This is a genomic window from Bifidobacterium sp. LH_416 (assembly GCF_056357055.1).
Genome location: NZ_JBKEVJ010000006.1, coordinates 1 through 115,343, shown reverse-complemented (window position 1 = coordinate 115,343; position 115,343 = coordinate 1). Strand labels below are relative to the sequence as shown.

Annotated in this window: 98 protein-coding genes and 2 tRNA genes (1 of these 100 running past the window's edge); 43 read left to right on the top strand and 57 right to left on the bottom strand. The window is 55.5% G+C overall.

Going from position 1 to position 115,343, the window contains the following annotated elements; all coding sequences use genetic code 11:
• Nucleotides 1-55 carry the 5' portion of a sensor histidine kinase gene (locus AC1AY0_RS10930; protein WP_476523764.1) on the bottom strand. Its footprint begins 953 nt before the window's first position, so 55 of the gene's 1,008 nt are visible here — the first part of the coding sequence; it begins with the start codon at nucleotides 53-55; its stop codon lies off the left edge, out of view.
• Nucleotides 56-165: 110 nt separating this feature from the next.
• Nucleotides 166-882 carry a response regulator transcription factor gene (locus AC1AY0_RS10925; protein ID WP_476523766.1) on the bottom strand — a complete coding sequence of 239 codons (717 nt, stop codon included), beginning with the start codon at nucleotides 880-882 and terminating at the stop codon, nucleotides 166-168.
• Nucleotides 883-1,003: 121 nt separating this feature from the next.
• Between AC1AY0_RS10925 and AC1AY0_RS10920 the strand changes: the two genes are divergently transcribed.
• Together AC1AY0_RS10920 and AC1AY0_RS10915 are read left to right on the top strand one after the other, a co-directional pair.
• Nucleotides 1,004-1,819 (top strand): ABC transporter ATP-binding protein, encoded by an 816-nt coding sequence (locus AC1AY0_RS10920; protein WP_476523767.1) that lies wholly within the window; start codon nucleotides 1,004-1,006, stop codon nucleotides 1,817-1,819.
• 94 nt (nucleotides 1,820-1,913) lie between these two features.
• Nucleotides 1,914-2,705: an ABC transporter permease gene (locus AC1AY0_RS10915; RefSeq protein ID WP_476523768.1), complete on the top strand. Its 792-nt coding sequence runs from the start codon at nucleotides 1,914-1,916 to the stop codon at nucleotides 2,703-2,705.
• Between the two features lie 80 nt (nucleotides 2,706-2,785).
• On the opposite strand, the gene AC1AY0_RS10910 is transcribed toward AC1AY0_RS10915, so the two are convergent.
• The 3 genes from AC1AY0_RS10910 to AC1AY0_RS10900 form a co-directional block, all read right to left on the bottom strand.
• The gene (locus tag AC1AY0_RS10910; protein WP_476523769.1) at nucleotides 2,786-3,184 is read right to left on the bottom strand and encodes a cupin domain-containing protein; all 399 of its coding nucleotides are present in this window, start codon (nucleotides 3,182-3,184) and stop codon (nucleotides 2,786-2,788) included.
• A 149-nt stretch (nucleotides 3,185-3,333) separates the two neighbouring features.
• Nucleotides 3,334-3,858: a PadR family transcriptional regulator gene (locus AC1AY0_RS10905; RefSeq protein ID WP_476523770.1), complete on the bottom strand. Its 525-nt coding sequence runs from the start codon at nucleotides 3,856-3,858 to the stop codon at nucleotides 3,334-3,336.
• A 30-nt stretch (nucleotides 3,859-3,888) separates the two neighbouring features.
• Nucleotides 3,889-4,107 (bottom strand): hypothetical protein, encoded by a 219-nt coding sequence (locus tag AC1AY0_RS10900; protein WP_476523840.1) that lies wholly within the window; start codon nucleotides 4,105-4,107, stop codon nucleotides 3,889-3,891.
• On the opposite strand from AC1AY0_RS10900, the gene AC1AY0_RS10895 reads away from it, so the two are divergent.
• Complete coding sequence (locus AC1AY0_RS10895; protein WP_476526407.1) at nucleotides 4,001-4,726, top strand: NADPH-dependent F420 reductase; 726 nt, start codon at nucleotides 4,001-4,003, stop codon at nucleotides 4,724-4,726. The genes AC1AY0_RS10900 and AC1AY0_RS10895 overlap by 107 nt on opposite strands.
• 1 nt (nucleotide 4,727) lies before the next feature.
• Here AC1AY0_RS10895 and yicI read toward each other — a convergent pair whose 3' ends face one another.
• From yicI to AC1AY0_RS10840, 11 genes are all read right to left on the bottom strand, one after another.
• Complete coding sequence (gene yicI, locus AC1AY0_RS10890) at nucleotides 4,728-7,139, bottom strand: alpha-xylosidase (protein WP_476523772.1); 2,412 nt, start codon at nucleotides 7,137-7,139, stop codon at nucleotides 4,728-4,730.
• A 176-nt stretch (nucleotides 7,140-7,315) separates the two neighbouring features.
• The gene (gene ileS, locus AC1AY0_RS10885) at nucleotides 7,316-10,621 is read right to left on the bottom strand and encodes a mupirocin-resistant isoleucine--tRNA ligase (RefSeq protein ID WP_476523773.1); all 3,306 of its coding nucleotides are present in this window, start codon (nucleotides 10,619-10,621) and stop codon (nucleotides 7,316-7,318) included.
• Between the two features lie 471 nt (nucleotides 10,622-11,092).
• Nucleotides 11,093-12,103, bottom strand: coding sequence for an AEC family transporter (locus AC1AY0_RS10880; protein ID WP_476523774.1), 1,011 nt, complete (start codon nucleotides 12,101-12,103; stop codon nucleotides 11,093-11,095).
• Between the two features lie 30 nt (nucleotides 12,104-12,133).
• The gene (locus AC1AY0_RS10875; RefSeq protein WP_476523834.1) at nucleotides 12,134-13,474 is read right to left on the bottom strand and encodes an MATE family efflux transporter; all 1,341 of its coding nucleotides are present in this window, start codon (nucleotides 13,472-13,474) and stop codon (nucleotides 12,134-12,136) included.
• Between the two features lie 201 nt (nucleotides 13,475-13,675).
• Entirely contained in the window at nucleotides 13,676-16,246 is a 2,571-nt protein-coding gene (locus AC1AY0_RS10870; RefSeq protein WP_476523836.1) for an excinuclease ABC subunit UvrA, read from the bottom strand.
• Nucleotides 16,247-16,398: 152 nt separating this feature from the next.
• Nucleotides 16,399-17,430 carry a ribokinase gene (locus tag AC1AY0_RS10865; protein WP_476523776.1) on the bottom strand — a complete coding sequence of 344 codons (1,032 nt, stop codon included), beginning with the start codon at nucleotides 17,428-17,430 and terminating at the stop codon, nucleotides 16,399-16,401.
• A 166-nt stretch (nucleotides 17,431-17,596) separates the two neighbouring features.
• Nucleotides 17,597-19,012, bottom strand: coding sequence for an MFS transporter (locus tag AC1AY0_RS10860; protein WP_476523777.1), 1,416 nt, complete (start codon nucleotides 19,010-19,012; stop codon nucleotides 17,597-17,599).
• A gap of 142 nt (nucleotides 19,013-19,154) precedes the next feature.
• The gene (locus tag AC1AY0_RS10855) at nucleotides 19,155-20,102 is read right to left on the bottom strand and encodes a nucleoside hydrolase (RefSeq protein ID WP_476523778.1); all 948 of its coding nucleotides are present in this window, start codon (nucleotides 20,100-20,102) and stop codon (nucleotides 19,155-19,157) included.
• Nucleotides 20,103-20,263: 161 nt separating this feature from the next.
• On the bottom strand, nucleotides 20,264-21,280 hold the full coding sequence (locus AC1AY0_RS10850; protein WP_476523780.1) for a LacI family DNA-binding transcriptional regulator: 1,017 nt from the start codon (nucleotides 21,278-21,280) through the stop codon (nucleotides 20,264-20,266).
• A gap of 104 nt (nucleotides 21,281-21,384) precedes the next feature.
• Complete coding sequence (locus AC1AY0_RS10845) at nucleotides 21,385-23,052, bottom strand: serine/threonine protein kinase (RefSeq protein ID WP_476523781.1); 1,668 nt, start codon at nucleotides 23,050-23,052, stop codon at nucleotides 21,385-21,387.
• A gap of 89 nt (nucleotides 23,053-23,141) precedes the next feature.
• Complete coding sequence (locus tag AC1AY0_RS10840; protein ID WP_476523782.1) at nucleotides 23,142-23,597, bottom strand: helix-turn-helix domain-containing protein; 456 nt, start codon at nucleotides 23,595-23,597, stop codon at nucleotides 23,142-23,144.
• 172 nt (nucleotides 23,598-23,769) lie between these two features.
• Here AC1AY0_RS10840 and AC1AY0_RS10835 point away from each other — a divergent pair, with 172 nt between their 5' ends.
• Nucleotides 23,770-24,951, top strand: coding sequence for a DUF6591 domain-containing protein (locus AC1AY0_RS10835; protein ID WP_476523784.1), 1,182 nt, complete (start codon nucleotides 23,770-23,772; stop codon nucleotides 24,949-24,951).
• A 109-nt stretch (nucleotides 24,952-25,060) separates the two neighbouring features.
• On the opposite strand, the gene AC1AY0_RS10830 is transcribed toward AC1AY0_RS10835, so the two are convergent.
• The 6 genes from AC1AY0_RS10830 to AC1AY0_RS10805 form a co-directional block, all read right to left on the bottom strand.
• Nucleotides 25,061-26,104: a zinc-dependent alcohol dehydrogenase family protein gene (locus tag AC1AY0_RS10830; RefSeq protein WP_476526405.1), complete on the bottom strand. Its 1,044-nt coding sequence runs from the start codon at nucleotides 26,102-26,104 to the stop codon at nucleotides 25,061-25,063.
• A 227-nt stretch (nucleotides 26,105-26,331) separates the two neighbouring features.
• Nucleotides 26,332-27,531 (bottom strand): elongation factor Tu, encoded by a 1,200-nt coding sequence (tuf, locus tag AC1AY0_RS10825; RefSeq protein ID WP_214375874.1) that lies wholly within the window; start codon nucleotides 27,529-27,531, stop codon nucleotides 26,332-26,334.
• Nucleotides 27,532-27,705: 174 nt separating this feature from the next.
• Nucleotides 27,706-29,829 (bottom strand): elongation factor G, encoded by a 2,124-nt coding sequence (gene fusA / locus AC1AY0_RS10820; protein ID WP_476523787.1) that lies wholly within the window; start codon nucleotides 29,827-29,829, stop codon nucleotides 27,706-27,708.
• 27 nt (nucleotides 29,830-29,856) lie between these two features.
• Nucleotides 29,857-30,327: a 30S ribosomal protein S7 gene (gene rpsG / locus AC1AY0_RS10815; protein ID WP_003828652.1), complete on the bottom strand. Its 471-nt coding sequence runs from the start codon at nucleotides 30,325-30,327 to the stop codon at nucleotides 29,857-29,859.
• 5 nt (nucleotides 30,328-30,332) lie between these two features.
• Nucleotides 30,333-30,704: a 30S ribosomal protein S12 gene (gene rpsL, locus AC1AY0_RS10810; protein WP_003813881.1), complete on the bottom strand. Its 372-nt coding sequence runs from the start codon at nucleotides 30,702-30,704 to the stop codon at nucleotides 30,333-30,335.
• Nucleotides 30,705-31,415: 711 nt separating this feature from the next.
• Nucleotides 31,416-32,477, bottom strand: coding sequence for a bile acid:sodium symporter family protein (locus AC1AY0_RS10805; RefSeq protein WP_476523788.1), 1,062 nt, complete (start codon nucleotides 32,475-32,477; stop codon nucleotides 31,416-31,418).
• A 219-nt stretch (nucleotides 32,478-32,696) separates the two neighbouring features.
• Between AC1AY0_RS10805 and AC1AY0_RS10800 the strand changes: the two genes are divergently transcribed.
• Together AC1AY0_RS10800 and AC1AY0_RS10795 are read left to right on the top strand one after the other, a co-directional pair.
• Nucleotides 32,697-32,772, top strand: a tRNA-His gene (locus AC1AY0_RS10800).
• 93 nt (nucleotides 32,773-32,865) lie between these two features.
• Nucleotides 32,866-33,891, top strand: a complete 1,026-nt coding sequence (locus tag AC1AY0_RS10795; protein ID WP_476526403.1) for a threonine aldolase family protein — start codon at nucleotides 32,866-32,868, stop codon at nucleotides 33,889-33,891.
• A gap of 74 nt (nucleotides 33,892-33,965) precedes the next feature.
• On the opposite strand, the gene AC1AY0_RS10790 is transcribed toward AC1AY0_RS10795, so the two are convergent.
• The 3 genes from AC1AY0_RS10790 to AC1AY0_RS10780 form a co-directional block, all read right to left on the bottom strand.
• The gene (locus AC1AY0_RS10790) at nucleotides 33,966-34,367 is read right to left on the bottom strand and encodes an Ig-like domain-containing protein (RefSeq protein WP_476523791.1); all 402 of its coding nucleotides are present in this window, start codon (nucleotides 34,365-34,367) and stop codon (nucleotides 33,966-33,968) included.
• Between the two features lie 153 nt (nucleotides 34,368-34,520).
• Complete coding sequence (locus tag AC1AY0_RS10785; protein ID WP_476523792.1) at nucleotides 34,521-35,681, bottom strand: glycosyltransferase; 1,161 nt, start codon at nucleotides 35,679-35,681, stop codon at nucleotides 34,521-34,523.
• Nucleotides 35,682-35,834: 153 nt separating this feature from the next.
• Nucleotides 35,835-37,043, bottom strand: coding sequence for a pyridoxal phosphate-dependent aminotransferase (locus AC1AY0_RS10780; protein ID WP_476523838.1), 1,209 nt, complete (start codon nucleotides 37,041-37,043; stop codon nucleotides 35,835-35,837).
• A 260-nt stretch (nucleotides 37,044-37,303) separates the two neighbouring features.
• Here AC1AY0_RS10780 and purT point away from each other — a divergent pair, with 260 nt between their 5' ends.
• The 3 genes from purT (at nucleotide 37,304) to AC1AY0_RS10765 (ending at nucleotide 43,247) form a co-directional block, all read left to right on the top strand.
• On the top strand, nucleotides 37,304-38,593 hold the full coding sequence (gene purT, locus AC1AY0_RS10775; RefSeq protein WP_476523794.1) for a formate-dependent phosphoribosylglycinamide formyltransferase: 1,290 nt from the start codon (nucleotides 37,304-37,306) through the stop codon (nucleotides 38,591-38,593).
• Between the two features lie 78 nt (nucleotides 38,594-38,671).
• Nucleotides 38,672-39,421, top strand: coding sequence for a phosphoribosylaminoimidazolesuccinocarboxamide synthase (gene purC, locus AC1AY0_RS10770; protein ID WP_033889604.1), 750 nt, complete (start codon nucleotides 38,672-38,674; stop codon nucleotides 39,419-39,421).
• 73 nt (nucleotides 39,422-39,494) lie between these two features.
• A complete protein-coding gene (locus AC1AY0_RS10765; RefSeq protein ID WP_476523795.1) occupies nucleotides 39,495-43,247 on the top strand; it encodes a phosphoribosylformylglycinamidine synthase in 3,753 nt (1,250 codons plus the stop codon).
• Between the two features lie 187 nt (nucleotides 43,248-43,434).
• Here the strand turns inward: AC1AY0_RS10765 and AC1AY0_RS10760 are convergent, their stop codons facing one another.
• Entirely contained in the window at nucleotides 43,435-43,602 is a 168-nt protein-coding gene (locus tag AC1AY0_RS10760; protein WP_476523796.1) for a DUF1643 domain-containing protein, read from the bottom strand.
• Between the two features lie 313 nt (nucleotides 43,603-43,915).
• Between AC1AY0_RS10760 and AC1AY0_RS10755 the strand changes: the two genes are divergently transcribed.
• Nucleotides 43,916-44,788, top strand: a complete 873-nt coding sequence (locus AC1AY0_RS10755; RefSeq protein WP_476526401.1) for a helix-turn-helix transcriptional regulator — start codon at nucleotides 43,916-43,918, stop codon at nucleotides 44,786-44,788.
• Between the two features lie 33 nt (nucleotides 44,789-44,821).
• Here AC1AY0_RS10755 and dnaE read toward each other — a convergent pair whose 3' ends face one another.
• The gene (gene dnaE, locus AC1AY0_RS10750; protein ID WP_476523799.1) at nucleotides 44,822-48,397 is read right to left on the bottom strand and encodes a DNA polymerase III subunit alpha; all 3,576 of its coding nucleotides are present in this window, start codon (nucleotides 48,395-48,397) and stop codon (nucleotides 44,822-44,824) included.
• 107 nt (nucleotides 48,398-48,504) lie between these two features.
• On the opposite strand from dnaE, the gene AC1AY0_RS10745 reads away from it, so the two are divergent.
• From AC1AY0_RS10745 to mcrC, 3 genes are all read left to right on the top strand, one after another.
• On the top strand, nucleotides 48,505-49,137 hold the full coding sequence (locus AC1AY0_RS10745) for a hypothetical protein (protein WP_476523800.1): 633 nt from the start codon (nucleotides 48,505-48,507) through the stop codon (nucleotides 49,135-49,137).
• A gap of 63 nt (nucleotides 49,138-49,200) precedes the next feature.
• The gene (locus AC1AY0_RS10740) at nucleotides 49,201-50,586 is read left to right on the top strand and encodes an AAA family ATPase (RefSeq protein WP_476526399.1); all 1,386 of its coding nucleotides are present in this window, start codon (nucleotides 49,201-49,203) and stop codon (nucleotides 50,584-50,586) included.
• A complete protein-coding gene (gene mcrC / locus AC1AY0_RS10735; protein WP_476523804.1) occupies nucleotides 50,583-51,620 on the top strand; it encodes a 5-methylcytosine-specific restriction endonuclease system specificity protein McrC in 1,038 nt (345 codons plus the stop codon). The genes AC1AY0_RS10740 and mcrC overlap by 4 nt, the downstream gene beginning before the upstream one ends.
• A 199-nt stretch (nucleotides 51,621-51,819) precedes the next feature.
• Here mcrC and AC1AY0_RS10730 read toward each other — a convergent pair whose 3' ends face one another.
• Nucleotides 51,820-53,211, bottom strand: coding sequence for an RNA-binding domain-containing protein (locus AC1AY0_RS10730; protein ID WP_476523805.1), 1,392 nt, complete (start codon nucleotides 53,209-53,211; stop codon nucleotides 51,820-51,822).
• Between the two features lie 119 nt (nucleotides 53,212-53,330).
• Here AC1AY0_RS10730 and AC1AY0_RS10725 point away from each other — a divergent pair, with 119 nt between their 5' ends.
• Nucleotides 53,331-53,870 (top strand): DNA-deoxyinosine glycosylase, encoded by a 540-nt coding sequence (locus AC1AY0_RS10725; RefSeq protein ID WP_476523806.1) that lies wholly within the window; start codon nucleotides 53,331-53,333, stop codon nucleotides 53,868-53,870.
• 24 nt (nucleotides 53,871-53,894) lie between these two features.
• Here AC1AY0_RS10725 and AC1AY0_RS10720 read toward each other — a convergent pair whose 3' ends face one another.
• The 3 genes from AC1AY0_RS10720 to AC1AY0_RS10710 form a co-directional block, all read right to left on the bottom strand.
• Entirely contained in the window at nucleotides 53,895-54,347 is a 453-nt protein-coding gene (locus AC1AY0_RS10720) for a type II toxin-antitoxin system HipA family toxin (protein ID WP_476526397.1), read from the bottom strand.
• A gap of 108 nt (nucleotides 54,348-54,455) precedes the next feature.
• The gene (locus AC1AY0_RS10715) at nucleotides 54,456-54,749 is read right to left on the bottom strand and encodes a helix-turn-helix domain-containing protein (RefSeq protein WP_476526395.1); all 294 of its coding nucleotides are present in this window, start codon (nucleotides 54,747-54,749) and stop codon (nucleotides 54,456-54,458) included.
• Nucleotides 54,750-54,791: 42 nt separating this feature from the next.
• Nucleotides 54,792-56,159, bottom strand: coding sequence for a Na+/H+ antiporter NhaC family protein (locus tag AC1AY0_RS10710; protein ID WP_476523810.1), 1,368 nt, complete (start codon nucleotides 56,157-56,159; stop codon nucleotides 54,792-54,794).
• Between the two features lie 195 nt (nucleotides 56,160-56,354).
• On the opposite strand from AC1AY0_RS10710, the gene AC1AY0_RS10705 reads away from it, so the two are divergent.
• On the top strand, nucleotides 56,355-57,317 hold the full coding sequence (locus tag AC1AY0_RS10705; protein ID WP_476523812.1) for a LysR family transcriptional regulator: 963 nt from the start codon (nucleotides 56,355-56,357) through the stop codon (nucleotides 57,315-57,317).
• A gap of 491 nt (nucleotides 57,318-57,808) precedes the next feature.
• Nucleotides 57,809-58,786: an aldo/keto reductase family protein gene (locus AC1AY0_RS10700; RefSeq protein WP_476523814.1), complete on the top strand. Its 978-nt coding sequence runs from the start codon at nucleotides 57,809-57,811 to the stop codon at nucleotides 58,784-58,786.
• A 108-nt stretch (nucleotides 58,787-58,894) separates the two neighbouring features.
• Here the strand turns inward: AC1AY0_RS10700 and AC1AY0_RS10695 are convergent, their stop codons facing one another.
• From AC1AY0_RS10695 to AC1AY0_RS10680, 4 genes are all read right to left on the bottom strand, one after another.
• On the bottom strand, nucleotides 58,895-60,169 hold the full coding sequence (locus AC1AY0_RS10695) for an SPFH domain-containing protein (RefSeq protein WP_476523815.1): 1,275 nt from the start codon (nucleotides 60,167-60,169) through the stop codon (nucleotides 58,895-58,897).
• A 30-nt stretch (nucleotides 60,170-60,199) separates the two neighbouring features.
• Nucleotides 60,200-60,823 carry a hypothetical protein gene (locus tag AC1AY0_RS10690; RefSeq protein WP_476524723.1) on the bottom strand — a complete coding sequence of 208 codons (624 nt, stop codon included), beginning with the start codon at nucleotides 60,821-60,823 and terminating at the stop codon, nucleotides 60,200-60,202.
• 21 nt (nucleotides 60,824-60,844) lie between these two features.
• A complete protein-coding gene (locus tag AC1AY0_RS10685) occupies nucleotides 60,845-61,741 on the bottom strand; it encodes a hypothetical protein (protein WP_476526393.1) in 897 nt (298 codons plus the stop codon).
• A 94-nt stretch (nucleotides 61,742-61,835) separates the two neighbouring features.
• Nucleotides 61,836-62,021: a hypothetical protein gene (locus AC1AY0_RS10680; protein ID WP_476524726.1), complete on the bottom strand. Its 186-nt coding sequence runs from the start codon at nucleotides 62,019-62,021 to the stop codon at nucleotides 61,836-61,838.
• Nucleotides 62,022-62,310: 289 nt separating this feature from the next.
• Here AC1AY0_RS10680 and AC1AY0_RS10675 point away from each other — a divergent pair, with 289 nt between their 5' ends.
• The gene (locus tag AC1AY0_RS10675) at nucleotides 62,311-63,006 is read left to right on the top strand and encodes a helix-turn-helix domain-containing protein (protein WP_476524728.1); all 696 of its coding nucleotides are present in this window, start codon (nucleotides 62,311-62,313) and stop codon (nucleotides 63,004-63,006) included.
• Here AC1AY0_RS10675 and AC1AY0_RS10670 read toward each other — a convergent pair whose 3' ends face one another.
• Both AC1AY0_RS10670 and AC1AY0_RS10665 read right to left on the bottom strand, forming a co-directional pair.
• The gene (locus AC1AY0_RS10670) at nucleotides 63,007-63,225 is read right to left on the bottom strand and encodes a hypothetical protein (protein ID WP_476524730.1); all 219 of its coding nucleotides are present in this window, start codon (nucleotides 63,223-63,225) and stop codon (nucleotides 63,007-63,009) included.
• 100 nt (nucleotides 63,226-63,325) lie between these two features.
• A complete protein-coding gene (locus AC1AY0_RS10665) occupies nucleotides 63,326-64,897 on the bottom strand; it encodes a Y-family DNA polymerase (RefSeq protein ID WP_476524731.1) in 1,572 nt (523 codons plus the stop codon).
• 169 nt (nucleotides 64,898-65,066) lie between these two features.
• On the opposite strand from AC1AY0_RS10665, the gene purF reads away from it, so the two are divergent.
• From purF to AC1AY0_RS10645, 4 genes are all read left to right on the top strand, one after another.
• Nucleotides 65,067-66,578, top strand: a complete 1,512-nt coding sequence (gene purF / locus AC1AY0_RS10660; RefSeq protein WP_476526391.1) for an amidophosphoribosyltransferase — start codon at nucleotides 65,067-65,069, stop codon at nucleotides 66,576-66,578.
• 131 nt (nucleotides 66,579-66,709) lie between these two features.
• Nucleotides 66,710-67,747, top strand: a complete 1,038-nt coding sequence (purM, locus tag AC1AY0_RS10655) for a phosphoribosylformylglycinamidine cyclo-ligase (RefSeq protein ID WP_476524733.1) — start codon at nucleotides 66,710-66,712, stop codon at nucleotides 67,745-67,747.
• Between the two features lie 62 nt (nucleotides 67,748-67,809).
• A complete protein-coding gene (gene purD / locus AC1AY0_RS10650) occupies nucleotides 67,810-69,081 on the top strand; it encodes a phosphoribosylamine--glycine ligase (protein ID WP_476524734.1) in 1,272 nt (423 codons plus the stop codon).
• A gap of 364 nt (nucleotides 69,082-69,445) precedes the next feature.
• Nucleotides 69,446-70,147 (top strand): C40 family peptidase, encoded by a 702-nt coding sequence (locus tag AC1AY0_RS10645; protein WP_476524736.1) that lies wholly within the window; start codon nucleotides 69,446-69,448, stop codon nucleotides 70,145-70,147.
• 100 nt (nucleotides 70,148-70,247) lie between these two features.
• Here the strand turns inward: AC1AY0_RS10645 and AC1AY0_RS10640 are convergent, their stop codons facing one another.
• From AC1AY0_RS10640 to AC1AY0_RS10620, 5 genes are all read right to left on the bottom strand, one after another.
• The gene (locus AC1AY0_RS10640; protein ID WP_476524738.1) at nucleotides 70,248-71,777 is read right to left on the bottom strand and encodes an aldehyde dehydrogenase family protein; all 1,530 of its coding nucleotides are present in this window, start codon (nucleotides 71,775-71,777) and stop codon (nucleotides 70,248-70,250) included.
• Nucleotides 71,778-71,837: 60 nt separating this feature from the next.
• Nucleotides 71,838-74,426 (bottom strand): glycoside hydrolase family 2 protein, encoded by a 2,589-nt coding sequence (locus tag AC1AY0_RS10635; protein ID WP_476524740.1) that lies wholly within the window; start codon nucleotides 74,424-74,426, stop codon nucleotides 71,838-71,840.
• Between the two features lie 25 nt (nucleotides 74,427-74,451).
• Entirely contained in the window at nucleotides 74,452-76,536 is a 2,085-nt protein-coding gene (locus tag AC1AY0_RS10630; RefSeq protein ID WP_476524741.1) for an LTA synthase family protein, read from the bottom strand.
• 226 nt (nucleotides 76,537-76,762) lie between these two features.
• Entirely contained in the window at nucleotides 76,763-77,686 is a 924-nt protein-coding gene (locus tag AC1AY0_RS10625) for a metal ABC transporter solute-binding protein, Zn/Mn family (RefSeq protein WP_476524743.1), read from the bottom strand.
• A gap of 139 nt (nucleotides 77,687-77,825) precedes the next feature.
• Complete coding sequence (locus AC1AY0_RS10620; protein WP_476524745.1) at nucleotides 77,826-78,605, bottom strand: hypothetical protein; 780 nt, start codon at nucleotides 78,603-78,605, stop codon at nucleotides 77,826-77,828.
• A gap of 50 nt (nucleotides 78,606-78,655) precedes the next feature.
• On the opposite strand from AC1AY0_RS10620, the gene rpmB reads away from it, so the two are divergent.
• From rpmB to AC1AY0_RS10590, 6 genes are all read left to right on the top strand, one after another.
• Entirely contained in the window at nucleotides 78,656-78,892 is a 237-nt protein-coding gene (rpmB, locus tag AC1AY0_RS10615) for a 50S ribosomal protein L28 (RefSeq protein ID WP_476524746.1), read from the top strand.
• Nucleotides 78,893-78,936: 44 nt separating this feature from the next.
• Complete coding sequence (rpmG, locus tag AC1AY0_RS10610) at nucleotides 78,937-79,107, top strand: 50S ribosomal protein L33 (RefSeq protein WP_476524747.1); 171 nt, start codon at nucleotides 78,937-78,939, stop codon at nucleotides 79,105-79,107.
• 22 nt (nucleotides 79,108-79,129) lie between these two features.
• Nucleotides 79,130-79,435 carry a 30S ribosomal protein S14 gene (rpsN, locus tag AC1AY0_RS10605; protein ID WP_476524748.1) on the top strand — a complete coding sequence of 102 codons (306 nt, stop codon included), beginning with the start codon at nucleotides 79,130-79,132 and terminating at the stop codon, nucleotides 79,433-79,435.
• 49 nt (nucleotides 79,436-79,484) lie between these two features.
• A complete protein-coding gene (gene rpmJ / locus AC1AY0_RS10600) occupies nucleotides 79,485-79,607 on the top strand; it encodes a 50S ribosomal protein L36 (protein WP_476524749.1) in 123 nt (40 codons plus the stop codon).
• Nucleotides 79,607-79,774, top strand: coding sequence for a 50S ribosomal protein L32 (rpmF, locus tag AC1AY0_RS10595; protein WP_476524750.1), 168 nt, complete (start codon nucleotides 79,607-79,609; stop codon nucleotides 79,772-79,774). Before rpmJ ends, rpmF begins: the two co-directional genes overlap by 1 nt.
• 72 nt (nucleotides 79,775-79,846) lie before the next feature.
• Nucleotides 79,847-81,511: a metal ABC transporter substrate-binding protein gene (locus tag AC1AY0_RS10590; protein WP_476524751.1), complete on the top strand. Its 1,665-nt coding sequence runs from the start codon at nucleotides 79,847-79,849 to the stop codon at nucleotides 81,509-81,511.
• 101 nt (nucleotides 81,512-81,612) lie between these two features.
• Here the strand turns inward: AC1AY0_RS10590 and AC1AY0_RS10585 are convergent, their stop codons facing one another.
• From AC1AY0_RS10585 to AC1AY0_RS10570, 4 genes are all read right to left on the bottom strand, one after another.
• Nucleotides 81,613-82,023, bottom strand: a complete 411-nt coding sequence (locus AC1AY0_RS10585; protein WP_476524752.1) for a Fur family transcriptional regulator — start codon at nucleotides 82,021-82,023, stop codon at nucleotides 81,613-81,615.
• A gap of 9 nt (nucleotides 82,024-82,032) precedes the next feature.
• Nucleotides 82,033-83,211: a 5-(carboxyamino)imidazole ribonucleotide synthase gene (gene purK / locus AC1AY0_RS10580; RefSeq protein ID WP_476524753.1), complete on the bottom strand. Its 1,179-nt coding sequence runs from the start codon at nucleotides 83,209-83,211 to the stop codon at nucleotides 82,033-82,035.
• On the bottom strand, nucleotides 83,195-83,695 hold the full coding sequence (purE, locus tag AC1AY0_RS10575; protein ID WP_476524754.1) for a 5-(carboxyamino)imidazole ribonucleotide mutase: 501 nt from the start codon (nucleotides 83,693-83,695) through the stop codon (nucleotides 83,195-83,197). The genes purK and purE overlap by 17 nt, the downstream gene beginning before the upstream one ends.
• 88 nt (nucleotides 83,696-83,783) lie before the next feature.
• Nucleotides 83,784-84,776, bottom strand: a complete 993-nt coding sequence (locus AC1AY0_RS10570; RefSeq protein WP_476524755.1) for a zinc-binding dehydrogenase — start codon at nucleotides 84,774-84,776, stop codon at nucleotides 83,784-83,786.
• Nucleotides 84,777-84,995: 219 nt separating this feature from the next.
• Here AC1AY0_RS10570 and AC1AY0_RS10565 point away from each other — a divergent pair, with 219 nt between their 5' ends.
• On the top strand, nucleotides 84,996-87,071 hold the full coding sequence (locus AC1AY0_RS10565) for a 1-deoxy-D-xylulose-5-phosphate synthase (RefSeq protein ID WP_476524756.1): 2,076 nt from the start codon (nucleotides 84,996-84,998) through the stop codon (nucleotides 87,069-87,071).
• Here AC1AY0_RS10565 and AC1AY0_RS10560 read toward each other — a convergent pair.
• From AC1AY0_RS10560 to AC1AY0_RS10550, 3 genes are read right to left on the bottom strand one after another with little or no spacing between them, the layout of a single operon-like run.
• Nucleotides 87,055-88,584 (bottom strand): ABC transporter permease, encoded by a 1,530-nt coding sequence (locus AC1AY0_RS10560; protein WP_476524757.1) that lies wholly within the window; start codon nucleotides 88,582-88,584, stop codon nucleotides 87,055-87,057. The genes AC1AY0_RS10565 and AC1AY0_RS10560 overlap by 17 nt on opposite strands.
• 12 nt (nucleotides 88,585-88,596) lie before the next feature.
• Entirely contained in the window at nucleotides 88,597-89,805 is a 1,209-nt protein-coding gene (locus AC1AY0_RS10555) for a COG1361 S-layer family protein (RefSeq protein WP_476524785.1), read from the bottom strand.
• Nucleotides 89,806-89,858: 53 nt separating this feature from the next.
• On the bottom strand, nucleotides 89,859-90,635 hold the full coding sequence (locus tag AC1AY0_RS10550; RefSeq protein WP_476524758.1) for an ATP-binding cassette domain-containing protein: 777 nt from the start codon (nucleotides 90,633-90,635) through the stop codon (nucleotides 89,859-89,861).
• Between the two features lie 239 nt (nucleotides 90,636-90,874).
• Between AC1AY0_RS10550 and AC1AY0_RS10545 the strand changes: the two genes are divergently transcribed.
• Nucleotides 90,875-90,948 (top strand) — tRNA-Arg (locus tag AC1AY0_RS10545).
• A 40-nt stretch (nucleotides 90,949-90,988) separates the two neighbouring features.
• Here AC1AY0_RS10545 and AC1AY0_RS10540 read toward each other — a convergent pair.
• Both AC1AY0_RS10540 and AC1AY0_RS10535 read right to left on the bottom strand, forming a co-directional pair.
• On the bottom strand, nucleotides 90,989-92,284 hold the full coding sequence (locus AC1AY0_RS10540) for a tyrosine-type recombinase/integrase (RefSeq protein ID WP_476524759.1): 1,296 nt from the start codon (nucleotides 92,282-92,284) through the stop codon (nucleotides 90,989-90,991).
• A gap of 275 nt (nucleotides 92,285-92,559) precedes the next feature.
• Nucleotides 92,560-93,285, bottom strand: a complete 726-nt coding sequence (locus tag AC1AY0_RS10535; RefSeq protein ID WP_476524760.1) for a hypothetical protein — start codon at nucleotides 93,283-93,285, stop codon at nucleotides 92,560-92,562.
• Nucleotides 93,286-93,402: 117 nt separating this feature from the next.
• Here AC1AY0_RS10535 and AC1AY0_RS10530 point away from each other — a divergent pair, with 117 nt between their 5' ends.
• The 9 genes from AC1AY0_RS10530 to AC1AY0_RS10490 all read left to right on the top strand — a co-directional run bounded on the left by AC1AY0_RS10530 (nucleotide 93,403) and on the right by AC1AY0_RS10490 (nucleotide 98,544).
• Nucleotides 93,403-93,678: a helix-turn-helix domain-containing protein gene (locus AC1AY0_RS10530; RefSeq protein ID WP_476524761.1), complete on the top strand. Its 276-nt coding sequence runs from the start codon at nucleotides 93,403-93,405 to the stop codon at nucleotides 93,676-93,678.
• Nucleotides 93,675-94,112 (top strand): hypothetical protein, encoded by a 438-nt coding sequence (locus AC1AY0_RS10525; protein ID WP_476524762.1) that lies wholly within the window; start codon nucleotides 93,675-93,677, stop codon nucleotides 94,110-94,112. Before AC1AY0_RS10530 ends, AC1AY0_RS10525 begins: the two co-directional genes overlap by 4 nt.
• Nucleotides 94,109-95,332, top strand: a complete 1,224-nt coding sequence (locus AC1AY0_RS10520; protein WP_476524763.1) for an AAA family ATPase — start codon at nucleotides 94,109-94,111, stop codon at nucleotides 95,330-95,332. Before AC1AY0_RS10525 ends, AC1AY0_RS10520 begins: the two co-directional genes overlap by 4 nt.
• 223 nt (nucleotides 95,333-95,555) lie before the next feature.
• Nucleotides 95,556-95,840, top strand: coding sequence for a hypothetical protein (locus AC1AY0_RS10515; protein WP_476524764.1), 285 nt, complete (start codon nucleotides 95,556-95,558; stop codon nucleotides 95,838-95,840).
• A gap of 38 nt (nucleotides 95,841-95,878) precedes the next feature.
• Nucleotides 95,879-96,379 (top strand): hypothetical protein, encoded by a 501-nt coding sequence (locus AC1AY0_RS10510; RefSeq protein WP_476524765.1) that lies wholly within the window; start codon nucleotides 95,879-95,881, stop codon nucleotides 96,377-96,379.
• 186 nt (nucleotides 96,380-96,565) lie between these two features.
• Nucleotides 96,566-96,697, top strand: a complete 132-nt coding sequence (locus tag AC1AY0_RS10505) for a hypothetical protein (protein WP_476524766.1) — start codon at nucleotides 96,566-96,568, stop codon at nucleotides 96,695-96,697.
• Nucleotides 96,698-96,702: 5 nt separating this feature from the next.
• On the top strand, nucleotides 96,703-97,842 hold the full coding sequence (locus AC1AY0_RS10500) for a phage major capsid protein (RefSeq protein ID WP_476524767.1): 1,140 nt from the start codon (nucleotides 96,703-96,705) through the stop codon (nucleotides 97,840-97,842).
• A gap of 141 nt (nucleotides 97,843-97,983) precedes the next feature.
• Nucleotides 97,984-98,205: a hypothetical protein gene (locus AC1AY0_RS10495; RefSeq protein ID WP_476524768.1), complete on the top strand. Its 222-nt coding sequence runs from the start codon at nucleotides 97,984-97,986 to the stop codon at nucleotides 98,203-98,205.
• 75 nt (nucleotides 98,206-98,280) lie between these two features.
• Nucleotides 98,281-98,544, top strand: a complete 264-nt coding sequence (locus AC1AY0_RS10490) for a hypothetical protein (RefSeq protein ID WP_476524769.1) — start codon at nucleotides 98,281-98,283, stop codon at nucleotides 98,542-98,544.
• Between the two features lie 724 nt (nucleotides 98,545-99,268).
• Here the strand turns inward: AC1AY0_RS10490 and AC1AY0_RS10485 are convergent.
• Nucleotides 99,269-100,138 carry a MurR/RpiR family transcriptional regulator gene (locus AC1AY0_RS10485; RefSeq protein WP_476526417.1) on the bottom strand — a complete coding sequence of 290 codons (870 nt, stop codon included), beginning with the start codon at nucleotides 100,136-100,138 and terminating at the stop codon, nucleotides 99,269-99,271.
• Between the two features lie 162 nt (nucleotides 100,139-100,300).
• Between AC1AY0_RS10485 and AC1AY0_RS10480 the strand changes: the two genes are divergently transcribed.
• Nucleotides 100,301-102,511, top strand: a complete 2,211-nt coding sequence (locus tag AC1AY0_RS10480; RefSeq protein WP_476526389.1) for an alpha-L-arabinofuranosidase C-terminal domain-containing protein — start codon at nucleotides 100,301-100,303, stop codon at nucleotides 102,509-102,511.
• A 13-nt stretch (nucleotides 102,512-102,524) separates the two neighbouring features.
• Here the strand turns inward: AC1AY0_RS10480 and AC1AY0_RS10475 are convergent, their stop codons facing one another.
• A complete protein-coding gene (locus AC1AY0_RS10475; protein ID WP_476524771.1) occupies nucleotides 102,525-103,703 on the bottom strand; it encodes an anion transporter in 1,179 nt (392 codons plus the stop codon).
• 576 nt (nucleotides 103,704-104,279) lie between these two features.
• Here AC1AY0_RS10475 and AC1AY0_RS10470 point away from each other — a divergent pair.
• From AC1AY0_RS10470 to phnX, 4 genes are all read left to right on the top strand, one after another.
• A complete protein-coding gene (locus AC1AY0_RS10470; protein ID WP_476524772.1) occupies nucleotides 104,280-105,086 on the top strand; it encodes an ABC transporter ATP-binding protein in 807 nt (268 codons plus the stop codon).
• Nucleotides 105,087-105,089: 3 nt separating this feature from the next.
• On the top strand, nucleotides 105,090-107,969 hold the full coding sequence (locus AC1AY0_RS10465; RefSeq protein ID WP_476524773.1) for an extracellular solute-binding protein: 2,880 nt from the start codon (nucleotides 105,090-105,092) through the stop codon (nucleotides 107,967-107,969).
• Nucleotides 107,970-108,249: 280 nt separating this feature from the next.
• A complete protein-coding gene (locus AC1AY0_RS10460) occupies nucleotides 108,250-109,458 on the top strand; it encodes a 2-aminoethylphosphonate--pyruvate transaminase (RefSeq protein ID WP_476524774.1) in 1,209 nt (402 codons plus the stop codon).
• A gap of 175 nt (nucleotides 109,459-109,633) precedes the next feature.
• Complete coding sequence (gene phnX / locus AC1AY0_RS10455) at nucleotides 109,634-110,413, top strand: phosphonoacetaldehyde hydrolase (protein WP_476524775.1); 780 nt, start codon at nucleotides 109,634-109,636, stop codon at nucleotides 110,411-110,413.
• On the opposite strand, the gene pdxR is transcribed toward phnX, so the two are convergent.
• The 4 genes from pdxR to AC1AY0_RS10435 all read right to left on the bottom strand — a co-directional run.
• Nucleotides 110,401-111,963, bottom strand: coding sequence for a MocR-like pyridoxine biosynthesis transcription factor PdxR (gene pdxR / locus AC1AY0_RS10450; RefSeq protein WP_476524776.1), 1,563 nt, complete (start codon nucleotides 111,961-111,963; stop codon nucleotides 110,401-110,403). The two genes, phnX and pdxR, sit on opposite strands and share 13 nt — an antisense overlap.
• 82 nt (nucleotides 111,964-112,045) lie before the next feature.
• Complete coding sequence (pdxT, locus tag AC1AY0_RS10445) at nucleotides 112,046-112,684, bottom strand: pyridoxal 5'-phosphate synthase glutaminase subunit PdxT (protein ID WP_476524777.1); 639 nt, start codon at nucleotides 112,682-112,684, stop codon at nucleotides 112,046-112,048.
• A gap of 102 nt (nucleotides 112,685-112,786) precedes the next feature.
• Nucleotides 112,787-113,662, bottom strand: coding sequence for a pyridoxal 5'-phosphate synthase lyase subunit PdxS (gene pdxS / locus AC1AY0_RS10440; RefSeq protein WP_476524778.1), 876 nt, complete (start codon nucleotides 113,660-113,662; stop codon nucleotides 112,787-112,789).
• A gap of 1,596 nt (nucleotides 113,663-115,258) precedes the next feature.
• The coding region (locus AC1AY0_RS10435; protein WP_476526416.1) for an IS3 family transposase at nucleotides 115,259-115,343 on the bottom strand (85 nt) is incomplete at its 5' end.

Here is a 115,343-nt window from a genome sequence, read left to right as displayed (position 1 = left end):
CAGCCACGCTGCCGGCGTTATGCATGTGCGTTGATGTGCGCTTACTGTCTGCCATTGTTCATTCTCCTATGCGCTGTACGCAATGCAGCCGTGCTGCATGCAATACGACTGTACGCAATACGCTCGGTGATTGGTATTTCTCGTTCGATTGTGCTCGGTTCGCTTCTACTCCTGCGGCTGTCCGATTCGATAGCCGCGCCCGCGCACCGTGGCGATAATGCCGCGCGTGGTTTTGCCGCGCACATACGACACATACACATCCACGGCACCAATATCACTGCCAGATGAGAACGCATTTTTGAGCAGTTCCTCACGGCTGAATACGTGGTCCGGCGCAGCTGCGAGCGTGGCAAGCAACTTCGCCTCCACATCCGTCAACGCCACAGCACGCCCATCCGGATCCTCAATAATATTGGCGCTGGGTTTCAGCAGCCAGTCGCCAATCATAATGCTGGAAGCCTGCGCATGGAATCCACGCAGCAGGGCACGCAGACGAGCTTCAAGCTCAACCACGTGGAATGGTTTGGTCAGGTAGTCGTTGGCTCCGGCGTCCAGGCCGTCCACGATATCGTCCACTTCGGAAAGCGCAGTTAACATCAACGTGGGAGTGGATACACCGCCCGCTCGAAGCGAACGAATCAAGTCGAGCCCATCACCGTCCGGCAGACGCCGGTCCACGATAAGCGCGTCGTACGTGTTGCCGGCGAGCTTGGCGCGCGCATCGGTAATCGTCTCCACCCAATCCACTCGATAGTCGATTCCCAGCATTTCCGAAGTCATCGATCCCAAGTTTGGATCGTCTTCGATGAACAGTACTGCCGGAAGCAGCAGTCGTTCCGGATCCGTTGCGTACGCTGCCTGATAATCGTTTGCCGTTGCCATAGCCATCCTGACCAAAAAGCCCTTTTATTACGGTTATATCAGACCGCCAAGCGTCTAAGAGTCCGCTAAGAAACGCTCAGAAGATTGGGCGCAATGCCGCCGCCGAAGTAACGTGCGCAATATGAGTAATACGGAAAATGTCTTTGCCGCGAAGCAAGTGACATGTATTGTGCCGGCACAATCAGAGCAGCGCACGATTTTTGAAAATCTTGAGTTCGCGATAGCAGCCGGTGAGATTGTGGATTTGGTTGGGCCGTCTGGCTCAGGCAAAAGTAGTCTGTTAACTGCGTTCGCGCGCCTGAATCCTCACGCGGCTGGTTCGTTTACGCTGAACGGTCATGATTCCAGCGAATTCACGCCGCAGCAATGGCGGCATGAAGTGGCATATCTGCCTCAAAAACCGATTCTGCCGGGCGAAACGGTGGCCGATGCGATTCGGCTGCCGTTCACGCTGGTGATTCGCGCGGGAGTGAGCGAAGCTAAGGCTGAAGCTGATCTTCAGGATGCAAAAACCGCTGATGCGCCGCACCATATCGGCAAAGTTGGGCTCGGCCGCAAATTCGTGGCGCTATTCCGCAACAATGAGGAGCAGGCTCGCAAACTGCTCACCGACCAGCGTATTCGTATGACATTGGATGCGATGGGTTGCGAGGACATTGATCTTGATCGCCCGCCGCATGATCTCTCTGGCGGTCAGGCGGCGCGCGTTTCTCTGGCTCGTACGTTGCTGACTGAGCCGAAAGTGCTTTTGGCTGATGAGGTTGATGCTGGCTTGGATGATGAGAATGCTGAGAAAGTGGCCGATATCATGGCCACCGCAGCATCCCACGGCATGGCGATTATCCGCATCCGCCACCGCCCACCGGATGGCCGAGCCTCACGCATCGTCACCCTAGCAAACGGCACGCTGAGTGAAAAGGACGGTGAGCAAGCATGACCGCATCGTCACAGTCCCTGGCTCCCCTCCCTGAGGGGAGCGGTCGGCAAAGCCGACTGAGGGGAGCAACTTCACACAAGGATGGTGAGCAAGCATGACCGGTAATTCATACGATATTGATATCTGGGGCCTGCTTGTTGCCCTAGCTATGGTGGCCATCGCGGCAGGCATCAGCGAGCTCATGCGCATCAACATCGGCAAAACACTGCTGTGGTCCGCATGCCGCGCATTGCTGCAATTGTGCGCGATGGGCTTCATCATCGGCTATATCATCCGCGCGAACAATGTGTTCCTTGTGTTCGGCGTGATTGCGGTGATGCTGGTGGCCGCTGTGCAGATTACGCTATCGCGCGCCAAAGGTGTGCCAAAAGGTCTCGCCGGCCCAGTGCTGCTGAGCCTGGCTATCACCATGCTGCTGATGATTTCTTTGGTCACTGAGCTCGTGGTCCGCCCGCACCCTTGGTATGCGCCGCAATTGGTGGTGCCGCTTACCGGCATGCTGCTCGGCAATACCGTCTCCGCGCTGGCGGTGGGATTAAGCCGATTCTACGAGAGCATGAACGAGCGTCGCGATGAAATCGATACGCTGCTCGCCTTGGGTTCCACAGCTTGGGAAGCGGCCCGACCATCCATTGTCTCTTCGATTCGACTCGGACTTCTACCCACTACGGCCACGCTCGCATCCTGCGGTATCGTGACGATTCCGGGCATGATGGCAGGCCAGGTGATTGCCGGAGGCGATCCTCTGGAAGCGGCCAAATATCAGTTCGTGGTGTTCGCCGCCATCGCCGCGCTGACCCTCGTAGCCGACAGCCTCATCATGGCCATGGTCTATCGCACCTGCTTCACCACCGATGACCAATACAAGCCGCCGGAAATGCGGTAGCGGATTATTGTGGTTGATTCACAGGCAAAAGCCCCGACTCCTTCACCTAGGAATCGGGGCTTTTACTTACGCCAGTTTGTTCACGCCAGATTCTTATAGGCTTCTTCGTCCACCGGCTCAAGCCATTCGGTGGAGGAACCTTCCTTCTTCGGCATAATGGCCACATGGGCGAATGCCTCCGCCGGAGCGGCGCCATGCCAATGCTTGGTGTCCGGTGGAATGTAAGCCACCTCGCCGGGCTTCAATTCGACCGGCTCCTGGCCTTCAATCTGGTAGTAGCCGCGGCCGCCTACCGCCAGCAGAATCTGGCAGATACCGTGGTGAATATGCCAATGGTTCGTGCAGCCAGGCTCGAATGTTACGTTGGCCACGCTTACCTGGTCGTCACCGGCGAGCGGAGCCAAGTAGCTCTGGCCTTCAAAATACTGAGCGAATGCATCGTTCGGCTCCCCCATCGGGAATGCACTTGGATTGTCCATATCGTTTCCTCCTATGTTCGCCTCTATTGAATCGCTCACATAGGCTCCTGTCCAATAGGCAATATCAATGCATTGCCATGCAAAAATCGCATAGGAATGTCATGCAACGCATTCAATATAAGTCGCGATAAGGAATGCACCTCCTATATCTACTCGCCGAGTTCCTCTTTGAGCCATTGACGCTCGGCGTCGATTTCGGCATCGTGCACCATGATGATGGCGCGGCGGTATTTGTCTTCCACCTTGTCGTTATCGATGGGGCCTTCGCCGTCGCTGTAGAGTCGGCGCACGTCGGATTCCAGCAAATCAAGACGGCGCTGCAACACTGCACGGCGATCGGATTCCTCAGGAATGACCGAAAGGAAGGACATCACCACAGACCATTTGGTGATATTGGTCAGGTTGTATCCACTCGTGTTTTTCAGCTCGTCGATAAGCTTGTCGCGACCGGCATCCTCCAGGTGGAATTCGCGCAAACGGCGGCCATTGACCACATTGAAGGTCTCGCCAATATAACCGGCCTTGACGAATTTATTGGTTACTGAATGCAGCGTGCCATCGGAGACCGCTTGCATATAGCCTTGCAGCTGCTCCATCTTCTTCCGCAAACGGTAGCCACACAGCGGTTCCTCAGAGAGAAATCCCAACGTCATCAGTTCTATCGTGTTCATCATGCCATCCATGATATCTCAAGCCGAGATATCTCAGAACGACACGCCCGAAGCAGAACCAGCAACAGCCACAGCAATCCGCGCAATTCCAACAGTTTTCATCTCGATATAAATCTTCTCGATATATATCAGTTTGAAATATCTCTTGTTGAGGTGCATACTGGCATCAACGCGAACGCAGCGGAACACCAACCGAAGCAATCGCAAGGCAACACAACAGACGAAGAGCAATACAACGAAAGGACTCATCATGAGCAACATCACCATCTTCGGCGCAGGCAACATCGGTTCCGCAGTGGCTGGCATCGCCGTCAAGTCCGGCGCATCCGTGCAGGTTATCGACCGCAACCCGGATAAGGCTGCCGCAGCGGCCGAAGGCGTCACCGGCGCGAAGTTCGGCGAGGCCACCATCTCCGGCGACATTGTGGTACTGGCACTCCCCTTCCCGGCTTACGACGAAGTGCTCACCGCCTACGCCGATCAGCTGGCCGGCAAGACCGTCGTGGATGTGGCCAACCCGATTGACTTCACCACGTTCGACTTGGCTCTGCCGGAAGGCTACAAGTCCGCCGCTGAATATGTGGCAGCCAAGCTGCCGAACTCCACGGTGGTCAAGGGCTTCAACACCACCTTCGCCGCAACCCTTGCCACCGGCGAAAACGATGGTGCTCCGACCGTAGTGCAGCTTGCTTCCGACAACGAGGATGCTAAGAAGTCCGTCGCCGCCTTCATCGAGGCCGGTGGCCTCAAGACCGTAGATGCTGGCCCGCTCAAGCGCGCACAGTACCTTGAAGGCTACGGCGCTCTGCAGATCATCCTGGGCGTCACCCAGCAGACCCCGTGGACCGGTGGCTTCAAGGTCGTGAAGTAACCTACAACACCACGGTACCGGACTCGGCGTTGACAATTTCCCCGTCAACGCCGAGTCGTGCGTTAAACGCGCGCCCATCGGAACTGGAAACTTCCACACCGGCAGCAGTGCGGCGAGCGGTGAAGGTCACGGAAGAGCCGTCCATCTCAGTGACTACAGCTTCAGCGGATTCCACATCAGTCAGGAACACGGAGACCAGTGCATCGGTGCCGTAGACGCGGTCCGGCTTGGTTTCTCCCGGATTAGTGACGATGACGGAACCGTCGCGCACCCACAGCGGAATGGAATCATAACTGTGAACTTCATTGCGCCACACACCACCCCGCGCTTTCTCGCCGGTGAACCAGTTGGCCCATACGCCTTGCGGCAGATAGTAGGAGACTTCGCCGGAGTAGGTGAACACCGGAGCCACCAGGAAATTCGGTCCGAACATATATTGACGGTCGAGCGTGCGGCAGGTCTGGTCATCCGGGAATTCCACGAACATCGAACGCATCATCGGAGTGCCGTTGATATGCGGCTGCAAACCGGTTTCGTACACGTATGGCATAAGTTCAAGCTTGAGCTTGGTGAACTTGCGAGCCACATCGACTGCGGTCTGGCCGGGCACCAATTCCACACCGTTCTTCTGGTCTTCCTCGTCGAACAGCCACGGCACGCGGTAGACAGTGGAACCATGGAGACGAGAGTGGGAGCCGAGCAAACCGAAAGCTACCCAACGCTTGTAGACAGCCGAATCTGGGAAGGCTCCTTCGAAGCCGCCGATATCGTGGCTCCAGAAACCGAAGCCGGAGGAGGTCAGGGACAGGCCGGCGCGCAAGGACTGAGCCATGCCGTTGAAGGTGGATTCGCAGTCGCCACCCCAGTGCACGGGCTGCTGCTGGCCACCGACGGTTGCCGAACGGGCATACAGGCAGGCATTGCCCTTGCCGTAGGTTTCCTCGATGGCTTCAAATACGGTCTGGTTGTAGAGCTGGGTGTACCAGTTATGCATGGACAGCTTCGGAGAACCGTCATACCAGACCACATCGCGTGGAATACGCTCACCGAAATCAGTCTTGATGGCGTCCACTCCCTGGTTCAGCAGCTTCTTGACCTTGTCCTTGAACCATTCGCGAGCTTCAGGATTGGTAAAGTCCACTAGACCCATGCCGGCCTGCCAGAAGTCGGTCTGCCACACTTCTCCATTGGCCTTCTTGACTAGGTACCCCTTATCGCGACCTTCCTTGAACATATCGCCGCGCTGGCCGATGTACGGGTTAATCCATGCGCAGATATGCAGGCCCTTGTCTTCGTGCAGGCGCTTCAGCGTGGATTCGATGTCTCCGAAGAACCGCTTGTCCCATTCGAAGTCGCACCAGTGGAATTCACGCATCCAGTAGCAGTCGTAGTGGAAGGCTGCCAGCGGAATATCACGCTCAGCCATACCGTCGATGAAGGAATTAATGGTGGCTTCATCATATTTAGTGGTGAACGAAGTGGTGAGCCACAGGCCATAGCTCCAAGCCGGCACATTGGCAGGACGGCCAACCAGCTTGGTGTAGCGGTCGAGAATCTGCTTCGGAGTCGGACCATAAATCACACAGAAGTCAAGGCCTTCGCCGGGCACGGAGAACTGCACAGCTTCGGTGTTTTCAGAACCAACTTCGAAGGACACATGGCCACGATTGTTGACCAGAATGCCGTAGCCGTTGGAAGTCATGTAGAACGGTATATCTTTGTAGCCTTGTTCGGAGGCGGTGCCGCCGTCTTCATTCCAGATGTCAACGGTCTGGCCGTTCTTGACGTATGCGCCGAAACGTTCACCAAGGCCGTAAACGTTCTCACCCACGCCAAGATGCAGTTGGATGGCAGTGAACACATCGGATTCATCGCGGGCGGAACCGTCTATCGATACGCCAAATTCGCCAACCGGCTGTGCGGTGACGTTCGCCCCAGTACCGAGCTTGAATCGAGCTAGTGACTTGCCTTCTGACTTGGTCAGCACTGCGCCATGTTCATCAAGAAAAGTTAGATTCCATGGCGAGCCCTTCACCACTTTGGCAGTCAATCCACCGGTAGTCAGGGTGATGTCTGCGCCGTTGACGCCAACTTCGCCGTCACCGTTGCCGTGGGCAGCAACATTCACATAATCACGATTGCCGGGTTCGTCAGCATTGAGCGGAAAACCTGGATACTCAGTAGCACCCTGCCAATGCTCGGCGCGGACTCGAATCACACCTTCGGCCGGAGTAGTGATATCCACATTGAAAGTAGCAAGGTTGACGGTGTCGTTTCGGCCATGAATCGCGGCTGTGGTGGCGAGCACATTCAACTGTTCAGCAGCAGCATCAGCATGTAATTCATATGCTTCCCGCGCATACAGGGCATCGACGCCGTCGCGAATCATCCAGTAACCATTGGTAAACTTCATTGTTGCTGCACTCCTTGTAGGCGAGATAATCATCAGCATTGTATCGCAACTGACCAAACGGTAATCAATGCGATTTCAAAGCAGCAGAAAAGCAGAAGGACTGAACCGAAAGTATCGGTTCAGTCCTTCTGCACTATGTCAGCGCGTATCAGCAATCACCATGCTTACCGCATAGCTCAGGCCTTCTGCACCTCAACGGTCAGCTCAGCACCTTCCTTGACTTCCAGGGAGGTTGCCAAGGTCTCGTGAGCGATGAGGTCCTTGAACTGCTCGACCTTGGCCACATCAGCAGCCGGAACGATGAGCGTCAGGGCGATGCGGTCGGCGATATCCAGTCCGGCGTCCTTACGGGCGTCCTGCACGGCGCGGATGGCGTCGCGAGCGTAGCCTTCGGCTTCCAGATCCGGGGTCAGCGCGGTATCGAGAATCACGAAGCCACCGGTCGGCAGAGCTGCGGACACGGAAGCGGCGGCTTCAGCAGCGTTCTCCTCTTCCACGCGGTTAATCAGCTCGTATTCGCCAGCTTCCAATGCCACCTCGCCGTTCGGGGTTTCCACCACCGGAGCGCCAGAGGCATCTACATGCCAAGCGCCGGTCTTGGAGGCCTTGATGGCGAACTGCACCTGCTTGCCCAAGCGCGGGCCAGCAGCGCGAGCGTTCACCTTGAGCTGGTGTACAATCTTCAGACCCTGGGAGCCAGCGTCTTCCATCGTGCAGAACTCAATATCCTTCACGTTGAGCTCGGACTTCAGCACATCGGCGTATGCCTTGACATCATCCACATCCTCGACCACAACGGTGAGCTTGGAGAGCGGCTGGCGCACGCGAATCTGGGAGGCCTTGCGCAGGGACAGAGTGCCGGAAACGACTTCACGCACCTTCTCCATGGCGTTGACCAGCTTCGGATCGTCGACCAGCACGCGGCCCAGTTCGGTGGTCTCGCCGGTCTTCTCATCCACCACGAACGGCCAGTCGGCCAGATGCACGGATTCACCACCGGTGAGTCCACGCCACACGGATTCGGCTTCCATCGGAGCGAGCGGTGCGAGCACGCGCATGAACACTTCGAGCACGGTGTACAGGGTGTTGAATGCGTTCTCGTCTTCGTTCCAGAAGCGGTCACGAGTGTTGCGGATGTACCAGTTGGTGAGCACGTCGATGAAGTCGGAAGCTGCATCGCAGGCGTCGGAGATGGCGAAATCATCGAGAGCCTTCTCCACACGCTCCACCAGTCGGCGGGTGCGGGCCAGCAGGTAGCGATCCATTTCAGGCAGCGCAGCAACCTCGTCAGCGGTCAGGTGGCGGGCGTCGAAGCCCTTACCACCGTTGGCTGCGTTGGCGTACAGCGTGAAGAAGTAGTAGGAGCTCCACACCGGCAGCATGACCTGGCGAACCGTGTCACGAATGCCCTCGGCGGTAACGATCAGGTTGCCACCGCGCAGAATCGGCGAAGACATGAGGAACCAACGCATGGCGTCGGAACCGTACTTGTTGAATACGCCGTTCACATCCGGGTAGTTGCGCAAATGCTTCGACATCTTCTGGCCGTCGGAGCCGAGCACGATGCCGTGGCAGATCACGTTCTTGAATGCCGGACGGTCAAACAGGGCGGTTGCCATCACATGCAGCAGGTAGAACCAGCCACGGGTCTGGCCAATATATTCGACGATGTAATCGGCCGGGAAGTGCTGTTCGAACTTTTCCTTGTTCTCGAACGGGTAGTGGAACTGAGCGAACGACATGGAACCGGATTCGAACCAGCAGTCGAGCACATCCGGAATGCGGCGCATCGTGGATTTGCCGGTCGGATCATCCGGGTTCGGGCGGGTCAGGTTGTCGATCCACGGACGGTGCATGTTGATGTTGCCGTCCTTGTCGCGCGGGTAGTCACCGAAGTCGTTCTTCAGCTCTTCGAGCGAACCGTACACGTCGACGCGCGGGTACTTCGGATCGTCAGAGACCCACACCGGAATCGGGGAACCCCAGAAGCGGTTACGGGAGATGGACCAATCGCGAGCGTTGGCCAGCCACTTGCCGAACTGACCGTCCTTGACGTTATCCGGAATCCAGTTGATCTGCTGGTTGAGCTCCAGCAGACGCGGCTTGATCTTGGTCACGGAAACGAACCAGGAGCTCACCGGCTTGTAGATCAGCGGGGTGGCGCAACGCCAGCAGTGCGGGTAGGAGTGCACGTAGCTCTTCTCCTGGAAGAGGATGGCGCGCTTGTCCTCGGGGATTTCGGCGAGCGGGCCGTCACCGGCACGCAGGTTGCGCAGAATCGGCAGGTTGGCGTCGAACACGAACATGCCCTCATACTCCGGGCACTGTGAGGTGAAGCGGCAGCCGGCGTCGAGCACGTCGGTGCTCTTGATGCCGTGCGCGTTGAGCGTGTTCATATCGTCTTCGCCGTATGGTGCCTGATGCACGAGGCCGGTACCTTCAACGGTGTCGACGTAATCGGCAGTGAAGATGGTGTAGCCGTTCGGACCAGGCACATTGCCTTCGGTTTCGGCCTGTTCGCCGGCGAAGTACGGGAAGACCGGCCAGTAGCGGCGGCCAGCCAGCTCAGAGCCCTTGAGTTCGCGCACCACTTCGTAGTTCTCGCCGAGTTCCTTGGCGTAGTGCGGCAGCAGATCCTTGCCGAGGTAGAACTTCTTGCCGGCGAACTTGCCTTCAGTGGGCTGGACCTCAACGTAATCGATGTCTGCACCGGCCACGATGGCGGAGTTGGTGGGCACGGTCCACGGCGTAGTGGTCCAGAAGACGGCGTAGGCGTCTTCATCGCGCAGCTTGACGGCCACGGATACGGTGGTGTCCTGACGATCCTGGTAAACGTCGGCATCCATGCGCAGCTCGTGTGCGGACAGCGGCGTGCGATCCTTCGGGCAGTACGGCAGCACACGGTAGCCCTGGTAGGCCAGGCCCTTGTCGTACAGCTGCTTGAAGGCCCACATCACGGATTCCATGTACGGAATGTTCAGGGTCTTGTAGCCGTGCTCGAAGTCCACCCAACGGGCCTGACGATGCACGTAATCCTGCCATTCGTGAGTGTACTTCAGCACGGAGGCACGGCAGGCATCGTTGAACTTATCGATGCCCATCTTCTCAATCTGGTCGACCGAATCGATGCCGAGTTCCTTCTGGGCTTCAAGCTCTGCCGGCAGACCGTGGGTATCCCAACCGAAGACGCGGTTGACCTTGCGGCCCTTCATGGTCTGGTAACGCGGAATGACGTCCTTGGCGTAGCCGGTCAGCAGGTGGCCGTAGTGCGGCAGACCGTTGGCGAAAGGCGGTCCATCGAAGAACACGAATTCGTTCTGGCTATGGTCGCCGGAGGGGTTGCGCTCCACAGACTTCTGGAAGGTATCATCCTTATCCCAGTAGTCGAGAACGGTTTCCTCCATGTTGGGGAAACTTGGGTTCGGCGCTACGTGTGCGGTTTCGCCGCCCTCGTTCGCCTTGGGATATACGTTTTCGCTCACCGTAAATCTCCTAGTAATACTGTGCTGGTCCTTGCAGAAGCGACTGTATGAAGATTCCGGATGATTCTGATTGTTCTGATTCCTGATTGCATTGCGGTTGATAATCAATCGCCTCGCAGCTCAGGAACCTGCATTGTTCCACCCGAAATGACTTGATACGGCCATTCCTGCCTACGAGGACGATGATGAACGCTTATGTTGCGCCCCGCACCGCGGTACCACCTCGCTTATCGCCGCAAATCATCCATAACCCAGACATCTGGCAGACCAGATATCTGAAGGCGATTCGAGCGATCGCTTATGTTCGGCTATTTCGGGCCGATCCCGTCGGTTCTACTAAGCAGCTCCGGCTATCCATACAGTCAAGCCGCAAAACCGCTGTTCTTCCGAAGACTCCCCGCTGATAACGGATCAACGCCTAACAACGCGGCTCATAGTAGCACGCCGCAACGCCAAACGGATAGAACACCATCAGAACACGATTGCGGAAACCACGGCGAGCGAGCAGAGGGAGAACAACGTGCTCACGAGCACGAATCCCACTGCATATTCAGGCATGTTATCCTTGCGCCCGGTAAACATGGCGATGGTGGTCATGGTTGGCAGGCCAGCAATTACGGTGATCATCAGCATCATGTCATGCGTAATCGGCACCGCGAATGGCAGAGCCGCCACAACAGCGGTCAGCAGCGCGTAGAACGCCAGTGGGAATACAATCATCTTTGCGATCAGTCCCACATACAGCTCATAGCGACGCAGTACATGCCACCAGCGAGTCAGCGCGAACAGGCCGCCCAGATAGATCAGTGACATTGGTGTTGCCATATTGCCGATAGTATGCAACGGCTTCAGGATAATGTCCGGCACGCGAACACCGAGGAGAATCAACGCGAGCGCAATCATCACACCAATGAATGCAGGGTTTACGAAGCGACGCAAGAGGGAAACAATCCGAGAGCCAAAAGTTTTCCCTGCTTTGTTTGCAGCTGCCGCAGAGCGATCCGCTCCCCCGCTCGGTTCCGCAACCGGCTCGCAAAGCCATACGCCATACGTCCACAGCAGTGCCTGATCCACGATGGACATTAATGCCACATAAATCGCACCTTCCTGCGGGAACAGCGCCATAATCAACGGAATGCCGATGAATCCAGCGTTGCCGAAAATCAAAGAGGCCTGGAAAATATGACTACGGGAGCCTTTAAGCCGCAGCACATGCGCGAGCGCCCAGAACACGGCAATGAGTAGCCCGTACATCACGGCAGTTAGTAGCATGACTCCCCAATTGGCGGCCAGATGCGAGCGATCGGTACCGTCCACAGCATTGGAGAACACCAGCACTGGAATCAGTACGTTCAGCAGCAGCGAGCACATACCGTCCAGTGCTACTTTGCCGTAAAACCGCAGTCGCACACAGCCGTAGCCCACCATAAGCATGATGAAAAAGCCCACCAGCTGGCCGACCATAACGCCAAATTGGCCCATTTACTCTCTCCTACTCAGCAGCAATCGCCGTCAGCGGTCATGATGATCATGATGGTCATGATTCTGTGCGAGGAACTTGCGCAAGATATATCGCATAAATGGCACTGTGGTAATGAACGTCAGCACATCAGATACGGTTTGTGCTATTTCCACGCCGGTGATGCCCATGAAATGCGGCAAAATCAGCACCACCGGAGCCAGATACAGTCCAGTGCGGCATACGGCAAGCAGCGAGGCGATGCCGGTTTTGCCGAGCGTCTGACTGATCATATTGCCCATCATGTTGGTGCCGTTCAGCGCCACGGTAACGCACTGGAAGTGCAGTGCGGCAACACCCACCGTCACCACGGCCGGGTCGGAGCGGAAGATTTCAACCAGTTGCGGAGCGGCCAACCAGATGGCTACGCCGAGTACCAACAGTATGCATGTGGAAAGCTTCACGCAGAACCAGAAGCCTTCGCGCACGCGATTGAATTTGCCGGCACCGTAGTTGTATCCGCAAACCGGCTGGAAGCCCTGGCCAAGTCCGATGATCACGGAATTGACGCCAAGCATAATGCGCATCACGATGGCCATACCAGCGATTGCCGCATCGCCGAATGGGTTGGCGGCGATGTTCACGCATGTGGTGGCAATCGAGCCTGCACTTTGGCGAATCAACGAGGGCAGACCGCCGCCCACGATTTCACGCAGTAGCAATGCGTCCGGCCTGCAGTTGCGCAAGGACAGCTTCAATACGCCGAATCGAGCACTCATAACAGTCAGAATGATGAAGCTGACGGTTTGGCAGATGCCCGTAGCGAGACCCGCGCCAAAAATACCCAAATGCATGACAAAAATGAACAATGGTGCCAACAGGAAGTTCAGCAAAGCACCTGAAACCAAGCCGATCATGCCGAATGCGGACTGCCCTTGATAACGTAGCAGTCCATTCAATGCGAACGAGCCGCAGACGCATGGCGCGGCCAGCAGAATAGGCGTCAGATATTGCACAGCGTATGGGGCAATCGTCGCCGTAGAACCGAGCGCTACGACCAGCGAGCGCAGCGTACTTAAGCAGATAATCGTAACCAGTAAGCCGGAAAGTACTGCTCCCGCAAATCCAAGCGCCAGTAGTCGTGACGCACGCTCATTATTGCGTTTGCCGAGTTCACGGCTCATGGAATTGCCTGCGCCGTTACCGAAGAAGAATCCCAGCGCCTGCAGAATCGTCATAATGGAAAAGGCGATGCCGATGGCACCCGATTGTGCAGTGCCGAGCTGCCCGATGAAGAAGGTATCGGTCAGATTGTAAGCGGTGGTTACCAGATTGGAGATCACCGCAGGCAAACACAGTCGTAAGATCAGCGGACGGACCGGCTGCTCGGTCATTTGCCGGTATTTTGCGTCCGCACTCGCGCGTTTGATGCCAAGAACCTGATTCACGCCGGATATCCTACTCCCCCACCGCGCCCAAACTCAGTTTGCCGCTGGTCCTTCCTTTCTTGGCTCCCCTTGTCAGGGGAGCTGGCTCGCGAAGCGAGACTGAGAGGTAGTCACATTACGAATGAGGCCAGTGGCGAAACATGGGGTTCACTCACGAATATGGAGATAGCGGCCGGTGATACTCGCAGGGTTGGCGGCAATCTGTTCCGGCGTTCCTGCGGCAACAATACGCCCGCCAGCTTCACCGCCGCCTGGACCTAAGTCGATAACCCAGTCGGCATTGGCGATAACGTCCAAATCATGCTCGATAACAACAACCGTCGCTCCGCTTGCCACAAGTCTGTCGAAAACGCCAAGCAGCACTTGTACGTCCAACGGGTGCAAGCCGATGGTCGGCTCATCGAACACAAATACTGCATCCGATTGAGCCCTCCCCATCTCGCTGGCGAGTTTCAAACGCTGCGCTTCGCCGCCGGAAAGTGCCGGAGTTGGTTCGCCTAGCGTCAGGTAGCCGAGTCCCAGATCATGCAATGTGGTGAGTTTTGCATGCACTTTCTTCATATCGCCGGTTACTGCGAGGGTCTCGTCCACGCTCATGGCCATGAACTGCGGCAACGTAAGCATCGTCGGATGTGCTTCTGACTCGGCTTTGCTCTTGGCTTTGACTGTTGTTTTCGGCTGCTTCACCGGTCGATGAATCTGATTGGCTTGCTCGGCATATCTGGAACCATGGCAGTCCGGGCAAGCAATCGTCACGTCAGGCAGGAACTGCACATCCAGTGAAATTGACCCAGTACCATCGCAGGTGGGGCAACGTAGTCGGCCGGTGTTGTATGAAAAATCGCCTGCTTTGTAGCCGGCTGCTTTGGCTTCCTCACATCGCGCGAAAGCTCGGCGCAGTTCATCATGGATGCCGGCATACGTGGCGACTGTGGAGCGCACATTGGCACCGATGGGTGTGGCATCAATCAGATTCGCGCGATTGATGCCGTCCGCTTGCAATGCGCGCACATGAGCCGGCAATGGTTCGCCAGCAGCCGCAGCCTTCAATGCAGGAATCAGAGTTTCCAATACCATCGTGGTTTTGCCGGAACCGGAGACGCCGGTGACGGCCACCAGTCGACCGCGTGGAATATCAACGGTCAATGGCTTGACCGTATGCAATGGGCCGGTTTCCATATGAATGCGTCCAAGTGCGAACATGCCTGAATCAATGTTCGATTCGGTTTCGATGTGCGCCCGCATACGCTGCTGCCCATCCTCAGCCAGGAATGGAGCGATACGGCTCTTCGGATTGTCGGCTACTTCCTTCACCGTGCCTTGCGCAATCACACGGCCGCCGTCAGCGCCAGCCACTGGGCCCATTTCAATAAGATGATTTGCAGCCTTCAGTACGCGCACGTCATGATCGACCACGACTACGGAATTGCCGTCCGCCACCAGATCGTGCATCACGCCGAGCAGACCGTCCACATTCGAGGGATGCAAGCCAATGGATGGCTCGTCGAGCACATACAGCACGCCTGTGGTTCGATTGCGCACCGCACGAGCCAATTGCACGCGTTGACGTTCGCCAGTGGACAATGTGGATCCGGCTCGATCCAATGCAAGATAGCCGAGCCCGAGTTCCAGCAGTCTGCGTGCCACGTCCAGGAATGATTCGCAGATATTCGTGGCCATCGACTGCATTTCAGCGGGTAATGATTCTGGCACTCCCCTCACCCATGCAACGGCATCATCCAATGTCATCGCAGTGGCTTGAGCAAGATTGATTCCACGAATTTCAGGAGCGCGAGCGGCAGCACTGAGCCGCGTGCCAGAACAATCGGGGCATGGCTTTTCCTGCAGGAATCGAGCCACACGCTTCAAGCCCTGTTCATCCTTGGCTTTGGCGAGCGCATTTTCCACCGTGTAGACGGCGTTGTAATAGGTGAAGTCCAGTTCGGCGAAATCGTCGCCTTTCTTCGGCCGGTACAGAATATGCTTTTTCACTGCCGGGCCGTTGAACACGATATCCCGTTCTTCAGGTGTCAACTCACGAAATGGCACATTAGTGCGCACGCCCATCGCACCGCATACCTGCTTCATCAGGTCCCACATCAGCGAGCCCCATGGCAGTACTGCACCATCATCAATACTTTTTGATTCATCCGGCACCAATGCCGCACGATTCACCTCGCGCACAATGCCGGTACCTGAACAGGTTGGGCATGCGCCACCCGAATTGAATGCCAATGATTCAGCGCCGGAAGCTTGAAATTCTTTACCGCATTGCGCACAAATTGTCGGCAGTTCTGCTGCCACGTTCATTGTAGGCTGCTGCCGTGCGCCGCAATAGGGGCATACGTGATTCGCACAGCGGGAGAAGAGAAGTCGCAGACTATTGAGCAGTTCGGTCATCGTACCGAACGTGGACCTGATGCCGGGGACTGCCGGGCGCTGATGGAGCGCGAGCGCTGCCGGCACATGCAGCACTTCGTCGACTTGCGCGCGACTGGCTTGTGTTAATCGCCGGCGAGTATATGTGGAGAGTGCCTCCAGATACCGGCGAGAACCTTCCGCATACAATACGCCCAATGCCAAAGAGCTTTTACCGGAACCGGAGACGCCTGCCACACCAACGAGCTCGCCTAATGGCACATCGACGTCGATATTTTTGAGATTATGCACGCGAGCGCCGCGTATGGTGATGGCATTTGGCATATGGTCCCTCCACATCCCCGCAGCGAATGGTTCCCAAATACCAAACATGCGAGGATTACGCACTATCAAACGAACATCGTAACCACATCATTGCCGCAATACCAACGATTATGGCAATGTGTGAATGTTCGCTTCTGTGCATAATCCTCGCACGGATTATGTAAGACTCAGTTCGCTGCGGTACCGGCGAAGCGCTCCCTGATTTGCACCGCAGTACCGTATGACGCTTGTGCACCATAGCCGGTGGCGGCATAGGCGGAAACATATGATGCCAGGCTGGCGGCTTCGCGCAGTTCGAAACCGGAAGCGAGTCCGGCGAGCACCGTGCCCATGAACGAATCGCCACAGCCAGTGGTATCCACGGCGTCTACGCGAACCGGCATGATGCGCGTAATCGGCTCGCGTTCATTGGAGGAATCCAGCACCATCGAGCCGTCACCGCCCAAGGTGACGATGGCCTGTTCAAAGCCATATTCACGCATACGCTGGCGAGCAGCTTCCCAATCAAACGTCGACCAATCATCGTCTTCCGGCTCACCAATGCCCAGCAATTGCGCCATTTCATGCTCATTGACCAGCAGGATATCGGCGGCTTCGATGAGTTCGGCAGGCAGGGATGGCGTGAACGGCGAGTTATTGAGCAGTACTTTTACGCCAGCCTCATGGCACATGCGAGCAGCTGCAGTAACGGTTTCAATCGGGCTTTCCAAACACAAGCCAAGCACGGATGAGCTGGTAAGCGCGTCACGGCAGTCCTGGACATAGTCCACCGTGACTTGCGCGTTCGAGCCGGCCGAGTAGACGATGGCGTTCTCACCGTTCGCATCAACCATAATGACGGTGGTACCGCTTGGCCCGAGCACGCGGCGCACGTGCGTGGTGTTGACGCCAGCATCGCCAAGAGCCCCAAGCAGAAAATCTGCATTGGAGTCGGATCCGACTGCACCGAACATGCGCACGTTGGCTCCGATGCGCGCTGCAGCAGCGGCCTGGTTGCCGGACTTGCCACCGGGCAGAATCTGCAGCGGTCCACCCGCCACGGTTTCGCCTGGGCCGGGAAGGCGCTGTGCGGCAACAGTGTAGTCGGCGTTCATCGAGCCGATTACGCTGACCGAGCCATGGATACGGTCAAGCAGAGCAAGCGCATCGCCGGTGGAGTTGGCAGTAGAGCGGGAAGCAGAGGAAACAGAATCGGACATGATGGTTGCCTTTTCTTTGGAAGCGGGTGGACACGGAACAGTAGAAGGAACTTGCATGGAAATGGCCGTTGAACCGGGCGTAAGACCGGCCCAACGGCCTTGGTATGGCTACTTGTTCGACCGCAGTATTACGGCCATCCGATTCGATGGAATCGGAAGTATTGGATTACTTCTCGGTGTAGATCTTCTTGCGGAAGGCGAAGAAGACAATCAGACCAAGCAGCGGAGCGCAGCCAGCGAGAATCAGGATGTTCGAGTAGCTGGCAGCGGCACCCTGAGCGCCGATGACGCTGAAGCCGGAGAAGGCCTGAGAGCCCATAAGGCTGCTGAACAGGGCGATACCGATGGAGGGGCTGACATTCATGGCCAAATCGTTCATGCCAACGCCTCGACCGGATTCGTCAGCAGACAGAGTGCCGAGCACGGTGGTGACCACCGGCGAGTACATGAGGCCGCAACCGGCGTAGAACAGGCAGGCGCACAGGGTGAGCACTACGAAGCCGGAGTTGACGGCAAGGCCGGAGGTGATGAAGCCCAAAGCCATCAGTGTGCCGGCGATGGGCAGTGCGCGCTGGATGCCGATCTTGCCCACGATACCGCCCGAGCAGATGCCGAAGGCCGCAGCCACCAGGAAGGCGAACACGATGTGCAGGGAAACCTGAGTGGTGGTCATGCCGTAGATGTTGGTGCCGATGGCGTTGAACATCGGGGAGATGAAGTAGTTGGTGAAGTAGAACACGAGAATCAGGCTGATGGCGCACAGCCAACGAGTGTTCTTGAAGAAGGCCGGGGTAACGAACGGCTTGGCTGCCTTGGTGATGTACACGCCGAAGATCACGAACAGTGCGATGGCGACGATCAGCATCCACCATGCCATGTAGGAGAAGAACAGGGTGAGGAAGGCGGTGGCCACGCCGAAGATGGTGAATCCGAGCCAGTCGACCTTCTCGCCGTTGCCCTGCTTATCCGGCAGGTTCTTGAGCAGCAGCGGCAGGAAGACGATGGTGATGGATGGGATGAGGAATAGGTACTGCCATGCGATGGAGCTCAGGATGCCGGCTGCGAATACGCCGATGGATGCGGACAGCTGGTAACCGGCAGTGAACAGACCGAAGAAGATGACCTTGAGCGATGGCTTCAGGTACTTGCTTGCCACCACCAGGAATGCGGATCCGGCCACCTGCTCGCCTGCGGTTTGCAAGACGCGAGCGATGATGACGGTCCACAGGTTCGCAGCGAAGAAGAAGTTTGCCACGAAGCCGAAGATCGAGCCGATGAACAGAGTGATAAGGCCTACTACTACGAGCTTCTTCAGGGAGACGAAGTCGCCGAGAGAGCCGTAGATGAAGCAGACGATGCCGAGCACGATGCCCGGGATAGCGGTGATGAGGGAGGCTTGTGCGGGAGCGCCGACATCAGCGCCCACCTGGGTGAACACCAGGTTGAAGCCTTGCAGGCACAGGGTGCCCAGGATGAAGGTGATAAGCAGCGGGATCAGTGCCTTGACGGCCATATTGCTGCTGGTTTCCGGATCCGCCCACGGATCGGCTGCCGTACGAGTAGCAGTTTGAGCATTCGACATAATAAAGTCCTTAAAAAATGTGTTCAGGCAAGGTTGGTGCGACACCCCTCTCGGCTCCCCTTGTCAGGGGAGCTGTCAACCGCAGGTTGACTGAGGGGTAGTTCATCGCGATGATGTTGACTTCAGATACAGCTTCGAGTGATTACTTGGCGAGGTTGGTGATGCGGGTCATGAATTCGTTCAGGAAGCGAGGCACATCAACCTGAACGGCGGCCTTGGTGGTGTCGGCCGGTTCGCTCAGACGAGTTTCGTCGCCGATGGTGCGGCCGCGGGTCGGGCCTTCCAAATCGACCTTCATGTTGAGCGGCAGCAGAGTGACCAAGCTCGGGTCCACGGCCACGGCCACGGCGAGCGGGTCGTGCAGACCGCAACCACCCAAATGCGGGGACGTGGTCTCATACGCCTTGATGTAGAAATCGGTCATGTCAGCGAGGAAGTTGCCGGCCTCGGTGCCGAGGTCACGCCAAACCTGGGTTTCCTTATAGGTAAGCAGTGTGCGCAGGGTGACGTCAAGACCAACCATGGTCACGGGAGCACCGGAGTGGAAGAGCTCGTTTGCCGCTTCTGGATCCTGGGAGATATTGGCTTCCATGCAAGCATTGCAATTGCCCGGAACGGTGAGCGCGCCGCCCATGAGCACAATGTTGCCAATCTCATCCTTGATTTCAGGTGCCTTATTCAGTGCTGCAGCGATGTTGGTCATCGGGCCGGTCGGCACATAGATCAGATCCTTGCCGTAGGTCTTCACCGCGTCGATGATGAAATCAACTGCGGATTCAGTTTCCGGCTCACGAGAAGAATCAGGAATCTCAACCTCGCCGATACCGTTCTTGCCGTGAATGAAGGCGGAAATCTCCAACACTTCGAAGGAATCGGTGGTGCTGGAATGCGGCAGACCCTTGTACACCTTGACCTCAGGGTGGCCGAGCAAGTCCGTGATGGCCAAGGAGTTGCGCACGCCCTGCTCAAGCAACACGTTGCCGTAGGTGCCGGTGATGCCGATCAATTCGACTTCCGGGCTGCCGAGTGCGTAAGAGATGGCGAGGGCGTCATCCACACCGGTGTCAAGATCAAGGATGAGCTTCTTCATGGGGGTTTGCCTTTCTTCTTTGATGGCGTTATGCACGGTCTTCCATGACCGCTGATGATGGGCGTTGTGGTCCAGCCCGAAAGCTTTGCTTTAACGTTTTATCATCTGATAACACTAAAGATAAAACGTTAAAGCAAACTTGTCAATCAGACACGCATTGTTCAGCGTGTCGCAGACGCAGCACCCAGAGAATCACGAATTTTCAGCACTGTAGGCACATACTGCGTACTCGCAGCAGCTTCAGTCCCTGAAGCAATACGGTCCAGCAACATCGCAACACCAATACGCCCCATTTCATCGGCCTGCTGCGAAATCACCGACACCTGCGGAATCATTAGCCGAAATGCCGCAATATCATCGAACGATGCCACCGACATCGTGTCTCCTATTGTCATTCCACGTTCCTGCAGAAGCCCCAGCATCATAATGGCGTCTGGAGAATACGCACAGATAATGGCCGTGACTCCCGCACTTACCAAGCGATCCAATGCAGAGGTTCGCGATTCCACAGTGGAATCACAATCAACCACTACCCCGGTTCCGCCAGGAACACACGAGCGAACAGCAGCAGAGAACGCCTTCGCTCGCTCATTCACACTGAACGACCCCAATGCGGAATGCGCCACAAAACCAATCGTCCGATGACCGAGTTCAGCCAAACGACCCAACGCTTCTTCCAAACCAGGCTGAGGATCGGAAACCACGAATGGTACAGTATCCGCTCCAGGTACGCGGCGATCAACGAACACCAACGGAAGTTTGCGCTCAATCAGCAGACGCAAACCTTTGGAAAGCCCTCCCTGCGGCACCACGATGGCGCCATCAATGCGCTGGCCAAGCAGGCTATGCAAGAACGCATCCTGTCTGTCTACACGTTCGCCATACGAACCAATCAACGTCGTGATGCCACGGCGATACAGCTCCTCTTCCATAGAGGAGACCATGTCAGCGAAATACGGGTTGCGCAGGTCAGGCACCAGCAAACCCACGGTTTGCGTAGCAGCCGAACGCATCGCACGCGCACGCTGGTCGGGCACATAGCCCAATCGATCAGCAGTTTTACGCACCAATTCTCGAGTTTGCTCGGAGAAGCGCCCCTTGTTATGCAAAATCTGCGAAACAGCCGTTACGGAGACACCGGCCTCTTGGGCGATGTCGCGAATCGTCACAAATGCCATATGCCCTCCCCTACGCTATGCAGACACATATGCTGTAACGATACATCAAAACAGCAGCGCAGCATATTATGTGCGCTAGGAAATACGCGAGGATTCCACATCACCTAATACACGTGCGCATACAGTTCATACGACGTATAGTCCGGCAAACCGTAGGTCTCGATGGAGAACGCCTTCGCTTTGCCTTGCGCCGGCTTGGCCACACTAGTGTTGCGTCCAAACACGATTCGCCCCTTTGCATCGCGCAGCACCAGCGTCACCTGAACGTCATCCGTATACACACCTTTGCCGTTATCGTCATCACGGTCGGTCACCACTTCACCACTGAAGGTCACTCCACCCAAATCAACCTTACGTTCCTTGACATCACGAACGGAAAACGTTTCAGCGCCATCAGTATCCAGCAGATCATCCGACGATGGCATCTCAGCGCTAAATTCCACACTCGCCGGCTTGTCCCCATCACCAACTTGACCAGCAAAATAGGCCGTTTCACCGGCATAGACAATCGCAAACACCTGTGTATCGGAGAACATCACCGAACCATCCGAATCCTTGCCGGTGATGGTCACCTGAGGAAATTGCACGGCATGCGTCTCATCAGTGTTATGCAAAGCGAGCGCATACTCCACATATCCAGATTCAGCGGACCATCCGGATTCAACCAATTCAAGCGGATTGTCCGCAATCGTTTCGCTATTACTACCGCTATTGCCGTCTGACGAACCGCCCGCACCCGAATCAGTCCTATCAATAGATGATGTTCCGCTTTTGCCGGCTAAAGAATTATCATTCGACGCTTTGTGCATGAATGCATATCCAGCGATACCGCCAACTACTGCCAGCACCACAATCAATGCTGCCGCAATCCAAATCATCAACTGCTTATGCATTCGCTTGGTATTGCTGCCAGTATGCACATTGTGCTCAGTGTGCTCATTCAGTCCAGTAGAAGAGCCGGCAGACATATCACTGCGGAAAGAAGCCACAGTACTGCTGTTGTTCGCATCTGTATGATTTATCAGCGACTGCAATGCGCCAGCATTCGCAGGCCGCGCGCTTGGCTCGAATGCACACGCGCGTTCCACGATGGCACGCATACGCGAATCGACCACATTATCATCGGTCAGCAATCGCTCATACTGCACCTTGTCAGACGGCTGTATGCCGGTGAGCATAAAGCCCAAAACCGCGCCGATCGCGTACACATCGCTGCGTGCATCAGTGGCGGCAAAACCATACTGTTCCGGTGCCGCATATCCCCACGTTCCCAATGTTGTAGTGTCATGCGTTCGTTCCGCACCGCCAATTCGTTCGCGCGCGATACCGAAGTCAATAAGATGCAAGCCATCAGAAGCCATGATGATGTTTGCCGGCGTGATATCCCGGTGAATCACACCATGCTGATGAAGCTCCCCCACGGCTTCGCACAGTTGAGCAATATCATGAGCAGCTTCACTCGCAGATAATCGCCCACATTCGGCAATGTACTGTTCTAACGTGATGCCGTCCACGTAATCATAGACAACAACGAACCAGTCGGGCAGTTCATAGGTGGCTTCGATATGTGGCAATCGAGGCGAATGGCATTCGGCGATGGTGGACCATAAGCGCCTGCGCGCGTATTGCAGAGGGATCTTTTTGCGCACGAACGGTCCGGCGCCATCTATCGTGACTAATTCGGTTACGCCATATGGGCCGTGAGCCAGAACACGTTCAACATGGTAGGCATCGTCAAGCATCATGGCATGCATCGTCTGCATATCATCCATGATGCATAACCTTCCCTATCATCGCTGTTGTATTCCGCAGTATTCCTATTATTTCAGCCATCTACCCGAGTGCCCGTACTATGTCAGCACTAATCCACGCTAAGCAATGTCGGTTCACCAAAGCGATGCAGCTCATCATCCGTGGCCGCCCGGCTTAGCCCCTGCTTCACACACCATAAAATAATCGCATCGCGCCGCTGCCTGCACCACAATTCCGATACGCCAGCAAATCGCAGCACGCGCTGGGTTTCCCGCACATCACAGCCAAGACCGAACGCCAACATGATGGCATGATCACGGCCTGGCCGGCTTTTACCGGCAAAAATGTCATACACAACCGTGGCATTCAATCCAGACGAACGAGCCACATCAGCACGTTTGAGACCATGGCGGTGAAGTAAAAACTGCAGATAATCCACCAGCTCACGGTCTTTGACCTTTTCTTCATCCAAATATGTCTCGATGCTGTCGCTGGCGAGCAGACGATCCAACAATTCCTCAGTCAGTATTTTCTCGCCCGAGCTCGAAGTGCCGTTCTTTGCCATATGTCCTTTATACCGTCGTATCGCCTGCGCGCGGCATTAGACACCGTACATATTCCTCTGTGATTCAGTTGGCAACTGATTTTTTCAGTTATCAACTGAGGAACTGCGATTGATTCCACCCGATAATCGTCTCTGCGCTAAGTGACTTTTGACGAAAAGGAGAGAAGATACCATGACCAATCAGTCCGATCAGCCGACCACTCCCATGGGGCCTGCTCCAGTGACTCCACAGAACGATTTCAATCAGCCGGTCCAACCAGTTCAGCAGACGGGTGGGGTAACCTATTTAGCTCCGAACATGCCCGGCGCGGCAGGTCCAACACAGCCGGGTCAGCCTGGCCAGCCGCAGCCCAGTCAGCCAGGACAGCCGAAACCGCATAAGAAAACCTCGAAACTGGCGGTGTTCGCCATTATCGTAAGCGCCGTGTTCCTGCTGTGCACCTTCATCAGCATGAATTCCTGGGGCCAGCTGGCATTCTTCGCTGTACTGCCGGTGCTGCTCTCTGGCTTCTCCCTCTACACCATTCGTAAGGACGGCAAAGTGCAGGGCCGTGTTTTGGCTTGGGTTGCGGTGGGTATCACCGTGGTGGCGCTCATCATCGGCGGCGTGAGCGTTATGCGAGCTGGCGCTCAGAGCAAGGCCGATGATGCCGCGTTCAAGGAATCCATGAAAGTGACATGCAAGGCATACAGCTGGCCGTCTTCCGACCTGGTGGCGCAATTGCCGCAGCCGCAGTCCACCACCGGCCAGATTGAAAGCGAAAGCTCCAGCTTGTTCGCCATTTCCGTGTGTGATACGGATGCTACGCAATATGAGGCTTACGTGCAGTCGCTACAAGACAAAGGCTTCACTGTGGACTATTCCAAGAGCGAGGATGCATTCATGGCCAAGAATGAGGCAGGCTATAGTGTGCATGCATCAGTGAACGAATACAACAAGAATGTGATGGATATTTCCATCTATCCGCCGGATGATTCTGCGGATTCCGATTCCTCTGACGATTCCAGTAATGCGGATTCGAACTCATCTAGTGATTCGTCGAGTGATTCCTCAAATGATTCCTCTACAAGCACCGATTCCAATGCTTCTTCCGGTACCTCGGACAGTGATTTCAAGGCTGCCATGGACAGCTACGAGAAGACGATGAATGACTACGTTGACTTCATGAACAAGTACAACTCCGAAGGTCACCCCGTGTCCATGCTTGCCGATTACGCCAAGTGGATGAAGCAGTACAACGACACCATGCGGAAGTTCGATGCGCTCAATGATGGTTCCTTGACTGACGAGGAACTGCAGTATTACATCGAAGTACAGACTCGAGTCAACGAGAAGCTCGGCACTATTCAGTAGTCGCCTCGCGCGGGCGAGACCGCAACACATATAAAGGTGGGTTCCTGTAGCAATACGCTGCAGGAACCCACCTTTATGCATGCATTTGTTTCAGCTCTTCAGAAGGTGATCAGAAGCGAATCAGAGACTTGATGACCTTGCGCTGATCCATGGCCTCGTAAGCCTCCTGGATGTGGTCGAGATCGAACTCGGCGGTGAATACACGGCCGGGGTTGATCTCGCCCTTAATCACAGCGTCCAGTAAACCGGAGTCAATGTCATAGTGACGAACCGGAGCCGGACCGCCCTTGATACCGATGTTGCCGTAGAACGTACCTTCGGCACTGATTTCCACATCATGCGGTAGACCCACACGACCAATCACGCCGCCACGGCGAATAAGACCAATAGCAGTATCAAACGACTGCTTGGAGCCCACGCATTCCAGCACAGCGTCGGCACCGTAGCCGCCGGTCATTTCCAGAACCTTATCAATGGCAGCCTGATCGCGCTCGGCCACAATATCCGTAGCGCCGAACTCGCGGGCCACTGCCGCGCGATCCTCGTGACGGCTCATGGCAATAATGCGCTTTGCGCCAAGCATGTGAGCGGACAGTACGCCGCACAGGCCCACGGCACCATCGCCCATCACCACAGCAGTGTCGCCAGGCTTGACTTCAGCGGACACAGCGGCGTGATAACCGGTAGACATCACATCAGCGATAGTCAGCAGGGATGCAAGCGTGGCGTCATCGTAATCCTCAGGGGAACCAGGCACCTTGACCACAGTGCCATCGGCTTCAGGTACGCGCACATACTCAGCCTGGCTGGCGCCAAAGTAGCCACCGTGTGGGCATACCGATTCAAAACCAGCCTTGCAAACCGGGCACTTGCCGCAACTGTACGGGAATGGCAGCACAACGAAATCGCCCGGCTTGACGGAAGTAACCGCAGAGCCGACTTCTTCAACAACACCAATGGACTCATGGCCAATCTGTGCATGATACGGATGCGGGCTCAGGCCACGGAAGTACCACAGATCAGATCCACATACGCAAGCGCGCACCACGCGCACTATGGCATCATCATCGTGTTCAAGGTGCGCCTTCGGCACTTCTTCCACAGCCATCTTGCCGGGTTCCACGAAAATTGCTGCTTTCATGGTGTCAGTCATGTTTACTCCTTGCTGTACAAGACATCGGTTTGAACATTGACTCCTATTGAATAACCATTCGACAGCATAATCCAATAGCATTCAGCCATACTCAGCCATGCCTTACGCTTATGGCTTTTTGTTTTCCTCTTGAATTGCGCCACATACAAGAAATCCCCTCCGGGCGAACCCGAAGGGGATTTCTTTACGCTAGTTCAAGCGAAGATCTTCTGGTGATTTCAAAGAAATCAGGCGAGGATCTTGGTCACACGACCGGAGCCAACGGTGTGGCCGCCTTCGCGCACTGCGAAGGTCAGGCCTTCCTCCATTGCGATGGGCTGAATCAGCTCAACGGTGAAGGTAGCGTGGTCGCCCGGCTGAACCATCTCGACGCCTTCCGGCAGCTCGATGACGCCGGTGACGTCGGTGGTGCGGAAGTAGAACTGCGGACGGTAGTTGGAGAAGAACGGCGAGTGACGGCCGCCTTCGTCCTTGGTCAGCACGTAGACTTCGCCCTCGAACTTGGTGTGCGGGGTAACGGAGCCCGGCTTGGCCACAACCTGGCCACGCTCGACATCGTCACGGCCGAGACCACGCAGCAGCAGACCGGTGTTGTCGCCAGCCTCGCAGGCGTCCATGGTCTTGTGGAAGGTCTCGATGGAGGTGACGGTGGTCTGCTGGGTCGGACGGATACCAACGATCTCGACCGGGGTGTTGACGGCCAGCTGGCCACGCTCGACACGACCGGTGACAACGGTACCACGGCCGGAGATGGTGAAGACGTCCTCGATAGGCATCAGGAACGGCTTGTCCAGGTCGTGAACCGGGGTCGGGATGTACTCGTCGACAGCGTCCATGAGCTTCTTGATCTGCTCAACCCACTTCTCGTGGTCCGGAGCGTCATCGTGCAGAGCGCCGTAAGCGGAGACGCGGATGATCGGGCAGTCACGATCGAAGCCGTTCTCGTCGAGGAGGTCACGGACCTCTTCCTCAACGAGCTCGATGAGCTCCTCGTCCTCGACCATATCGCACTTGTTCAGAGCGACGAGGATCTTCGGGACGCCCACCTGACGAGCGAGCAGCACGTGCTCGCGAGTCTGAGCCATCGGGCCGTCGGTGGCGGCCACAACGAGGATAGCGCCATCCATCTGGGCAGCACCGGTGATCATGTTCTTCACGAAGTCGGCGTGGCCCGGGCAGTCGACGTGAGCGTAGTGACGCTTAGCGGTCTGGTACTCGATGTGGGCGATGTTGATGGTGATACCGCGGGCGGCCTCTTCCGGAGCGGAATCGATCTGGTTGAAGTCGTACTCCGGGTTGACATCCGGGAACTCCTCGTGCAGCACCTTGGAGATGGCGGCAGTCAGGGTAGTCTTACCGTGATCGACGTGGCCGATGGTACCAATGTTAACGTGCGGCTTAGTACGCTCGTACTTTTCCTTTGCCATTACTCTTGTCCTCCTGGACGTCTCGTGAGTTTCCTACGCCCTTTCGCGTAGGCACTCGCTCTATTCTACTGGGTTTCTGGGTTATGTGCCACTTTGAGGAGCCAGAACCCAGTCAGCGGTACACGATATTACCGCTGACTGGAGACACTAGCTACCTTTAGTTAGTGGCGCGTGTCACTCGCCGCGCTGGGCCTTGATGATCTCTTCGGCGACGCTCTTCGGAACCTCGTCGTAGGAGTCCATCTCCATGGTGAACATGGCGCGACCCTGGGTCTTGGAGCGCAGATCGCCGATGTAGCCGAACATCTCGGACAGCGGGACCTTGGCGTCGATGACCTTAACGCCAATGGCGTCGGTCATGGACTGGATGTTGCCACGACGCTGGTTCAGATCGCCGATAACTTCACCCATGTACTCTTCCGGAGTACGAACCTCGACCTTCATGATCGGCTCGAGGATGACCGGCTTAGCCTTCGGAGCGGCTTCCTTGAAGCACATGGAGCCTGCGAGCTTGAAGGCCATTTCGGAGGAATCGACCGGGTGCATCTGACCGTCGGTGACGGTGGCCTTGACGCCCACAACCGGGAAGCCGGCGAGAATACCGGATTCCATGGCTTCCTTGACGCCAGCCTCGATGGACGGGATGAATTCCTGGGAAATGTGGCCACCGGTGACGGCGTTCTCGAACTCGAAGGTCTTGCCCTCGGTGGTGTCGAGCGGCTCGAAGTTCATCAGGACCTTTGCGAACTGGCCGGAACCACCAGTCTGCTTCTTGTGGGTGTAGCCCTGGTCCATGACGGCCTTGCGGATGGTCTCGCGGTATGCAACCTGCGGCTTGCCCTGGTTGCACTCCACCTTGAACTCACGACGCATACGGTCGACGATGATGTCGAGCTGGAGCTCGCCCATACCTGCAATCAGGGTCTGGCCGGACTCTTCGTCAGTGGTGACCTGGAAGGTCGGATCCTCTTCAGCCAGCTTGGCCAAAGCGATACCCATCTTCTCCTGATCAGCCTTGGTCTTCGGCTCAACGGCAACCTGGATCACAGGATCCGGGAAGGTCATGGAGTCGAGGGTGATCGGATCGTCGATGGCGCACAGGGTGTCACCGGTGGTGACGTTCTTCAGGCCCACGAAGGTGTAGATGTTACCGGCATCGGCCACATCCATCGGGTTTTCCTTATCGGCGTGCATCTGGAAGATCTTGCCGATACGTTCCTTCTTCTCGCGAGTGGAGTCGAGCACGGTGTCGCCAGGCTTGACGGAACCGGAGTAGACACGCACGAACACGAGCTTGCCGTAGAACGGGTGGGTGGAGATCTTGAAGACCAGAGCGGAGAACGGATCAGTCTTCGTCGGGTGACGATCGATCTCGACGGACTCATCGCCCGGCTTGTAGCCCTTGATAGCCGGCACGTCTTCAGGAGACGGCAGGTAATCGACAACGGCGTCCAGCATCGGCTGCACACCCTTGTCCTTGAAGGCGGAACCGCAGAAGACCGGGAAGGCCTTCTTGGCAATCGTCAGCTGACGAATACCAGCGCGAACCTCTTCCTTGGACAGGTCGCCTTCTTCGAAGAACTTATCCATCAGCTCGTCGTTGGCCTCAGCAGCGGCCTCAACAAGCTTCTCGTGGTATTCCTCAGCCTTGTCCTTGAGATCGTCCGGGATCTCAGTGGTGTCGTACTTAGCGCCGAGGCCCTCGGTGCCGTTCCAGACGTAGGCCTTCATCTCAACCAGATCGACAACGCCGGCGAAGTCGTTCTCAGCGCCAATCGGCAGCTGCATCACGATCGGGTTTGCACCCAGCTTCTCCTTGATGGTGTCGACGGAGTAGTAGAAGTTAGCGCCCAGCTTATCCATCTTGTTGACGAAGCAGATACGCGGAACGCTGTACTTATCGGCCTGACGCCACACGGTCTCAGACTGCGGCTCCACACCTTCCTTGCCGTCGAACACGGCAACAGCACCATCGAGCACACGCAGGGAGCGCTCCACCTCGGCCGTGAAGTCCACGTGGCCAGGGGTATCGATGATGTTGATCTGGAACTTGTCCTTGGTGTCGTGAGTCTGACGGTTCCAGAAGCAGGTGGTAGCAGCGGACTGAATGGTGATGCCGCGCTCCTGCTCCTGAGCCATGAAGTCCATGGTGGCAGCGCCATCGTGGACCTCACCGATCTTGTAGCTCTTACCGGTGTAGAACAGAATTCGCTCGGTAGTGGTGGTCTTACCGGCATCGATGTGAGCCATGATGCCGATATTGCGGACGTCGTGAAGGTCCGAAATCTCTTGAGCCATCGTTATTCCTTATTCTCCTGGAATTAATTACCAGCGGTAATGAGCGAAGGCCTTGTTGGCCTCTGCCATCTTATGAGTATCCTCGCGACGCTTGACAGAAGCACCGAGGCCGTTGGAAGCGTCCAGAATCTCGTTGGCGAGACGCTCAGCCATGGTCTTCTCACGACGAGCGCGGGAGAAGTCGGTCAGCCAGCGCAGGGACAGGGTGTTTGCGCGGTTCGGCTTGACCTCGACCGGCACCTGGTAGGTAGCGCCACCGACACGACGGGAGCGAACCTCGAGGGACGGACGGATGTTGTCCAGGGCGCGCTTGAGAACAGCGACCGGCTCCTGGTCGGACTTCTCCTTGACCATGTCGAGAGCGGAGTACACGATGTCCTCGGCGATCGACTTCTTGCCGTCAAGCAGAATCTTGTTGATGAGCTGCGCCACCACGGTGGAACCGTAGATCGGATCGGGCAGCACGACGTGCTTCTTGGAAGGTCCCTTACGTGACATATCTCTTACTTCGCCTTCTTTGCTCCATACAGGGAACGACCCTGCTTACGGTCCTTGACGCCCTGGGTATCGAGTGCACCACGCACGATGTGGTAACGCACACCCGGCAGATCCTTCACACGGCCGCCGCGCACGAGCACGATGGAGTGCTCCTGCAGGTTGTGGCCTTCGCCCGGAATGTAGGCGGTGACTTCGATGCCGGAGGACAGGCGCACACGGGCAACCTTACGCAGAGCCGAGTTCGGCTTCTTCGGGGTGGTGGTGTAGACACGGGTGCACACGCCACGACGCAGCGGGCTTCCCTTCAGTGCCAAAGTCTTGGACTTCTTCGGCTTTGCCTGACGTCCCTTACGGACGAGCTGTTCAATAGTAGGCAACTTGAATTCTCCGATTCAGTGGTTTCTCTTACTTTCGTGTGACCGCCGCACTGCACCCACACTTTTCACTGAATCGTTCTGCGCGTTCTTAATCCACGCCTGACGAATCGTCAAAAGTTAGCCCAGTCCACCGGCCCGATGGCCTTCTTGCCTCCCGCCGACGCATTACTGCGAGCGATCATCAGCCCGAAGGATATCCCAACGCGCACACCTGTTACATAAGGCATGCCGCTGGCACACACGAATATCTATATTACGGTTTCGCCGGACAACGACTCGCCGGGACTATGCAGAATTGACCGCTGGCTGGTTGGATGTCTGTTGTTCGACACACTCAAGGCCGTTTGGCCAAGCTTACAGTCTCACAACAGACACCCAACCAACCACCTCCGCGTGGCTATGAACATCTTCCCCAAAATCCTCCGCAAACAGCAGGTGCCCCCGAGGAGTCTGTGTCACTCGGGGGCACCGCCAAGGAGGGAATCACCATTCACTAACAATCAATCGTTGCCTGTTTTTATTTGTACTGCCTGGGAAACGAACCTCTTCAATCAGCTTCCTCGCTGATGTTTCACCAACTGTTTCCCGTACTGCACAGTATAACAAAACCGCTCCTGCAAAACGCCCGATACAGCAGTCGGGAGTAAGCAGGAGCGGTTCTTATCAAGCAGTTCTGAAGCGTGCAGATATAGTGCTTCAGACTGAATCAAATCAGGCCTCAGCCTTAGCAGCAGCCTTGTCAGCGTCGAAGGCATGCACGGAGTCGGCATCCTTAGCGGAGCCCTTCTCACCGTTATCGGAATCCCAGTGAATCTCGTGCTTGTCATCGTGGTTACGCCACCAGCTGGAGAGAATGGAGCCGGAGATGTTGTGCCACACGGAGAAGAAGGTGGACGGCACAGCAGCAATCGGGTTGGCGGCGAAGGAGGTCAGAGCCAGGGTTGCACCCAGAGCGGAATCCTGCATACCGACCTCGAAGGTGATGGCCTTCTGCTGAGCGTAACGGAAGCCCTTCGGGTAGATCTTGTACATCAGCTTGGAGAAGCCGAAGCCCAGAGCGTAGCCGGACAGGTTGTGCAGAATCACAACCGGGATTGCCATGAGGGAGGAAGCAACGAACAGCTTCGGGCCGTTGGCGGCAACCACAACACCGATGATCAGGAGGATGGCCACCTGGGAGACGATCGGCAGGGCCACAGTGATCTTTTCGATCTTCTTGCCGAAGATCATGTGGCAGATCACACCGAGGGCAATCGGGAAGAGCACCACCTTGACGGCGTTGAGGAACAGGGACTCAACCGGCACGGAGACGTACTGGGAAGCCAGCCACTGCATCAGCAGCGGAATCATGAACGGAGCGCACAGAGTGGAGAGGATGCCAATGGAGACGTCGAGGGCCACATCACCGCGAGACAGGTAGCTCATCACGTTGGAGGAGGTACCGGACGGGCAGCAGCCGACCAGAATCACGCCGACAGCCAGAGCGCCATCGAGGCGGAAGATCCAGCACAGCAGCACAGCGATAAGCGGCATGATCACGAAGTGAGCGACGGTGCCGACGATAACCATCAGCGGCTGGGTGAGGATGCGCTTGAAGTCATCCAGAGTCAGGGTCAGGCCCATGCCGAAGAGCACGATGCCCAGCATGTAACCGGTGTAAGCCTTGCCCCACAGGCTGGCCTGCGGCACAAAGTAGTTAAAAACAGCCCACACAACGACGATGGCCGTAAACCACTTGGTCAGCCAATCGGCGAACGCTTTAACCTTTTCCATAGTGTTTCTTCTCTCTTGTTTGGAAATGTCAAGGTACGAAACTAGGCGAGACGTGACGTAGACGAAACACAGTGTTCACATTGTGGGCGCGCTCACACTTGCGCGGACAGGCTTTTCATCTGCAAAACTCACTGCGACACGCCGATGCATGCAGTCGCGAATATTCGTGTATAGTATCCATCTGTTGCGCAAAAGCCTAGTGCAGATTGTGCTTCGATGGTGGCCATAGCTCAGTTGGTAGAGCATCTGATTGTGGTTCAGAAGGTCGCGCGTTCGAGCCGCGTTGGCCACCCCAGTACCCCTCCGGAAACGGAGGGGTTTTTCGTTTTCTGCCAAGACTGCAGCGTTGTAGACTCGGGGCTATCTGCTGTACGAAAAAAGGATTCCTATGCTGTCTTTTGAGAATGATTACTCCCGCGCCGCCCATCCTGCAGTGCTTGATGCCGTGGTCTGCGCCAATGAACACCTCTATTCCGGCTACGGCTCAGATGAATTGACCGAACAAGCCAAAACCAAGATTCGCGAAGCATGCGACTGCCCGAATGCCGACGTGTGGTTCCTCGTGGGCGGCACACAAACCAATCAAGTGGTAATCGACACGATTACGCCTGCCTACGCAGGAGTAGTAGCCGTGGAATCCGGACACCCGAATGTGCATGAGGCCGGAGCCATCGAATTCAGCGGGCATAAGGTGCTGACGCTCCCCCACCATAATGGCAAGATGGATGCCCGCGAACTCGACGAGTTCTGTGCAACGTTCTATACGGACGGCAATTACGAGCACATGGTGTTCCCCGGCTGCGTATATGTGTCTCAAAGCACTGAATACGGCACGATGTACTCGAAAGCGGAGCTTGAAGCGCTGGCTGATGTGGCGCATAAGTATGAGATGCCGCTGTTTGTGGACGGTGCTCGTCTCGGCTATGCCTTGACTGCAACCGGCAGTGATTTGACGCTGCCTGATCTGGCTCGTATCGCCGACGTGTTCTATATCGGTGGCACTAAGGTCGGCGCATTGTTTGGCGAGGCTGTGGTGTTCACCAAGAACAACACACCGAAGCATTTCCTTACGCAAATTAAACAGCATGGCGCACTACTGGCTAAGGGCTTTGTGCTGGGCGCACAATTCGATGCACTGTTCACCGATAATCTGTACTTGAACATCGCCCGCAATGCCAATACTGCTGCAGATCGCATTCGTGAAGCGCTCAAATCCAAGGGCTATCAGCTCACCTTTGAAGCCCCGACCAACCAGATTTTCGTCACGCTCGATCAGCTCACCATCGATCGATTGACGCAGCACGTCAAGCTTGGATTCACCGAAAAAGCCGACGATACGCATACCGTTATGCGCATCTGCACCAGCTGGTCCACCACCGACGAGGAAGTGGACCAGCTCATCGCGTTGCTGTAATTAAATGTAATTAAGCGCAAATTATGGGTGGTGGTATAAGACTGAATATATACCACCACCCAAAAGTCATGTTTTCATGAATCAACTTTGATAATTAAATCAGTAACAGGTTGCTCTATATTAATTATATTTACTTCTTTTTTATTATCGTCGCATGAGCGATAAAAATCGCTACACGATACATCTAGCTTCCATTTCCCGTAACGCAGTTTCTCATGGTATTGCCCATTTGCACCTGTGTAGTAAGCAACCAACGAAGTTGTTCGATCATTCTCCAAAGGAGTAAAGCCCACAGAGTAGCCACTCTGCGGAACATTATTACCGTCGACCACAGTGACAGTAACGTTAGAAATCATTTCTTTCTGCAATGGATATAACAGAGCTACAGAAACAGAAATAAATATAATCAATAGTATGGCATTTAAAATATTGACCCTAAACAGCCCGTCAATTATTTTTCGATCTTTATAAACCATTTTTTATTTACCTTTTATGCAGTTTATAAATACGATTATTAAATTTTGGGCAACGCACATGCTTTTCATAAACAATAGAAGGGAAGCATTAATTACTATACCAATGTTCTCTAGACCTCTGCATGCAGACAACAGAAAGTAATTAGAAAGCAATTACTCCCCTATTGCTTCGCGCTCCATGTCTACGAACTTGTGGACGGAGGCTTCCACGGAATAGTGCTCTTTGGTGTTTTGGGCGTATTTGGCGCTCCACTCGGCGCGTTCGGCCTGATGTGCAATCCACCAATCGATGCGGCGGGCCAGCAAGGCTGCATCGCGCACGGGGAACAGCGACTCATCAAGCAATGCAAACTGGCTTGCGGCAGACAATTCGGAGGCCGCGATCACCGGTACAAGGCCGCAGGCCATTGCTTCGATAACACTTACAGATTCGATATCCGCAATGGAGCAATGCACAAACAAATCACCGGAGCGCAGCAATTCTGGCATTTCGGCATGCTTGTGGAAGCCGATATCCGCCTTACGTGCCAAACGCCGCCCTGCACGGAACGACAAGTACCTCCGCAACGGCCCAGTTCCAGCAATCACCAGTTGAATATCTGCAGCATGGCGAGACATGGAAATCGCCTTAATCAGCGTGATCTGATCCTTTTCGCGAGCCAGTCGGCCGGAGGCGATAATGCGGAATGGCACTGGAGTAGGAGCTGCAGGATCAACCGACTTCAACGGCTTATAAGCTGGCGAGTATCCATTAGAAATCACATGCAGCTTGGCCTTGTACCCATGCGCACGCAGCAAGCTGGCGGTCATTTCAGTAGGCACATGAATATGGTCAATGCGCCTGTACAGCCAATGCTTAAACAGCCAGTACAAGAAGCTCGAAACCCCTGGAATATGGCGCAACGGACCTGCGGAATACAACACGTTTTCAGGCTGCAAATGGAACCCGGCAGTCACCGGAATACCCATTTGGCGAGCGACTTTAGCGGCATGCCTGCCGAATTTGAACGGCATATAAATGTGCACCACATCCACGCCTTGGAAAGCAGTACGGAACAAGGTATCGCTCGGCTGCGCAAACTGCATCAGCTGCTTGGAAGCCACCCAAGACACTAGCGGCACTTTGTTCACTCGTGCGGGATATTCGGGAGCACCGACTCCCACCAATCGCACATGATGGCCCTGACGTTCAAGTTCAGCGGCCCACTGCAGTGCGGAATTCGATGTACCGTTGCCCTGATTTCCTACCGTATCCACCACCAAAGCGATAGTCAGCGGTCGGTCAATGCTCTCTTCACTCCCGTTTTCACGCATTGCTTCATCTTAAGTCACCGACTCCTCATTCAAGCGCGAAATGCGCCAGACTATGCCGTTCACAGCGTCATAAAGCCCCATAATGGTGCGGCATAACCCAAAATGTCCAATAACATGCACAATAATCTGCGCCCAAAAATGCTCAGCGACAACTCAGCGAAGAGTATCCAGCGCCCGACGAATGCGCGCCACCGCCTGATACAGATCCGCAGTATGCTTCAGCAGACTAATACGCACCCAGTTTTCACCAACCGAGCCAAAGCAGGAACCTGGCATCAGCGCTACGCCAGCGGTATTGAGCAGCCAATCAGTAAACGCAGATGAAGTAGTTTGAGTATATGAAGTAACCTGCGCAAACGTTTCAGGCACGCGCGCCCATGCAAACAAACCACCATGCGAGTCAGCAACTTCCAAGCCACTACCCTGCAAGCCATCCCGCACGACTTCAAATCGATGCTGATATTGCGCGGCCAACTCCCGCACAGTCGACTGGTCAGAGTCCAACGCCACAGCACCCGCCTGCTGAATCACGCTGGATGCCAGCACAGCAGTCTGCCGATGCACTGCCTTCACCGCAGCCATCACCTCAGCATTGCCAGCCACAAATCCGCCACGCCAGCCAGCAACCATATACATTTTGGATAGCGAGCCAAGCTCCAGCGCCACATCAATTGCACCCGGAGTTTCCAACACACTCAGCGAGCGCGCACCGCCAAATTCAAGCCCTGCATACGCAAAATCATTAAGCACAATAAACCCGTACTGCTGAGCCAGCCGCACAGCAGTTGCATACAGTTCAGGGGTTGCGTCGGCACCAGTCGGATTGTTGGGGTAATTCAAAATCAGCAGTTTGGCGCGCGTCCATACAGCCGGATCCACCGCGTCAAGACAGGGCAGAAAACCGTGCCCCGCTGAGGCGGGAATAGTCTCGAACCGGCCTCCTGCAACCGCGGTAGAACCTTCATATTGCGGATAATATGGGTCCACTGCCACAACCGTGTCACCCGGGTCAATCAGTGCCTGAATCACTGTGGCAATGCCTACCGAAGAGCCCGAAGTGGCGAGCACTTGAGTGGCGAAATCAAGCGTCACATTATGCTCACGCTGATACCATCCGGCGACTGCGTTGAGATACTGCGGCAATCCATCAAAAGGCGGGTAGCGGAATTCGGATGGATCATGTGCGGCTTGGGCGAGCGCATCCTGCACGAATGCTGGCGGCTGGCCATCAGGATTGCCTTTGCTTAAATCGATGATGTTATGCCCAGCTGCGATGGCGGCTGCGGCTCGCGCATCCGCTTCAGCAAAGGGATTGCCCGGCAACGATGCCGCTCGTTTGGAAATCAGTGCTTGGTACTGCACTGGCATGTCCAATCCCCCTCGTTCCTATCATTTGCGAGGCAGCGAGCGTTGCCGTTTGCTAACGCCCGCCTGAATCGCAAGTGATTTCCCCTCAAAAACGTTGGCCCGACCGCGCTGAACAAATCGGCCGGTGATATCTAAAGTACGGGAGCCCTGTTTCAGACGCAACGGCGTGTCTATATGCAGTATTTATGGCGGGTTACAGACATGCAAAATTTCCTTCAGCGGCACCTTCCATACAGCATGGCAGAATGTGGGGTATGACTGAGACTGCTGTGAACATTGCTGCCCCCTTCTCCCCTATTACTGGACGCACGCTGGGTACTCCGCTGGGTAAGAATCCAACTCGTGTGCTGTTTTTGGGTTCTGGTGAGCTGGGTAAGGAAGTCACCATTGAATTGATGCGACTGGGCGCTTGGGTATGCGCTGCTGATTCTTATGCAGGCGCTCCGGCTCAGCAGGTGGCGCATGAGTATCGCGTGTTGGATATGGCCAATGCTGATGAATTGCAGGCACTGTTCGATGAGATAAAGCCGGATATTATTGTGCCGGAAGTGGAGGCTATTGCCACCGACGTGCTAGCCGGAGCGGCTGCAGCTGGCGCTCAGGTAGTGCCAAGCGCTGAGATTGCTGCAATTTGCATGGATCGCGAACGGTTGCGCGTGCTGGCTCATGAGGAGCTTGGTTTGCCGACTACACCGTATCGTTTCGCTGGTTCTGTGGAAGAGCTGCGCGAGGGCGCTGAAGCTGTGGGTTACCCGTGTGTGGTAAAGCCGGTGATGAGCTCGTCTGGCCATGGTCAGTCTGTGGTTCGTTCGGCTGATGCGATTGATGCCGCTTGGGTTGAGGCTCAGGAAGGCCGTCGTGCCGCCGATGAAGGCGATGTGTCTCGCGTGATTGTTGAGGCGTTGGCTCCGCTGGATTATGAGCTAACTGTGCTGACGGTAAGTTCTTCGGCTGGCATTGTGACATGTGCGCCGATTGGTCAGCGTCAGGAATCTGGTGATTATCGTGAATCCTGGCAGCCGGCCACTGCGGCTGATGTGGTGCTGGCTCAGGCTCAATTAATTGCGCGCGGCGCGGTGGAAGGCTTGGTGACTCGCGCTCAGGCCGCTGGGGAAACCGGCTGGGGTGTGTTTGGCGTGGAGCTGTTTGTGCTGACTGATGGCTCGGTGCTGTTCAACGAGGTTTCTCCCCGACCGCATGACACTGGTATGGTGACGATGGCTTCTCAGCGGTTGAGTGAGTTCGCATTGCATGCGCGTGCGATTTTGGGCCTGCCGATTACCGCTGAACATGTGGCATTGTCGATTCCGAGTGACGCTGTTGCCGCCAGCCATGCGATTGTGGTGGAGGGCGACGGCGAGGCCGAATTCACGAATGTGGCTGGCGCTCTGGTGGAGCCGGGCACTGATTTGCGTATCTTCGCCAAGCCTGAAGTGCACGGCCATCGTCGTATGGCGGTTGCACTAGCCATTGGAGATGATGAGGCCGACGCTCGTGCCAAAGCCGCCCACGTGGCCGACGCACTGACCATTACCGTGCGGTAGTAACTGCAAGAGTGTCAGCTATCGTTGATACCCTTTTACCGTTAGTTCACCCAGAATTCCACTCCTGAAAGGCGAGTTATGGAGAAGCTGGAAAAGCTCTACGAGGGCAAGGCCAAGCAACTGTACGCAACCGACGATCCCGACATCCTGTGGGTCGAATACAAGAACACCGCCACCGCTGGCGACGGTGAGAAAAAAGAAGATTTCACCGGCAAGGGCCGTCTGAACAATCTCATCACCACCATCATTTTCGATCTGCTCAAGGCTCGCGGCATCAACAGCCACCTCGTCAAGCGTGTGAACGACACTGCACAGCTGGTGCGCAAGATGGACATGTTCCCGCTGGAAATTGTGCTGCGTAACACTGCCGCCGGCCATTTCTGCTCTCGTTTGGGAGTTGAGGAAGGCCTGCCGCTCAAGGAGCCAGTGCTCGAATATTTCCTGAAGAACGATGACCTGCACGATCCGTTCGTGAACGATGATGATCTGGTGGCTCTGGGCGTGTGCACCCGTGAGGATCTCGCCGAGATCGCTCCACTGGCCCGCAAGATTAACGAGGCTTTGATTGATATCTTCGCCAAGATTGATGTCAAGCTCGTGGACTTCAAGATCGAAATGGGCCGCGCTTCCGATGGCACCCTGCTGCTGGCCGATGAAATCACCCCGGATTCCTGCCGCCTGTGGGATCAGCGCGACCACTCTGACAAGGTTGAGCACCTTGACAAGGACCTGTTCCGCCGTGGTCTGGGTTCCATCATCCCGGCTTACGAAGAGATTGAAGGCCGCTTGGCTGAGCTCGCCAAGTCCGAAGGCATCGAAGTCGCCTGAGTAATTCGCACATTATCTGGCTCCCCCTCCAGAGGGGAGCCAAACTTGTTTTTAATCAAAAGAAAGGACTCCCATGGTTTTCCGCGTATACGTGGAGAAGAAGCCCGGCTTTGATGTCGAGGCACAGCAGCTCGCCGGCGAGCTGAAGACCATTCTGGGCGTAAGCGGGCTCTCAGATTTGCGCATCGTGAACCGTTACGATGCCGAAGGCATTTCCGAAGACCTGTTCAACCAGACCGTGCCCACCGTGTTCAGCGAACCTCAGGTGGACAACGTCTCCTACGATTTGCCTGACTTCGGCAACGCCAAGGTGTTCGCCACCGAATTCCTTCCTGGTCAGTTCGATCAGCGCGCTGATTCCGCCGCAGAGTGCATCCAACTCATCTCCCAGGGTGAGCGCCCGACCGTGCGTTCCGCCAAGGTGTACGCGCTCGAAGGTGACTTGACCGATGCAGACGTGGAAACCATTAAGCACTACGTCATCAACCCGGTTGAAGCTCGCGAAGCCAGCCTGGAAACCAAGGAAACCCTGAAGACTCAGGTGCCGGTGCCCGGCAAGGTGGAAGTCATCAAGGGCTTCAACGAGATGGATGCTGAAGCTGGTCAGAAGTTCATCGATGAGCGTGGCTTGGCCATGGATCTCGCCGATCTGGAGTTCTGCCAGAAGTACTTCTCCGAGGAAGGCCGCGAGCCTACTATCACCGAAATCAAGGTGATTGACACCTATTGGTCTGATCACTGCCGCCACACCACGTTCGGCACTGAGCTGGATGAAGTGAACATCGATGATGCCGTAGTCAAGGCCGCTTTCGAGCGTTACCTTGAGATGCGTCACGAGCTGGGCCGCGATGCCAAGCCGGTGTGCCTGATGGATATGGGCACCATTGGCGCCAAGTGGCTGAAGAAGAACGGCATCCTGACTGGTCTCGATGAGTCTGAGGAAATCAACGCCTGCACCGTTAAGGTCAAGGTTGATGTGAACGGCCACGACGAGGATTGGCTGTTCCTGTTCAAGAACGAAACTCACAATCACCCCACCGAAATTGAACCGTTCGGTGGCGCAGCTACCTGCATCGGCGGCTGCATCCGCGATCCTCTGTCCGGCCGTTCCTACGTGTACCAGGCTATGCGCGTGACCGGTGCTGCAGATCCGACTGTGCCGGTTTCCGAGACTCTGGAAGGCAAGCTGCCGCAGCGCAAGCTGGTGACCACTGCCGCCGCTGGCTATAGCTCTTATGGCAACCAGATTGGTCTGGCTACCGGTCAGGTTGACGAAATCTATCACCCGGGCTATGTGGCCAAGCGCATGGAAGTTGGTGCTGTGGTTGCCGCTACCCCGGCCGACCATGTGCGCCGTGAGACTCCGGCTCCGGGAGACAAGATCATCCTGCTGGGTGGCCGTACCGGCCGCGATGGCATCGGCGGCGCTACCGGCGCTTCCAAGGCTCACAATGTGGAGTCGCTGGAGCTTGATGGCGCTGAAGTGCAGAAGGGTAACGCTCCTGTGGAGCGCAAGCTGCAGCGCCTGTTCCGCCGCGGCGACGCATGCCGTCTGATCAAGCGCTGCAACGATTTCGGCGCTGGCGGCGTGTCTGTGGCGGTTGGCGAGCTGGCTGACGGCCTGTTCGTGGACTTGAACACCGTGCCGAAGAAGTACGAGGGCCTGGACGGCACCGAATTGGCCATCTCCGAATCTCAGGAGCGTATGGCTGTGGACGTGGCCGCCGAGGATGTGGACGAGTTCCTCTCCTACGCCCGTGAAGAGAACCTTGAGGCTACCGTGATTGCCACGGTGACCGAGGATCCTCGCATGGTGATGACCTGGAATGGCGACGAAATCGTCAACCTTTCCCGCGAATTCCTGGCCTCCAACGGTGCTTCCAAGCATCAGATCGTGCACGTGGAAGCCCAGCAGGCTTACGCTGTGCCGTCCGCTTGGACCACCGGTTCCCTGTCTGAGCGCATGCACGCCCTGGTCACCGATTTGAACGTGGCTTCCAACAAGGGCCTGTCCGAGCGTTTCGATTCCACCATCGGCGCCGGCACTGTGCTGATGCCGTTCGGCGGCGTCAAGCAGCTTACCCCGAATGAGGCCATGGTGGCCAAGTTCCCGGTGTTCGGCGAAACCACCACCGCTTCCGCTATGGCATGGGGCTTCAACCCGTACATTATGGAGAAGAACCAGTTCACTGGTGCTTACCTGTCTGTGGTCGAGTCACTGGCCAAGCTGGTCGCCGCTGGCTTCGAACATGAGAAGGCTTACCTGAGCTTCCAGGAGTACTTCGAGAAGCTGCGTGACGAGCCGGAACGTTGGGGCAAGCCCACCGCTGCCGTGCTTGGCGCTCTGATGGCTCAGGTCGATCTCGGTGCTGGCGCTATCGGCGGTAAGGATTCCATGTCCGGTTCCTTCGAGAATCTGGATGTGCCGCCGACACTGATTTCCTTCGCTGTGGCCGTGGGCAACATGAAGCGCGCCACCTCCCCTGAGTTCAAGGGTGCCGGCCACCGCATCGTGCGTATTGCTCCGCGTTACCTGGCCGATGGCCTGACTCCGGATAAGGATGCGCTGCTCGATGCATTCTCGCTGGTTGAGGAGCTCACCGACTTCCACACTGCTCTGGCTGTTTCCACTCCGGGTTACGGTGGCACGGCTGAGGCTCTGTTCAAGATGACTGTGGGCAATGGCATCGGCGTCTCGCTGAACGATGGCATCAGCCTGGATGATCTGTTCACTCCGGCTTACGGTTCCTTCATCGTGGAGCTGAAGGATAACGAGAAGATTCCGGCTGTCTCCAACCTAGTTGAAGTGGGCGAGATCGGTGTGACCACTGAGTCCTACGCGTTCACCGCAGCTGGCCAGACCATCTTCCTGAACGAACTGCAAAACGCTTGGGAGAGCGGCATCGAATCCGTGTTCCCGTATCGTTCTAAGGGTGCTGAGAAGGATCAGACTGTGGAAACCGTTGATTTCCATACTGAATCCGCTGGCATCAAGAAGACCGTGTACACGGGTACTGGTGTGGCTAAGCCGCGCGTCATTATTCCGGTGTTCCCTGGCAACAACTGCGAATATGATTCCGCTGCCGCTTTCGAGCGCGCTGGCGCCGAGGCTCATACCCTGGTGATCAACAATCTGACTCCGGCCGCTGTGGCCGAATCCACTGCCGCTTTGGTGGAGGAAATCAACAAGAGCCAGATTGTGATGATTCCGGGCGGCTTCTCCGGCGGCGACGAACCGGACGGTTCCGCCAAGTTCATCACCGCGTTCTTCCGTGCTCCGGCTGTGACTGAGGCCGTGCGCGACCTGCTGAAGAACCGCGATGGTCTGATGCTCGGTATCTGCAATGGTTTCCAGGCGCTTATCAAGCTGGGTCTGGTGCCGTTTGGCGATATCGTGCCGATGACCGCCGAATGCCCGACGCTGACGTTCAACACCATCGGTCGCCACCAGAGCCGTCTTGTGCGCACTCGCGTGGCTTCCAATCTATCCCCGTGGCTGGCTCGCACTGCTGTGGGCGACGTGCACACTGTGGCCATCTCCCACGGCGAGGGCCGTTTCGTGGCTTCCGATGATGTGCTGGCTCAGCTCAAGGCCAACGGCCAGATTGCTACGCAGTACGTGAGCGAAGCCGGCGTGCCGGGCATGGATCTTTCGGTGAATCCGAACGGTTCTCTGCTCGCCATCGAAGGCATCACCAGCCCGGACGGCCGCGTGTTCGGCAAGATGGGCCACTCCGAGCGTTCCGGCAACGGCCTGTACGTGAACGTCCCCGGCGACAAGTACCAGCCGATCTTCGAAGCCGGCGTAGACTACTTCGCCGCCTGATCGAACAATGCCGCCATGCCTTGCCTCCCCTTGTCAGGGGAGCTAGCCCGCAAAGCGGGCCTGAGGGGTAGTTCTGAGCAGGCGAAGGCTGCGGAAAACACAGCGTCGGCCACAGGCCGACTCATTTTCCCGCAGCCTTCGCCTGCTCTTCTTCTCTCCCCCAATTTTTATGATCTGCATATCCGTCTCAACAATGCTCTACTGTACGATCATCAATATCCGCATCCGCAGTCGAGGGGTTAAGCAAAATAAATGCGATGGATGGCAGCGCATCATCCCATGTACGGCTAAGTTCATATCGGTATCTGCCATCTTCGCCTATGTTAGCTGAAGATTGAATATATTTATTGGGCATCTGCTATGGAACCTCCCCCACGAATATCGTCAATAGAATCATTCCATCAGTTTCACCCGACCTACAATGAGTAAGTAGATTTCTACCGGTTGGCGCAATTCGACCATGATTTGACCAAACGTGGCGAAAGGATGCAACTATGGCGCAGGATTCAGCTCGCAACACCTATGCTCGATCTGGAATAGTCATAGGAATCCTCGAGTTACTTGACGAAAACACAGATCGCGAACACGGAGTCACAGCAGTCTGGCTAGCCGAACAACTTGAAGTAACCGAGAAAACAGTCAGAGGCCATCTCCATGCACTACGGGAAATGCAACCATTCGGACGCAAGGTTGATCGAATAGAACTAGAAGACCTCAAGAACGCAACCAGCGTCGACCCTCGACCCGGCTGGTATATCGAGCCAGTCTTCGACACTGCACAGATGCGTCTGCTTGCCGATGGCGCTGCATTGTCTCGTTCGGACGGGGAATATCTGCAAGATCTTATCGCCAAAATCTATGCGTTCGCCGGCCGTTCCAGGCAACTTGGCATACGAGGGTCACTGCCAACGCCTAAGCATTACAATCGAGAGTTCCTTAACAATATCGAACAGATAAATGATGCTATCGCGCATGAACGGAGCATTCGCTTCCGCTACTGCACGTATGATGTCAACGGCGAACTCGTTCCACGGCTCAAGACGGATGGCAGTCCAAAAGAATACGTTGCCGACCCCTACGATCTGCGATACAAGAATGAAAAATACTATCTCGTCTGTCATTTGCATCCATATGACAATCTGGCATATCTGCATGTCGAACGCATCCGCGACTTGCACGTCGATACCGCCGATCACACGCTGGAGCGCGCATTCAACAGCTTTACCGATGAAGACGGTTCCCCTATTGATCTGACGGCATTCTTGGATGAACGCCCGTATCCATCGCCTGGATCAGCGATATCCGTACGTCTTCGCGTTGAAGGTGGACTCGAGCCGGTATTCGACTGGTTTCCCGATGCTAAGGCCACACAGGTCGGAGACGATACCTACGAGGTGACCGTCGCATCAACCCATTGGGCCGTAGTATGGTGGGCGCTGCAGTACACCACCAGTGGAGTACGCATCACGGTACTGGAGCCACAATCAATCCGCGATGAGCTACGCAGAGCCGGCCACATACTGCTCGATCGATACGAGTGACGAAACATCCATCGGCGGCAAAGCAATTACGAGTTATTCGGCAAGGCATCTTGAACCGAAAAGACTTTTGAGCTCGGCAAACAGTGCTGCGTTTCGTTTGATGCGGAACCGATCACCGAGCGTAAGAACCTGAGCGTTATCATGTTCATCCAGTAAAGCGAGTTTGGTCTCGCAGAGACCGGGGTATCTCAGAAGCACTTGTCTGAGTCTGTTCATGTTCGCACGATTGGCTACGTTCCACGACAAAAGGATAGTCAGTGGGCGAGTATTCCTATCTTCTAGGTCAGGGATCTGCAGTTTTGTGGCACGTAGAGATACGACCTCATCTCGAAGTTCCACCCGACCGCGAATCTGTACCACGGAATCCAACGTCAACTCAGTAGTCGCAGCCTCATACACCTTGCCGAAGAACATGCACTGGATACTGCTCTCCATATCCTCAATCGTTACAATCGCCCACGGATTACCCTTCTTCGACACACGCCGATCTACACCAGTAATCAAACCCGCGAGCGTGACCTGCCGACCATTAGCCATCGTCTTGGCCCGATCAATCAGATGCGCGATTGACATCTCACGCAAACCAGTCAATACCGCCTGCATGCCGGAAAGTGGATGATCAGACACGTACAGGCCGAGCATTTCACGCTCGAAATTCAGTTTGGTCCTCTTATCCCACTCCTCTGTATCAGGCACGGTAATGCTGGCATCGCCCATGGATTCGTCGATATCATCATCAGAGAACAAATCAAACTGGCCTTGTTCCTGCTTACGTTTGATTGGAATCATCACATCAATGGCGGCGTCGCACACGACACTCAAAGCATGACGGCTAGGATCGGTGGAATCAAACGCACCAGCCTTGATGAGCGAATCAACCAGCTGGCGGCTCAGTACAGTCAACGGAACACGGCGGATGAAGTCCATGAAATTCTTGTATGGACCGCGCAAACTTTCACGTTCAGCGATGATGTCGGCTACAGCTTTCTCGCCAACGTTTCGGATTGCTCCGAGGCCGAAGCGAATATCGTTGCCGACTGCCGAGTACTCGTACACCGATTCGTTGACGTCCGGGGAAAGCACCTGGATGCCCATGCGACGCGCCTCGCCAAGATACAGCGCGGTCTTGTCCTTGTTCGTGGACGCGCCCTGCAACAGGGCGGCCATGAACTCGACCGGATAATGCGTCTTCAGATACGCGGTCCAATACGAGATCAGCCCATACGCGGCCGAATGCGCCTTGTTGAACGCATATTCGGAAAACGGGACCAGAATCTCCCAGATCGCCTCCGCGGCCTCCTCCGAATAGCTGTGCTCCTTCATGCCGGCGAAGAACGGCACCTTCTCCTTGGCCAGCACCTCCGGCTTCTTCTTGCCCATCGCACGACGCAGCACGTCCGCCTTGCCCAGCGAATAGCCTGCCAAGATTCGGGCGGCGGACTGCACCTGCTCCTGATAGATGATCAGGCCATAAGTTTCGCCCAGCACCTGCCTCAACGGTTCATCCAGTTCAGGGTGAATAGGCTCGACGGGCTCCAGACCGTTCTTGCGTCTGGCGTACATGATGTGCGATTTCATGCCCATCGGACCGGGTCGGTACAGGGCGATCAACGCAGAGACATCGTTGAAACAGGTGGGTCTCATGGTTTTGAGCAGGGATCGGATACCATCGGAATCGAGCTGGAACACGCCGAGCGTGTCGCCGCGAGACAGCAGCTCGTACGTCGCCTTGTCGTCGAGCGGGATCCTGGTGTAATCGATGGCCGGTTTGCCGTTCGCCGTGATGTTGCGGATCGTGTCGCGGATGGTCGTGAGGTTGGACAGACCAAGAAAATCCATCTTGACCAAGCCCAACGTTTCGCACGTATGGTATTCGAATGTGGTGGTGATAGTGCCATCTTTGCGCTCCAGCAAAGGCGAAACATCGGTGATGGGAACACTGCCCATGATGGTGGCACAAGCATGCACGCCAGTTTGGCGAATCAGACCCTCGATGCCCTTAGCTTTTTCAGTGATGCGCCTGATATCCGAATTGGAATCATAGAGTTCACGGTATTCGCGTGCCTCGGCGTACCGTTCTGCTTTTGGATTGAAGATGTCATGTAGACTGATGTCCTTGCCGCCCGTTTCAGCCGGAGGCAACGCCTTTGTGGCTGTATCGCCTATCGAAAAGTCGTAGCCCATGATTCGCGCCGAATCCTTCAGAGCCTGCTTCGTCTTAATCATGCCGTAAATCACACACTGCGCCACCCTGTCATGCCCATACTTGTCAGCCACGTATTCGAGCACCCTCGCGCGGCCGACTGGGTCGAAATCCACATCAATATCAGGCAAGCTCACGCGCTCCGGATTCAGAAAGCGTTCGAAAATCAAGCCATGCTGTAACGGATCTAATTCTGTGATACCCATCGCATACGCCACCATCGCACCAGCAGCTGAACCGCGACCAGGGCCGACCATCACACCATGTGTTTTAGCCCAATTGATGTAATCTGCCACCACGAGGAAATAGCCACAGAACTGCATCTGGCAAATCACGCCACACTCGTAATCCGCCTGTTGCAGCACCGCCAACGGTGGATTACCGTCATAGCGCTGTTCAAGACCTTCTTCGACCTTCTTTAAAAACAAACCGGTTTCATCCCAGCCCTTAGGACAAGGGAACTTCGGCATAAATGCACCGTCTTCGTTATCGTCGAACATAACATTGCATCGCTCTGCAATCGCCAATGTATTGGCACACGCCTCGGGCAAATCTTGGAATAACTCATGCATTTCATCGGCCGACTTGATGTAATAGCCCGTACCCTCGAATTTAAATCGGCCTGGATCATCCAGGCGCGAACCCGAATTGATACACAGCATCGCATCCTGAGCATCCGCGTCTTCGGCATGCACGTAATGCGAATCATTCGTGGCCAGCAACGGTGCGTTCAGTTTCTTCGCAATCGTCAGCAAATCATTGGATACCTGATTTTCAATCTCCAAACCGTGATTCATCAGCTCAATGAAAAAATTGTCTTTGCCGAAGATATCCTGCAGCTCACCTGCCGCACGTAATGCCTCATCGAACTGACCGAGTCTCAGACGGGTCTGGACAATACCCGATGGACAACCGGACGAGGCAATCACACCTTTCGAGTAGGTAGAGAGCACGTCCTTGTCCATGCGAGGATATTTCGCCACTCGCCCTTCGAGATTCGCAACGGAAGATGCCTTAATGAGATTGGATAGTCCTTCATCGGTTTCCGCCCACATGGTCAGATGCGTATACCAGCCACCACCAGACACATCGTTCGGGTTGCGTCGACGATGCTCCTCGTCAAGATTGGGGTTCCATGCCGTATCCCAGTTGATGCGCGTAGAGTCCTGACGAGCAGTTTCCGGCGTCACGTACGCTTCAATACCGATAATCGGCTTGATACCACGGTCTATAGCGGTGCGCCACAATTCGTACGCTCCGTGCATGTTGCCGTGGTCGGTGATACCGACGGCCGACATACCAAGTTCGGCTACTCGATTCACCAGATCAGGGATTCTAGATGCACCGTCCAGTAGCGAATAGTGCGTGTGATTGTGCAGGTGCACGAAATTTCCGGTTCCACTCATGCTTCGAACCGTATGTTCTAGCAGCCAATACCGGTAGATAAATACCGGATGCTTGCAGGAAACCGTAGATTGTAGTCAACATCATCTATTCGAAAGAAAGGCTGGTCATGTGTATCGATCTTGACTGGACCACCACGCTCGCGGAAAATTCAAGCTTCGTGCTCGACCGGAACCACCTGATGAACATGGCCCGAGATGATTTTCACCACGCGGCGGACCGCATATCATCTTTCTTGGACGCCATTATTGGCATGAACACCGAAGTCGAATGGAACGACGGGCATGCCGAAATCTTCCCACTCATCCTCAATGGATGGGATGAACAGGTGGACGCCGTGAGCGTTACGGACAACGGACAGAACGACGAGCGGAACGATTCCTACGTTCCGGCAAACGATCCCTACGATGACGCCGACTGGCAAGTGGAAGACCTGTTGGCACTGCTGGACAACCTTGGCCGCATCGGGCACCAGGGCGTCATTGGAATCAATTTCAAGGCCGGGACCTGCAACCTGTCTGATGGCACCGTCATCAGGATGACCGGCTGGAATCCACTGGTCGAACGCATCAACAACCATCTCAATCTGCTAGAAAGCGCAGCCATGTTCAAAACCGGTTTCCCGACCATCCGCTCGTCAAATCACACCCTCAGGCTCGACACGGAACGAATACTCGACATCAAACATGGCACGGTTATCGCGCTCGGCATGGTGAGACTCCGCCATCTGTCCGCCTGTTGAGCGGACAGACATGCCACCCGATCCAAAACGGCTTGATCCGGCGAGGTTGCGAATACTATACGATTGATTATCGTCAAGGAGGATGCCATGCCCATAGAGAACGCCGACGAGCTGATGCCGAGGTATTGGATCTATCACCCGGGCGAACAGGCCAGCAAGTGGGACCGGTTCCGCCGGGACGGCGTCATGCGGCTGGGATATGTGAGTGACGACTTCCGCGAATACGAGACGAAGCGGGACATCGATGCCGGTCTGAAGAAGATCTACGGGCGGGACAATATGACCCATACCCGTAGGGCCATCTGGGACATGGGCCATGTGATCAAGGCCGGGGACGTGGTATTCGCATGCAAGGGCCGTGGCCAGATCTTGGGGCGCGGCATCGTCCGGGACGAGTACCATTACGATCGCGACGCCCCGGACGGCTACTGCAACGGACGTGCCGTGGATTGGGTGGAACTGGCTTCGCCCCAAATCATCAAGGACCTGTACAACAAAACGCTCACCGACATCTCCGACAAACACGGGCTCATCGACACGCTCGAGAGACTGTTCGACGTCGAATCTTTTGATGACGACGTGCCTGTCAGGCAATGGCCTACATATGGCCGTGACGATTTCCTGAACGACGTGTACATGGAGGGATCCGACTACGACCGCGTGACGGCACTGTTGAAGCGCAAGAAGAACCTGATCCTGCAGGGCGCCCCGGGAGTCGGCAAGACATACGCGGCGAAGCGTCTCGCCTATGCGCTGCTGGGAGAGCAGGATCCCACTCGGGTGGAGATGGTCCAGTTTCATCAAAGCTACTCGTACGAGGATTTCATCATGGGCTATCGTCCCTCGCAGGACGGGTTCACATTGGAGCGTGGCGTGTTCTACCGGTTCTGCAAGAAGGCCGAGGAGGATGACGAGCGCGACTACTGCTTTATCATCGACGAGATCAACCGTGGCAATCTGAGCAGGATCTTCGGCGAGACGTTCATGCTTATCGAAGCGGACAAACGCGGACAGAAACTGCAGCTGCCGTACGTGGACGAAATGTTCGGCGTGCCCGCGAACGTATACGTCATCGGACTGATGAACACCGCCGACCGAAGTCTGGCCATGATCGACTACGCGCTGCGCAGACGATTCGCGTTCTTCACCATGGATCCCGGTTTCGACACCGCCGGATTCCGGCGTTATCAGCAAAATCTCGGATCCGACGCGTTCAACAGGCTGGTCGGGACGATCAAGGAGCTCAACACGGCCATCACGGAGGACTCCTCGTTGGGTCCCGGCTTTCGCATCGGCCACAGCTTCCTGTGCGGTCTCGAAGCCGGGGACATGGACGAGTTGGACGGTATCATCGAGTATGAGCTCGTGCCGCTGCTGGAGGAGTACTGGTTCGACGACCGATTCAAAGCCGAGGACTGGGTGAAGCAGCTACGGAAAGCCGTCCGATGATCCCGGTCCGCAATGTCTATCAGATGCTGTCCTATGCGCTCGAACTGATGGACGAACAGACGTATCGCGGATTCGACGCGGAGGAGTACGACAATGCGGCGGACCTGTGCGCGGACATCCTGTGCAGAGGAGTGGAGACTCGGATCAAACGGGGTCTCAGACACGACTATCATCCCGCCCGTGGGGAACTGTCGACGGTCCGCGGGCGCATCGACATATCGGAATCGTTGCGTCCCGGCATAAGAGCGAGCCGACATCTGGTTTGCGAATATGATGATTTCACCGCTGACGAGCGCCTGAACCGCATACTGAAAGCCACGATGGAACTCTTGGTCCGCGCGGACATCAGCGACGAACGGCGCAAGCGGCTCCGCGTCCTGCTGCGACTGTTCGAACCGATTGCGAGCATCGACATACGACGCATCGAATGGCGCAGGGGCTTGGATCGGGTCGACCGGTCCTATCGTACGCTGATCAACCTATGCCGGCTGGTCGTCGAAGGATTGATCCAGACGGACGGCTCGGATGGCATGACACTGATGGGCTTCTTCGACGAGGACGCCATGAACCGCCTGTATGAACGGTTCATCCTCAACTACTACCGGTGCGAAATGCCGTGGACCCATGCGTCCGCGAAGCACATCGCGTGGGCTCTGGACTCCGGCTCCGGCATGTCGCGCCTGCCGCAGATGCGATCGGACGTGTTCCTTGACACCAGTGACCGCGCGCTCATCATCGATGCGAAATACTACACGCATGCCATGCAGACCAACTATGGCAAACGCACCATCCATTCAGGGAACCTGTATCAGATGTTCACCTATGTGAAGAACACCGAAGCCCGTCTGCGAGGCACCGGGCGGACCGTCTCCGGGATGCTGCTGTACGCGAGAACCAACGAGAACGACCTGCCCGACGACGAGTACCATATGGACGGCAACCTCATCTGCGTACGGACCCTGGACTTGGATCGGAAGTTCGATCAGGTCACCGCAGATCTTCGCTCCATAGCCGAACGTTACCTGTTGGATTGAAAGGGTCACCGTCCGGAATCTCAGCTTGGAACCGGTTGGCGAAAGTCAACAAGATACATGTCGAATCCATCACCGGATGACGCTACCGTACCACGCAAGGCACAGGAAAACATCTACCAAATGCAGTTCTGCAATCGACAACACCAATCACGAGTTCCCCCGTTGGCCGTCTGCAGGTCGATCAAGAAACGTTCAGCATTCAGTCGTCTTTCCGCTGTTCGGCACCGCCGTCTGACAGTCGGTACGACGTAGCCGGCCCCTTCCCCACTCTTGTCAGCATCCCTTGTCTGGTCAATGACCCGAGCAGATTTGCGGCGGCCGATTGGGATAAACCCGTAACGTCCTGCGCCTGTCGGCGCGTGATACGACCGGCATGTCTCGCGTAATCCAGCACCATGCGTCGGCGATCATCTTCGACGTTATCGGCTCCGCGCGCCATACCGGTCGACGGCTCCCGTCGTGACACCGGGAATGCTTCATTCCCATCCGGCGGGAGCGTCGGCTCGCGTTTCGGCAACGACAGCCGAAACGAATGGTCGCTGATGCTGAATTCCGGCTGCAGACCCGTGCCACGATAGTCGCCCATGATGCGCCGGATGCCGGTGCCATATGCCTCCACCCAACGCAGACGATAGAACACGTTCGCCAACCTCGGATTACGTTGGGCCGAGATGCCGTTCAGCATGTCCTGGCGGTTGAGCCCCTCGGGCAGTCCCCCGAAGTTCAGAAACTCCATGCGATCATCGAAAATGCTGATCAAAGCCGGGCCGGACAACCCATAATCCCGATGCACGATCATGTTCAGCAACGCCTCGCGTATCACCAACGGTGAATAATCATACCGATCGACGCGACGCATGTCAGGCCCCGTACTGGACGCGACCCGGTTGTTCTGTCTGAGAAACTCCGATATCTGCGTGAACTGCAGCAACAGCGAGCCGGTGAACTCCTGGCGGTTGAGAAACATCTCCTTGTCATGGTCCGCGAACACCGCGACCTTCGTCGACGCCTCGCACTGGTCCGACAACAGCCACGCGAGATTGGTATATCGCCCGTCCGGATCAATCATGCCCAAAGTCCTGCGCGACGCGGCCGTGAACTCCACGCCGGCGTCAAGAAACGCCGATTCCGTCGCGACGAAGGTCAGATCCTGTCGCAGGGACAATGCGTTCTCGAACGAGTCTCCCGCACTTTGCCGGATCATGTCCAGGATCGCCGATTCGGACGCCGGTATGGAAGCAGCCCCCGACCGCACGTATACGCCGGCCGGACGAATGCCCTTATCCGCCAAATAGTACGGCCTATTCGACCCGCGCTGGACATGCACGGCCACCACGGTCTTCCCCTCAAGGACCTCCCGCTCCACAGTGACAAAACTTACGAGATCAGGACGAATACCATCCGATATGGCCTGCGTGGCCTTGCGCATGGAAATATCGATGTCATTCACTCCGGTCACGGAACCGTCATCCTCAATACCAAGATAAATGACACCACCGTTCGTGTTCGCGAAGGCCACAGCCGTTCTCTTGGCGCCGTCCACCCAATCACGTTTGAGCTCGACCGAAGGTCCTTCTGAAAGAGCGTTCATGACACCTCGCTTACATATTGTCAAGCTATCTTATCTTATTCTTATCTTACACAATCGATAAGATAAGATAAGATAAGATAAGAAGCTTTTGCAGGAGAAACAGGGATACGATAGCGGGCATGGGCGAAATGTTGCAGCATGTGGAGCATGGATTCGGGCCAGTGTGGGACGGCGAATCGCGTGTGCTGATTTTGGGATCGATGCCAAGTCCGAAATCTCGGGAGGCGGCGTTCTACTACATGCATCCGCGCAATCGATTCTGGCCGGTGATGGAAGCAGTCTTTGCCGACCCCGCTGATATGTCTGATCGTGCAGGCGATTCAGCGGAATCCCGCCGCGCATTTACACTACGTCACGGCATCGCATTGTGGGATGTGATTGCTTCCTGCGACATCACCGGTGCGAGCGATGCCAGTATCCGCAATGCCATCCCAAACGACCTGACGCCAATCTTGCGCAGTGCGCCAATCGCACATATCTTCACCACCGGAGCAAAATCGGCGCAACTCTATCGCAAACTTATCGAGCCGCACCTTGTTGAAGCCGGCATCATCATTGGCATGACCCAGCTGCCCTCCACCAGCCCAGCCAACGCATCAATGCGCCTGCCCGACCTCATCACCGCCTACCGCAATGCTTTTAAGCAAGAACACATATAAGAGACTGACACCGTGCCATAATCATCAATCTCGAACCGTGAAACCGGCGTCGCGAATACGATTCCTTATTTCTTCGGCGATGGAGACGCAGCGGAAACGAGAGATGCCGGCTTTCATGCCAATACCGACCATATCGGCGATGGTAATGCCTCGCCCCTTGCCGTTGACCGACGTGGTGTGTTCGCCGTTGATTCCGGGATTCTCCGTCAAATCGTATCCGGGTGACAATCGCCATACGTTCCGCGTCCCGTCATAAAGATACGAAAAGTTCTTCGCATGGTCATCGCGGTTACCTATGAATACGTTGAAGCACATGAGGCGGTACAATCGCTCGCATTCTTCCGCACTGTTGCAAATACGCATAGTGAGACGCATCAATAATCCATAATCCAGATTGGGAATTCGGTGCGACGTTTCCAGCAAACCGCCTGCGGAAATCATATGTACTTTATGCTGCGCTCCATTGGCATCATGCACTCGATCAAACCGTTGTTTTTGCCGGCGAAAGCGTCAACGAACCAACGCTTTCACCGTCCAGCAGCACTTGAACGCGATCAACGGACAAATCCAATGGCACAGCTGCATTCATCGCGCGCTCCCCTCTCGTGCTGCAATAACATCATCAATTGTCGCATAGTATGGCTGAGAAAACAGCGCCTCAAAATCCTGCTCACAACTCAGCGCGAACGCGATATTGATGAGCGCCGTCAACGAAATTTCATGCTGTTGCTCGAATCGTCTGATTGACCCCAAGCTCACGCCGGATTTTCTAGCCAATGCAGTTTGCGACATTTTATGTTCTTTGCGTCTGGCAACCATACGTTCAGCAATCGCAGCCGAAACATCCCCAGGCATAGGTTCATCCAACAAAGAAAACATACTAATATTTTAGCAATTTTGGCCTTAAAAGCCAAGAATTACTCAAATATTAGTAGTTCTTGTACGGCTGAGGTGAATGGCTGAAGTAGCTAATCGCGTGAGCGGCAGTAGATACAGGAACGTTGCGGCGACCAAACTGAGCGTGGGCGCATTGATGGTGGCGAGCGGCACGGCTCCGGCAATGGACCAGGGAATCAGCGGAGCGATGACCACGGCACTATCTTCCAAATCGATGGCCTGCGCGGTGCGCTCGGATTCGCTATCGCCATACAATCCGCCGCACAGCTGGCGGGTGAGCATGATGGTCAGCGTCTGATTGCAGGCGAGCGCCGCCGAACAGGTTGCAGTCACCATCGTGGCTCCACATGCGCCGATGCGCTGACCAAGCCCGTCAATCGCCTGCTGCAGTTGGGCAAGCATGCGCGTTTCCGCGAAAATGCCAGCGTATGCGGATGAGATGCAGACGATGGCCATCACGGTGAGCATGGACACTATGCCGCCGCCGTTCAGCAACGCGGCCACCTGCGCATCATGCGCACGGTAGCCGAACACCAGCAATCGTAACAATTCAGTCCAATCCATGTGCTGCACGCCCACGCATACCGCAACTGATGCGGCGATGCTAGTCAGCATCAGCAGTCGAACATCAACTCGCAGCAGCGCCAACACAATAACCAGTAACGCTGGAATCAAGGTAAGCCAATGCAAATCAAAGGCCGAAGAAAATAGCACCCCAATATTTGCGGCACCGACTGCACCAGATGCACCGGCGGAATTACCGCCCAACGACCCGACTGACATCTCAACAATTGCAGCCACCACATATACTGCGCAGCTCAGCACAAACGGCACTGCACCAGTGCGCACCATGCGCGCAAGGTTATTGAACAGATTTGTATGCGTCAGCTGTTTGACCAGCAAAGCGCTGGTGGATACCGGCGAGCATCGGTCGCCTACATATACGCCCGCAAGAATCGCTCCGCCGAGCATCACGGGATTCGCCTGCATTGATAATCCCATCGACATGCAGATCGTGCCCATGGTGGCCGCACTGGCGAATGACGAACCAACCAACACCGACATCGCTGAACACAGCAGAAACGAGAGCGGAATAACCGTTGCCGCATGAATCACCGTGGCGGAATGCGCCACGATGAATGCAATGGTGCCGCTGGCTCGCCACAGTGAGGTCAGCACACCAATCAGCACGAATGTTATGACCACTGTTCCTGCAGATCGCACACTGCCGGCCGCGCGGCCTGCCATCGCTTTCAGTGAGCGGTGACGAATCAGTCCATATCCCATAAATAGCAGCACGCCAACCAGCAGCGCGGGAATAATCGACCAGCCAGCAGCAACGCTGGCAAATAGCGTTGCGCAAAACAGCAGCATCGTTCCCGCTTCTAGCATGCGTCTTCTCCCCTTAGACCCTTGACTCTTTGGCCATGTCCTTACTCTCATGCTCTTGCGCACAATGATTCGCAATCGGCCTGTTGCACGCAAACCACAACCCAAGATAACAGGAGAAATACAGATTAATATGATAGTTAATACAGACTTTTTACTGTATGAACTGATGTGATTCATACTTCGGGGAACATTGTCATGAACTTTCTCAGCATTGAATACTTCACCGCCGTAGCTTCGGAGCGCAGCTTCAGCAAGGCAGCAAAGCGGCTGGGCATCACGCAGCAGACGCTGAGTGCGAATATTGCTTCTTTGGAGCGGGAGCTTGGATGCACGCTGTTTATACGCCACGTACCGCTGGAGTTGACGTATGCCGGCACGGTGTTCGCCCGTTATGCGCAACGGTTCCGGCGCGACCGCGATGCTCTCAGCCAAGAAATGCACGATATTGCCGGCAATCGAGCCGGCGTGCTGCGCGTGGGCGTAGCCTACACCCGCAGTCGCGCGATTATGCCGCCGATTGTGCAGGCGATGAAGCACGACCGTCCAAACATCATTGTCGAACTTGTTGAAGGGCGCAACGATCAGATTCAGCAATGGTTGGCCAACGGTGATCTCGATTTAGCCTTGGCGGATTTCACAGAACAGCCCGCAGGAATCGAATTGATTGATTTCTACGATGAGCGCATGGTACTGGTTATCGCGCAATCATTATGGCTAGATTTAGCCGCCACTGGCACAGCCACCAACATAGTCCCCGATGAACGCGCCATAGCTTCCGGCAATCTCTCTTCGCTGGAACATTGCCCATTCTTACTTGGCAATCCGCAGGACATTGACGGCCGCATTGCCGATCTGCTGTTTCGCCATGCCGGATTCGAACCGAAAATCGCGGCCCGCTCAGACAACGTGCTGACGTTGCTGGAACTCTGTCATTACGGTATGGGCGCATGCCTATGCCCCGAACGATTCCTGCCCGCATTGCTTGATGCCGAACGGCTGCGGACCCTACGCGTACTGGATTGTGGGCCGAACACCACCTATGCCATCAAGTTTGGCGTTCCGGCAGCATCGTATCGTTGGAGCGCCATCGATGACTTCATCCGCCGCGCCCGCAGAGTCACGGACGGCGACGGCGCATTCGGGAATGGACATATTTGACGCCCCCTCTCACGGCGCAATCCCCGGAATGCGCTGCATCAGGCACCCTTTTGCGACGCAATCCCCGAAATGCGTCAGAAACAAGCCCGTTTCGAACCCCTGAGCGACGCAATACCCGGAATGCGTCATGAAAAGGCACCCACACCACTACATTCCCCGAAATGCGTCGCCGAGCAGCCCATTTCCGCACGATTTGCGACGCAATACCCGGAATGCGGCGTATTAAGCACCTCTTTGCGACGCAATTCGGGGAATGCGGCATGGAGAGGGGAATGAGACACGGAGAGGGGTGCGACACGAGGGGAATGCGTTGGGTTGGACACGCCTGAGCGATGCAACGATTTGCGTTCAAGTGCGGTTGAACTGCTTTATTGAGAATTGTTAGCGCTCACGAATGATCGTGATATTATCGATAAATAGCTTGTGCGAGAATGGATCACAAAGTCAACAGGTCCATCCGACGCACACAACACAGCAGTTAAGGAGCAACGATGCAGTATCGCAATGTCGGCAAGTCAGGATTGAAGATCAGCGAGGTCGCGCTGGGCAGCTGGGTCACGGACCTCAAAGGCACGGCCGCCGAAGACGTGGCCAAGCAGACTGTGAAGCTGGCCTATGACAATGGCGTCAATTTCTTCGATTGCGCAGACGCCTACTCCGGAGGTGCCGCCGAGCGATTCCTCGGCGAAGTGCTCAAGCAGTACCCGCGCAAGGAGCTCGTGATTTCCTCAAAGGTCTTCTTCCCCACTGGTGAAGGCGTGAACGATCGCGGCCTTTCCCGCAAGCACATCTTCGAAAGCATCGACCAGACATTGAAGAACATGCAGCTCGATTACCTCGACATGTACTTCTGCCACCGCTTTGACGAAACCACTGATCTGACCGAGACTTTGCGTGCCATGAGCGATCTGGTGGCACAGGGCAAAGTCCTCTACTACGGCGTTTCCGAAGAGTGGGGTTCCGCACGCCTTGAAGAGGCACAGCGCATCATCGACCGCTATAACCTGTACCCAATCACTGTGGTGCAGCCGCAGTACAATCTGCAGGATCGCTACATCGAGCATGAGATTATGGGCACTTGCGCGAAGCTCGGCATCGGCATCACCACGTTCTCGCCGCTCGCCCAGGGCCTGTTGACCGGCAAGTATCGCAAGGGTCAGCCGCTGCCGGCCGGTTCCCGTGCTACTTGGCAGTCCGACCATCAGATCAACGATCTGCTGACCGATGAGAATCTGGACAAGGTGGAGCAGCTGCGCAAGGTAGCTGATGAGCTTGGTACGAATCTGCCGGTACTCTCGATGGCATGGATCCTGCAGCATAAGGAAATCAGCTGCGTCATCGCCGGCGCCTCCAAGCCGAGCCAGCTGGAAAACAATATCAAGGCTTCCGGTTTTGTGATTCCGGCCGACGCAATGGCTGAAATCGACAAGATCACTGGCTTCCACCGTTTCGAGCGTCACGTAGGCTGACCGACAGTACGCTCACGATGAATAGATGAATATAGGCGCCGCGACCACAGCGATAATTCGCAGGGTCGCGGCGCCTATATTGCAATGTGCGAATATTACTTACAGAAATTACAGACCAAGAATCTGCTTCTTTTTCGCATCAAACTCCTCTTGCGAGAGGATGCCAGCGTCAAGTAATTCTTTCAGCTTCTTCACGGCGCTCAATTGATCGTCCAGCGACATGGCTTGCGATTTCGCCGCAAGCGCAGGTTGTGCGATAGATGCAGTCGGCACAGCCGCTGAGGCAGCCGGTGATGCAGGGGCAGATGGCATAGTTGGTGCAGCAACGGTCGGCGCAGCCTGTACCGCAGCCTGCTGCTGCCCAGGCCAAACACCCGCACCCGGAGTACCCGGCATCTGCCCCGCCGGCCCAAGCCCCTGTGCCATGTTCATGCCAAACAGCATGCCGCCCATATCGCCTAGACCATTGTCCTGAATGCCTTGCGCAATCTTCTGCTGCGCCGCCATATTGCCAGCCTCAACAGAAATATCCTCATACGCCTTGACGTTCATCTTGTTGGACGAGAACTGCTTAACCAGTTCACGCGATTCCGGCGAGAATTCAATGTTCTCAATGGAAACTTTGACGCAGTCAAAACCAAAACGGTCACGCCAAGTTCCAGCATTGGCCGAATCTGAATGAACACACTGCGCTATTTCATTCGCCTTTGCTGGCAACTGCGAAATACGGCATTCTGCAGACAACGAATTGACGGCCACAATGAACGATTGCAGGAAGTCTGAAAGCACCTGCGAGCGCGCCGCCGGGTCATCGAATGTATAGGATATAACGTTCGGCGGCACAAAATTGCGAACAAAGCGCACCGGATCAATTACTTTGATAGTGAACGAACCGTACGCGAAAATCTCCAAATCAGTGCCATAGAACTTATCGTTGTACATCAGTGGGCCGCGGGTGCCGAATTTGATATCACGGATTTCTCGCAAATTTACGAATGCGACTCGTTTGTAATCGCCGCTGATGCCACCGTAACCGATACGTTCGCCCATTTGACTGAACAGCGATTCGCCGATGCCGCCACCGTTGAAAATCGACTGTTGACCATTCTGGTATTCGTATGTGCCCGGCTGAGAAATCACATTTTCAATGCCAGAACCGCTGAAAATAAACGCTGCAGTATTCTCGGGTACATAAATCAACGAACCGCTGGTAATAACGCCTTCGGATCCACGTACATTGGTGCCACGTCCGCGATTCGTATTCTGCAATACGCCCGGCGCCACTACGACATGTTCATCGAATCTTCCCGCGGTGAAGATGTCCTTCCACTGATCGGCGAGTGTCCCCGAGAACGAATCGCCCAGCGCTCTCAATATGCCCATGATGTTTCCTTGATTGAGACGGTTATGTATTTACAACGTCTGCTTGGTATCGCAGTATTTGCACACCACGCGCTGACCTTGAATTCCGGACAGTGGCGCGTGGCATCCTATGCACTGCTTGGTGATAGGTTTGCGCACAACTGGCGTTGGTTGTTTGGCGTTCTGCCTCGTCCAGGTTTCACGCACCGTATCCACTGTACCTTTAATGGTGTCAGTCAACCACGCGACACCGGGAATGGCTTTGGCCGTACTGGGTTCAGCAGGTTTATCAGCGGGAGTGCCCGTTAACTGCATGCTGATGGCATCCATCCACTGGAAAATTTCGTGGCGTGCTTCCCTTGGCTTCTCCGACCAAAACTTAAAGAACAATTCCTGGTCAAGCAGGAACAGTCGAAGCTCCTGATCATCTTCATTTGCGGTGTTGCGCCAGTATTTTGCTTGAGCCTTGCCGTCAACAATTTTGATGCGATTCAGTGGATATTCGTCTACATGCTCAATATTTTTTGAGAATAATTTTGGAATACTCCACCGATGAATGATGCGCCTATTAGTCAGAATCAGCTCATCGGTGGAGCCTGACTCCAGGCTTGTACATCTCGCACTATTGGTCTGTAGCAACACTGCTTCATCGGAATATAGATTGAGATTCTTCACTTCCGCTCCTTTTTGTCTTGATCATTGAGCGCTATCTGCAGATTCGCTGGATTGTGTATCAGTCTGCGATGGAGTCTCTTGCGAAGATGTGTCATTCGCATCTGTTGAAGTCGAAGCATCTTCATTGCTGCTGGCGTCTGACGAAGTATCGTCGCTGGAACTACTGTCTGAGGGGAAGGCATGGTACGTCACAACGATTTTCACATCGGATTTAAACTTTTCCGAAGCGGAGAAATCGGTTTTACCAGCGACTGAAACCTTGTCGACTTCGCCTTCCTTGGTCATCCAGCCCGTAATGAGGTCTTCCTGAGCCTTGGTTTCAATGTTGGTAAATCCGGCATCCATCAGCTGCGTAACAACATCCTCATAATTCTGCCCTTCGAAGGTAGCGGCAGATTCCGGCATGCGTGACATACCTTCCGGCAGCGGTGCATGTTCACTAGCGATGCCGCAGCTGATGACACCAATAAAAATCAATACGAACAGCACACCCGCGGCTATCCAGGCCATAGTAGCCCGACCTTTGCGGTCTAGCCCGGCAAACCATGCCAGAATCATTGCACCAATTCCCGGTTTGCTGCTCTTTTTCGCTGTGCCATTTACAGTATTGGCCGGGGTGCCCGTTGCTGCTGGCGTCATAGCGGGCGCAGTTGCAGACTGTTGTGGCGCATTCCATGCTGCTTGCGCACTGAGCTGCAACTGTTCAGTCAAATCGTTATGGAATCGCTGGGCATGCTTATGCGCCAAGTGATCGCCGGAATCGGCAATATATAAGGTCACCGTCGACGCGTTTTCTGCATTTGTGACTACTGCAGTCAGGTCACCACCACCGTCATAAGCAACAAAAATCACTGTCTGCGATGCATCATCGCATGATTTCATCATAAATTCGGCACTGCAGGCCAGCATATTGCGCATTGCCTCATACACATGCCGCGCTTCGCCATCGAAGTTGAATTCCACGAGCATTTGCCCGTCAGACGGAGCCTTCAGCGTTGTCCCATTCTGAGCATCAGGCATGGTCATTATTGGATCCTTTCAGCGATTGCAAATCGGTACCGGTTGAATTAGCATCTGCGCTTTTACTTGTATCGGCGGTCTCGCCCGATTGTTTTTCGGATATGTCACGTGCAGCGTCATCGACCGCGCGCATGCCGTGCAGGATGGCGGTTGCCAGTTGCGTAAACGGTCGTGTCATTCCTTTCCTCCAAATGACATGACCATGGCGACCCGTGTACCGCTGCGAGAAGGTTTGCGGGCACGCATGAAAGGCGAGTCACTCTGCAACTCGCCTGCAATATGCGCCCACTGTGAAACCACTCGCACCCTCCTGACGCTATGTGAGGAGGGACAACGGCACCTCAGTTGTCAACTGAGTTCGGCAAACCCTGCTCCATATTTCTGTTTTCCATCGTGGAGGTGGCAAGTTATTCTGTCAATGACGTAAAATGTTATAAATTTAGCCTCAAAATAAGGGTTTGTATACCATGAGTGATATAACGCAACGTAATGCGCAAATATGGCGGCAACGGCTTAAACAATGCATGGAAGAACGTGGACTGACGCAATTGTCGTTCGTCAGCCAGCTCAACAAGCAATACCTCACTCGCTACCATCAAAAAGATGTGAGTCGTTGGCTGAATACCGGCAATCGCACCGCTTCCGGGGAGATCGGATTCCCGAAATACGAAACAATGACGATGATCGCTGACTTCTTCGGCGTGGATGTTGGCTATCTGACCGGCGAAATCGACGAACGCACTTTCACGATGAGCCAGGCATGCGCATATACCGGGCTCACCAGCGCATCAATCGAATCCATTCGCCAATGGATCATTAGCAATGCAAGTATGACTGACGAGCATACCGCGAACCATGACAGCAGCGGCACCACGAGGACAGATGATGCGATGCAGCAGTATCGCATCGACACGTTGAACCATTTCCTCTCCTCGCCACGATTTGGAGAGCTTCTCGCCAAACTCATGACCTTGCATGAAATGTCAACGATATGGAACAACGAGCCAGATAAATTCGGCACCCTCATGACGGCACTTGCCGACGATAGCGAGCTGCCTACTGGATTTACTCTTGAACTGATTACTGGCGCATTCTTGGGACTCGCCAGCGAATCATTCTCCCAGCTTGTGCGAGAGGCCTACCCCACGCCGAGAACGAACTGATTACGCACCGAAATCAGTGTCTCCGCGTGATTCCGCGGCCACGATTGCAGATTCGGCGGCTTCGGCAGTCTGCGCAAGCACCTGTTCATAGCCAGTCAACGCTGCGAATGGCATGAATTGGGCAGCACGCTTCTGCCGCGCCATCTGCGGATGCTTACGCGAAATATGATGTGGCATATTGATGATGTCGTCGTAATCATGGGTTTCTTGAAGACTCATGCCGCATGCTCCTGCAATTATGGACGGGCTACGCCCGCATCCTATTGGCTCGCCTCACGGCTCGCTCACATCACCTACAAACAACCCACCGGTTGTTTGCTTAACGGTGATGTCCACCTATCTGTTCGTTGCGTTCGATGCCGGTGGCGCCGGGTTCCATGTTCATGGCTTTAACGACGGCGTTTTTACCGAATCGTTGTTTGATATCAAGTAATGTTTGCTCGATATTGCTCTCACCATCCTTCTTTGGCGTGGAATCTAATTGAACGCCTGACTCCATCTGACCGAACAAATCCAGTTGCTCATACCGTTTGCCGGCAGCAAGTTCTTCAGGAGTGGCTAAATCATCAGCAATAACGGTAAGACGCCGCACCAGCAGCATCGGATCGGCAATACGCTCAAACAGTATTGCCATAGCCTTGCGAATGCGGCTCTCAGAGGCCGTGAAATCACCGAGCCCAATCGAACCCACAGCCGGTTTGGGCACTTTACGCCCGTAATGGTCGTATGCCACCGCACCGTGATAATGGTCAGCCGCATATTGCGCGATGCGCCGCATGGCAGAATCTTCGCAATCATCCAATTTGCTGGCGTCAAGACTGCCGATGTCATACCCCACAGCCAACGTGAGCCGATTGGTCTTCACACCTTTATTCACTAAGTCAAGCGCAAGCGCGTCAGCCATCTCTTTGGTAATCAGCCGAGCAGTATCCCACGTGGCCGGTCCCGTCAGCACCTGACCGATGCTGGTGCTGTGCGCGTCCGGTTCATAGGCTTTGATATCAGCAATCGTGCACGGCTCCCAACCCCACGCATGATCAATCAGTAGCTCGGCATTCACACCGAACATGCGATACAGCAAGTCTTCGTTGTAATAATCCGAAGCTCGCCCCAGCGAACAGCGAGCAATATCTCCCATAGTCAGCAGACCGATTTTCTCAAGTTTGCGCGCATACCCACGCCCCACCCGCCAAAAATCGGTAAGAGGCCGATGATTCCACAGCAATCGCCGGTACGACATTTCATCTAGCTCAGCCACCCGCACGCCGTCTTTATCGGCCGGCATATGCTTGGCCACAATATCCATGGCCACTTTGGCCAAATACATATTGGAGCCGATGCCTGCAGTAGCCGTAATGCCGGTTTTGGCAAGAATGTCACGCACGATGGTCATGGCCATCTTATGCGGAGTCATATTCAACGATTTAAGATAAGGCGTCGCATCAATGAACACCTCATCAATCGAATACACATGGATATCTTCAGGTGCAGCATATTTCAAATAAATGCCGTAGATCTTCCCACTGACTTCCAAGTAATGCGCCATACGCGGCTTGGCGATAACCATGGTGGCTTTCAACGCCGGCACAGCCGCCAATTCCGGAGCACTGTAGGACTCGCCCGAGCAATGCCCGCCCGGAGCTCGAAGCGCACGCTCCATATTTACTGCCGCCAAACGTTGTTTGACTTCAAATAGTCGAGCGCGCCCTGGAATGCCATACGCTTTCAAGGACGGCGAAACAGCCAGACATATGGTTTTATCCGTACGTGACTCATCAGCCACCACCAAATGAGTAGTCAACGGATTCAGATGGCGATCCGCGCATTCCACGGAGGCATAGAAGGACTTGAGATCAATGGCCAAATACACATGGTCACGCTGCTTATCCATACACACCTCCTTACCGTTCCCTACACCATAGCAGAATGGTCGAACATTTGTTCGATACTTCAGACGGAATTTCCGAAGCAACATTCTGTGCGGGAAACACGAGTCAGGTACAGGACAATTGGTAGGGTTAACAGGTAGTGAATCCCCCTGCTTGAAAAGGAGCTTTGGCTTGTCGGCTGAACTCGAAGACATTCATGAGGAATGTGGCATCTTCGGCGTATGGGGCCATCCCGACGCCGCCCGACTCACCTATTTCGGCCTGCATGCACTGCAACACCGCGGCCAGGAAGGTGCCGGCATTGTCTCCAACGATAACGGCCATCTCATCGGCCATCGCGGACTCGGCCTGCTGACCCAGGTGTTCAGCGATGAGCGAGAAATCGAACGACTGAAGGGCAATCGTGCCATCGGCCACGTGCGTTACGCCACGGCCGGCTCCGGCACCACGGACAACATCCAGCCGTTCATCTTCCGCTTCCACGACGGCGATGTGGCACTCTGCCACAACGGCAATCTGACGAACTGCCCGTCACTGCGCCGCAAGCTTGAAGACGAAGGCGCTATCTTCCACTCAAACTCCGACACCGAAGTGTTGATGCACCTTATCCGTCGCTCTCTGCAGCGCACCTTCATGGATAAGCTCAAGGAAGCCCTCAACACCGTGCACGGCGGTTTCGCATACCTCTTGATGACCGAAGACGCCATGATTGGCGCTCTCGATCCGAACGGTTTCCGCCCGCTCTCCCTCGGCAAAATGAAGAACGGCGCTTACGTGCTCGCCTCGGAAACCTGCGCGCTCGACGTCGTTGGCGCTGAGCTGGTGCGCAACATCCGCCCGGGTGAAATCGTGGTAATTAGCGATCACGGTTACAAGATCATCCAGTACACCAACAACACGCAGTTGGCCATCTGCTCGATGGAATACATCTACTTCGCTCGCCCGGATTCCGATATTTACGGCGTCAACGTGCACTCCGCCCGCAAGCGCATGGGCGCCCGCCTCGCCGCAGAATCCCCGGTTGAGGCCGATATGGTCATCGGCGTACCGAACTCCTCCCTGTCCGCAGCATCCGGCTATGCGGAAGCTGCCGGCCTGCCCAACGAAATGGGTCTGATCAAGAACCAGTACGTGGCACGCACGTTCATCCAGCCAACGCAGGAATTGCGCGAGCAGGGTGTGCGCATGAAACTGTCTGCAGTGCGCGGTGTGGTCAAGGGCAAGCGCGTCATCGTTATCGATGATTCCATCGTGCGCGGAACCACGTCCAAGCGCATCGTTCAGCTGCTCAAGGAAGCCGGCGCTGCCGAAGTGCATATGCGCATCAGCTCCCCGCCGCTCAAGTACCCATGCTTCTACGGCATCGATATCTCCACCACCAAGGAACTGATCGCTGCCAAGATGAGCGTGGAAGAAATCCGCGATTATATTGGCGCCGATTCGCTGGCATACCTCTCCCTCGACGGCTTGGTGGAATCCATCGGCCTGAACGCCGACGCTCCGTACGGCGGCCTGTGCGTAGCCTACTTCAATGGCGATTACCCCACCGCTCTCGACGATTATGAGGCTGACTTCTTGAAGTCCCTCACCCCTGAAGATCGCGTCCGTCTGCCCGAATTCGCACTGTACAAGAGCAAGTACATCGGCAACGAGTACAACACTGTGCAGCCTGAAAACGAGTGATCTGGACGGCTCTTTACATCCGCAGCAATATCAGCACAATCAAATTACATTAATAACGACTACCCCTCAGTCTCGCTCCGCGAGCCAGCTCCCCTAACAAGGGGAGCCAGGGGCAGCAGAAAGGCCCATTCATGCCAAAAGCATATGAGAACGCCGGCGTAAGCGTCGAAGCCGGATACGAAGTCGTCAAGCGCATCAAGTCCCACGTGGCTCGCACCAACCGCCCCGGCGTAGTGGGCGGCATCGGCGGCTTCGGAGGCCTGTTCGATCTCGCTTCCCTGGGTTACAAGGAGCCGGTGCTAATCTCCGGTACCGATGGCGTGGGCACCAAGCTGATGGTGGCCAAGATGGTTGGCAAGCACAACACCATCGGCATCGACTGCGTGGCCATGTGCGTTAACGATATTGCCGCTCAGGGCGCTGAACCGCTGTTCTTCCTCGACTACATCGCCTGCGGTAAGAACGATCCCGCTCTGCTCGAGCAGGTTGTGGCCGGCGTGGCCGATGGCTGCGTTGAAGCAGGATCCGCACTGGTCGGCGGCGAAACCGCTGAAATGCCGGGCATGTACGACGAAGACGAATACGATCTGGCTGGCTTCTCCGTGGGCGTGGCTGAAAAGTCCGCTATTGTGGACGGCTCCACCATTACTGAAGGCGATACGCTGATTGGCCTGCCTTCCACCGGCGTGCACTCCAACGGCTTCTCCCTGGTGCGTAAGGCCCTCTTCGAGCAGGCCGGCTACACCGTGGACACCGAGCTGGATGAGCTCGGCGGCGCCAAGCTGGGTGACGTACTGCTGACCCCCACCAAGATTTACGTCAAGGCCCTCTCCCCGCTGTTCAAGGCCGGTGTAGTCAAGGGCGTGGCCCACATCACCGGCGGCGGCTTCATCGAAAACGTGCCGCGCATGATTCCGGACGGTCTCGCCGCAGAAATCAACCTCGGTACCTGGCCCGTGCTGCCTATCTTCAACGTGCTGGAGAAGGCTGGCGATATCGATCACAAGGAGATGTACAACATCTTCAACATGGGTATCGGCATGGTACTGGCTGTACCGGCAGAGCGCGCCGACGAAACCTTGAAACTGCTCGAATCCAACGGTGAAACCGGCTACGTTATCGGCCACATCACCAAGGATGAAGACGGTTCGCAAATCGTATTGAAGTAACGCTTTTTGGCTCCCCTCGAACTAGAAAGAGGGGAGCCAATGCATGAGAAAGGACTTAACACATGGGTCAGAAAGTTCTCGTTATCGGTTCCGGCGCACGCGAGCACACCATCGCGTACACGCTGCTCAAGGGTGCAAGCGTTGATGAAGTCACCGTTGCTCCCGGCAACCCGGGCATGGTGAAGGATGGCATTCATATCACTCACCTGAGCGAGTCGAATCATGCTGCCCTCATCGACTTCGTGCAGCAGAACGGTTACGACTGGGTGTTCGTCGGCCCTGAAGTGCCGCTGATTGAAGGTCTCGTTGACGACTTCGCCGCAGCCGGCATCAAGGCATTCGGCCCGAACAAGGCCGCCGCTCAGATCGAAGGTTCCAAGGACTTCGCCAAGCAGCTCATGGAACGTCACAACATTCCTACCGCCAAGTACCAGACCTTCAGCGATCTGGAACTCGCCAAGGAATACGTGAACGAGCACGGTGCCCCCATCGTTATCAAGGCTGACGGTTTGGCAGCCGGCAAGGGTGTGACCGTGGCCATGGATCTGCACACCGCTATCCGCGCGCTCGAAGATATTTTCGTTGATCATCGTTTCGGTTCCGCTGGTGCCAAGGTAGTTATCGAAGACTTCCTCGAGGGTCAGGAATTCTCTCTGATGAGCTTCGTCAACGGCACCGAATTCTGGCCGATGCCGATCTCCCAGGATCACAAACGCGCCTACGATGGCGATGAGGGCCCGAACACCGGTGGTATGGGCGCGTACAGCCCGGTGCCGCAGATTCCGCAGTCCGTTATCGACGAGGCCATCGAAACCATCGTGCGCCCGACCGTGGAAGGCATGGCTGAAGAGGGCACCCCGTTCACCGGTATCCTCTACGCTGGCCTGATCGCCACTGCCGATGGCCCGAAGGTTATCGAATTCAACGCCCGTTTCGGCGACCCAGAAACCGAAGTGGTGCTCCCCAAGCTCACCTCTGATCTTGGTGCTGGCATCAACGCCATCCTCAACAACGGCAACCCGGAATTCACTTGGAACGAATCCAACGCCACCCTTGGCGTGGTGCTCGCCTCCAAGGGCTACCCGGAGAACGTCATCAAGGGCGCTCACGTGCCTGAAATTGACGTTGACGAAGATTCCCACGTCTACTATGCCGGCGTCTCCTCCGACGACAAGGGCGGCCTCATCGCCACCTCTGGCCGCGTGCTCCTCGTCGAGACTTCCGCCCCAGACATCAAGTCCGCACAGGACAAGGTGTACGCAATCCTTGACAAGCTGGAAATTCGTGGACTGTTTTATCGCCATGACATCGGCTTCAAAGCGTTGAATGTGTGATGATGGAGCGTCCTCGTCGTTGCTCCTCGGTCGCAGTACCTTCGTACTGCTTCCCTCGGTGCGCCTAGAGGCCGCACGCATCATCACACATTCAACAAGCTGAAGTGGATCCCTCTTCTGGCTCCCCTCTATAGGACATTGCCGTGAAGCAAACAGCAGAGCTGTTTGTAGGCAATGTGCGAGACGACAGTCGAGCCAGCCAAACGCAGGCGAAGCCTGTCCTTAATTGCTGATGAGCTGGCGGCGAAGCCGACTGAGGGGTAGTCTTGCTGCAATATCTGCTGTGCCTCTGTGCCGTTAACAACTCGGTACAGAGGCACAGCTATAGTTGGTGGCAGTTTGTCCGGAAGGAATTATTTTTTTCATGATTGCCCCCCCTACTCGCGTTAGTAAATTTGCCGCAGTAGTGGCCGCCGTTGCGGCTCTCACTCTTCCTGCAGGCATTGTTCCTATGGCCAATGCCGCTAACTCCACTTCTGGCACCGTGGCATCCGCTCGCGCATTCCCGGCAGCCAAAACCACCCGTCACATCTCCGTAGGCACCGAGTCCACCTCCACCGAAAGCGCCGGCGATTGGGGCGACGTTGAATCCTTGGACGTGCCGCAAACTCAGTCCCAGGCTGAAAAGGAAGCTGAAGCAGCTAAGGCACAGGCCGAAGCCCAGTCTGCAGCAACCGAATCGGCAAGCCGTAGCGCAACCCGTACCAGCGTTGCCGCCAGCGATGTTCCGGTATCCGGCAATGCTTCTGATTTGGTGGCCTATGCACTCCAGTTCCAGGGTGCTCCGTATGTTTACGGCGGTACTACTCCGGACGGCTGGGATTGCTCCGGCTTCACCTCCTACGTATTCGCTCACTTCGGCATCACGCTGCCTCGCGTTGCTGCCAGCCAGGGTTCCGCTGGCACGCTGGTTTCTGATCCGCAGCCTGGTGATTTGATGGTCAGCGCCACCCACGCCGGCATTTACATCGGCAATGGCATGATGATTCACGCTATGACCCCGTCTCAGGGCACGCAGGTGACCCGCGTGATGAGCGGTATGCAGTACTACCGCGTGTTGCAGTAAGCACAATATTTGGTCTTCCAAAGCAAAAGGGCTGATGAGTTCTCAAACAACTCATCAGCCCTTTTGCTGTACTTCTGCCGCACTACAAGGCAGACACCCGTCAACTCAGCTTGGACAGCAACGTGACGAGTTTGCCACGAGCTTCATTCAGTGGAGGGTAAATCATCTGCAACGTATCCGGGAATTGCGGCTTAGCAACCACGGTTTTGATATGACTGAACGTATCAAAACCAGCCTTGCCATGATAAGCGCCCATTCCAGAAGCTCCTACCCCGCCAAACGGCAGTCGGCTCGATAGCAGCTGTGCCAACGTCAGCGAATAACCAAGCGAACCGGATGAAACCTGCCGTTCAAAAGCCAACCTCACCGCACGCTGCCGAGAAAACACATACGCAGCCAACGGATGCGGTCGGCTAGTGATGAATCGAATAGCAGCATCAGCATCATTCACTACCAGAATCGGCAGAATCGGACCAAAAATCTCCTCCTGCATTACCGGCGCATTCGGCTGAGTACCGAGCAATACCGTGGGCGCAATATATCGATTCGCGCGATCCACTACCCCACCGCAGATAACGCGCCCAGCATAATCAGACATATCATCAGTGCGCTTATTCGCATTACCGGAACCAGCAGTTACCGCAGTAATGCGTCGCCCCACCATGTCTACTGCAGCACCGACCGCGGATGCTACTTGCACCAGCGGCGAGCTTGGCTTATCAGACGGTACTGTGCCCGCTGGCAGTAGGCTGCACAGCCGCTCAACATGATGCTCATTAATAATGCGGCCATAATCCGGTGAAAGCCGTGGATTCTCCCCGTAGAACTCCTTGATTGCCACAGCAATGCGCTTCGCTAATGCTTCGGCGATATCTGGCGTGGCAAGAACATAATCGGGAGCCACGCATGTTTGGCCGGCGTTCGAGAACTTACCCCAGGCAATACGCCGAGCCGCCACATTCAAATCCGCAGTTTTATCGACGAAACATGGCGATTTGCCGCCAAGTTCCAAGGTAACCGGGGTCAGATGTTTGGCTGCAGCGGTCATAACGATTTTGCCAACGCGTTCGCCGCCCGTATAGAAAATATGGTCGAATGCGCAGTCCAGCAGCTCGCCGGTTTCCTTCGCGCCACCTTCCACAACAGTGATCGCCTCAGCATCCAAATACTGTGGCACCAACTCGGCAATCAATTTCGACGTGTTGGGAGCCAATTCAGACGGTTTGATGCACGCCGCATTGCCAGCGGCAATTGCATCGGCAAGCGGTTCAAGCGCCAGTAATACCGGGTAATTCCAAGGTGCGATAATCAGCACCACGCCTTTCGGCTCGGCAACAGTCCACCCAGTAGCCGGCTGCAGAGACCACGGCATGGGCTTATATTGCCGCCTCGTCCATAGAGCCAAACGATTGCGCACGAATCGAGCTTCAGCGGCCACCAAATTCAGTTCCATCAGCACGGTTTCAGCTGCCGGCTTGCCAAAATCAGCGTTTTCTGCAGCTGCGAAATCATCCTGATGCTCAGCAATCATGCGTCGTAATGCATCCAACTGCGCGCGGCGCCAAGCCAGCGGCCGTGTGCGGCCGGAACCGTATGCGTTCTTGAGTTGGGAGAATATTGCAACAGTCATAACAATCCTTATATGGAACTTTTCACTAAGGCCAACATTACGATGATGCGGGCGTGCGGTTTACGGTTGTACGCGCCAAATGGCCTGGGCGCGCCCGAAGTACGTGGTGCAGGTGTTGCCGGCCAATTCATCGAAGGTGATGGGATTGGCGCTAGCCACGCCGAGCAGTTCAGCATGGGTGAGCATTTCCTGCAGTACAGCGTCACCCTGTGAAATATCATGCGAAATATCATGCGAGATACCGCGTGAAACATCATGTGAAACGTCTGGTGCGCGCCGGCTGTCCGCATCCTCGTCAGCCAACGCCGCGCCTACGATGACAGCACCGTCTGGCTGCACCGTGATGCGGCGATCATCGGTCACGTGCACAATGCCTTGGGAATCAGTCAGGGCGATGGATTCATAGATCAGCTCGCTCGAATCCCATCGGGAATCGCTATCCGGATACGGATTGATCACATGCTCAAACTGCGTTGTGACTTGCAAATCCAATCCAGCCGAAGTCAGTGTACTGCTGGCGATCACGCAATCATGAGCATCATATGCAGTAGCTACCAATTCGCCGGGCTCATACGGCACTCGGAATTCCGCCATGCAACGGCGCACCGGCGCTGTGCCCACCACCGTGCCATTCAATACGAGTTGCACGGTTTTGCCGCCGGAAAACACTTGCACGATCGCCTCACGGCCCTCATAGCCAGCCCATGACCAGCTTGCCACGCCATCATGCCCGCGCTCGATAAATCGCGACGTTCGCCCGGCGCGCACAGCGCCATCGCCATACAGCAATTGCATTGGCCGCACGGTAATAGCAGGGGTACGGCGCACTCCGGTGACGATTTGCCGGTACAACATCTGCTCAGTCGGCCTACCGGTGATGTCAATCAAACCAGACCCGCCCAAAAGCCCTGGATATCGGCGATACGGCCCAGTGGCACGCCCGCGCACAGCCATACGATTCCCATATTCGCGCATCCAGCCGTACGGTTCCGGATTAGAATACGCCCAAGCGCTTACCGATGCCTCGCCAATGTAATCCCAACCTGTCCAAACGAAATCACCCAGGAAGTATGGCAAACGCTTGGCATCCGGCCACGTGTATGCAATCTCCTGCGGGTAGGTTTCGCTGGCGCAGAACACGCGATCAGGATTCTTGCGGTGGAATCGTTCTGGGCCTTGGCGGCAGTAATTCAAGCCGGCCACATCCACTTCATCAAACACATCATTGGTTTGCAGTTCCATAATGCCTGTGGCGAGCGCCGCTGGCATCAGTTTGTCGATTACCGTAAGCATTGCCGGACCCGAAGCATGCTCAAGCGTGGTGTTGAGACCTGGTTCGCCTTCTACTTTGGCATCATGCTGGTCCATACCAGCCTGAGTTTTTGCCGCCAACGATAAGGAAATCGGATTCACACAATCGATAATCGGCCTGCCAGAATCAAGGCGGCGAATAATAGCGCACATTGATCGCGCAGCCTCAGCAGCACGCGGCGACTTGGTGTCTGCAATCTCATTGCCGATCGAATACAGCACTACGCTGGGATGATTGCGATCTTTGCGCACCATAGCAGTCAAATCATCAGCATAATGCTCGCGGAAAGAACCGGCGTAATCATAACTGGTTTTATGCATCCACCACATGTCGAATGCCTCGTCCATAACCAGCAAACCAAGCTCATCGCAGGCATCGAGGAAGGCTTTGGAAAGCGGATTATGGGCGGAGCGGATGGCATTGAACCCTTGCTCTTTCATGATTCTGGCGCGACGGTATTCGGCTTGTGGCAGTGTGGCCGCGCCAAGAATGCCGTTGTCATGATGTACGCAGCCGCCGTTGAGCAGCACGCGTTTGCCATTGATTCGCAGCCCTTGCCGAGCGTCACATGTCAATGTGCGAATGCCGAAGCGTTCTGTGTGAGTGTCGAGTACTGCACCATCGGCGTCATACAAGGTGATGTTGGCCGTATACAGCGTTGGCGAATCCGGCGACCACAGTTGCGCGGAGTCGATCACACCGGTTTCATCTTGGAATTCGGCCACGGTAGTGCCATCGGCGTCAGTGATGACTGTGTTGAGATATTGGCCGAGAATCAGCGGATTATCAAGGTTTACGGTGATGGATGCACGAGCTGAGCCGTCAGCATTGTTTCCGCTGCCCTCAATCATCGTGTCAATACGCACAGCATCTGGCCGTATCACATCGGAATACTCAGCAGTCCACAGCCATACTGGGCGGTAGATGCCAGAGCCGGAATACCAACGGGAATTCGGCACATGGGAATTATCTACCAACACGGTGATTGTGTTGGCGCCGGCATGCAGGAGACTGGCGATATCGAGGTAATAATCACCGTAACCATAAGTGAGCTCGCCAGCTGGCTCATTATTGACCAGTACGGTAGCGCCTGGATAGACTCCCTCAAATTCCAGCAGGCATGCGGCAGGCGGCTCCAGCAAGTCGAGCGTAGTGCGATATTCGTAGCTGCCGCCCGGATAGTAACCGGTATTGTAGCCATTGCCCGTGCGCGGAGTGCGCGGCTCGTGAATCATCGCGTCATGCGGGAGCGTGATGGATTGCCACGCTCCCTTGCCATTATTACCGCCGCCAATAGAGCGGAACTGCCAACTGCTATTAATATTGACGCGCCTCATGGCTTTATTGTAGGCGCGACTTTACTTACGGCAGTGTCATAAAGTCGGTGTCTTTAAGGTAGTTCTTGCCGGCGGTGATGTCGTACTGAATGAGTTTGTAGTCGGCGAGAAGCTGCTTGGTCTCCTCATCGAAGTCTTCAGTAGACATTGGATTGCCTTCCTGATCCAGATAAATGTTCTGGCCTTCAGGAATACGATCCCAGCCTTGAATCTTATTGACCACAGGCGGTTCCATAGCTGCAATCTTGGAGTGCATTTCAGTCAAGAATGCAAGATATGGCGACACTTTGGCATCCATATGCTCGGCAGCCTGCGCCACGAAGAAGTTCGGCGAGGAATATGCAGCATCATCGGTCTTAGTACCCTGAGAGCTGGAAGCCTTGTTCGACCAGATGAAGTAATCGGTCAAATGCAGGGCAAGAGAATTGTTTTCATCCTCGCTGGCCGAGGAATAAATGCCCGGCAGATGGTCGCCATAGAACACGACAGTGACAGGCTTATCGAGCTGATCAAGCTCATCCAAGAACTCCTGGGTAGCCTGATCAGTGATCTCCACGCCCTTCTGATACGTCTCAATGGACTCCTGCTCATCCTTTTCCAACGGAGTGCCAGTGGTGGATTCGGCAGTATAGTCATTGTTCTTGTACCACTCGTGATATGGCATGTGGTTCTGCATCGTAATAATCTGGATGAACTTATTCGTCTTTCCGGACTTGATGCCTTCCAATGCGGAATCGTACGAGGACTTATCCGAAACGTACGGCGAATCATCGATCTTATCCTGATACTTGATCACATCCGGACCGGTCAACGTATAGAAGTGCGAGAAACCGAACTTCTTATAGTTCGTGGCACGCGAATACATGCTGGATTCGTACGGATGGTAGCCCAGCGAATTCGCGGGAGCACCCCACATCTGATTAATGGTAGGAGCCCAGTGCGCGCTCGGCACCAACTGCTGATACGGGCTGGTCAGCGAAGAATCAAAATTAGCCATGCTCAAGCCCGAAAGACCCATGTATTCCAGGTTTGCGGTACCGCCGCCGTAGCCGGAGGACAACATCAGGCCTGAAGTGGTGTTCTCCTTGATCTTGCGGATATTCGGCATGGAATCCTTATTCACCTTAAGCCCCGGCACACGACTCGGATCGGAGAAGGATTCAGACAGCACATATACCACCGTGGAATCGGTGAGATTATTGGAGCGGGACGCGTTGATCTGCTTGGCTGCCTTTTCGTAGCGAGCCGCCACTTCCTTCATGGTTTCTTCGGAATAGTTGTCCGGCTTGTCCATGACTTTCGGATTGAGCTGGCGCGTGAACGCCACCAGCGGGCCGTTGCGCTGCGCATCATATACGGAATCCCACATGGAAGGCTTGTCTCCCATGCCTTGAGACAGCTTGTTCGCCCACGAATCAGTAGTGCTCACCTGCATGCAGTACAGGGAGAAACCGAGCAGCGGCAGTAGTACCAGAATCAGGCGGGTGGTGAGGTTCAGGCTCAGATTCTTGGAGCGAATCATCTGACCTTTGCGGCCATCAAGATGGCGCAGCACCAGCACGAGCGCCAGCAATGCAGCAAAAGCACCGAGCGCTATCAAGATTGTCACATGCGCGCCAGCCGGAATAAACGTGAGCATATTGCCGGTATTGGAGCCGAGGAAGCCCAGATCCGCTGGCAGAATTGCCTCATAACGAATCTCGACTTTGAAATGTTCGATGGCCGCCACGATAATGCCAGCGCCCATAATCACGATGCTTGCCGTCCAGAATCGGTTGAACAGCATCAGCAGCATCAGATATAAGAGGCCGACGAGCAGCACATTGAGCAGGAAAACGAAATTGCCTTCAGTCCACATTTTGCTGACGAATCCGAATCCCACAGTGGGGCTGGATACTTGTACGCGGGTGGAGCTGGAAGAAACGCCAATCTCCAGTGCCGCGACGGCAATAATGTCAAAAACGAAGAACAGCACGCCGTAGAGCCATCCGGGGAATGGCTTATGCGGGTGCTTGGGAGTGACCTCGTCCGCTTCGGCTCGGCTTTCCCAGAGTCGCCAACGGAACTTTGGTGCGGTAGTACTACTCGTATTCCTAGTGTTCTCGCTCATTCGCCTACAGTTTCTAGCAGTCTTATTCGTGTCTCGGTATTCTTCAATGGCATATTGTTGCCGTTTAACCTTGGAAATTCCATATTGGCAAGGTTTCTCTTACCGTTTCCTAACTATTTACCCTAACGCAAAGGGTGCCTCGGGACATTCCCCGAGACACCCGAATATACCCTGATTGTGCAGAGCGCTTCTCCGATAGCGCAAAGGTATGCTGCACTCTTAGGCATTACCGTGCGGCATTGGCAAACTGATTGACGAGTGCGCTCATCCAGTCAAGCAGATTGCTGTATTCCGCGGGCATCTGCTCGGTCAGTTCTACAGTCGGCACGTTGGCACTCTTTGCCGCAGAGGTGATCTGCTCAGTGGTGGAATTGGATTCCTGGGTGTTGAGCACCAGCATCTTGATGCTGCCGGACTTCAGCGCGTCTTGGAACTTCTTGATATCGCTTGGAGTCGGCTCGCTCTCATTGGCGGAAGCCTGTGCGTAACCCTTCGGCGTAGCATCGGTCATCTTCAGATCGTCAGCCAAGTACCATGCCACGGATTCAGTGGCAGCGTATGGCAGGTCTGCAGTCTTAGCGGAAGCTTCCTTGATCTTGGCCTCGAGTTTATCTTCTTGGGCGTGCCAATCCTTGTTGAGCTTGGCGTAATCGTCCTTATGTGCCGGATCAGCCTTCTGATAGGCAGCAGTGATGGCATCGGCCGTGGCGGAACGTGCCTTGGCGGAGAACCAGACATGCGGGTTGCCGCCTTCCTCGACGCCTGCGGTTTCAGCGGCGTCAATCAATGTGACGTTTGCGGATTCGGCTGCCTTCGATGCCCAAGGGTCATAATCAGCGCCGTTGACCACAGCCACCTTTGCGGAATGGAACTTGGCGACATCCTGGCTGGTGGGCTCGTAGTCGTGGGCCTCAACGTTGGTCTTAGTCATGATGTTGGTGACTTCGACGTGCTCGCCGCCGAGGTCTTGGGCCACAGAACCCCACTGGTTGATGGAAGCGACGACTTCGATTTTGCCGGAGGACGCGTTAGCGGAATCAGAATTGGCGCTGCTGGACGCGTTGCTGGAACCACAGGCGGCCATAGAGAACACAGCCACTGCAGCAGTCGTGACAGCGAGCACACGCTTGACATTGGACATGATGGACATGATTTTGGATTTCCTCTCTTATTCAGCCATTAGGCCGGGCAATGTTGCTGTCTCCGCATCATCGCCGGCCACCAGCACGACAGAATAACACATATTGAGAATTATTATCATTTACATTTACGTCGGCGTGTTATCACCGTCATAAATCCCACAACGGCACCACATTGCCAACTGATGCCTGCACCAAACCAAGGAGATCCACAGCATGGGCGTCCTCACATATCAACGCGCCGCGCGAGGAGATGGCGCGAATGATATCGCGGCACTTGCATTCCCCATCTGCATCCAGGTGGCGCGCCAAGCAGCCAGCGCCGACCACCGGCAGTTCCAGTACGCACGAGGCTTCGCGAATCAGACGGGAGACCGCAACGCCGGTGGACCGCTCATCATAGACACCATCCTCCTCACCCATGCCACAGAGGCACAGACGACCATCGTCAAAGAAACGCTCTTCGAACTCGTCAAGACCCACGGCATTGGCCACCGCCCCCACGAACATCGACTCACCCCACTCATTGAGGCGGAAGGAATCAGCCAGATACTGCGCAATCGGCACACCCTCAATTCCCACCGGCAGCGAAATCAGGAATGCATTAGCCTGTCCCCGCAATGATTCGAGCACCAGTTCGAGATCATGCTTGACTGTGCAGCTGATGCAACATTCGACAAGCCCAAACGCCTCGGACTCTCCAAACAACACTCCACTCGCCTGCGGCTTCGCAACATTGCGCACAATATCAAGCCCAGATTCCACAGCGTCGTTCGGACGCACATCATAAGAAATTGAGCACACAGACGGGAAAGAATCAGCCAGCGAAAATGCCACCGAGTCCAAGCTCAGTCGGTCAGCGCCAGTGAGCAGCACCACGGGAGTACGACCCTCCGCGTTTCCCTGTGATTGCAATGCCGAATGAATCATGACAGCCTTTCTAATTTGATAATGATTATCATTATGATATAGTCGCAGGCATGTCCAAAACATGTCAAATTCTGGGAACGCGTGCCGGAGTCGGCAATCGCGTATCTCACTCGCACAAGAAAACACGCCGCACATTCAGACCAAATTTGCAATCCAAGCGCTATTGGGTGCCATCCCTGCAGCGGTACCTCACGCTTACCGTGAGCGCCAAAGGCCTGAAAACCATCGACCGCATCGGCATCGAAGCGGCACTCACACGCGTTCAGCGCAATCAGGAGCGCAACTGACGCCCCCAATCAATCCCCATACATCCCGATAGAAAGCACTAACCATGGCAAGCAAATCCGCCACAATACGTCCAGTCATCACTTTGCGATCCACCGCAGGAACTGGATTCACCTACACCACTACCAAGAATCGCCGCAATACTCCGGATCGACTCGAGCTCATCAAATTCGACCCCGTGGTTCGCAAGCGAGTGCCGTTCCGCGAAACCCGCTAACACCGCCGAGAAAGACACCATCATGGCCAAAACCAGCAAAATCAACCGACAATTACAGCGCGAACGCATGGTTGCCCAATATGCCGAACGTCGCGCCGAATACAAACGCGATAGCGTCAACCCTCATCTGACCGCCGAAGAACGCGCCGAGGCAATGTGCAAACTGCAGGCGCTCCCCCGCGACGCCAGTCCCACCCGTCTGCGCAACCGTGACTCCATCGACGGCCGGCCGCGCGCCTACAACCGCAAGTTCGGCCTGTCTCGCATCAATTTGCGCGAAAAAGCGCACAAAGGCGAACTGCCCGGTGTAGCGAAGTCCAGCTGGTGACCTGCCAAATCGACACCCCCAGCACCTCCATAAGAAGAAAGGAATGGATATGAAAGTCAGATCATCAATCCGTTCGTTGGCCCGCAAGGACGGCTCCTATGTCGTGCGCCGACGCGGCCACCTGTACGTAATCAACAAGAAGAACCCCCACTGGAAAGCGAGGCAAGGCTGATGGCACTGCCTAAATACAAGACATCCCGAGCACGCACGCATTCGCGCCGAGCCAACTGGAAAGCCAAAGTGCCCCAGCTGGCCACGGTCATAACGCCTGAAGGCGAAGTGGTTCAGGTTCCGCAGAACCTAGCCGCAGCCGTACGAAAGGGGTATATGAAACCATAACCAAGCCATAGAGAAGTCATAAGTCAATATCACACATATTCGAGAGAAGAACATTAGGTAGAAAGTCAGAGCATGACTGATCGATACACCAGCCAGCCCTCAACCCACAATCCAGCAAACCGTCAAACTGCTACTCCGAGCAGCAACGTATCCACCACTTCCAAACACAACACCGTTATCAGCATTGTCATCGCATTCATTGTCGGCGCTGTATTGGGCGGCCTGGTTCTCGGCACATTCGCTTTTCTGAGACCAAACGGCTCGAATTCAGCTGCTTCCGTCAGTAGTGGCACCACAAGTTCAGCCGCAAACAAAACCAATGATTCCTGCGATGTCACGTTCACCGTGGTCGCCTCAGTTAATCAGTGGGGTTCCTTGGCGCAACAGCTCGGCGGCTCATGCGCCAAAGTAACGTCGCTCATTAATTCGACTTCCGCCGATCCGCATGATTATGAAGCCACCGCATCCGATCTGGCTAAGCTCGCCAAAGCGGATATCGTGGTGATTAATGGCGCTGGCTACGACGGTTGGGCGGAGAAGGCTCAGCTGGATAAGAAGCGTCAAGCCATTGTGAATGTGGGTGATTTAATGGGCATCACCACTACTGAGGAGCACGACCATGCACACGAAGATGAAAGTTCCTCCGGCGAGGAAGGCCACCATCATCACCATGGTGCCACTAATCCACACCTGTGGTTCAGTCCGGAAGCCGTATTGAAAGCAGCCGAAGCCATCAATAGTGCCTACGTGGACAAGGCTGGCGCCAGCTCCGCCACTGCTACCACCGCGCAGCGTCACTTCAACGAATGGAATGGCGATTATGCCGACTTCGTGACTTTGGTGAACAAGGCCCGCTCCGCCAATGTGCAACGCAACTATGTGGCCACCGAGTCGATTATCAGCTACCTACTGGAGTACGTCGGCGCAGTCGACAAGACTCCGGAAACTTACACAAACGCGATGAACAGCGGTACCGAACCATCCGCAGCAGATTTCAAAAACGCCACGAGCATCGTTTCCAGCAACGATGTGGATCTGCTCATTGTCAATCCACAGGAGATGAATGGTTTCGCCAAAAAGCTCAAAGAGGCCGCGCAATCCAGTCACAAGACAATTATTTCCGTAACCGAACAGCTGCCCGAGAATCAGCAGACGCTGCTTGGTTGGCTCACGCTCATCGCCAATCAGGCGCTGGCTACCGACACCACTAACGGCTACTTCCTGACTCAGGATGTCAAGGACCGCAGCCTGTCCGATTACGAAGGCGAATGGCAGTCTGTCTACCCGCTGCTCAAGGATGGCACGCTCGACAAGGTGATGCAGGCCAAGGCCAAGAAGGGCGACATGACTGCTGCCGAATACACCAAGTATTACGAGATTGGTTACAAAACCGATGTGGAGAAAATAACCATCAAAGGCAATCAGATGAGCTTCATCCGAGGCGGCGAGACCGCCACCGCCACCTATGAATACAGCGGCTGCAAAATTCTCGATTACGCCAAGGGCAACCGCGGCGTGCGATTCCTGTTCACCGCCACCGGTGATGTGCCCAAGGGCGCGCCGAAGATCGTGCAGTTCTCCGACCATGGCATCGCACCGACCAAAGCCGCACACTTCCACATCTTCATGGGTAATGACTCCCAGGAAGAGACCCTCAAAGCAATGGACAACTGGCCCACGTATTATCCGGCGTCCATGAGCAAGGAGGAAGTAGCCACCGAAATGCTGGCCCACTGATTCCTTCTTCGGGCTGTGATGCCGTAGAAAGAAATACCGGCATACATGAGTGAAGCCTCGACCAGACGGTCGAGGCTTCGTTGGTTTCTACGTATTCCCGATTATTTGGCTGCTACTTTCTGCGCTTTTTGGCAATCGGGGCACAGACCGAAAACTTCCAGCGTGTGGGATTCCACGGTGAAGCCGTGGCCTTCAGCCACTTTGCGCAGCCAGGATTCGCTGGGCGGGTCGATTTCCACGGTTTTGCCGCACTGCTTGCACACCAGATGATGGTGATGCCCATCATCACCGCATAAGCGGAACAGCTGCTGGCCATCCAGACGAATGGTGTCGGCGGCACCGGCGTCCGCCAATGCGTTCAGCTGGCGGTATACGGTCGCCAAGCCGATGCGTGAGCCCTCGTCCTCAAGCCTGCGGTGCAGGTCCTGAGCGGAGATGAACTCATCGCAATCGGCCAAAGCGGCACGGATGGCGTCCTTCTGCTTGGTTTGACGTTCGATATGTTCAACCATGCGTTAAGGTCACGCCTTCTTCTTCAGATCATCCCAGCAACCAGTAGCTTCAAGATCGGCAACGGTTTGCTCCGGGTCATCGGTAAGTACGGTGATATGACCCATCTTGCGATCATGGCGAACCTCGGCCTTGCCGTAATCATGCACATTCCACTCAGGGTGGCTGGCAATCAGTGCACGAGTAGGCTCAACATGCTGACCGAGCACATTCACCATTACCGCCGGGCTCAGCAGCTTTGGTTCAGGTAGAGGCCAGCCAGCGATGCCGCGAATATGGGCGTCGAACTGATCCATTGAGCAAGCCTCAATGGTGTAATGGCCGGAATTATGCGGGCGCGGTGCGAGCTCATTAACGATGACCTGATCATCCTTGGTGATGAACAGCTCGATAGCCAGCGTGCCGGCAAGCTCAAAGCCCTTGGCCAGACGAATGGCCAGCTCATGGGCCTCACGTGCCACATGCTCGCTCACCTTGGCGGGAGCGATAGTCATGTGCAGAATGTTGTTGCGATGCTCATTACGCACAATCGGGAAGGTCACGAAATCCTTGCCGTTGCCGGACACCAGAATCGAAGCCTCGAACGCGAAGTCCACAAAGCCTTCGAGAATGCTTGGCGGGAAGCCACCGCCACGATCACCGCGAGCGCGAATCTTCTCCAAATCGGCATCGGAACGCAGCACCATCTGGCCGTGGCCGTCATAGCCACCGGAGACGGTCTTCAGTACTGCCGGGTAGTGAATCTCATCCAGTGCAGCGTCAAGCTCATCAAAATTGTTGACCGCACGCCACGGAGCGGTGGCGGTGCCGTGATCATTGATGAACTGCTTCTCATGCACGCGGTGCTGCGTGACGCGCAGCAGGTCGGTGCCTTGCGGGGCAGCAGCAATGCCACGAACCTCATCGATGGCGTCGGCGTCCACGTTCTCAAACTCGTAGGTGAGCACGTCGGATTGCACGGCAAGATCATGGATGGCGGTCTTATCGTCATACTCAGCGGTGATTTGGAAATCAGCCACCTGAGCGGTTGGGCAGTTTGGAGTGGGGTCAAGCACACCGACGCGGAAACCCATGTAGCGTGCGGACAGGGCCATCATGCGGCCGAGCTGTCCGCCGCCAATAATGCCGATGGTTGAACCCGGCATCAGCATGGATACGCGGCCGTTGGTTTCCTCAGACAAGCTGGGCATTGGATTCGGCCACCTTTTCCTTCAGTTCGTTGCGGTAGTCCTCAAGCTTCTGTGCCAGTTCCGGTTCGAATGCGGAAAGCATCTGCACGGCGAGCAGGCCAGCGTTCGTGGCACCGGAGTTGCCCACAGCAGTGGTGGCCACCGGAATGCCGCCCGGCATCTGCACAATGGAAAGCAGGGAGTCCCAACCGGAGAGGGCGTGGGAGCGTACCGGCACACCAATTACCGGCAGCGTGGTCTGGGCGGCGATCATGCCCGGCAGATGGGCTGCGCCACCGGCACCGGCGATGATGACCTTCAAACCGTTCTTACGAGCGTTGTGTGCGAAGTCCGCCATGAGTTCCGGCGTACGATGCGCGGAGATGACCTGCTTGTGGTAGGCCACGCCGAACTGGTCGAGAATATCGCAGGCGCGCTTCATGGTCTCCCAGTCGCTGGAGGAGCCCATCACCACTGCGACTTCAGGCTTGTTTTCATTTGCCATTATCATTTACTCCCTAGTTATTGAGAATATGCACCCACTGTACTCCCCTGTTGCGAATTCAGAAGAGGGAGAATTTGCTGTAGCTGCACTACAGCTCAATCACCACTTTGCCGAACACATCGCCGCCGTTCAGCTTGGCAAATGCTTCAGGAGCCGCATCCAAACCGGTGAATACGGAATCGATCGCCGGATGAATGTTGGCATGCTCCACGAAGCGCAGCAGTCGGGCGAAATCCTCACGCGAGCCCATCGTGCTGCCCTGCACGCGAATGTCTTGGAAGAATACGCGCGTCAACTCAGCGCCCGGCTGGTCGCCAGTGGTGGCACCGCAGATGGCAATGGTGCCGCCAGGGCGCACGGATTTCACCGAATGACTCCACGTGGCCGCACCCACGGATTCAATAACCGCATCCACTTTGCGCGGCAGGCGAGCGCCTGTTTCCAATGCCGCATCAGCGCCCAGGTCCAGTGCCTTGGAGCGCTTTTCCGCCTCGCGTGAAGTGACGAACACTTCAAGGCCTGCCGCATGGGCGAGCTGAATGGCCGCCGTGGAGACACCGCCGCCCGCGCCTTGAATCAGCACGGAATCGCCAGGCTTGGCTCCTGCAGCGTTGAACAGCAGCGAATAGGCGGTCAGCCAGCTGGTGCCCAGTGCGGCAGCCTCGGCAGTAGTGAGGTTCGCTGGCTTTGCGAACACGTTGGCGGAAGGCACGGAGGTTTTCTCGGCCATTGTGCCCGGGTATTTCTCCGACAAAATGGAGCGACGCTCCCCCGGCGCCACGCCATTGCCATCCGTGCCGACGAACGTGTACAGCACTACCTCGCTGCCGGCTTTCAAACCATGCTTTGCTGGAATGTCTTCGTCCAGAACGCCCACGGCGTCGGTGCCGAGAATCATTGGCGTCTGCTCGGCGGCAAGCCCTACGCCCTTGAGGGACCAAATATCGTGATGATTCACGCTTACGGCGCGCACCGAAACTGTGGACCAATATGGGCGCACCTTCGGTTCGGGCTGTTCGCCTACCGCCAGCGCGGAAAGCGGATCATCGTTATTCACTGTGGATGCATATACGGCCTTCATTGGCTTGGCTCCTTATCCGAATCGCCCGGGTTTCACCACCATTCTTCCACACTGCAGCGGATTCCTTGGGATTCCCTGCCCTATCTGCATTTGCAGGAGCCAATTATTTGAGTGATATACGGAGATGTTGAGGGTATTGCCGCGTGGCTCGAATGTTCGACTGCCCGTAACGCTAGCATGTCAAATTCGGAAGATGTATGAGAGGGGAGTCACGAGGGTATGAGCGATATGCTGGGTAAAGGGCTGAATACTGCCGATTCCGACGCTATGAACAGCACCCCTTCCCCCACTGCCGCACACCCTATCCAGGCCGAGACTGAAGCAAACAGCATTGCCAACGCCCCGCTTCTACGCACTATTACCACTCCCACAGATGTAAAGGCCCTGCCTGCGAATCAGCTTCATGAGCTCTGCCATGAGATTCGCACCACGCTGCTCGCTTATGGGCATCAGCATGGCGGCCATATCGGCTCCAATCTGGGCATGGTGGAAGCCACAGTGGCATTGCACCGTGTCTTCGACTCCCCGCGCGATCGCATTGTGTTTGATGTTTCGCATCAAAGCTATGTGCACAAGATGCTGACCGGCCGCGCACTCGCCTACCTCGAGCCGCAACGATTCAACGACGTAACCGGTTTCACCAATCCTAAGGAAAGCGAGCATGATCAATTCGTGCTCGGCCACACCGGCACGTCGATTTCGCTGGCATGCGGCATTGCAAAAACACGCAACGCTGAGATGGCAGCCACTGGCACGAGCCAGATCAACAATGTGGTGGCCGTGATTGGCGATGGTTCTTTAAGCTCTGGCGTGGCCTTCGAAGGTTTGAATAATGCGGCTGAGCAAGGCGGCAATCTCATTATTATCTTTAACGACAATGAGATGTCCATTGCCGGCGATTTTGGCGGCATGTACGGCCCGCTTGCACGTTTACGCGCGTCCGGTGGCACTGCACAGCCGAATATTTTCAACGCATTCGGCTTGGATTATCGGTATGTTGAGGCCGGTAATGATGTGGATGCGTTGGTTGCCGCGCTCGAGGATGTGCGCGATATTGATCACCCGGTTGTAGTGCATATTCATACGCTGAAGGGCGCAGGCTACGAAGACATTACAGACACCGCGAATGTGCTGCATACGGAACCATGGCATTCAGATCACTGCAATCTCTCCGATCATGAGCCGCATGAAGGTCAATGCGAGGCTTCGCATTGGCAGAACCCGGATGCTTCGTTCGGCAAACCTGAAGATCCGCGCAAATATTACGGCAAAATGGCTATGGCTGCGCTTGAACCGCGCTTCGCCAGTGAGCCTGGTTTGGTGGTGATTTCCCCGGCCACCCCCGGTTCCAATGGCATTACGCATGATTTCCGCGAGCGCGCAGGTTCGCATTATGTGGACACCGGCATTACCGAATCGCATGCGGTGGCGTTTGCAGCCGGCATTGCGCGAGCGGGTGGCACTCCGGTAGTCGCCACGACTGCCTCCTTCTTCCAGCGTGCTTATGATCAGTTCTTCCAGGAAATGAGTCTGAATCGTTCGCGCGTGACCGTACTCGACTTTTTGGGTGGGCTTTCCGGCTCGGATAACACGCATTCCGGCGCTTATGATGTGGCGATGTTCGCCAATATTCCTGATGTGACGATGCTGGTGCCAACGTCGGGCCGCGATTTTCTGGATGATTTGGCATGGGCTACTCTGCCGGCTGATGCTGAGGGTGCGCCTACTGGTTCAGTGGTGATTCGCGTGCCCGGCGAAGGCGTGTTGGCAGCTGAGCGTGATGCTTCGCTGCTGCCGATTACTGGCGGAAAGCTTGCCGAACGCTTGCCGCAGCCAAATGAGACGCTGCCGGATATGTTGTCTTGGCGCGTGAACCAGCGTGGTTCGCAGGTGGCTATTCTCGGCTTGGGCAACACGTATCCGTTGGCGGAACGCGCGGCGGCCGCATTGCAAGACGAGCATGGTATTACCGCCACGGTGATTGACCCGCGGCAGTGCACTTCGCTGGATACTGATGCGTTGGAGGCTTTGCGCGGCAACCATAAGCTGGTTATTACGCTTGAGGATGGTCAGCTGGAAGGCGGCTGGGGTGAAAAGGTGACCGCCTATTACGCGAATCATTGGCAGAGCGTGGATTCTGAGCAGAATCCTCCTCAGAATCCTCCTCAGAATCCACGTGTGCTGAACTTTGGTGCCGCCAAGGAGTTTACTGATCGCGTGCCGTTGGCTGAATTGAATGAGCGCTATGGGCTGACGGTTGACAGTATCGTAAATGCGTTCACTCGCTGTTTTTGATGGCGTCTAGGGCGGGGATTTTGACCGCCTTATTCGCCGGGCCGAAGCCGAAGAGCAGGCCAATCAGCGTAGCGAATAGAATCGCGAAGAGATACAGCCACCAGGGAATCACCGAGTAGCGCGTCACATCGTCGCCGCCGACTATCGCCTGCCAGATAGTGGTCCATATAGAGCCGCCTGAGCTTGAGCCGTCGCCTCCATAACTGGAAGACATACCACCGCTCATATAGGTCATGCCCACTATGTTGACGCCCACTGAGAGCATCGCGCTAATAGCACAGCCAATCAGACCGCCGAAGAATCCAATCGCTCCGGCTTCCGTCAAAAACATGATGCGAATATCGCGCACATAACAGCCCAAAGCCTTCATAATGCCGATTTCGCGCGTGCGTTCAGTTACGGACATCACCATCGTATTGGCAATGCCAATAGCCGCCACGAGGAGCGAAACCGCACCAATACCGCCCAAAATCAGCTGAATTGCACGCGACTGTTCTTCCATGGACTTGCGCATATCCTCATAGGATGAGGTTTCATAACCAAGTGACTTGATTTGCGATTCCACCTCAGGCACGGACGACAAATCTTGAGCCTTGACCAGCACCTGATCATATGTGGAGCCTTTCTGAGCAGCTGCGGCCGGGTCGACCTTGGCAATGAGTTCCTTCAATGTTTTCAGGTCCATGACTATGCCGTCGGACGTGGCGTATCCTTTGTAGTAGTCAGCGCCGGCCACACCAGTGATGCGCAAGTCTTCGGTAACGTTCTGCGAATCATCCGCTCCACCAGACGAGCCACCCATGCCGTACAGGTTCCGCGTGTAGGAATCACCCGAATAATTGGCACCCGTGGTCAAGGTGAGCTGCGCGCCAACAGGCTCAAAGAACGGATCCTCATCCTCATATGGCTCGCATTGACCGGTGTCATCATTCCAGACGCAGCCGCCCGACTCCCCACGTGAGTTATTCCGCATTTCACCGTTTTTGAGCGTGTCCATGAAGTCGTACGCCGTCCATTCGCCGGCGAGCACTTCGCCTTCGCGAGTGGGCAGAGCACCGTCTTTGAGCTTGTAGCCCATCTGGTCGAACTGAGACATGTCGATACCCATGATTTGCACGTAATCGTAGAGGTATCGGCCTCCAGCACCGGTTCGCATGCTGGCATTGTAGTTGTAATTCATCATCGGAGTGACGCCGGAGACTCCTGATATTGCACGGAATGATTCCACGGCATCGTCATTGAGTTTGACGTCTTGAGATGAGGAGGATGACGATGAGCTACCGCCCATTGACATCATGCCACCGTATCCACCATTGGTGTATACGGTCACGATGGACAGATCGCCCATGGATTTGAGCATTTTCTCGTTCTGCTCGTTGATTCCCTGACCGAGGGAAATCATGAGCACAATCGAGCAGCAGCCCACAATCACACCGAGAACCGTCAAAATCGTGCGGGATTTGCGCCGCCACAGATTCTGCCGGCATAGTCGTAAGATATCGCCGAATCGCATGGTCGGCTCCTCTCAGGACTTATTAGCGGCAGAAGTGTTAACAGCATCCGCGGTGAGCGAAGCCGGCACATCGTGAGCCGGAAGCGGATCGAGCACAGTGGTGGCCGCGGCATCAGCAGTAGTTGCTGCCGAATCAGCCGCAACCTGCGCATCAGTACTGCCCGCAGCACCAGCACCGCTCTTATCTTCCGCCCAGTCATCCCATTCTTCGTCGATCTTGCTCTTTGCCTTCTTCTTGCGATGGCGACGCACGAGCAGCACAATCACCACAATGAGCACGATTACTGCCACAGCACCGGCTACCCACGCCCATACTGGAATAATCGGGCCAGGAGCAGGCTCATTGAGATTGTCTACAGCACTGTCATCAACAACAGGCATGTCTGCAACCGAAACGGTGACCGGGAATTCCTTAGTTTTCGTCTGCCCATCGGAATCCTCATACGTGACTTTGACAGTGGCATTCAGCTCGCCGGCAGCTTGCGGCGTGAAAGCGTAACCAATGGAACCGGTGGCGCCGGAAGCCACATTGCCCACGTACTGGTTCTTCATCGTGGCGTCGAAGCCCTCGCCGTCCATCGTGGCTTCAACGTTGGAAATGTCGCCCTTGCCTTTGTTCACGTATTCCATCGTGATGGTGGCTTCCTGACCGGCAATAGCCTGATCCGGAATCACCGGATCGCTGACCTCGAATCGGTCAGGCTGGCTGATCGGCACGGAAATCTTAATGTCGGATTGAGTGGAGGAACGCGAGCCGGAGTCGAGATACTCGTATTTGAAGCTCAGGCCAATGGGCTGTGCGCCGCTTTGCGCGGACGTCAGCGCCTGCATCGGCACGGTTTGGGTCAGCGAATGCCCGGCCCACAACGCGTCCACGTAGAACGTGTTCGTGCCTCCGGCGATGGCGAAACTTTCGCCGCCATCCACCGTAACCACCATGTTGGTTACCGCCACTTGGCCTTTGTTCTGGAAGGTAAAGGCCAGGTCGAACTTGGCGCCAGCGGCCACGGAATCGCCGCCATAAGTGAAGTTGGTCACGATGATGTTTGGCACAGGGCCGGCAACTGGAGCGACTATTGCACCACTACTTGCGGAATCGTCACCGTCTACGGCAAACGCTTGGCTCGGCGCAAGCGCGGCAGCACACACGAACGCGATGGTCATCAGTACAGCGAGTGCTGCAGCACATAGGTGACGCACTGCTGCCGGCACAGTCGACATTCGGGCGACTGCGGAGCCTTCAGTATGAGTACCAGATGGGTTGGTGTGGATGGTCATCGTGAGGCTCCTTGGTTGATTGCGATGGGTTGTGCAGTGGGTTGTGCAATGAGTGGTGCAGTGGGTTGCTGGCTTGATGCTGGCTGATTGGTGCGGTCGTCCACAATGTTGCCGTCCAGCAGGGTGACAATGCGGTCGGCATAGGAGGCCATCTGCGGATCATGGGTGACCAGGACGATGGTTTGGTTGAAGTCGTGCGCGAATGAGCAAATCATCGACATGACTTCGGCTTTGGTTTTGGAGTCAAGGTTGCCGGTGGGCTCGTCTGCGAATACGACTTCCGGCTTGGTGACAAATGCGCGGGCGATGCCGACGCGCTGCTGCTGGCCGCCTGACATCTGCCGCGGATAATGACTCAGACGATGGCCGAGGCCTACGCGCCTGAGTACACCTCGCGCCGTGCGTTCACGCTGCTCTCTGGGCACGCCGCGGAACATGAGTGGCATGGCCACGTTTTCGAGAGCGGTCAGGTTTGGCAGCAGATTATAGGACTGGAAGACGAAACCGATGTGCTTTTGGCGGAATGCCGCCAATTCGCGCTCATTGAGCTTGCTGACCGGCACGCCGCCAATCCTAACGCCGCCTTTGGTGGGCTTCTCCATACCGGCAAGCTGGTTGAGCAGCGTGGATTTGCCGGAACCGGATTCGCCAAAAATGCAGCAGATCTGGCCTTGCGGAATCGTGAGATTTACACGTTCTAGGGCTACCACCGTTTCATCTTCCACGGGATATTCCTTGCGAAGATTCCTCACTTCGATAATTGGCCTCGCCATAGGCACCCTTCTCTCGTTCGTCGCCGTTGGCGGACGGGCTATGCGGCTGGATGCTTCTCATTCATTCAGCTCGTTTCCAGCCAGTGTATAGCGAAAGATGAAGCCGCACATCCCCTAAGGGTGTCCCCTGATGCCGCGAGCCGCCGGCCCTCAGTCCTCTCGTATATCTCTCGCATCTCTCTCATACATCCGCAGCCGCGCGCAGTTCTACACCCCTTAAGCTAAACTGTCTCAGGTTTGGCCCCGTAGCTCAGCTGGATAGAGCATGTGACTTCTAATCTCAAGGTCGCCGGTTCGAGCCCGGCCGGGGTCACAAGAAACCCCTTGGAAACACTGGTCTCCAAGGGGTTTGGTCATTCTTCAGGGTCGCGTTTCGTCCCTGATAGTCCCTGATGGACTTTTTCGGCTCTGGCTGCGGTCATGGCATCGGCCACGACGTCCAGCCTATCCGGCCAGAACCTCGCGTAGGTGTTCAATGTAACCGTGGCGTCCTTATGACCCATGGCGTTCTGAAGCGTCTTCACATCACAGCCCGCAGCAATCGCCAGCGAAGCGTATGTGTGACGCAGCGAGTACGGACATAGACCGGGTATATCGTCCAGATTCGCCCGCTTCATGGCTCCCGCGAAGTTGCGGTTCCTCCAGTTCGCCAGAGTGAGCCATGCACCCTTGCGAGTCGTGAACACGTAGCCGTCCGACTCTTTGCCCCTGCATTGTTCGCGCAGATCATCAATGAGGAACGCCGGAATGGCGACGCGGCGAACCTCCCATGTCTTCGGCGTGCCCTCCACCTGCCGCCCCTTCGTATCCTGCGTGAAGTTCCTCACCACATGAATGCGCCGCGCATCGATATCGAGATCGGAGACGTGCAGCGCCATCATCTCACTGGGACGTAGGCCCGTGTACGCCAGCATCCTAACCAGAAGGTCGTCACCGGGAAGGCTTGCAGCCGCCAGCCGCTCCACTTGGTTGTAGTCAAGGAACACCATGCCGTCATCCGGCTCATTGTCCCTCGGCAGCTCCACACCGTCGAAAGGGTCATCGATGATAAGGCGGCATCGCTTCGCGTAGGACATCACCATGCGCGCCGATTTGAACACGCCCTTGATATAGTTCTCACTCAACCGCCCCTTCGGCGCACGCTCCCCTTTGAAATCGAACGGAGCCTTACCCGAACGCAGTTCACCCACCCATTCGGAGACCTCGGACTGTCTTATGGATCCGATAGGACGCGCACCCCATTTCGGCAGCACATACATTCGATGGTATCGCTCATAGCCGCGAACCGTGGACGCCTTCACGCCCTGTTTGCCGTCCATGCATTCCCTGCACACGTCCCGGAACAGACGGTTACGATCCGCCTCGTTGATGTAGCGTCCTGAGTATTGGTCGTCCCCTATGGCGGTCTTCGCCTTCTCGGCATCGGACTTCATGGCATAGCTTCGGTTGCGTTCCTTCTGCTTTCCGTCCACGGTCTCATACCAGACCACCACCCAACGCTTTCCTCGCCCGTATTTCGCAAGCCGGTATTCGGCGGGTATGCGGTCGATGATTCTCATGGGGTTGTTAGCCGCCGAGTTGACCATGCGCCGGATATTGGCCGGCGCATCCTTGGTCAGCCAAGTGTCTTTAACCCATGCCTTTGCCATGCTCTCCCCCTTTTGTCAAGCGGTTACGCCCACAACGAACGTGTTCACAATTTCATCACAGAACCGGTGCCAAGGTGCGCGCAGTCTGCGCGCAGACTGCGCAGACGAAAACCATTGGAAACACTAAGATTGCGCAAGATTGCGCAAGGTGAACGGTATTCTAACAGCGCAAACCTAATTTATTGAGCATGTCTCATGAAAATGTCTAATTACCATCAGGCGACACAAGCGTTACAAAAATCTCAGTATTGACGCTTCGTTTATGTACAACACCACTAGCGGAAAGACTTATTCAGAAGCTGTATAAAACCTTCCATGCCTGAATGTCCTTCTATCGCCTCGCTTATCCCATCGTCTTTGCATGAATTCTCTGTCCAGCCCTGAATCTCGTCATCCAACACGCGCGCGACGCGGCCGCGTTTCTGGGGTGTGGAATCCTCACCTGCTCGAGCTCGTACTTCAGCGTCGTATGTTCGCCCGTACATGGCGAAGGCAACCAGCGAAAACACCTCTGCATCCTCATACCCACATCGCCACGCAGCTCGACGTTCAGCGGCCGTAGGAACGTGTTCGAGAAAGAATTTCGTCAAGTCGCCATCCCCTTCGCCACTGTCGCCACCCATGTCGTCGTCCGCCGTCAGGAATTCCCCTAGCGTTTCACAGTCGCCACGAATCATGCCGAGCACAACCCATCCAGGTGCTTCAAAATCGTTGTTGAGCCTCATCATGTCGTCTCCACTGTCGATCAGATCGGAAAGCCGCACCGGGGTCATATAACAATCGTCTTCAACGTCCTTGTGCAGATCGTTCAGCGCGGACATGAGCACAAGCAGCGTCGGCAGTGAATCCGCCTTCCCTCCGCCTTTTTCGATATTGCGCACACTGGCCGCTATCCAACCACTGCCATATCTCCGCGAAGCAGTGGCCACATCATCAAGCGTTAAATTATGCGTCACCCTATATCTCTTTAGGAAATCACCTACAGCCTCATTAATTCTCATACTCAGAAATTCTAATAACGACATTTTCCGATAATCACAAGTTGACAATTTCTCAAACTGTAATATTCTCAAATTAACAGATTGAGAAATTCTCAATCTGATTGTTTGGAGGTTGTTATGTCTGGTGATGTGTCGTTAGAAATTCCTTCTGCTTTTGCTGAGATTGCGGCGAAGCTGCCGCCGTTGAGTACGGCGGAGGAATTGAGCGAGATCGTGCATATTCCTGAGAACACGTTGAATGACTGGCGCAGCAAGGGCAAGAACCTGAAGTTTGTGAAGCTCGGCAGGGCCGTCTACTACCGTCGCGACGATGTTCTGGCGTTTCTGGAATCGAGCGTGTACTCGAGCACCGCCGACGCGAAGAAGGCCAGCGTGCGGGAGTCGGCAGCATGAGCCGCCTATTGCCGCTGCTTGCGCCCATCGTGTTCGGCTGCTGCTGTCTTATGGCGTGGCGGTTGAACGTCGGTGATTATCCGACCGCCTATCTTATCGGCGGTATGGCGCTCGCCATTGAGTCATTCGTTTATCGTCTTCAATCCCGCCCGTTCAATCGTTCTCTTAGATCAGTCGCAAGCGAGGAGGCTTCTCTTATGGATGTTCCCCGGTTCTCCATAATCCAATTGCAGCAGGCGCAGGGCCTACCCGTGAAGGCCATGGAAGGTGTTGTTGCCAGCGCCTTGGATATCAGTGTGCTGACGTTACGTGAATGGCGTCATGCGGGTATCGGCCCCGAATATGAAACCACCGTAGGAGGTTTGACTTTGTACACGCGGCGTGCGGTTCTCTCTTACGTGCACCAGCATTTGCAATCCGGGAGGCTGTCATGACCGTCACTTTCGCGGAATCCAAGGCGGACATGCAACGCGCCGCCATCACCGAGCAGACCATGCGGCAGGCCGAAGCCGAATACGCGGATGCTGTGGACTTGGACGCCACGCGCGGCGAGCATGAGGGCGATGGGATAGCCCGCACCAGCGAGGGCACACCGTATGACCCCGTAACCGGCAGCGTGGGCACGCTCGCCATCACCAAGGGCAACAGGACGGCCCGGCTTATCTCATTGGCGGACGTGAAACCCCGACCCTTGCACTACTTGTGGCACCCGTTCCTCAGGGAGGGTGTGAACATTCTCGCCGGCGAAGGCGGAGCACGCAAAAGCACGTTCGCCGCCTACATCGCCGCACAGGCCACACGAGGACTGCTATCGGACGAAAACGGCTTCAAATGCGAACCGCAGCGCGTCCTGTACATCGACCAAGGCGAAGACGATCTAGAGGCGGTATTGCAGCCGAGGTTCATGGCCATGAACGCGGACGCCAATCTGGTGAAGTTCTACCAGTCCACGACGGTAGGCCCGTTCGGCACGGAAATACCCTTGACCACCAGCGCCGCCGACCTGAACAGCCTACGCACTCTCGTGCAGGAATGGAAACCCGGACTAATCATCGTTGACCCGATAGCCATGTTCGTAGACGGAGACATCAACAGCGCCAAGGACGTGCAACCCGCCATGCTCGCATGCAGGGAATTGGCCGTACTCGCCGGCGAAGGTGCTGTGATATTGGGCTTGCATCACTACAACCGGAGCGGCACCGTGTCCGGCTCCCAGAAGTTCATCGACACGGCCCGCTCGTTCATGGAGATCATCAAAGACCCGGACAACGAAGACGTGAGCATCATGAGTCTTACGAAGGCGAACAACGCGGCCCTCCGCTCGCTGAAAATCACAGCCAGCATCACCGATAACGTGCAGGCAATAAGCCGTGTGGAACATTCCAATGTCAGCGTTGAGGACATACGCCAGAGCCGGCTCAACGGCGAGGACGCGGAAGACATGAACGATATAGACCGCTGGCTAATCCGCTACCTGAAGGACAACAATGGCAAGGCGGTACGCTCCGATATTCTCGAAGCCGGCTTCAAAAGCAAAGGCCACTTCAGCAAAGACCAATTGAGACGCGCCAAGAAACGTCTGCATATAACCAGCGACAATAAAGGCACGTTCCAAGGCGCGTGGTACTGGTACCTTCCGAAGGACATGCAATGACGCCCGCACTAGTCCACAAGACAAAAACCCTAGCCGACCACACGGCAACAATCACACTCTGCGGAATCCGATTGACCACCGACCACAAGGCCACCCAAGCAGCCAAGCAAGGCCCATGGCTCTCATGCCCACTCTGCGAAACCGCACTCGCGCTCGCCAACATAGATCTAGGCGCACCGGAGTCACACCACCTAATCCAAGTCCCCTTTGAAGGAAGCGAGTCATGGTGAACGTCGGCAAGCAGAAACCATCGATAAACCTCACACCCTTGCAGACGCTGGATATGAGCGAATACCGGAGATACGCGCAGGCGCTCGCCGGAAACCTCTTGCGCCGCGCCGCTGAATGCATCACGAATGGCGAAAACACGTTCGCCGTGCATCTACCGTCCGACTCGCCGGAATCCGGCATCTACGCCGCCAGCCTGCTACGCATCGCCCAACAGATAGACCCGAGACCAACGCCGAAAAGCTGGACATCTAAACCCAGCGGCTCACACTCGGCGTAGGAAGCCCCCAAAAAACCAAAAAAGGAAAGACAGGACAAATGGACAGGGAAACCACCACAATTCCAGATAAAGGAAATCCACCGAACGGCAAAACATACTGCGGACTGCTACCCAGATTACAACTCGAACACATGCCCGGTTTCACGCTCAGAAAGCCAGACGAATCAATGCTTTCTATATTCGATAGCGATATGGAAGCGTTCAACCTAGGTTTTTCCATCCTCTTGACAGACGAAGGAACATGGGACAGCAGCATTTCAATCTTGCCTCAGTCCGCATACGACTCAGAAATGCATAATCTCACGCCCGACCAACTAGCAGACCTTGCAAATCAAACAAACCAACTACAGAAATGGCTGAACGACTGCGCCGAAGTCACCCAATGGGTCATCGACCACCGCCAAGCACTCACCAGTCTCGCATGGAACTTGCCGAAACAATACCCCCTAAACGAGCCCACGAATCAAGGTCAGACCTTCCAGCCGGAAAGCAAAAACATGAATGAAGATACTGACCCTATCCAAGAAAGGCACTCATAACGATACTTCGCGCCAAGACATGCGCTCGCAGGCATAAGTAAGACACCCGTTGCTCGGACATCAAGATTGATTGATCTGAATTTAGACCCGGTAACAGTCGATTTATCCGACAAGTTGCCGGGTTTTCTTCTATTATTATTAATAGATAGGAGAATCGTTATCAATATCAATAAATTGGAGGGATGTATGAGACATATCGTTTCGCTAATCCGCAGACTGATTTTCAAAATCAAGCGACACAAGGAAATGCCTGAACTGCTGCGTATGGCTGCGTATTTCGACAGCATCGATATCAGCAATGAAGATAAGGAGCGTTAAGAAAAATGAACATACTGGAACAATTTGATGCCGAGAAGAAGGCAGCTCAGAGGCTCGTAGATAAGGGCGCGGACAACCTCACGGAAGAAGAGGCACAGGAACTCAAGAAGCATTACGCGGAGGCCAAACGTCTGAAGGAACGCATCGACATGTTCAAGGGGGTAAATGATCTGAATACCGACGAAATGGACAACATGTCACAGTCCGCCGGGTCAGGGCATCTCTCACTGCGCAAGCTCACTACTGAAATCCCACATCATGCACTCAACTACAGCAGAAAATTTGGAGTGAAGGGACTCATTCAGGCAGGAAGCACGCTTATCCCAGTGCCTATTGTCAACCCAAACGCGCCCATACCGAATTATGCCGGCGCTGAAATCCCACCGCGCCTCGTTGACTATCTTCCCGCAGTGAAACGCGAACCGGTTTATGACATTATTCGAGAAACAGCCGAAGAAAACTCAGGTGGCGCTGCCGTCGTGCCGGCTGGAACCGAGAAGCCAATCAAAAAGCTTAACTTAGTAAGGAATACGCAGACTCTTAAAGTCATCGCAGTACTGACCGACGAAATAGACAAGTTTGTTCTTGAAGACGCTACCAGTATTCGCCAATGGTTAGGCACGCGCCTTACTCTTGAAGTGATCAACACCGTGGAAGATGAGATACTGCACGGAGACGGCACCGAGACACACTTATTGGGCCTTGACCATGTGGAAGGCGTACAGACTCAGGAATGGCACAACAACATATTCGATACGATCATGCTTGGAATTAACAAGCTGGAAAGCATCGGAATTGGCGTGCAGGTCATCGCGTTGAGTAGCGCCGATTGGATGGACGTGCAGACTCGCAAGGACGCCGAGGGACGTTACTACATGTCGAATGTCATCGACCCGACCAACCGCACCATGTGGGGCTATCAAGTTGCCCAAGTACCCGGACTCGACCAAGGTAGAGGGTGGGTTATTGGAACCGATTCCCTCGCCATCGGAACCGACAACCGAATGCGGCTTGAATGGGACGCCGCAACAGGTTTCAGTCGAAACACGGTGCGTGCCCGCGTTGAAAACCGCTATGCACTCGACGTGTATAAGCCTCATGGACTAGTCGAACTAAAACTCACGGCCCCAACCACCGGCAAGTAAACGGAGATTAGGGAAAGTCATACGGTTCATACCGAGCCAAGTGACGGAGGGTGGGACTTAAGACCTCAAAAAGGTCTCTGTGAACAGGTGGCGCGTGTGAGGAAGACACGCGCCACCACCAATATCGAACAGGAACGATGCATGAGCGAATCCGAGAAGATAGCCGAATGGATATATGACGCAGTAAGACAGCAGCCCACGCCAGCCATACAATTGCTTGCCATCATTGCACGGCAGCAATTGGAGATAAACGAGCATATGGAGCGCCTAGAGCATCTACATCAAATCTCGGAAGACAATAAAGAGCCGTACCCGACGAAACACGACCGGGTAGGGGCGGCAGAATCCCAAAACAGGTCATGAGTGAGAGACTATCCGCTTGCCCGCTGTTTCTCTCCCTCTAAATTATTTTCACCCAACTGGAAAGGCTTACAAACCATGGGCCAGACCCATATTCGTGCCGTGAATCGCACCATAAAGGCACTTCGGCTGGACGGCGACGAACGTTATAGCGCCATCGTGGAAGTAGCGCGCACATTGGCCCGTCAAATGGACAAAGCAAGCGCGGAACCCTCCACGCGACTTGTCGCCGCCTATCTTTCAAGTCTTAAAGACCTAAACCGCGCCACACCCGACATTCAAAACGAACAGAACCGAGCGGAAAAAGACGAATTTACCAAATATCTGGAAAGTATCGCATAACGAGACATCAAACATTTGACATGAACAGAAGTTTGCGAACTTGCGTTTTAAGCCCTATACCAACCTTTAGGTATGGGGCTTTATTCATACCCCAACAGCTTCAGACACAACCGGCAATATGCAACCGTGATTAATTGCTTATTTCCTCTAGGGAGAGAGAAATTGCGCAATATGCGCAATATGGGTTATTCCGTCATTTCTGGCTGCGCAATCTGTGCGCAATCTGTGCGCAGGCTACGCAATATGGGTTATTCCAACGATTTACGACAAGACGGCATAAAATGCAGCATTCCATGCTCTTAGCCCGTCCCTGATTCGTCCCTGATGTGCGCCGGAAATAGCCGTTATCAGGCATAACTACCCATTGGTTGAATAACCAGAAAACCCAACGAAATCAACGGTTTACGATTCTTCGTAACTACTCATTGATAGCGCCCACTAATCTCAAGGTCGCCGGTTCGAGCCCGGCCGGGGTCACTTATCTGCCACACCAACGCAAATCAGGCTATTTTGCGCTCGCGTGGCACACACTCGTGCCACGCCAATGCAAATCCAATCATTCTGCACTAGCGTGGCACGTTTTTAGGCATAAATCGCGATATTTCATCAATGCGCCGTGCCACGCCAGCGCATATTCAATCATTTTGCGCTAGCGTGGCACGCATATGCACGCACATACACGTACACAGCACGCACGCGCACACGCACACAAATAGAACCAAACTCAGCTTTCGAATACGCGGTCGCGAATCATGCGGCCGGATTCATCTAAAGCGGTGGAGAATCGGCCGTAGTCGGACAGAATCACGCCCATATAGAGCATGTCGACAAGCGCGGTATCGGCCACGCGCGAGAAAATCGCATTGCCATAAATGGCATGCGAGTCGCGCCCGGTCACAAGCACTACATCAGCCCAGCTGGCCAAGGGAGCACCGATAGCATTGGTGATCGCAATGGTTTTCGCCCCACGCGACTTCGCCAATCTCAGCGCCTTGACCGTATCCGCCGAGCTTCCGGAGTGGGAGAATGCGATGGCCACATCGCCATGAGTCAGGTGTCCGGCTCCGATCTGCTGCAGGTAAGCGTCCGTATTGAGGCGGCATGTGAGCCCCAGATACTCGAACTTCGTGAACAGATCCATGGCCGGCGTCAGCGAATTCTCCACGCCGAAAATATCAATCAATCCCGCTTCGGCAATAATGTCAATCGCCTTGCGGTATGCCTTGGAATCCAAAGCTCCGCGCATCTCATCGATAAGCGCTTTAGCGCCGTCCGCGGCTTTGGCAGGAATCTCATCAACGCTGTCCCACGGGTTCAAATCGAAGCCGGACAGCGGATCGAACGTCACTTGATGCGCGGCGGTCGGATGGCGCAGCACGTATCGCAGTTCGCGGTAGCCGCCAAATCCAAGTTTGCGCGAGAAACGAATCACCGTCGGCTGGCTCACATGCGCCACATCTGCCAACTGCCCCACCGTCAGTTCCGCGGCCTCTTCCGTGTGGTCGCGAATATATTGAGCCACAGCCCGCTCGGCTGGACGCAACGAGGGGTACACGTGATCAATACGTTCTCGTATTCCCACCGAGGATTGCACAGTCACGCTCCTGATTCGTCATTATTCCTATTTCCGTTTCTGAGCGTACCGGCTTTCCACCCGTAAAATCACGATTTGCATTAACCACAATATGAACTGTGAGAGAACTTTTTTGTTCACTTTCACTTCGCTCAGCCAAGCAAAACACCTACAATTGGCATCATGGTGCGGATTACAGTCTCAGACCCTATTCATCGGACGAGTGAACGGCTGTACGGCGTCTTTTTCGAAGACATCAACCACAGCGCGGATGGTGGTCTGAATGCCAATATGGTGAACAATTACAGCTTCGATGGCGTGTATTTGAACCATCACACGTGGCGAATGGCCGGTGGCGACCGCTGGCGCACTGAGGCTGATCCACTGCGCTTCTGGCGTTTCACCAACTGCTCAGCCGAAAGCTATGGCGCTGAAATCCGCGGCTCGCATGGGCAGATTCTTCATACGGTATGCCCCGCTCCCCCGATTCATGCGCACAGTCGGTACGCGCGCATTACTACTGCTTCGCTCCCCGCACACATCGAGAATCTTGGATATAACGGCGGCGGCAGTAATGGTAATCAGCCCGCGTTCTCTATTGTTGCCGGACACACCTATGACATTGACTTCCAACTGCGGCCGGTAGCCGGCCAGGTTGTGCTTGCGGTAAGTGTGGTTGATGCGCAGGGTACGCCGTTAACCGAAACTGCTCGGTTTGATTGTTGCGCCAGCGATGATGCTGGCAATGCTGCAAATGTTGCCGCTATTAAGCCGGTAAACGATTGGATTCACTGCACGGCTCAGGTGCACGGTTTGGCAACTGATTATGGCAAGCTGCACATTGCCATTGAATCGAAAGATGACTCGACTTCGACTGATGCTACCACCGCCACCACTGCTATGTTCGACTTGGATCTTGTGCAATGTATGGATGCGGATTACTGGGGTGCCGATGACCCGAAATGGCGGTATGGCAAGTTTCGGCGCGACTTGGTGGAAACCATCAAAGCATTGAATCCATCATTTATGCGCTTCCCCGGCGGCTGCATTGTGGAGGGTGTGACGCCGGGCAATGAGTATCGTTGGAAGGATACGGTTGGCTCGCTGGCGGCTCGTCGACCGCAATATTCGATATGGTCGTTCAAAATGCCGGACGGTTCCAGCTACTGCCAGAGCTATCAAATCGGATTCTACGAGTATTTCTGCCTCTGTGAGGATTTGGGTGCCAAGCCGTTGCCTACCTTGTTTGCCGGCATTGCATGCCAGTCTCCGGGCCGCGACCCTCGCCACATGGATATTGATTCTGAAGCGTTCAGGCGCAATGTGGTTCAGGATTATGTGGATCTTATCGAGTTCGCCAATGGGGATCCGGATTCAAGCCCGTGGGCTGCGGTCCGCCGCGATATGGGCCATCCGGAACCGTTCGGTTTGGACATGATTGGCGTGGGCAATGAGAATTTCGGCGCGGATTATGTAGCCAAGTTCACGCGGATCAGCGACGCGATCCATGAACGCTACCCGCAGATGCTGTGCATTATGAGCGCCGGGCTCTTCCCCTTCCAGCCGGCAATGAAGCGCACGTGGGATTACGCGCGCAACACCGCGAACGCCGGCGAAGGCGCGCAGAATTCCGCCACTGGTGACGCGATTATTGTGGACGAGCATTCCTATCATTCGCCGGAATGGTTTGAATCGCAGGCCACTCGTTTCGATGATTACCCGCGTTGCGGAGCCGGCGTCTATTTTGGCGAATACTCCGCGAACGACTATTTTGCAGGCCAGCCGCAAACCGAGCAGGGTGCGAATACGTGGAGGTCCGCACTCGGCGAGGCCGCATTCCTCACCGACTGCGAGCGCAATTCCGATGTGGTGAAAATGACTTCCTATGCGCCGCTTTTGGCGCATATTCCGGCTAAAGGTTGGGCGCAGAATCTGATCGAGTTCAATCCGGCGCATGTGAATCCAACTTTGAATTATGAGGCTGAGCGATTGTTCGCCACTCGGATGGGCGATATGACTTATCAGGTGGATGTGGAGCAGTCCAAGGCTTCACGTCATCTGTATGTCAGCGCCACTGGCAGAGATAGCACGCGCTCAATCCGATATATCAAAATCGTCAACACTGCTTCTACTGCGGCAGATGTGACGCTGGAAATCAACCGTGGTTTGGCTGCGCTGGGTAATGCTGGCAGTCAAGGCAGCGATAATAAGGTTCAGCTGGATATCGAAACATTGACTGCTCCCCCGAAGGCTAAAACCACTATCGATTATCGCGGCACAGCGCAGGGCGCAATCATTCCAGAGCATCGCACAGTGACTTTACCGGCATCCAATTCGCTGTTGGCTATGAAAATCAAACCGTACAGTTTAACCGTGGTTACTGCACGCTGGTAATAATCGTCTGCAATTATTCGATAATCCAGCTCAACCCAACGAGCACTACGAGGAACAGCACATTGACTGCGGAATAGATGGCGAGATAGCGGCCCTTCTTATTCGGATACTGACGCACTACATTCTTGTAGGAGATCAGCGAAGCCATCGAAGCAATCAGAGTGCCCATGCCGCCCAGATTGGTGCCGATGATCAGCTCGCGCCACTGGTCGCAGAAGCCGGAAAGCAGAATCGTCGTAGGCACATTGCTAATCACCTGGCTTGAGGCCACGGCCACTTCGAGCGGATGCCCGCCCACTAGCGAGCGCGCAAGCTCATAAAATTCGGGCACACGCTTCATATTGCCGATGAAGATGAAGAACATGCAGAACGTGAGCGGCAGGCCCCAATCTACGTAGCGGAATACGCGGCGATCAGTGAACAGGAACACCACTACCACGATCACGCACATGGCCCACAGCGGAATCACGTCGGAAACAGCGAGCAAGCAGACTCCGAACAGCAGCGTGTAGACCACGGTTCGCCAGCCGCCATAGCCGGCACCATAGCCGGTGATGCGAATCTCATCAGGCTGGTGCTTGTTGCGTTCGGGAGCCAGCACGCCGGTTTCCAGATTGCCGAGATTGCCGACCGGCTGCTTGCCGAATACTACGCACGCCACGATGACGAGCAGTATGGCTGCGGTAATCGAGTACGGTGCCATAATGCCGATGAATTCCATGGTTGGCATGCCGGTAAGGGCTTTCAAATACAGGTTGTGTGCGTTGCCGATTGGGGTGAGCATGCTGCCCACGTTTGCGCCGATAGTCATTAGGGTGGCCACCAGAATCGTGCGCTCTTGTTGGCCAGCCATGATGAGTACGGCCACTGCGAATGGCACGAACGTTACCAGTGCCACATCATTGGTGATGAGCATGGCGGAGAAGAAGGTGAGCGAAACCAGTGTGATGACCAAGCCGCGCATTGTGCTGGTTTTCTCCAACAGGCGCGAGCCGATGATGCGGAAGACGCCAATGCGTTGGAAGCCGCACACTACGATCATCAGGCAGATGAGCTGGCTGATGGTGCTGGCGTGAATGTAGCCCTTGTAATCGGCGTCTGGAGGGACGATAAAACAGGAAATCAATGCGAGTATTGCGGCGACCACCAGAATCGTCTCGTTCTTCAGCAGGTTGATCAGCCAACGCCGCATGAATCCTCCGTTTTCAAGCCGTTTTGACGTGCTCAATAGTATCGGAACACCCTGCCGAGTACGTAGTTTCGGCGTGCTGTTTTCCGACCTTTTTTGCTGAAAATGCCGATAAGACTTACTGGTTATTGGGATTTGCTCCCGACTTTTTTGGGCGGGGTGATAGTTACGGAATAGTGAATGATTAGGAAATTATGAATATGGCGAGGTAGTTTTTTGAGCTCCCCTCAGTCCGCTTCGCGGCCAGCGTCCTGCAATTAAGGGCAGGCTTCGCCTGCATTTTGCTGGCTCGACTGTCGTCTCGCACATTGCCTACAAACAGCTCTGCTGTTTGCTTCACGGCAATGTCCCTCCAGAGGGGAGCCGAGAGAAGGGAAAAAACTACGGCGACTACGTGTGAGACGTGTAGTTTTACTTACTGTTCACCTTTCTTTTTCCGGGCTTTCCCCAATGTAAGATTCACGCCACTCGAGCTTGCCTGACTATGGAAGTACGGCAGCGGTTATAGCCGCGAATAACTGAATGATGAATAGTTGAAATTCGATTCTGCGAGTATTCGCGGAAGGCAAGTTGGGAAATATGCTCGAACTGAAAAACATCACCAAGTCGTTCGGTGACACTCATGTGTTGAACGGCATCAGCCTCACTCTGGGCGACGGCCAGATCATGTCCATCCTCGGCCCGTCCGGTGGCGGCAAGACCACCCTGCTCAACATCATCCTGGGCATCACCGATGCCACGAGCGGTCAGATTCTGTACAACGGCGAAGACCTGACTCAGGTACCGATGGAGAAGCGCGGCTTCAACATCGTGTTCCAGGATTACGCACTGTTCCCGAACCTCACCGCCTACGAGAACATCACGTACGGTCTGCGCAACAACCCGGGCATCTCCTCCGAGGCGGAAATCAAGGAACTCATTAAGCTGCTCGGCTTGGAAGAACACTTGAACAAGCATATCGACGAGCTTTCCGGTGGCCAGAAGCAGCGTGTGGCCTTGGCTCGCACGCTGGTGATGAAGCCGAAGCTGCTACTGCTCGACGAGCCGCTTTCCGCATTGGACGGCGTGATCAAGGAATCCATCAAGGCCAAGATCAAGCAGATTGTGGACCAGTACAAGCTCACCACCATCATGGTCACCCATGATCCGGAGGAAGCCTGCACGATGAGCGACAAGGTGCTCATTATCAACCATGGCAAGATCGCTCAGTTCGATACTCCGGAGAATATCATCGAGCATCCGGCCAGCGACTTCGTCAAGAAGTTCATCCTGCACCAGCTCGAAGTCAAGCGCAATAACATTTACTCACTGTTCAGCGAAGCGGAAGCCGACGAACAGTCTGCCGCCAAAGCCAAGAACACCGCTCTCGCCGGGCAGGAGGCCTGAGCCATGTCCGTCGAATCCATTCAGGCGGGCAAGCAACTGCCCAACATTCGCCCCGAAATCGTCAACTACGAGCGTCGCCCGCGTGCACCGAAGCAAACTGAATTGTGGACGCTGCTGGCCATCGTAGCCGTCTGCTTCGCCGCGTTCCTCGTAGTGCCGATGGTGCTGGTCATCATCCGTTCCTTCACCACCGCGTCCGGCGAGGCCACGCTCTCCAACTATGCAGCCGTGCTCTCCCGCCCGGAGTTCACGCGCTCCATCACCAACTCGCTGGCCGTATCCGCCACGTCCGCACTGGTGGCTGTACTGCTGGCATTCCTGCTGGCCTACACCATCAACTGCACGAATGTGCCGGCCGGTTTCAAGAAGGCCGTGGCGCTGCTCGCCCAGCTGCCGATGCTGCTGCCGACCATCACCTACGGTTTCGCTATCATCTACTCCTTCGGCAAGCAGGGCCTGATCACTCGACTGTTCGGCCACCAGCTGTTCGACATTTACGGATTCAACGGCTTGCTGATGGGTTACGTGATCTACACGCTGCCCACCTGCTTCCTGCTGATCAACAACAGCTTCCAGTTCGTGGATAAGAAGTTCATCATCGTATCCCACATCATGGGAGACAAGCCTCTGACCACGTTCCTCAACACCGTGCTGCGCCCGCTGATCGGCACGATGGCTGTGGCATTCATCCAGTCGTTCTTCCTCGCGTTCACCGACTACGGCATTCCGACCTCGGTGGGTGGCGAATACGACGTGCTGGCCATGACTCTGTTCAACCAGATGCTCGGCTCCATTCCGAACTTCAACCGTGGCGCTGTGATTGCAGTGTTCATGCTGATTCCTTCGATCATCTCCATCATTCTGATGACCGTGCTGGAGCGTTTCGCCATCCGTTACAAGCAGATCAGCCAAGTTGAACTGCCTAAGGGCAAGCGCCGCGACTGGGCGTGCGGCATCGCTTCCGTGGTAGTGCTGGTGTGCACGCTTTCCGTGTTCGCAGTGATTCTGCTGATCCCGTTCGTTTCCGAATGGCCGTTCAACACCACACCGACGTTCGCGCACATTGCGAACATGTTCACCGATTCCGAGCTGACTCAGGTGTTCACCAACTCGCTGTACGTGGCTGTGATGACCGCTATCGTCGGCTGCCTGTTCGCATACGCCGCAGGCTTGGTGACCTCCCGCTCCAAACTGCCGAACTGGGCGAAGCGCTCAGTGGACGCCATCTCCGCAATCATCAACACTGTGCCTGGCATGGTGCTCGGCATTGCCTTCCTGTTCGCCTTCTCTGGCTCTTCGCTGCAGAACACGTTCTGGATTCTGATTATTGCGAACATCATCCACTACTTCGCCACCCCATACCAGATGATCAAGGATTCGCTGTCCAAGATGAACGCCGGCTGGGAAACCACGGCCAAGCTCATGGGCGATAACTGGATCAAGACGATTGTGCGCGTGGTCACGCCGAACGCATGGCCTACGATCCTGCAGGTGTTCGGCTACTACTTCGTCAACGCTATGGTGACGATTTCCGCAGTGGTCTTCTTGACCGGTGCTCGCACGCAGGTGATCACCACGAAGATTTCCGCACTGCAGCACATCGCTAAGTTCGATGACGTGTTCGTGCTTTCGCTGCTGATTCTGGTCACGAACCTGGTAGTGAAGGGCGTGATTGCTTTCGCTACGCGCGACCGTTCTGCAGAGCGCGCTAAGGCTGCCGCCCGCGCTACTGTGAAGACTCCGCAGCTGGCTGCCGCACGTTCCACTGTTGCCACTGATACCCGCCTGACTGCTGCCGCACAGGCTGCGCACAATGGCACTCCGGACTTCCCGCTGCCGACTTCCGGCAATCGCAAGGCGCGTAACGCGTTCACTGCTGGTCTTTCCGCTGTGCTCGCTGTGCTGCTGGTCGGTTTCGGCTTCGGCGCTACGGCTACTGCCAGCACGAATGGTCAAGTGGTGATTTACACCAACGCCGATGACGAGGCTGTGGTCGCTTTCCAGCACGCTTTGGATAACAACGGTTTCAAGAACCAGTACATTATTCAAAGCTTCGGTACTTCTGAGCTCGGCGGCAAGATGCTGGCCGAAGGTAAGGCTCTGGAAGCGGATATGCTCACCATGAGCTCCTACTATGTGGATTCCGCTCAGGAACGCAACCACATGTTCGCCAACCTGACCGACGTGCACTCCAAGCTGCTCGGCACTTCCGAAAACTCCAAGGCTCCCGCTTACCGCTCCCCCACTACTGCGCAGGAAGGTGCGATTATCGTGAACACCACTGCGTTGAAGGAAGCTGGTGTTCCTGAACCGAAGAGTTTCAAGGATTTGGCTGACCCGCAGTACAAGGGATTGATTTCTGTGCCGGATATGGAAGGCTCCTCCACTGGTTGGCTGATGATTCAGGCCATCGTGGACGCTTACGGTACCGGCGCTGAAGGTAAGCAGATTCTGACGGACATTTACCGCAACGCGGGCCCGCACCTTGAACAGTCCGGCTCCGGCCCGTTGAAGGCTGTGCGTTCCGGCGAAGTCGCGATTGGTTTCGGCCTGCGCCATCAGGCTGTGGCCGACAAGAAGAAGGGCCTGCCGATTGATTATGTGGATCCTGAGGAAGGCAACTACTCGCTGACCGAGTCGGTGGCCGTGCTGGACAAGGGCGCTAAGACCAACCCGAAGGCGCAGAAGATGGCCGGCGTGATTATCGACGAAGGCCGCAAGGAACTGCTGAAGACCTACCCGACGCCGCTCTACCAAGGCGAAAAGGCTCCGGCCAACGCCTCCAAGCGTTCCAAGACCTTCCCGAAGCCCCTAACCGTGGACCTGCTGCAAGAGCACCAGGACTTCTCGTCCGAATGCAAGCGCATCGCCCAAGGCGAGTGATTAATTACAGATTATGTACTGCGCAGCGTTTGGTTGGGATGTGTGATGCCCGACCGTAAGCAGCGAAGGCGTGTGCTAAGCTCCGCGAGCACACGCCGGAGCGAGGCCGAACGGCCTTGAGTGTGTCGGGCATCATACATCCCAACCAAACGCGCAACACCCCACATACAGAACTACATACGACACTCCGATTGCGCCTTACAGACTACGTAGAAAATTACAGAAACTACGCGACTGATTAGACTCAGCCGCAGAACATCACAGGAAAGGAAATTCCACCATGGCAAACGAATACAAGCTGCTGACTCCTGGCCCGCTGACCACCACCCGCACGGTCAAGGAAGAAATGCTCTTCGACCACTGCACTTGGGATGAGGACTACCAGCAGATCACTCAGAAGATTCGCCGTCAGCTGCTTGAGCTCGCCCACGTGAATGCCGACGACTACACCGCAGTCCTGATGCAGGGCTCCGGCACCTTCGGCGTGGAAAGCGTCCTGACCTCGGTAATCGGCAAGGATGAGAAGGTGCTACTGTGCACCAACGGCGCTTACGGTGACCGCCAGGCCAAGATCTGCGATCACGCTGGCATCGCCTACACGCAGTACGCCGAACCGTACGATCGCATTCCGGATGCCGCCAAGGTTGAGGAATACCTCACTGCCGACCCGTCCATCACCCACGTTTCGATGATTCACTCCGAAACCACTTCCGGCCTGCTGAACGACATTCAGGCCGTGGCCGCAGTCGCCAAGAAGCACGGCTGCACCTTCATGGTGGACGCTATGAGCTCCTTCGGCGGCGTGGATATTCCGGTGGCTGACTGGGGCATCGACTTCCTCGTCTCCTCCGCCAACAAGTGCATTCAGGGCGTGCCGGGCTTCAGCTTCATCATCTGCAACAAGGCCAAGCTGGAAGCCTCCAAGGGCAAGGCCCGCTCCCTCTCCCTCGACCTGTGGGATCAGTGGAACACGCTCGAGAAGGCTAATGGCAAGTGGCGTTACACTTCTCCGACCCACGTGGTGCTCGCCTTCTCCAAGGCTCTCGATGAAATGTTCGCCGAAGGTGGCATCCCGGCTCGTTCCGCTCGCTACGCGCTGAACAACCACCTGCTGATCGCTCGCATGAAGGCTCTCGGCTTCCGCGTGTTCCTGGCTGACCACCAGGGCCCGATCATCACCACCTTCCTGTACCCGGAAGGCACCACGTTTGACTTCCATGACATGTACGAGTTCATCAAGGAGCGCGGCTACGCCATCTACCCGGGCAAGCTCACCAATGAAGAAACCTTCCGTCTGGGCAACATCGGTGAGATCTACACTGACGACATCGAAAAGGTGACTGAGCTGCTGGCCCTCTACATGGGCGAGCGCGGCCTGCTTGAAGCCGCCATTGGTACCGATTCCGTGCCGGAAGCCATCGCCGCCATGGATAAGGCTGGCGAACCGATCAAGGCCGCTGCCCCTGCCAACGTCAAGCTCACCGCCTGATTATTCATTGGGCCAGTCTGATTGATGGCATGCGTTGCTCGATACACTCAAGGCCGTTCGGCCTCGCTTCAGGGTGTGCTCGCAGAGCTTAGCACACCCTTCCGCTGCTTACGATCGAGCAACGCATGCCATCAATCAGACTTCCTATCAAACAAAACACGATGAAGGAATTATTATGTCTCGTTTTGAAGCTGTGATTTTTGATTGGGCTGGAACTACCGTGGATTATGGTTGCTTTGCTCCGGTTCGCGCTTTCCAGGAGGCGTTCAAGGAGTTCGGCATCGAACCTACGATGGCCGAGACCCGCAAGCCTATGGGCATGCTGAAGCATGACCACATCAACACCATGCTGCACATGAACCGCATTGCTCGTGCTTGGGAAGATGAGCACGGCGCAGCACCAACCGATGCTGATGTGGATGCTGTTTACAGCCACTTTGAGCCGAAGCTGCTCTCCATTCTTGATGGTTTCGCAGACCCGAAGCCGGGTGTGGTGGATGCTGTGGCCGCATTGCGCGCAGCTGGCATCAAGATTGGTTCCACCACTGGCTACACGGACAAGATGATGGAGATTGTGGTGCCGAAGGCTGCGGAGAACGGCTATGCTCCGGACTTCTGGATTAGCCCGGATGGCACGAATGGCTTCGGCCGTCCTTACCCGTACATGGTGTTCAGGAACCTTGAGAAGCTTGGCGTGACCGACGTGCGCAAGGCTGCCAAGGTGGGCGATACTTTGTCTGATATTCGCGAAGGCAAGAATGCCGGCGTCTTCACCATTGGCGTGACCGAGGGTAGCTCTCAGATGGCCCTCTCCGAGGACGAGTTCAACGCACTGTCCGACGCCGAGAAGGCTAAGGCTCGTGCTGCCGCCCGCGAAGCGTTCGTCAACGCCGGCGCCGACGCCGTAATCGACACCATGGCCGAGCTCCCCACTCTCCTCGCTCAGCTTGCCTGAGTAATACATTCACAAATCACCTGGATGCCGCGGGCTATATCTGCGGCATCCGGTCGCACGAAGTTGAGGCGAATATGCCCGTCATCGGTTTCGTCAACATCGAAAACGCTGCCGGGCATAAACGTCACGCCTTGCGCACGGCAACGGTCAAGCACATCCAGCGAGCGCACTCCTTCAGGCAATGAAGCCCAAATATAGTAGCCACCCTCCGGAGCATTCCATCGCATTCCGTCCGGTGCATACTCCTCCAATGCCGCTACTGCCATATTCCGTCGTTCGCGGTAAGCACTAGTCAGCACCCGAACATGCTCGGCAATGCGCCCTTCCTTCAGCAATTCCAGGCAAATACGCTGCGAAGACGTGCTCGTATGCTGATCGACCATGCGTCGCAATGCCGCTAATCGGTCAATCACATGCGAATCCGCCACAATCCACCCAGTTCTCAATCCCGAAGTCACCGTTTTGGAGAAGGTGGAAAGATACATCACATATCCCGCATTTTCCATGCCTTTGAGCGGTATCGGGCGCTGCTCATCATCTCCCCCGTACCACAATTCACCGTACGCATCATCTTCGATAATGAGGCACTGATATTTACGCGCCACGTCAATCAGCTCACGCCTGCGCTCTGCCGGCATAGTCGAGCCGGTCGGATTCTGGAATGTTGGAATCGTATAGATAAATTTCGGATGGAACCGCGCACAATAGCCTTCCAATAAATCGGTTCGCATACCATATTCATCCATGGGCACGCCCACAATTCGAGCATCCGCCGAACGGAAGGCTTGCAATGCCGGGAAGAACGTGGATTGTTCCACGAGCACGCAATCGCCAGGGTTGATGAACGCGCGCACGCATAAATCAATCCCCTGTTCGGAACCGGACAGAACCATCACATTGCGCTCACTGCAATGCACACCTCGTGTGCGCATATGTTCGGCTAACAGTTCGCGCAGTTCCGGGAATCCTTCAATAGGAGACTCCGGCTGGCCATCGAATTCATGTGAAGCAAAGGCTTCCAAGCTCACCGCGCGCAGCAGATCATCGGGAATATCAGCCGGATTTGGCGAACCAGTAGCGAAATCGATGACTGCTTTGCCGCTTTGCGCGCGGTTTGCCGAAGCGATGTCATGGTACGTGAAACGATTGGAATAATCGCTGAATAGCACGGACCACGGCGGACGCACAACAGTCGGTTCTATGCTCTGGTCCGGCACTGCAGAGGTTTCTCGAATCGTATGGATTGCCGGCGATTGTTTAATTCCCAGCGAATCTGAATCATCGCGGATGGTTGCCGGCAGTCCAGTACGTTTCGACGGCAGCACAAAGGTGCCTTTGCCGACTTTGGATGCGATGAGCCCCTCATCTTTGAGCTGCTGGTACGCCTGCAATACCGTGGTGCGATTGACTTCGAGGCGCGCGGAGAGCTCGCGCTCCGGAGGCAGCCGATACCCTTCAGCGAGCGCACCCGACACGATTTGTTCGCGCAATTCGGCGGCCAATTGCCGGTATAACGGCACGCTACTGCGCCGATTCAACTGCAATTGCATGGCCGCCTCCTTGATATTGCTGGTATTGCGCGCTGCTGCTCTTCACAGCCTACCCGAGTTCTTTGTAGGGCTCTAGATGCGATCAGAGCGAGAGGAAGAGCTCGTGGAGGCGGGTATCATCCGTCAGCTCGGGGTGGAATGCAGTGGCGAGGATATTGCCTTGGCGCAACGCCACGGCATGACCGTCCACTTCCGTTTCCACAGTGGCGTCAGCCCCCACGGACACCACGTACGGCCCGCGAATGAACACGAGCGGGAAGTCGGCAATATAGTCAGACTCCTCCGGACGCCCGAAATCCGCCGTGGCGGCAAAACTGCCAAGTTGGCGGCCATACGCGTTGCGACGCACCACGGCATCCAGAGCTCCGAAGTACACGTTCGGATCGTTGTCGAGTTTGCGTGCGAGCAGAATCATGCCGGCACACGTGCCGAACACGGGTTTGCCGGCCTTAATATGCGCGTCGATTTTCTCGAACAGGCCGGTGGAGTGCAGGAGTTTGCCTTGCGTGGTGGATTCGCCGCCCGGCAGGATTACGCGATCAATGGAATCGTCGAAATCCTCGGCCGCTCGCAGCAATTTCCATGGAGCGCCGAGCTTGTCTAGCACGGCGGCATGTTCGGCGAACGCGCCCTGAACGGCGAGAATACCGGTTACGCCATGGGTTGCGGATTCGGCATCGTCCGATTCTTCTTTGGAAATGTATTCAACAGCTACAACCATTGTTACCTCTCTATGCAGTACCCCTCAACAACCTCCCCTCAGTCAGCTTCGCTGACAGCTCCCCTCCAGGAGGGGAGCCAGAGGAAGGCACATGATAGAGCGTCACTCTCCGCGGGCGGCCATGATGGTTTGGATTTCGTCTTCGTTGATGCCGACCATGGCTTCGCCGAGGTTTTCGGAAAGCTTGGCAAGCAGGTCTGCATCCTGCCAGTTGGCGGTGGCCTTGACGATGGCGGCGGCACGCTTGGCCGGGTCGCCGGACTTGAAGATGCCGGAGCCCACGAACACGCCTTCAGCACCGAGTTCCATCATGAGGGCGGCATCGGCCGGAGTTGCCACGCCACCGGCAGCGAAGTTCACGACAGGCAGGCGGCCATTGTCATGCACGTACTTGGCGAGGTCGTACGGCACGGCCAGCTGCTTGGCTGCCTCGTAGACCTCATCGTCGCGCAAACCGACAAGCTCGCGAATCTGCTTGTTCATTGTGCGCATGTGGCGCACGGCCTGAATCACGTCGCCCGTGCCCGGCTCGCCCTTGGTACGAATCATGGCGGCACCTTCGGCGATACGGCGCAGCGCCTCGCCCAGGTTCTTGGCACCGCACACGAACGGCACGTCGAACTGATTCTTATCGATGTGGTACACGTCATCAGCCGGGGAAAGCACTTCGGATTCGTCGATGTAATCGATATCGATGGCTTGCAGAATGCGGGCTTCGGCAATGTGGCCGATGCGCACCTTGGCCATAACAGGAATGGAAACCGCTTCCTGAATGCCCTTGATCATGGCCGGATCGCTCATGCGGGAAACACCACCGGCAGCACGAATATCAGCTGGAATGCGTTCCAATGCCATGACTGCGCATGCGCCTGCATCCTGGGCTATCTTCGCCTGCTCAGGCGTGGTGACATCCATGATTACGCCGCCCTTAAGCATTTGAGCCAGATTTCGATTCAGTTCTGCACGATTGCCTGCCATTGTGTCCCCTTACGTTTGATGTCGAACAGTTACGTCCCGCTCATTATCAAACGCACACATGCGCACACAACCAAACCAGTCCAATTTGGATGGGGCCAATTGAATGGTTCTTTACCCATCCAATTAGCGGCAACACTACTGTTTCTCTTGATAGAACGTTGCCGCGACTTGGGTGCAGTGGCGTCGGTTCCGTGCCAGCGTCTGGCACGCTCCCCTCACTGAGAGGATTCACGCCGTCGAAACAAGGCCAGTTGATGGCCGCATTCCTACGCTGAGACGCTCAGCGTCGATTCCAGGCCAGTTAATGGCATTGTTCCTCCACCAAGCACGTCTCAGTGGATGTATATAGCCAGCCGCTGGCCGTAATGCTTCACTGAGTGCGTCACTGAAGGAATCCTGCCAGTCAGCGGAACGCATCCGACACGAGAGTTACCTTCAGTGAAGGTTCTCTGCCAGTTGCTGGCTTTTCCACGACTCCCCTGCCGCGACGGCGCCATATTGACGGGGATGAAATCGCAGGACGCAGCTCCGTATGTGCGGGTCGTGTTTCCACGTAATCGGAATCGACCTTCGGCCGATGCTGTATTTCCCAAAGAAGAAGTCTCACGGACAGTCCGGCCTTCATTTGTCAAGAACCGAATGATTCCAACGATTCGTTACGGAATGAACGTTACGGAGGAATGGAGACCATGATGCCGAGAGTCAGGAAAAACGGGCCATCTCCCCAATCAAATACGAGACCCGGAAGAAGCTCAAAGATGGTAGCGCAAAAACTACAACACCGGGTGATACGCCAAAGTGGACGGCAAATGGGTGACGGTCAAGACCTACGAGGAATGCGATGTAAAGGTAGCCAAAGCCCTCAAGGAGAAAGTCACATGGGGGTCTTGTATCAGGCGGTTCGACAAAGCTGGCCGACTACGCCGAGCAATGACATGAGGGGCACAAGGATCTCATCGGCCCAATCACGAGGAACGGGTACCAGGCGTTGATAGTGCACCTGCGCAACTATCCGTCACTCAGGATAACGTAGGTGACGCTCAGCGTCGTATGCAGAACCATTCAGAGCATGAAATTGCGCGACAGTAGGGATGCGTCCGTAGCCAGCAAGAAGAACCTGTACAACACTCTCAGCATGGTGTTGAAAGCGGCGGTGGCCGACAGGCTCATACCAACCAACCCTATAGATGCCGTAGAACGTCCGGCAGGGATAGAACCGAAGCTCGTGACGAGACGCCCGCATAATCGTTTACAGACAAACAGCTTCTCGTCATGCTGCGCGAAGCGTCATCCGACATCCGCGACGGCACCCCATCGACAAGAACAATGACATCATCTCGTTCCGCGCACTGCTTGCAAAAACCGGGGCCCCGCCCCCAATACGGGGGAACGGGACCGTCATATCAATCTCGAATCGTTCACTCCACCGGTGTAAGAGTGGCTGGAGCATAGTTCTTGATGTAATACCCCTCGGGCAGATACCCGTGGTAGTCGCCACGTCCGACAGCCCCACCGCCGAGAATGGTGTTGATGTCGGTTCGACCGTTGGTGTCGAAAGTAGCGAAGTTGGATTGGCAACGGTGTGTTGGACTGTTTCTAGAGGGTGTTTCCTTGGTGTGTGAACTCCACGGGGCTCATGTAATTGAGGGTCGAGTGGAGTCGTTGGTGGTTGTACCACCAT

Bases quoted from the DNA above. Each gene is read 5' to 3' on its own strand.
- pdxT (WP_476524777.1), bottom strand. From the start codon at position 112,684: ATGGTTGTAGCTGTTGAATACATTTCCAAAGAAGAATCGGACGATGCC.
- AC1AY0_RS10700 (WP_476523814.1), top strand. From the start codon at position 57,809: ATGCAGTATCGCAATGTCGGCAAGTCAGGATTGAAGATCAGCGAGGTC.
- AC1AY0_RS10870 (WP_476523836.1), bottom strand. From the start codon at position 16,246: ATGTGGAGGGACCATATGCCAAATGCCATCACCATACGCGGCGCTCGC.
- rpmG (WP_476524747.1), top strand. From the start codon at position 78,937: ATGGCAAGCAAATCCGCCACAATACGTCCAGTCATCACTTTGCGATCC.
- AC1AY0_RS10855 (WP_476523778.1), bottom strand. From the start codon at position 20,102: ATGAAGAAGCTCATCCTTGATCTTGACACCGGTGTGGATGACGCCCTC.
- AC1AY0_RS10525 (WP_476524762.1), top strand. From the start codon at position 93,675: ATGAGCCGCCTATTGCCGCTGCTTGCGCCCATCGTGTTCGGCTGCTGC.
- purD (WP_476524734.1), top strand. From the start codon at position 67,810: ATGGGTCAGAAAGTTCTCGTTATCGGTTCCGGCGCACGCGAGCACACC.
- AC1AY0_RS10835 (WP_476523784.1), top strand. From the start codon at position 23,770: ATGACCAATCAGTCCGATCAGCCGACCACTCCCATGGGGCCTGCTCCA.
- AC1AY0_RS10635 (WP_476524740.1), bottom strand. From the start codon at position 74,426: ATGAGGCGCGTCAATATTAATAGCAGTTGGCAGTTCCGCTCTATTGGC.
- AC1AY0_RS10530 (WP_476524761.1), top strand. From the start codon at position 93,403: ATGTCTGGTGATGTGTCGTTAGAAATTCCTTCTGCTTTTGCTGAGATT.
- AC1AY0_RS10745 (WP_476523800.1), top strand. From the start codon at position 48,505: ATGTGTATCGATCTTGACTGGACCACCACGCTCGCGGAAAATTCAAGC.
- AC1AY0_RS10470 (WP_476524772.1), top strand. From the start codon at position 104,280: ATGCTCGAACTGAAAAACATCACCAAGTCGTTCGGTGACACTCATGTG.
- AC1AY0_RS10570 (WP_476524755.1), bottom strand. From the start codon at position 84,776: ATGAAGGCCGTATATGCATCCACAGTGAATAACGATGATCCGCTTTCC.
- rpmB (WP_476524746.1), top strand. From the start codon at position 78,656: ATGTCCAAAACATGTCAAATTCTGGGAACGCGTGCCGGAGTCGGCAAT.
- yicI (WP_476523772.1), bottom strand. From the start codon at position 7,139: ATGAAGTTTACCAATGGTTACTGGATGATTCGCGACGGCGTCGATGCC.
- AC1AY0_RS10465 (WP_476524773.1), top strand. From the start codon at position 105,090: ATGTCCGTCGAATCCATTCAGGCGGGCAAGCAACTGCCCAACATTCGC.
- AC1AY0_RS10845 (WP_476523781.1), bottom strand. From the start codon at position 23,052: ATGGATGATATGCAGACGATGCATGCCATGATGCTTGACGATGCCTAC.
- AC1AY0_RS10540 (WP_476524759.1), bottom strand. From the start codon at position 92,284: ATGGCAAAGGCATGGGTTAAAGACACTTGGCTGACCAAGGATGCGCCG.
- rpsN (WP_476524748.1), top strand. From the start codon at position 79,130: ATGGCCAAAACCAGCAAAATCAACCGACAATTACAGCGCGAACGCATG.
- tuf (WP_214375874.1), bottom strand. From the start codon at position 27,531: ATGGCAAAGGAAAAGTACGAGCGTACTAAGCCGCACGTTAACATTGGT.
- dnaE (WP_476523799.1), bottom strand. From the start codon at position 48,397: ATGAGTGGAACCGGAAATTTCGTGCACCTGCACAATCACACGCACTAT.
- AC1AY0_RS10555 (WP_476524785.1), bottom strand. From the start codon at position 89,805: ATGTCGACTGTGCCGGCAGCAGTGCGTCACCTATGTGCTGCAGCACTC.
- AC1AY0_RS10670 (WP_476524730.1), bottom strand. From the start codon at position 63,225: ATGAGTCTTCAAGAAACCCATGATTACGACGACATCATCAATATGCCA.
- AC1AY0_RS10710 (WP_476523810.1), bottom strand. From the start codon at position 56,159: ATGCTAGAAGCGGGAACGATGCTGCTGTTTTGCGCAACGCTATTTGCC.
- AC1AY0_RS10560 (WP_476524757.1), bottom strand. From the start codon at position 88,584: ATGCGATTCGGCGATATCTTACGACTATGCCGGCAGAATCTGTGGCGG.
- AC1AY0_RS10625 (WP_476524743.1), bottom strand. From the start codon at position 77,686: ATGTCCATCATGTCCAATGTCAAGCGTGTGCTCGCTGTCACGACTGCT.
- AC1AY0_RS10695 (WP_476523815.1), bottom strand. From the start codon at position 60,169: ATGGGCATATTGAGAGCGCTGGGCGATTCGTTCTCGGGGACACTCGCC.
- AC1AY0_RS10925 (WP_476523766.1), bottom strand. From the start codon at position 882: ATGGCAACGGCAAACGATTATCAGGCAGCGTACGCAACGGATCCGGAA.
- rpmF (WP_476524750.1), top strand. From the start codon at position 79,607: ATGGCACTGCCTAAATACAAGACATCCCGAGCACGCACGCATTCGCGC.
- rpsG (WP_003828652.1), bottom strand. From the start codon at position 30,327: ATGTCACGTAAGGGACCTTCCAAGAAGCACGTCGTGCTGCCCGATCCG.
- AC1AY0_RS10905 (WP_476523770.1), bottom strand. From the start codon at position 3,858: ATGATGAACACGATAGAACTGATGACGTTGGGATTTCTCTCTGAGGAA.
- mcrC (WP_476523804.1), top strand. From the start codon at position 50,583: ATGATCCCGGTCCGCAATGTCTATCAGATGCTGTCCTATGCGCTCGAA.
- AC1AY0_RS10675 (WP_476524728.1), top strand. From the start codon at position 62,311: ATGAGTGATATAACGCAACGTAATGCGCAAATATGGCGGCAACGGCTT.
- AC1AY0_RS10850 (WP_476523780.1), bottom strand. From the start codon at position 21,280: ATGGCATTTGTGACGATTCGCGACATCGCCCAAGAGGCCGGTGTCTCC.
- AC1AY0_RS10585 (WP_476524752.1), bottom strand. From the start codon at position 82,023: ATGGTTGAACATATCGAACGTCAAACCAAGCAGAAGGACGCCATCCGT.
- AC1AY0_RS10490 (WP_476524769.1), top strand. From the start codon at position 98,281: ATGGGCCAGACCCATATTCGTGCCGTGAATCGCACCATAAAGGCACTT.
- AC1AY0_RS10805 (WP_476523788.1), bottom strand. From the start codon at position 32,477: ATGGAAAAGGTTAAAGCGTTCGCCGATTGGCTGACCAAGTGGTTTACG.
- AC1AY0_RS10640 (WP_476524738.1), bottom strand. From the start codon at position 71,777: ATGACTGTTGCAATATTCTCCCAACTCAAGAACGCATACGGTTCCGGC.
- AC1AY0_RS10875 (WP_476523834.1), bottom strand. From the start codon at position 13,474: ATGACCGAGCAGCCGGTCCGTCCGCTGATCTTACGACTGTGTTTGCCT.
- AC1AY0_RS10880 (WP_476523774.1), bottom strand. From the start codon at position 12,103: ATGGGCCAATTTGGCGTTATGGTCGGCCAGCTGGTGGGCTTTTTCATC.
- rpmJ (WP_476524749.1), top strand. From the start codon at position 79,485: ATGAAAGTCAGATCATCAATCCGTTCGTTGGCCCGCAAGGACGGCTCC.
- AC1AY0_RS10915 (WP_476523768.1), top strand. From the start codon at position 1,914: ATGACCGGTAATTCATACGATATTGATATCTGGGGCCTGCTTGTTGCC.
- phnX (WP_476524775.1), top strand. From the start codon at position 109,634: ATGTCTCGTTTTGAAGCTGTGATTTTTGATTGGGCTGGAACTACCGTG.
- purK (WP_476524753.1), bottom strand. From the start codon at position 83,211: ATGCCCAGCTTGTCTGAGGAAACCAACGGCCGCGTATCCATGCTGATG.
- purC (WP_033889604.1), top strand. From the start codon at position 38,672: ATGGAGAAGCTGGAAAAGCTCTACGAGGGCAAGGCCAAGCAACTGTAC.
- purM (WP_476524733.1), top strand. From the start codon at position 66,710: ATGCCAAAAGCATATGAGAACGCCGGCGTAAGCGTCGAAGCCGGATAC.
- AC1AY0_RS10755 (WP_476526401.1), top strand. From the start codon at position 43,916: ATGCAACCATTCGGACGCAAGGTTGATCGAATAGAACTAGAAGACCTC.
- AC1AY0_RS10830 (WP_476526405.1), bottom strand. From the start codon at position 26,104: ATGACTGACACCATGAAAGCAGCAATTTTCGTGGAACCCGGCAAGATG.
- AC1AY0_RS10510 (WP_476524765.1), top strand. From the start codon at position 95,879: ATGGACAGGGAAACCACCACAATTCCAGATAAAGGAAATCCACCGAAC.
- AC1AY0_RS10665 (WP_476524731.1), bottom strand. From the start codon at position 64,897: ATGGATAAGCAGCGTGACCATGTGTATTTGGCCATTGATCTCAAGTCC.
- AC1AY0_RS10520 (WP_476524763.1), top strand. From the start codon at position 94,109: ATGACCGTCACTTTCGCGGAATCCAAGGCGGACATGCAACGCGCCGCC.
- AC1AY0_RS10515 (WP_476524764.1), top strand. From the start codon at position 95,556: ATGGTGAACGTCGGCAAGCAGAAACCATCGATAAACCTCACACCCTTG.
- AC1AY0_RS10645 (WP_476524736.1), top strand. From the start codon at position 69,446: ATGATTGCCCCCCCTACTCGCGTTAGTAAATTTGCCGCAGTAGTGGCC.
- AC1AY0_RS10505 (WP_476524766.1), top strand. From the start codon at position 96,566: ATGAGACATATCGTTTCGCTAATCCGCAGACTGATTTTCAAAATCAAG.
- AC1AY0_RS10620 (WP_476524745.1), bottom strand. From the start codon at position 78,605: ATGATTCATTCGGCATTGCAATCACAGGGAAACGCGGAGGGTCGTACT.
- pdxR (WP_476524776.1), bottom strand. From the start codon at position 111,963: ATGCAATTGCAGTTGAATCGGCGCAGTAGCGTGCCGTTATACCGGCAA.
- AC1AY0_RS10590 (WP_476524751.1), top strand. From the start codon at position 79,847: ATGACTGATCGATACACCAGCCAGCCCTCAACCCACAATCCAGCAAAC.
- AC1AY0_RS10565 (WP_476524756.1), top strand. From the start codon at position 84,996: ATGAGCGATATGCTGGGTAAAGGGCTGAATACTGCCGATTCCGACGCT.
- AC1AY0_RS10705 (WP_476523812.1), top strand. From the start codon at position 56,355: ATGAACTTTCTCAGCATTGAATACTTCACCGCCGTAGCTTCGGAGCGC.
- AC1AY0_RS10475 (WP_476524771.1), bottom strand. From the start codon at position 103,703: ATGCGGCGTTGGCTGATCAACCTGCTGAAGAACGAGACGATTCTGGTG.
- AC1AY0_RS10910 (WP_476523769.1), bottom strand. From the start codon at position 3,184: ATGGACAATCCAAGTGCATTCCCGATGGGGGAGCCGAACGATGCATTC.
- AC1AY0_RS10715 (WP_476526395.1), bottom strand. From the start codon at position 54,749: ATGTTTTCTTTGTTGGATGAACCTATGCCTGGGGATGTTTCGGCTGCG.
- AC1AY0_RS10900 (WP_476523840.1), bottom strand. From the start codon at position 4,107: ATGATGAGTCCTTTCGTTGTATTGCTCTTCGTCTGTTGTGTTGCCTTG.
- AC1AY0_RS10630 (WP_476524741.1), bottom strand. From the start codon at position 76,536: ATGAGCGAGAACACTAGGAATACGAGTAGTACTACCGCACCAAAGTTC.
- AC1AY0_RS10500 (WP_476524767.1), top strand. From the start codon at position 96,703: ATGAACATACTGGAACAATTTGATGCCGAGAAGAAGGCAGCTCAGAGG.
- AC1AY0_RS10760 (WP_476523796.1), bottom strand. From the start codon at position 43,602: ATGCCCAATAAATATATTCAATCTTCAGCTAACATAGGCGAAGATGGC.
- AC1AY0_RS10535 (WP_476524760.1), bottom strand. From the start codon at position 93,285: ATGAGAATTAATGAGGCTGTAGGTGATTTCCTAAAGAGATATAGGGTG.
- AC1AY0_RS10685 (WP_476526393.1), bottom strand. From the start codon at position 61,741: ATGCGCAATATGCTGGCCTGCAGTGCCGAATTTATGATGAAATCATGC.
- AC1AY0_RS10765 (WP_476523795.1), top strand. From the start codon at position 39,495: ATGGTTTTCCGCGTATACGTGGAGAAGAAGCCCGGCTTTGATGTCGAG.
- AC1AY0_RS10920 (WP_476523767.1), top strand. From the start codon at position 1,004: ATGAGTAATACGGAAAATGTCTTTGCCGCGAAGCAAGTGACATGTATT.
- AC1AY0_RS10795 (WP_476526403.1), top strand. From the start codon at position 32,866: ATGCTGTCTTTTGAGAATGATTACTCCCGCGCCGCCCATCCTGCAGTG.
- fusA (WP_476523787.1), bottom strand. From the start codon at position 29,829: ATGGCTCAAGAGATTTCGGACCTTCACGACGTCCGCAATATCGGCATC.
- AC1AY0_RS10860 (WP_476523777.1), bottom strand. From the start codon at position 19,012: ATGTCGAATGCTCAAACTGCTACTCGTACGGCAGCCGATCCGTGGGCG.
- AC1AY0_RS10460 (WP_476524774.1), top strand. From the start codon at position 108,250: ATGGCAAACGAATACAAGCTGCTGACTCCTGGCCCGCTGACCACCACC.
- AC1AY0_RS10495 (WP_476524768.1), top strand. From the start codon at position 97,984: ATGAGCGAATCCGAGAAGATAGCCGAATGGATATATGACGCAGTAAGA.
- AC1AY0_RS10730 (WP_476523805.1), bottom strand. From the start codon at position 53,211: ATGAACGCTCTTTCAGAAGGACCTTCGGTCGAGCTCAAACGTGATTGG.
- AC1AY0_RS10865 (WP_476523776.1), bottom strand. From the start codon at position 17,430: ATGTCCGATTCTGTTTCCTCTGCTTCCCGCTCTACTGCCAACTCCACC.
- purE (WP_476524754.1), bottom strand. From the start codon at position 83,695: ATGGCAAATGAAAACAAGCCTGAAGTCGCAGTGGTGATGGGCTCCTCC.
- purT (WP_476523794.1), top strand. From the start codon at position 37,304: ATGACTGAGACTGCTGTGAACATTGCTGCCCCCTTCTCCCCTATTACT.
- AC1AY0_RS10480 (WP_476526389.1), top strand. From the start codon at position 100,301: ATGGTGCGGATTACAGTCTCAGACCCTATTCATCGGACGAGTGAACGG.
- pdxS (WP_476524778.1), bottom strand. From the start codon at position 113,662: ATGGCAGGCAATCGTGCAGAACTGAATCGAAATCTGGCTCAAATGCTT.
- AC1AY0_RS10840 (WP_476523782.1), bottom strand. From the start codon at position 23,597: ATGGCAAAGAACGGCACTTCGAGCTCGGGCGAGAAAATACTGACTGAG.
- AC1AY0_RS10680 (WP_476524726.1), bottom strand. From the start codon at position 62,021: ATGACACGACCGTTTACGCAACTGGCAACCGCCATCCTGCACGGCATG.
- AC1AY0_RS10785 (WP_476523792.1), bottom strand. From the start codon at position 35,681: ATGCGTGAAAACGGGAGTGAAGAGAGCATTGACCGACCGCTGACTATC.
- AC1AY0_RS10550 (WP_476524758.1), bottom strand. From the start codon at position 90,635: ATGGCGAGGCCAATTATCGAAGTGAGGAATCTTCGCAAGGAATATCCC.
- AC1AY0_RS10790 (WP_476523791.1), bottom strand. From the start codon at position 34,367: ATGGTTTATAAAGATCGAAAAATAATTGACGGGCTGTTTAGGGTCAAT.
- AC1AY0_RS10725 (WP_476523806.1), top strand. From the start codon at position 53,331: ATGGGCGAAATGTTGCAGCATGTGGAGCATGGATTCGGGCCAGTGTGG.